Here is a 110072-nt window from a genome sequence, read left to right as displayed (position 1 = left end):
ATCTTGTCGAGCACGAAGATGGCGCGTTCGACCGAAGGAAGGCCAATCGACGTGTAGGGGATCTTTTCGCCGCCGATGATAACTACGCCATGGTCGTCAGGCTTCGTTGCCCGAAGTTCTTTCGTTACGGCGACCAGGGCGTGATGCGGCTGGACGACCTTGACCCACTCGACACCTTTCGGCCGGGTCTTCTTGGGGAGTTCGCGCTTGGGCGCTGCTGGCGGGCTAACTGGTGCCGGCTTAGCGATGGGAAGTGGTGCGATCGGTTTACTGCCGCTAAAGGCGATCACCTCAAAAGTTGCGTCCATCGTCGTTGTGAAGATGGCCTGCTTGGCCTTCCTTCCCGCACCTCTGTCGCGCCAGAATGCGCTCGTCGGCAAAGGCACGCGGTGATTTTCGCAGATCTGCCGAACCTGCCATTCAGAGATACCAAGATGCGCCGCAACCTGCGGCATCTCATGCGACCAGATCAGGTCATAGAGCTGACGGCGGGTCAGGTGAGAAGGCATAGGTGCACCGAATGGCAGCAGACGATTCGCTGCCAGCGTGCCGCCTCAATCGGACTTTCGCGAGACCGGAAAACTCCGCGGTTACCTCGCGGTTGCAGTCTCACGGGTCCACGTTATTTCACGGCCGTGCGGCGACTTCACGCTAGTCCATTTAATGTAATTTGCAACGGAGCGACACACGCGCATTCCAATTGACAGGCGCGAACGGTAGTGGAATATAAGAACACTACAGTAAATCGCTTGCCAAGGTTGGGGTCGAGGGTTCGAATCCCTTCGCCCGCTCCAGACAATCTCAGGACTTGGGAAGCATGCAAGCGTCGGATCTTCCGGCGCTTTTTGCTTTTTGGGGCCTTATGCCGGAATTCTCGGGCTGCCATCAGCTTTCAAACGCAAGAGGGCGCCGATCGGCGCCCTCCGCATCTGCATGCGATGCTTCTTTACCTGCCTCAGGTCAATTCCGCGCCGCGCTTCTCTGGAATGAGGAGCCACATGGCGATAAGGTCGAGGAGATAGAGGGTGGCCAGCAGCGCTATGGCGGTCTGGAACCCGTAGGCGGCGGCGATCGCACCGACGACGACCGGACCAAAGCCGCCGACACCGCGCCCGATGTTGAACAGCACGTTCTGGGCGGTGGCGCGCGCCGCCGTCGGGAAGAGTTCGCTGATCAGTGCGCCATAGCCGCCGAGCATGCCGTTGACGAAGAAGCCCATCACCGCGCCGCCGACGAGCAACTGCATCGGGTCGGTCAGCCGCGAATAGACGAGCACCATCACTGCGGCGCCGATCATGTAGCCGAAGAAGGCCGGGCGGCGGCCGATCCGGTCGGCGATATGGCCGAAGGCGAAGATGCCGAGCGCCATGCCGCCGATGGTCACCGCGGTCCATACCGCCGACTGGGTCAGCGCGAAGCCGAACCGCGTGGCGAGGTAGTTCGGCAGCCAGATCATCACGCCGTAATAGCCGAAGTTCTGGACCGAGCAGAGGATGACCATGCCGAGGCTGAGCTTCGTGGTCTCGCGATCCTTGACCAGCAGGCGCAGCGCCGATTCCTTCGGCCGGTCCTTGGAGCGGGCCACGAAGACCTCGGGCTCATGCAGGGAGTGGCGGATGAAATAGGCCGCGACCGCTGGCAGGATGCCGATGGCGAACATGCCGCGCCAGCCGATCGAGGGCAGCAGCAGCGGTGTGGCGAGCGCGGCAGCGAGCACGCCGACCTGCCAGCCAAGCCCGACATAGGAGGAGGCGCGCGCGCGTTTCGAGGCCGGCCAGGCCTCGGCGACCAGCGCCATGCCGATGCCGAACTCGCCGCCGAGGCCGAGGCCCGCGATGGTGCGGTAGAGCAGCAGGTCCCAGTAGCCCTGCGCCAGGGCGCACATGCCGGTGAAGACGGCGAAGAGGACGATGGTCCAGGTCAGGACCCGGACGCGGCCGATCCGATCCGAGAGCATGCCGAAGCCGATGCCGCCGAGCACGGCGCCGACCAGCGTCGCGGTGACCAGCGAGGCGGCCTGTGCCTGGCTGAGCTGCAGATCGGCCGAGATCGCGCGCAGCATGAAGCCGAGGATCAGCAGGTCGAACCCGTCCATCGCATAGCCGATCGCCGCGCCCCAGAGGGCCTTGCGGGCCTTGCTGTCGACTTCCGTCGGCGCCGATGGCGTTGCCGCCATTCGCAGTTCACTCATGATACAAGCCCTTGATGCTGCTCCGGCCAAGCCCTACGGAGCGACGATGCCGACATGGCATCGTCCAAATTCGGATCTTTTCGCATCTCATGGGGCCTGAGCCGGCGCAACGATCGCCCGTGAGTCAGCCTGTGGATGCCGAGGGAAACACTGCAACGGTCGTTTTTCGGCAACGCCGCGGCCAACTTGCCGCCTGAGCAGCGGTTGGAGGCGCGGGTGCTGCCGAACACGGCTGCTGGCCGTGGTGAAAATCGCCCTGCGGAGGGATTGACCTGTCCGGCGAGGGCGATCAGAAGAGGCCGTTTGCCAATTCGACCAGCCCCTGAGCCCTTGCCGTATCCCGGCGAGCGGCCCTGCTCAGCCCGGAGACACCGCGCCATGTCCAACCTGTTCACCCCCACCGACAGGGCCGTGATCGCGCGCGAAGCGGCCAAGATGCTGCTCGAAATCAAGGCCGTGCACTTCTACAGCGACAAGCCGTTCGTTTTCACCTCCGGCTGGGCGAGCCCGGTCTATATCGACTGCCGCAAGATCATCTCCTACCCGCGCCTGCGCTCGACGCTGATCGATTTCGCGGCGACGACGATCGTGCGCGACATCGGCTACGAGTCGCTCGACATCATTGCCGGCGGCGAGACGGCAGGCATCCCCTTCGCCGCCTGGATCTCCGACCGCCTGTCGCTGCCGATGCAGTATGTCCGCAAGAAGCCGAAGGGCTTTGGACGGAATGCCCAGATCGAGGGTTCGGTCGTCGAGGGCGCGCGCACGCTTCTGGTCGAGGATCTCGCCACCGACGGCCGCAGCAAGGTCAATTTCGCCGAGGCGCTGCGCAATGCCGGCGCCGATGTGCAGCATTGCTTCGTGCTATTCTACTACGACATCTTCCCGAACAGCCGCGAGCTGATGGCCGAGATCGGCATCAACCTGCATTATCTCACGACCTGGTGGGACGTGCTCGCCGTGGCCAAGGATAGCGGCCATTTCGAGCCGAGGATCCTGGGCGAAGTCGAGAGCTTCCTGAACGATCCGGCGAGCTGGTCGGCCAAGCATGGCGGCATCTCCGCCTTCGGCGAGGAAAAGAAGCCGGCCTGAGGCCTAGCTTCGAGCCTGGGTGTCATACGTTTCCATAAGTCGTAGAGTGTCTTCCCGTGCGCGCTGCGGCACGTGAGTGCTGCTGCGCAGACACGGGACCGCACGACGAGAAGGCACCCTTCAAGCGAAAGGGCGCCTCCCTGCATGAGAAGGCGCCCCTTCCTGAAAACGGTCCCGTGTCTGCGCAGCGGCATTCCACGCCGCAGCGCGCACGGGATGACGCCCTTCAAGTGGCGCCCTTCAAGTCGTGCCCTTTGCCGCAGCGCTGCTGCGCGCCTCGAGCGCCTTGCCGACGCGGCGCATCGCCTCGCCCGCGGCATTGCATTCCTCGTCGCTGAGGACCTGCATCATCGCCTCGATCTCGGCGACATGGATCGCCATCGCCTTGCGGGTAATCGCCTCGCCGGCAGGCGTGAGCCAGAGGCGGCGCAGGCGCCGGTCGGCCTCGTCATTGCGTCGTTCGATCAGGCCGCGCTTTTCCAGCACCGGCAGCAGCATGCTCATCGCGCTGCGCCCGACCAGCAGCTTCTCGGCCAGCGCCTGCTGCGAGAGGCCGGGAACGTGGAAGATGTTGGCGAGCACGTCGTAATGCGCGAGCTGGATGCCGAGCGGACCCAGCGACTCGGTGAGCACCTTCTCCCACATGTTATGGGCGCGGGCGATGGAGACCCAGTTGCGGAAGCGCGGCAGGTCCCAGGGCAGGGTCTGCGTCTCGGAAGGCTCTTGCTTTTTGTTCATGGCTGAACATAATGGTTCAGCGTTGAACAAAATCGGATCTTCGCCATGAGCGCCGCCGCCCTCCGTTGCATCCGCCCGTTCGTCCGGGCCGCGAGCTTTGTGGCTCCACGCGCGGCCGGCCGACTGGCCTTCCGCCTCTTCTGTACCCCGCCGAGGCCGCCAAAGCGAAACGGAAACGGTGGGACGGGAGAACAGGGGCTTCCGGCCAGGCTAAGGCAGGCGAGCCTGCGCGCGATTCCCTTCCCATGCGGGAGCGTGCAGGCCTATGTCTTCGAACCGGAGGGGCGGGCGCCGACACGGACCGTGCTGCTGGTCCATGGCTGGACCGGCGATGCGGCCTCGATGGCGGGTTTCGTCGAGCCGCTGCTGGCGGCGGGCTTGCGGGTCGTCGCATTCGACCTGCCGGGCCATGGCGCCTCGACCGGCCGGGAGCTCAACATTCCGCTCGGCGTGGCGAGCCTTGCGGCGGTGGCGCGGGTGTTCGGCCCGTTCCAGGCGGTCGTCACCCATTCCTTCGGTGGTGCGATCACGCTCGCGGCGCTGGCGGGTTCGGTCAGGGGGCAGCCTGTGGTCAGTGCGGACAGGCTCGTGCTGATCTCGGCGCCATCCTCGATCACCCGGATCACCCGGCAGTTCGGCGATGCCATCGGCCTCGGGCGGCGCGGGCAGGCCGCGCTGGAACGGCGCATCCATGTCGTGGCCGGAAACCCGGTCGAGGCTTTCGAAGGTCCGCTCCAGCTCAAGGCGATCGGATTGCCGACGCTGGTGATCCATGACCGGCAGGATCGCGAGCTCGGCTTCCAGCATGCGCAGGCGCTCGCCGAGAGCGGCCCGTTCGTCCGGCTGGAGGCGACGGAAGGTCTCGGGCACCGCCGCATCCTGAAGGCACGGCCCGTAGCCGAGAGTGTCGCGCGCTTCGTAGTGGGTGGGCGTTAGAGCGTGCCGACTTTTCTCTGAACCTCCACCGTCATCCCGGATCGGCGCGGCTGCGCCGCTTGTCCGGGATGACGGCGCGATTCCGTCAGAATTCATCAGGGAGCTAGCTCAGAGCCAGCCCATCAATTCGCGCTGGACGACCTCGGCGATGACGTCGATGCCTTCGGGGGAATCGTTGAGACAGGGCAGATAGGCGAATTTCTCGCCGCCATTATGCAGGAAGATCTCGCGGTTCTCGCCGTCGAGTTCCTCCAGCGTCTCCAGGCAGTCGGCCGAGAAGCCCGGCGCGACGATCGCCATCGACTTCTTTCCGGCCTGGGCGAGCGCCTTCACCGTCTCGTCGGTATAGGGCTGGAGCCATTCGTCCGGCCCGAAGCGCGACTGGAAGGTCAGCGGGAACTCCTCCTCGGAGAGGCCGAGCTCGGCGCGCAGCAGGCGCCAGGTCTTCACGCACTGGCAGTAATAGGGGTCGCCCTTCAGCAAGTATTCCTTCGGCATGCCGTGGAAGGAGCAGAGGATGACCTCGGGCGCGAAATCGAGCTTCGCCAGCGAAGCGCGCATCGAGCGGGCGAGCGCACCGATATAGACGGGGTCGTCGTGATAGGGCGGGGCGACGCGGACCGAGGGCTGCCAGCGCATCTGCATCAGCGCGCGAAAAGCCTGGTCGCAGGCGGTGGCCGAGGTCGGCGCGGCATATTGCGGATAGAGCGGCACCAGGAGGATGCGGTCGCAGCCCTGGTCGAGCAGGGCCTTCAGCCGGCTCTTCACATCGGGAAAGCCGTAGCGCATCGCCCAGTCGAAGACGACGCGTTCGCCGGCCAGCGGCTTCAGGCGCGCAGCGAGCTGCTCGGTCTGCGAGCGGGTGATGGTCTTGAGCGGACCCTCGTTGCGCTGGTTATTCCAGATCGAGGCGTAGTCCTTGCCTTTCCGGCCGGGCCGGGTCGACAGGATGATCAGGTTGAGGACAGGCCACCATTTCCAGCGGGGCTCCTCGATGACACGGCGGTCGGAGAGGAATTCCTTGAGATAGGCACGCATCGGCCAATAGCCGGTGCCTTCCGGCGTGCCGAGATTCATCAGCAGCACGCCGATGCGGCCGTATTGCACCTTGGGATGGTCGGATGGCAGGGAAGCGGCCTTACGGGCCGACACTGCGGCGATGTCAGCGGTCATGAACGCGTGCACTCCTCAGCGTCGTGATTTAGACGAGTTCGCGCTTTCGTCCAGCCTTGAAGCTTCTCGAATGGCAGGGGTGCGACACTGCTGACTGCAAGCGATGGCGTCGCGAGACCCCTCTGGTCAGCACATCGCTGCTCTTGCTAGTCTGGAGCCGTTCTCAGGACGTAAGGGCGCCCGCATGACGAAGCTCACCCGCCGCAAGGCTCTCGGCGTCCTGGCGGCGCCTGCCACGCTTGCCGCGACCGCGCCCGTGGCGATGGCCCAGCAGCCGGCGCCGAGCTTCACGCTGCTGCTCGTCAACGACATCTACAAGATGAGCGACGACAAGGGGCGCGGCGGTTTCGCGCGCGCCGCCGGCATCGCCAAGGCCGAGCGGGCCAAGGGCGTGCCGGTGCTGTTCTGCCATGCCGGCGATTGCTATTCGCCTTCGCTGATGTCGGGCTTCGACCAGGGCGCGCATATCGTCGCGATGCAGAACAAGATGGGCATCGACGTCTTCGTGCCCGGCAATCACGAATTCGATTTCGGCAAGGAGAACTATCTCAAGCTGACGGCGGCGCAGAATTACCCGACCTTCGCCGCCAACCTGCGCGACGCGGCCGGCAACATCCTGCCGCATCACAAGGATTCGCAGATCTTCGAACTCGGCGGCGTCAAGGTCGGCGTCATCGGCACGGCCTTCGATCCGACGCCGCAGGTCTCGTTTCCGGGCGACCTGAAATTCTCCTCGACGATGGAAGCGCTGCGCCGCGAGGCCAAGGTGCTGAAGGGGCAGGGCGCCGACATCCTCGTCGCGGTCGTCCATGCCGACCGGGCCATGGACTACGAGATCGTCCGTTCGCGCGTGGTCGATATCGTGCTCACCGGCCACGACCATGATCTCGCCATCGCCTATGACGGCAAGGTGGTGATGGTCGAGTCGAACGAGGAGGGCAATTACGTCACCGCGATCGACATCGCCGTCAGCATTCGCGGCGAGGGCGCGGCCCGCCAGGTCTCGTGGACGCCGACCTTCCGGGTCAACGATTCCCGTTCGGCGACGCCCGATCCGGAGGTCGCGGCCATCGTGAAGGGCTATGAGGGCGAGCTGTCGAAGGAACTCGACGTCGATATCGCGACGCTGGCCGCGCCGCTCGATTCCCGCACCGGCGTCATCCGCACGCAGGAGACCGCGATCGGCAACCTGATCGCCGATGCGATCCGCGCCGCGACCGGCGCCCAGCTCGCCATCACCAATGCCGGCGGCATCCGCGCCAACAAGCAATATGCCGCCGGGCAGAAGCTGACGCGCCGCGACGTGCTGAGCGAGTTGCCCTTCGGCAATGCCACCGTGATGGTCGAGATCACCGGCAAGGACGTGAAGGATGCGATCGAGAACGGCTTGCGCGATGCACCGCAGGGCGCCGGGCGCTTCCCGGTGGTGTCGGGGCTGAAGTTCGAGGCCGATCTCAAGCAACCGCAGGGTTCGCGCGTCACCGCGATCACAGTCGACGGCAAGCCGATCGACCCTGCGGCCAAGTATACCGTGGCCTCCAACAACTTCATGCTGGAGGGCGGTGACGGCTATGCGGCGCTCGGCCGTGGCCGGACGCTGGTCGGCCTCACCGACGGCAAGCTCATGGCCAATGAAGTGATGGTCTATGTCCGCAGGCTCGGCACGGTCGATGCCAAGGTCGAGGGCCGGGCGGTCCTGAAGTGAGTTGCAGCGAGGCGCTCGCAGCCTTCCTGGCAAGCGGGAACTCGAAGGGTTGGCGCGAGCTACCGGTTTTTGTGTCGGGCGGGGCTGCCGCGCGCGCCTGCGCCGCCGTCGATGCCGAGCGGATGGCCGGGCATGTCGTGGCGCCGGTTCCCGAGCGGGTCTTCGCTGCACTGGCACTCACGCCGCTCGAGACGGTCAGGGCGGTCATCCTCGGACAGGACCCCTATCCGACGCCGGGCCATGCCAACGGGCTCGCCTTCTCCTATGTCGGCCCGCCGCCGTTGCCGCGCTCCCTCGTCAACATCTACAAGGAGCGGGCGGAGGACCTGGCGGAGTTCGCGCCAGCCGATGGCGATCTGACCCGCTGGGCGAAGCAGGGCGTGCTGCTGCTCAACACCGCGCTGACGGTGCGAGAAGGGGCGAGCAAGGCCGGCTCGCATCTCTCGCTCGGCTGGGGGGCGGTGACCGATGCGGTGATCGCGGCGGTCTCGCGCCAGCGGCCGCATGTCGTTTTCCTGCTCTGGGGCAATCCGGCGCAGACGAAGCGGCCTCTGATCGACGAGAGCCGGCATCTGGTCATCGCCAGCGCCCACCCCTCGCCGCTGTCGGCGCGGCGGGGCTTCTTCGGCTCGAAGCCGTTCAGCCGCGCGAATGTCTGGTTGGAAGAGCGGGGCGAGAAGCCGATCGCGTGGTGATGCGCGACGTCACCCCACCGGCCGTTCGTCGGCAATGACCTTGCCGTCGTTCGGCAACGCGCCGAGCGGCAGGATCTCGACTGCGCCCTTCAGCTTGGTCACCTGCTGCAAGGTCGAGGACACCGCATCGACGAAGCCGGCAGGCTCGGCGTAGATCTCGGCCTTCAGCGTCATCGTATCGGTCTCGTTGGCGCGGCCGACGACGAGGCGGAGCTTTGCGATCTCGACATGGCGCTTGGCGATCTCGGCGACCTGCTCGGGCCGCACGAACATGCCCTTGACCTTGGCGGTCTGGTCGGCGCGGCCCATCCAGCCCTTGATTCGGGTGTTGCTGCGTCCGCAGGCGCTTTGGCCTGACAGGACGGCGGTGAGATCGCCGACGGCGAGCCTGATCTGCGGGTGATGCGGGTCGAGATTGGTGATCACGACCTCGCCGACCTCGCCTTCGGGAACCGGATCGCCGGTGCCCGGCCGGACGATCTCGACGATCAGGTTCTCGTTCAGCACCATGCCTTCGCGTGCCGAGGTCTCGTAGGCGATGACGCCGACATCGGCGGTGGCGTAGAGCTGGTAGGCGTCGATGCCGCGCTCCCTGACCCAGGCCTGCAGCGAGGGCGGAAAGGCGGCGCCGGAGACCACCGCGCGCTTGATCGAGGAGATGTCGACGCCGCGCGTCTCGGCTGCCTCGATCAGGATCTTCAGGAAATCGGGCGTGCCGACATAGGCGCTCGGCCGATAGGCGGAGATCACCTCCATCTGCTGCTCGGTATTGCCGGGGCCAGCCGGGATCACGGCGCAATGCAGCGCACGGGCGGCGGAATCCAGGATGAACCCGCCGGGCGTCAGGTGATAGCTCAGCGTGTTCAGCACGATGTCGCCCGGCCGGAAGCCGGCGGCATAGAGGCCGCGCGCAGCGCCCCAGGCGTCGGTCGCGGTGCCTTCAGGCTCGAAGATCGGGCCGGGAGAGGTGAAGAGCCGGCCGAAGGAGCCAGGCGCCACCGCGACGAAGCCGCCGAAGGGCAGGGCGGCCTTCTGAAGCGCGGGCAGCTCCGCCTTGCGCAGGATCGGGAGGCTGGCCAGCGCCTTGCGGTCGGTGATCGCGGCGGGGTCGATGCCGGCAAGCCTGGTGGCATAGGTCGGCGCCTTCAAGGCCGCCGCGAGCACGGCCGGCAGGCGAGCGAAGAGATCGGCCTCGCGCGCGGCAGGCGAACGGGTTTCGAGCGCGTCGTGGTGCTCTGTCATGGCGGGGTCTCGTCTGTCGGGGTGCGGTGCCGGATCGCTTGTGGTCACGACAGCCAGCGCTTGCGGCGCTTGTAGCTCTTCACCTCGCGGAAGGATTTCTTGTTGCCCTCGGCGACGCCGAGATAGAATTCCTTCACGTCCTCGTTCTCGCGTAGCATCTTCGCCTCGCCGTCCATGACGACGCGGCCGGTCTCCATGATGTAGCCGTAGGTCGCGTAGCGCAGCGCCATGTTGGTGTTCTGCTCGGCAACGAGGAAGGAGACGCCTTCGTCGGCATTGAGCTGGCGCACGATCTCGAAGATCTCCTCGACGATCTGCGGGGCGAGGCCCATCGAGGGCTCGTCGAGCAGGATCATCTTGGGGTTCGACATCATCGCCCTGCCGATGGCGCACATCTGCTGCTCGCCGCCGGAGGTGTAGCCCGCCTGCGACGAGCGACGCTGCTTCAGGCGCGGGAACAGGGTGTAGATCTTCTCAAGATCACGCTTGATCGCGGCATTGCCGTCGCGGCGGGTGAAGGCGCCGGTCAGAAGGTTCTCCTCGATCGAGAGATGGCCGAAACAGTGCCGGCCTTCCATGACCTGGATGCAGCCGCGCCGGACGAGCTCGTTCGGGGACATCTTGTCGACGCGCTCGCCGTCGAAGACGATCGAGCCCTTGGTGACCTCGCCGCGCTCGGCCTTGAGCAGGTTGGAGATCGCCTTCAGCGTCGTGGTCTTACCGGCGCCGTTGGCGCCGAGGATCGCGACGATGCCGGCGCGCGGCACGGTGAGCGAAACGCCCTTCAGCACCAGCACGACATGGTCGTAGATGACCTCGATATTGTTGAGCGACAGGATGGTGTCGCTCGCGGTCACAGCGGCCTGTTTTTCGAGGGTGGCGGTCGACATCTCACGCTCCTTCCTTCTCCCCTCGGGGGAGAAGGTGGCCCGGCGTCAGCCGGGTCGGATGAGGGAAATGACGGATGAGAGCTGAGCAGGTCTGCCCTCATCCGTCTGCTTCGCAGACACCTTCTCCCCCGAGGGGAGAAGGAAGAGCGGCGGCGGTGACCGCCGCCGGCTGCCGTCAGATCAGGACGACTTCTCGCAGGACTCGGTGCGCTTCGGCCAGTTGCCGGCCTTCTCGACATAGTCCTTGGCGTTGGCCTCGATCAGCGGCCGGACTTCGTCCTTGAGCGGTTCGATCCAGTCGCCCTTCTGGGTCCACTTGGTGCCGTCCCACTCGGCGACATAGGCCTTGTGGTGGCCGGAATGGTCGGTGCAGCCGATCTTCACCGGCGAGGCGAAGCCCGCCATACCGATTTCCTTGAGGCGCGCCTCGTCGACGTTCAGGCTCTCGAAGCCACGGCGCATGTCCTCGGCGTTGATGACCTTCTTGCCGGTCAGCTTCTGGGCGGTGCGCATCGCCTCGACGATCAGCATCGAGTTGTAGACGCCGCGATTATAGAGATTCTCGCCGACCTTCTCCTTCGGCGCCAGGCTCTTACCCTTTTCCACGACATGCTTGATGATGTCCTGGATCACGGGGAAGTTCTGGCCCGCGGCGTTGAAGTTCAGCGACTTGTAACCCTTGGCCTCGGGGCCGCCCGCACGAGCATCGTCGTCGCCGCCGGCCCACCAGACGCCGACCAGCTTGCCGACCGGGAAGTTGTTCTTGATCGCCTCCTTGACCGCAGTCGGGTTCATCGCACCCCAGCCCTGGTTGTAGAGGAAGTCCGGCCGGTCGCGACGGATCGAGAGCCAGAGCGAGCCCTGGTTCTGCATGTCGGCGGCGGCGACGGGATAGAGCTTCACCTCGAAGCCGTATTTCTTCGCGAGGTTCTCGAGCACCGGGATCGGCTCCTTGCCGAAGGGCGCGTCGAGATGGATCAGGCCGAGCTTCTTGCCCTTGAGCTTGTCCATGCCGCCGAGTTCGGCCGCCATGTGCTTCACCATCAACGAGGCGCCGTCCCAATAGGTCAGCGGCGGGATGAAGACCCAGGGGAAGCTGGTGCCGTCGGCCGAGGCCGAGAGGCCATAGGCCATCGACAGGATCGGAATCTTGTCGACATGGGCGCGCGGGATCGCGGCCAGCGTCGCGCCGGTCGACCAGGGCGAGTAGACGATCGTGTTCTTCGACTTGGCCTGCTCGTAGCACTCGATCGACTTCTTGGTGTCGTAGCCGGTCTCGCACTCCTCGAAGTTGATCTTGACGCCGTTCACGCCGCCGTCGCGCTCGTTGATCATTGTCATGTAGTCGCGCATGCCGTCGCCGATCGGGATGCCGGAGCCCGAGAAGGGCCCGGTGCGATAGGCGTTGTTGGCGATGTAGACGCTGTCCTGCGCCGTGGCCGGCGCGATGGCCGCCGTTGACGCCAACAAGGCTCCGAGCGCGGCACCCTTCAACAGATTGCTGGTCTTCATGGACTTCCTCCGTTCGTTTCCTCCCGACCAGACTGCTGTCGGATCGGTCTTTATCCGCCGGCGCTTCAGTGTCGCCGGTCGTTTCTTGGGCTCGTCCCGCAACCTCAGTACGGGAAGGGCCACGTCCGCAATTTCTGCTTCCCGATCTGCCAGAGCCGGGCGAGGCCGTGCGGCTCGACGATCAGGAAGATGATGATCAGCGCGCCGACCAGCATGAAGGTGACGTGCTCGGCGGCCGCGCCGGCAATCGGCACGCCGAGCGCCGGAAGCCCGAATTTCAGCGCCGTCGGCAGGATCGAAAGGAAGGCCGCGCCGAAGAAGGAGCCGATCAGGGAGCCAAGGCCGCCGATGATGACCATGAACAGGATGTTGAAGGACAGGCGGATCGAGAACACGTCCGCCGCCTCGCCGCCGCCGTACCAGAGGAAGATCATCATCGCGCCGGCGACGCCGCAGAAATAGGAGGAGACGGCGAAGGCGGCGAGCTTGGCGTTGAGCAGCTTGATGCCCATCAGCTCGGCGGCGATGTCCATGTCGCGCACCGCCATCCAGGAACGGCCGAGCTTGCCGTGGACGATGTTGGAGGCGAACCAGGTCAGCACCACGACGAGGCCGAGGCAGACGAAATAGCGGGTCTCCGGGGTTGCGGACGCGCCGGTCAGGGGAATGTCGAAGAGTGTGCGCTGCGGCACCTCGATCGCGCCCGAGGCGTTGTAGTTGAACAGCCAGGGCACGCGCACGAAGGCCCATTGCAGGAAGAATTGCGCGGCGAGCGTCGCGACGGCGAGATAGAAGCCCTTGATGCGCAGCGAGGGCAGGCCGAAGAGCACGCCGATGCCGGCCGAGAACAGCCCCGAGACGAGGATCAGGACGATGATGTTCACGCCCGGGAAGAAGGTGGTGAGCTTGTAGCAGCTATAGGCGCCGACACCCATGAAGGCGGCGGTGCCGAGCGAGATCAGCCCGGTATAGCCGGTGAGGATGTTGAGCCCGATCGCCGCCAGCGAGAAGATCAGGAATGGGATCATCACCGAGGCGATGAAGAAGTCGCTGCCGAGGAAGGGGATCGCGACCAGCGCGATCGCCAGGATGACGGCAATGCCGATCCGGTCCTCCTTGAGCGGGAAGACCGCCATGTCGGCAGAGTAGCTGGATTTGTATTGGCCGGCCTCGCGGTAGAGCATGTCGTCCGGCTCCTCAGATACGTTCGATGATCTTGTCGCCGAACAGGCCCTGCGGCCGGAACAGCAGGAAGCCCAGGGCGATGAAATAAGCGAGCCAGCTCTCGATGCCGCCGCCGATCAGCGGGCCCCAGTAGAACTCGCCGAGCTTCTCGCCGATGCCGATGATGAGGCCGCCGACGATGGCGCCGGGGATCGAGGTGAAGCCGCCGAGGATCAGCACCGGGAGCGCTTTCAGCGCCACGATCTCCAGCGCGAAGGAGACGTCCGAGCGGGCGCCCCACATGATGCCGGTAATCAGCGCGACGATGCCGGCGGTGAACCAGACGATCACCCAGATCTGGTTGAGCGAGATGCCGACCGAGAGCGCGGCTTTGTGGCTGTCGGCGACGGCGCGCAGAGCCCTTCCGATGCGGGTGTACTGGAAGAAGGCGGCGAGCGCGGCGATCATCAGCGAGGCGATGACGGCGGCGGCGATGTCGATCTTCTGCAAGGACACCAGTCCGCCGAGGATCTGCAGGTCGACCGCGCCCTTGGGCAGATAGAGCTGCTCCGCGATCATCTGCTTGGGATTGCCGCCGAAGAGCGATTCACCGAAGCCGATCAGGAAATAGGTGATGCCGAAGGTCGCCATGAACAGGATGATGTCGGGCTGGTTGACCAGCGGGCGCAGCACCACGCGCTCGATGGTGACGGCGAGCGCGAACATCACGCCGAGCGTCAGGATGACCGCGAGGAAGGCCGGAACGCCCTTCTCGTAGAGGCCGACCAGCGTCAGCGCCGCGAACACCACCATGATGCCCTGGGCGAAGTTGAACACGCCGGAGGCCTTGAAGATCAGTACGAAGCCGAGCGCGATCAGCGCATAGAGCACGCCGGAGACGAGCCCTTCCCAGACTGTCTGCACCAGCAGGTCGGGCGCTTGGACCATCTGCTGGAACGGATCGACGAAGATGGCGTAGAGCGTGTTGGTGGGGTCGAGCCGGACGCCGATCGCGAGCGCCGCAATGACGGCTGCGACGATCAGACCGGCCTTGACCAGTGGGTTGGCCAGGAGGTTCGGGGCGGGGCGGGTGGCGATGTCGCTCATGTCTCCACGCTCCTCAATGTGCCACGCCGAGATAGGCATCGATGACGCGCTGGTCGGCCTTGACCTCTTCCGGCGTGCCGTCGGCGATCTTGCGGCCGTATTCGAGCACGACGACGCGATCGGACAGGTCCATCACCACCCCCATGTCGTGCTCGATCAGCGCAATCGTGGTGCCGAACTGGTTGTTCACGTCGAGGATGAAGCGGCACATGTCCTCCTTCTCCTCGAGGTTCATGCCGGCCATCGGCTCGTCGAGCAGCAGGAGCTCCGGCTCCATGGCGAGCGCGCGGCCAAGCTCCACGCGCTTCTGCAAACCGTAGGGCAATTTGCCGACCGGCAATTTGCGGATGTGCTCGATCTGCAGGAAGTCGATGATGTCCTCGACGACGCGGCGATGCGCGATCTCCTCCTGCATCGCCGGGCCGTGGCGCAGGGCCTGCCAGAAGAAGCCCTTCTTCATCTTGAGCGTGCGGCCGGTCATGATGTTGTCGAGCGTCGACATGCCCTTGAACAGCGCGACGTTCTGGAAGGTGCGAGCGATGCCGCCGGCGGCAGCGCGATGCGGGCGCATCTTGGCGCGGCGCTCGCCCTTGAAGACGATCTGGCCTTCCTGCGGCTGGTAGAAGCCATTGATGCAGTTCAGCATCGAGGTCTTGCCGGCGCCGTTCGGCCCGATGATGGCGCGGATCTCGCCTTTGCGGATGTCGAAGGAGACATCGGTGATCGCCTTCACGCCGCCGAAGCGCAGCGAGATGTTCTCGACAGAGAGCAGGACTTCGCCCTTGCCGCGGATGGGGGTGCCCGTCACGTTCATCGGCTCCGCGTTCATGCCGCCTTCGCCGGGGACGGCGCCTCCTGCCCGGCGACGGGATAGACCTTGGCGTCGCGCACCTTGACGCGTGCCGAGATCGCGCCCTTGCGGCCGTCCTCGAAGGTGACTTCTGTCGAGATATCGGCGGCTTCCGAGCCGTCATAGAGCGCCGTGACCAGCGGGGCGTAGCGCTCGGCGATGAAGCCGCGCCGGACCTTCTGGGTACGGGTCAATTCGCCATCGTCGGCGTCGAGTTCCTTGTGCAGGATCAGGAAGCGCTTGATTTGCGCGCCGCCCATCATCGGCTCGGAGGCGAGCGAGCGATTCACCTCGTCGACATGCTTGGCGATCATGTCATAGACGAGATCGTGGCCGGCGAGCTCCTGATAGGAGGCATAGACCACGTTGTTGCGCTCGGCCCAGTTGCCTACGGCGATCAGGTCGATGTTGAGCGCCACGGTCGCGTAATCGCGGCCCTGGCCGAAGGCGACGGCCTCCTTGATGTTCGGATAGAATTTCAGCTTGTTCTCGATGTATTTCGGCGGGAACAGCTCGCCATTTGCGAGCTTGCCGACATCCTTGGCGCGGTCGATGATCTTGAGATGGCCGCCTTCGTCGAAGAAGCCGGCATCGCCGGAGCGGACATAGCCGTCGGCGGTCATCGTCTCGGCGGTCTTGTCGGGGTCCTTGTAATAGCCGCCGAAGATCGAGGGCGAGCGGTAGAGCACCTCGCCATTGTCGTCGATGCGGATATCGACCATCGGCGCGGGCTTGCCGACGGTGTCGGCCTTGATCTCGCCGTTCGGCTGCATGGTGATGTAGACCCCGGCCTCGGTCTGGCCGTAGAGCTGCTTCAGGTTGATGCCGATCGAACGGTAGAAGCGAAAGAGTTCGGGGCCGATCGCCTCGCCGGCGGTGTAGCCGACCTTGATATTGGTCAGGCCGAAGCGGTTGCGTAGGGGCCCGTAGACCAGCCAGTCGCCGAGCTTGTAGAGCAGCCGGCCTTTCAGCGGCACGCTCTCGCCGTTCAGGATCTGCTCGCCATAGCGTTTCGCAACGTCAAGGAAATAGTGGAACATCTTGCGCTTGAGCGCGCCGGCATCCTCCATGCGCACCATGGTCACGGTCAGCATGTTCTCGAAGACGCGCGGCGGGGCGAAGGCGTAGGTCGTGCCGACCTCGCGGCGGTCGTCGATCACCGTGTCCGGGCTTTCCGGGCAGTTGACGCAGAAGCCGGCCAGCATCGCCTGCGCATAGGAGAAGACGTGGTCGCCGACCCAGGCGATCGGCAGGTAGGCGATGACCTCGTCGGTCTCGTTGAGCCCGTCGAAGCCGCAGCCGATCTCGGCCGCGATCAGGACGTTGTAGTGGCTGAGCATCACGCCCTTGGGCCGTCCGGTCGTGCCGGAGGTGTAGAGGATGATGCCGAGATCGGAGCCCTGACCCTGCTCCATCTCGCGGGCGAGAGCGGCCTCGACTTTGGGGTCCTTCAGCGCCCGGCCACCTGCCGCTATCACGGTTTCGATGGCGTGGAGCTTGCTGTGATCGTAGTCGCGCAGGCCACGGGGCTCGTCATAGAGCATGTGCCGGAGATGCGGCAGTCGCTCGGTGATCGAGAGCAGCTTGTCGACCTGCTCCTGGTCCTGCACGACGGCGAAGACCGCCTCGGCATGGTCGAGGACATAGGCCATCTCCTCGGCGACGCCATCGGCATAGACCGGGACGGGAATCGCGCCGATCCATTGAGCCGCGCACATCGACCAGTAGAGCCGCGGCCGGTTCTGGCCGATGATCGCAACCTTCTCGCCGCGCTTCAGGCCGAGGTCCTGCAGGCCCTTGGCGAAGTTGCGGACGTGCTCCGCGACCTCGGCCCAGTTCCAGGACTGCCAGATGCCGAGATCCTTGTGACGGAAGGCGACGCGCGAGGCGCGCTCCCGTGCATTGCGCAACAGCAACTTCGGAAAGGTATCCGCCTGGCCGGCGGTGCCGCTTGCCACGATTGCGTTCTCCCTGTCGAGCCGCCATGCGTCGTGGCGACTTCCGCGGGCCGATTTCCGGCCTCGTTCTCATGCAAGACTTGCAGGCGGCCATTATCTTCGCAAGGACCCGCTTGACAGACAATTCGCCTTTTGGTGACTATTGTCCCGCCGAAGTCTGCTTATCACGCAGATTTGTTGCGCCCCTTCAGGCCACGGCGCTGATTTTCCTCAGGAATCGAGCAGAGCGAATCGGCGGGCTGGACCGCGCCTGCGTCGATGGCGGAGCGAATCATGCTGCATCATCTGTCTTTCGGCGTCGTCGATATCGAGCGCGCCTGCGCCTTCTACGACGCCGTGCTGGCGCCGCTCGGCTATGTCAGGGTCTGGTCGGATCTGCGGCCGGGTGAAGCGGGGCAGGCGGTCGGCTACGGCCTGCCGGGCGGCGGAGACAAGCTCGCGCTTAAGCTGAGGCCGGAGGGACGGCGGCCGCCAGGTCCGGGCTTCCATCTCGCCTTTGCGGCGCCGGATCGTGCCGGTGTCGACCGGTTCCATGAGGCCGCGCTTCGACATGGCGGGCGCGACAATGGCGCGCCGGGCCTGCGCGCGCATTACGGGCCGCATTACTACGCGGCTTTCGTGGTCGATCCCGACGGTCATGCGATCGAGGCGGTGTTCAACGAACCGGAGTAGCCGCCTTTGCCGTGACGGAAGCCTCTGCCGGAGATGCAGAAAGGCCCACCATCCGGGGGATGGTGGGCCGCTGAATCGTGGCGCGCCTTTCAGAAGCGCTCGTAGTGGTTACGCCGATAGCCATGGGCGGGCGCCCAGGGCGGCGGGCCACCGTGGCGGCGGCCATAGCCGTAACCACGATCATAGTCGCGGCCGTAGCGATGGCGGCCATATCGCTCCTGCCGCTCCATGTTGCGCTCGATCTCCCACATGCGGTGCTCGCGGTTGTGGCGGGTGTATTCGGCGGGCAGGCGATCGAGAGCCTCGGCCTGCGGGAGCGTCACGGGCGCGGCTGCGGCAGGGGCTGCGGCGATCGCGGCGAGGGCAAGGCCGGCGGCCATCAGAATTCCATGCATGGTCGTCTCCTTCGTTCGACGCGCGTCATCAGAGCATGTTCCGGCACACTGCAATCTGAACGCGGGTGTTGGCTGCCGTTCATGTTTGACGGCGCCGCTGTGTGGACGAACGTTCCGACGCCGTGCCGGGATTCCGGGGCGCGACGCGGACTTTCGCGGGCTGGTATGGCTGGAGGGAAACGCACCAGCTTTCCGACAGGCGCCGGGCGATATCCGACTGCGCGGCGGCGTATTCGACGATCTGGGCGTTAACCCGCTTTACGAGCAGGTCGAGGAGGCCAAACATGGCGGCGGTCCTTTCTCAGCCAAGGCTGTTCGGAAGAAGGAACGCGCGAGAGGCGATTTGGTGCCGGGGCCCGCGCTTCACCCTTCGTAGCGGGCGAGTCGGTCGAGGTCGCGGATGGTGACGCTGCCATGGCCGAGCTCGATCAGGCCGAGATCGGCGAGCTTCGCCAGGCCCTGATTGGCCATCTGGCGGGAAATTCCCGCGAGCATGCCGAGCTCCTCCTGCGAGATCGCCAGCGTGCGGCCGAGATCGGGGTAGAGGATCGGGTTGAACAGCCATGCGAGATTGCGCGCGAGACGCCCGGTTGAATCGAGCGTGCGCTCGGTCTCGGCCAGAGAGATGAATTGGGCGAGGCGCTCGTTGAACTGGTGGACAAGGAAACGGTTGAAGGCGGCCGAGTGCTCGAACAGCCAGAGGAAGGTCGAGCGCCGCATCAGGGCAATCCGCGACTCGCGCAGCGCCACCAGTTCGTAGCGACGTGCCTCGGCCTTGATCACGGTGCCCTCGCCGAACCAGGCACCGGCGCGCAGGCCGGCGAGGGTCGCCGATTTGCCGGTCTTCGAGGTCGTGGCCATCTTGACCAGCCCCTCGGCCACGCCGGTCCATGCCTCGAGCCGGTCGCCGACATGGCAGATCGAGGCGCCCTTGCCGTAGCTCTTGAAGGAGATGCCGCGCCGCGCCTCCTCGAACTCGGCCTCGGACAGATCATGGGACCAGGAGGCGATGGCGCGCAGTTCCTCGGGGGTGATCACAAGCAATCCTTGAAGCCAAGCGTCGGCTCAATATGGCGTGCGACGGCGAAGAGACTCAAGTTGAACCAAAGGCGCCGAACGCCCCGTGTCTCATTCCGCAGCCTGCGGCAGCGCCGCCGAAGCCTGCCCATCGCGCAACTGCGCCAGCAGCGTCGCTTCTTCCGCCTTCGCTGCCGTGAGATGCCGCTCCTTGACGTGGCCGAAGCCGCGGATCTTCTCCGGGATTGCGGCCAGCGCCACGCAGAGAGCGTGGTTCTCCGGCGAGAGCTTCGACAGCAGCTCGTTCAGCAGCGCCTCGTAATCCGCGATCAGCCGGCGCTCCGTGCGGCGTTCCTGCGTGTAGCCGAAGAGGTCCAAGGCGGTGCCGCGCAGGCCCTTGAGCTTTGCCAGCGCGGAGAAGGCGCCCATCATCCACGGACCGAAGCTCATCTTGCGCGGCAGGCCGGTATTCGGATCGCGCCGGGCCAGCAGCGGCGGGGCGAGATGGAATTCATAGCGCAAGGGCTTCCCGTCGCCGGCTTCGGCCTCGAAGGTGGCAGCGATCTGCTTGCGGAAGGCGCCGTCGCTGTAGAGCCGGGCGACCTCGTATTCGTCCTTGTAGGCCATCAGCTTGAAGAGGTTGCGGGCGACGGCCTCGCTCAGCGCACTCTGGCCGGGCATCACCGCCGCTTCCCGCGTCTGCACGCGGGCGACGAGGTGGCGGTAGCGCGCCGCATAGGCTGCGTTCTGATAGGCAGTGAGGAAGGCGACGCGGCGTTCGATGATTTCCTCCAGCGTCTGCGAGAGTTGGCGGGCCGGCGTCGCTGCCTTGCTCTGCGAGAGGAGGCCGGCCAGCGCTTGCGGGTCATGCGCGGCGCGGCGGCCGAGTTCGAAGGCCTGCTTGTTCATGGCGACGGCTTCGCCGTTGAGCTCGATCGCCTTGAGCAGCGCATCGCGCGAGAGTGGCACCGCGCCGAGCTGCCAGGCATGGCCGAGCATGAACATGTTGGCGGCGATGGCATTGCCGAGGAAGGCGACCGCAGCCGCGGTCGCATCGATGAAATGCGTCTGCTCCCGGCCGGCGGCCGAAAGGATCGCGCGTTTCAGGCGCTCGGTCGGCAGCGAGAAATCGGCGTTGCGGGTGAAATCGCCGGGCAGGCTCTCGGCCGTGTTGACGATGACGGTGCCGCGCTCGGGCCGGATCGCGCCCAGAACCTTCTTCGAGCCGGTGACGGTCAAGTCGCAGCCGAGCACGAGATCGGCCTGTCCCGCCGTGACGCGGATCGCGTGGATATCGTTGGGATGCGGGGCGAGCTTGACATGGCTGAAGACCGCGCCGCCCTTCTGGGCGAGGCCGGCCATGTCGATCATGCCGCAGCCCTTGCCTTCGAGATGCGCGGCCATGCCGAGGATGGCGCCGATGGTGACGACGCCGGTGCCGCCGACGCCGGTGACGATCACCGCGAAGCTGCGATCGAGCGCCGGCACGATCGGCTCGGGCAGTTCGCTGTCGCCGAACGCAGCAGCATCGAGCCGGAGCGGATCGGCTTTCTTCGGCTTGGCGCCATGGACCGTGACGAAGGACGGGCAAAAGCCCTTCACGCAGGAAAAATCCTTGTTGCAGTTCGACTGGTCGATCTGGCGCTTGCGGCCGAATTCGGTCTCCAGCGGCTGGACCGAGACGCAGTTCGACTGCACGCCGCAATCGCCGCAGCCCTCGCAGACCAGCTCATTGACGATCACGCGCTTGTCGGGATCGGGATAAGCGCCCCGCTTGCGCCGGCGGCGCTTCTCGGTGGCGCAGGTCTGGTCATAGAGCAGCAGCGAGACGCCGGAGACCGTAGCCAGTTCGCGCTGGACGGTGTCGAGATCGTCGCGGTGGTGCAGCGTCGTGCCGGCCGGCCATTGCGTGCCGGGCGGATATTTGCCGGGGTCGTCGCTGACGACGGCGATGCGCTGCACCCCCTCGGCCGCGACCTGCCGCGCCATCTGGTCGGGTGAGAGATGACCCTCGGCCTGCTGGCCGCCGGTCATGGCGACGGCGTCGTTGTAGAGCAGCTTGTAGGTGAGGGTGACGCCGCTCGCGACAGCCCAGCGGATCGCGAGCGAGCCGGAATGGGTATAGGTGCCGTCGCCGAGATTCTGGAAGACGTGGCCGCGCTTCGAGAACGGCGCCTCGCCGACCCAGTTCGCGCCCTCGCCGCCCATTTGGGTGAAGCCGGCGGTGTCGCGGTCCATCCACTGTACCATGTAATGGCAGCCGATGCCGGCATAGGCGCGCGAACCCTCGGGCACGACGGTCGAGGAGTTATGCGGGCAGCCCGAGCAGAAATAGGGCGTGCGCCGCGCGATCTCCTGGGCTTCGGCGAGGCGGCCTTGCGCCGCAGCGATTTCCTCCAGCCGTGTGCGCAAGGCCGGATCGTCGCGGTATTGCAGCAAGCGGCCGGCGAGCGCGATCGCGATGTCGTTGGGATCGAGCGCGCCATGGACCGGAAAGAGCCAGTCGCCGTTTTCGTCCTTCTTGCCGATCACCATCGGCTGGTGCTTGGCGCCATAGAGCTCCTCGCGGACCTGGACCTCGATCAGCGAGCGCTTCTCCTCGACCACCATGATCAGGTCGAGTCCTCTAGCGAAGGATTTCAGCTCGGCCGGATCAATCGGCCAGGGGCAGGCCAGCTTGAACAGGCGGATGCCCAAATCATTGGCGCGGACCTCGTCGATGCCGAGATCGGCGAGCGCCTGCTGCACGTCGAGATAGGATTTGCCGACGGTGGCGATGCCGATGCGCGGCTTCTTCCCGCCCTGGGTGACGATGCGGTTCAGCTTGTTGGCGCGCAGATAGGCCAGCATCGCATCGCGCTTGTAGAGATGCATCCGGCGTTCCTGCTCGACGAAATCGAGCTCGCGGCGGATGGCGAGGCCGCCGAGCGGCAAGGAGTAGTCGGTCGGCGTGACGATGGTGACACGGTCGAGCGAGCCGTCGACGGAGGCCGTCGATTCGATGTTGTCCTTGACGCATTTGATGCCGACCCAGACCGAGGCGAAGCGCGAGAGCGCGATGCCGTGCAGGCCGTAATCGATGATCTCCTGCACGCCGGCCGGGTTGAGGATTGGCATCATCCGGTCGACGAGGACGAATTCGGTCTGGTGGGCGTTGGTCGAGGATTCCGCGGTGTGATCGTCGCCCATCAGGCAGATCACGCCGCCCTTCGGATCGGTGCCGGCCATGTTGCCGTGGCGGAAGACGTCGCCGGAGCGATCGACGCCCGGTCCCTTGCCGTACCAGAGCGCGAAGACGCCGTCGTGCTTGCCCTCGCCGCTCAGGCCCGCCTGCTGCGTGCCCCAGATCGCGGTCGCGGCTAGGTCCTCGTTGAGGCCGGGCTGGAAGACGATGTTCGCGGCCTTGAGGGGCTTGGACGCCCGCATCAGCTGCTGGTCGAGCCCGCCGAGCGGGGAGCCGCGATAACCGGAGACGAAGCCGGCGGTGTCGAGCCCGGCCTGCCGATCGCGTTCGCGCTGCATCAGCAGCATGCGGGCGACGGCCTGCGTGCCGGTGAGAAAGACCTCGCTCTTGCCGAGATCGTATTTGTCATCGAGCGCGACGCTCCGCAGCGCCCCTGCCTCGGTGCCGGATTTCCGTGGTGTCTCGGCCATGTTCGGCCTCCCGGATCGTCGTTCCCGCCGACGGGCCGGTAGGTCCGGCCTCATGTGTCACCGTCTTCGCGGCGAATATGTCAGCAAGGCTGACATATCGACCGAGGGTGGTCAATCGATCTGGTATCATTCCAATTTTCGGGGCCGGGTCCAGCAGTTTGCGGGCGTGGCCGGTCCGCACCACGCGAGAGGCGCCGCGATTTGGCCCTGTTTGGCGGGGATGGCTGTCGCAGTGATCGAACGCGGCGAAGTGCCCGTTGACGATCGCTTAACCATGATCCACGCAAAGCCTGCGGGGATCACGGAGGGTTCGCCTTTGACGCGACGCGCGCATCTCATGGCCCTGTCGGGGCTCCTGCTGGCCGCCCTTGCGGCCGGGCCGGCGGCTGCGCATCCGCATGTCTTCGTCACGGCCAAGGCTGAGATCGTCTTTGCGCCCGACGGCTCGGTGCAGGCGATCCGGAACCGCTGGAGCTTCGACGAAGCCTATTCGGCCTATATCACGCAAGGGCTCGACAAGAACGGCGACGGCAAGCTGACCTCGGACGAGCTCGCCGAACTCGCCAAGATCAATGTCGAATCGCTGCCCGATGTCGAGTTCTTTACCGCCGCCAAGCTCAACGGCCGCAAGCAGGAATTCGGCACGCCGGGCGAGCAGGTCATGTCCTATGACAACAAGGTGCTGACGCTGGTCTTCACGTTGCCATTGAAGACACCGGCGAAGGCGCGCTCCTTCGGCATCGAGATCGGTGACCCCACCTATTTCGTCGCCTTCAGCATCATCGATGAGCCCGATGCGGTCGTGACCAAGGGCGCGCCGCAGGGCTGCGTCGTGCGGGTGAACCGTCCGCCCAAGCTCGATGACGCCACGCAGAAGCGCCTCGCCGAGGCCGACATCACCGCGACGCCCGATGTCAGCGGGCTCGAGATCGTGACGCGGGCGCTGGTGGCCTGTCCGTGACGGCGACCGAGACAGCACGCCCGGCCGGTGCCGCGCTGTCGCGACGCCTGATCGCCTGCGCCCTGGCGCTGGTTCTGGTCGGTGGCGTGGTTGCGCTGATCGCGTTCCTGATCGCGAGCGTCAGCCCGCCGCCTCCGCCCCCACCGCGCAATCCCTTCGGCACGGCTTTGCCGCGCGAAGCGCTGCCGTCCACGACGGGCTTCGGTGCCGTGCTGATCGCCTGGCAGTCGAGCTTCTACCGCGAGCTGACGACGACGCTGAAGGCGATCGCGACCGCTCCGGCTGCGCTCTGGGGTTTGCTCGGGCTATCCTTCGGCTACGGGGTCTTCCATGCGGCCGGGCCCGGCCATGGCAAGGCGGTCATCTCCGGCTATATCGTCGCGGATAATCGCAGCCTGAAGCGGGGCCTAGGCCTCAGCTTCGCGGCCGCATTCCTGCAGGCGTTGGTCGCGATCGCGATCGTGACGGTGGCGACGCTGCTGCTGCGGGTCACCGCGATGCAGATGAATGCCGCGACGACCGTGATCGAGCAGGGCAGCTTCCTGCTGGTCGCGCTGGTCGGCCTGCTGATGCTCTGGCGCAAGGCGGGCGCGTTCGTCCGACTGGAAGCGGGCGGGGCGCATGACCCGGCGGCCTGCGACCATGTCCATATGCCCGATGCCGAACAGGTCTCGCGGCTCGCCGGCTGGCGCGACATGGCCGGGGTCGTCGTCGCGGCCGGTGCGCGGCCCTGCGCGGGGGCGCTGATCATCCTCGTCTTCGCGAATGCGCAGGGCCTGTTCTGGGCCGGCATCGCCGCGACCTTCGCCATGGCCTTGGGGACGGCGATCACGACCGGGGCGCTCGCGGCCTTCGCCGTGTTCTTCAAGTTCGCGGCGCTGAAATTGGCCGGCGACGGCAGCCTGCGCTCGGCGCGATGGATCGCCGGGCTTGAATTGCTGGCGGCCGCCTTCGTCGCGGTGCTCGGTGCGGCGCTGTTCACCGGCCTCTGGATCGGCGGGGCGGGGAGCTAGCGCACGCCAACCTGGCACGGAAGCACGCCGTCATCCCGGACAAGCGGCGTAGCCGCGCCGATCCGGGATCCATCGTAGGGCGCCGAGCCCTCCGATGGATCCCGGGGCAAGCCCGGGATGACGGTAGAGGTTCTCGCGCACTTGGCGGTTACCGCAGCGGATCGTTCTCCAGCAGGATCGGCTCGCCATGCGGCGTCGCCTCGGCGGCGCGTGCCCAGGAGGCGGCGAGCGCGTCGACGCCGTCATGGGAGGTCAGCCCCTTCGCGATCAGCAGGTGCTCCAGCGCCTCGCACCAGCGCTCGTAATAATCCGAGCCGTCCTTGCAGCCGCCGGCGGCGAGCGCCTCGCGGATCTCGGCGCCCAGCGCCTGCGCCCATTCATCGGCGGTGAAGACGCCCTTGTTCTGGAGTTCGACAACCAGCGCGAAGGCCTGCGCCTGCCAGGGCTCGGCGAAGATCGGGCCTTCGGTGTCGCGCGGGATCGGCGTATCGGCGGCGAGCGCTGCCGCGAGATCGGTCTCAGGCCGGCTCAAGATAGCTCTCCCAGGCTTCGATGCTGACGGTGGAGGTCGGGTCGGCATCGCGGCCCCAGAGCTCGTGGCCGTCGAAGACCACCGTGTAGAGCCATTGCGCCGTCTCGGGCTGCCCCTGCGCACCCGTATCCGGGAAGACGTGGCAGCCGACGATGCGCTCGACCGTGCCGGTCTTGCCGCGGGCATAGCGCGGCAGGCGGGTGTGGTGCTGCGGGTGCATCACGATGGTGCGGACCTTGTCGCCGATGGCGAAGCGGGCCGGGGCTTTGGCCTCGCGCTCATAGGGGAAGCCGCGCCGCAGCACGCCCGCGACCTCCTCGCCCTTGAGCACGCGCTTGGGCTCGCGGCGTTCGGGCGCCGGCTTGCCGCTGGCGAGTTCGTCCGCGCTCAGGAAGCCGTGCTTGACCAGCACCTTGTCGAGCGCGGCGAGCCAGATCTCGTAATAGGTCGATGAGAGGTACTGGGCCGGCGGCAGGCTCTCGCGGGCATGGCGGATCTCGTCGATGGTCCAGGCGCCCATCGCGCCGGCCGCGACATTGATCGCGAGCACGCGCTTCTCCCAGTCACCGTGAAAGACCGGCTCGTTCGGCTCGGGAACGACCGGGCCGAAGGCCATCTGGCCGCCGAGGTCGTGGGCGCTGTTCATGCCGCGTCCTCCACCTTCGGCAAACCGGTGCCGATCATCGAATCGCGCGAGACGATGCTGGCCAGTTTTTCCTCGCTCCAGCCCTCGGTGCCGGCAGGCCGCATCGGGATGACGATGAAGCGGGTCTCGGCGGTCGAGTCCCAGACGCGGACGCGCTGGCTCTCCGGCAGCGTCACGCCGAAATCGGCAATGGTACCGCGCGGGTCGATCACCGCCTTGGCGCGATAGGGCGGGGATTTGTACCAGACCGGGGGCAGCCCCAGCACCGGCCACGGATAGCAGGAGCAGAGCGTGCAGACGATGAGATTGTGCTGCTCGGGCGTATTGAAGCAGGCGACGATATGCTCGCCGCCGCGCCCGCCATAGCCGATTTCGGCGACCGCCGCGGTGCCGTCCGCCTTCAGCCGCTCGGCGAAGGCCGGGTCGGTCCAGGCCTTGGCGACGATGCGGGCGCCGTCGCGCGGACCGATCTTCGTCTCATAGGTGTCGATGATCGCGTCGAGCGCGGCGGGATCGACATAACCCTTCTGGACCATCAGCGTTTCCAGCGCCTTCACCCGCGCTTCGATCGCGGTGAAGTGGTTGTCGTGATGGTGGTCGTGATCGTGGTGGTGATGTCCGCTCATGGCGGTCTCCTCTCAGGCGATCCGGATGCGGGCGGCGCGCTCATAGCGCACCGCGAAGGCGACGAGCGAGCGGTCGGAACCCTTCGGCCCGATCAGCGACAGGCCGAGCGGAGCGCCCTCGCGCTGCGCGACGGGAATCGTGACCTGCGGGAAGCCGGAGAGCCCTGCGAGGCAGAGCAGGCGCAGTGCCCGGTTGCGGAAATCCTCCAGCTCGGACTCCTTCGCCGCGATCAGCGGAGCGACGTCGGGCATGGTCGGCAGGATCAGCACGCCGTCCTGTCCGAGCAGGCGCGAGAGCTTGGTGCGCAAGGATTTTCGCGTGGACTCGCCCCTGGCGTATTCGGCGTCGGTCACCGCCTTCGAGAAGGCGAAGCGCTCCTTCACGCCCGGCCCGAGCGGCGGGTTGAAGCGCTCGATCATCGGCCCGTCGGACAGCCAGGCTTCGCGGCCCTGGATCCAGCGGAAGGCCCAATACAGAGCGTCGAGATCGCGAACGAGCTTGACGCCCTCGGGCTGGCCGAGCGTGGTGGCCGTGCGTTGCACGACATTACGCAGGATCGTCTCCGCCTCGGGTACGGCCTGGGCAAACATGTCGTCGGCCATCAGGAGGCGCGGGGTTTCCGGGAGTTCGGTCTTGTCCGGGCCGAACAGGACATTGGCGACGCGGGCGAAGATGTCGCCGTCGCGGGCAAACCAGCCGGGCGTGTCCAGGCTTTCCGCCAGCGGCCAGGTCCGCTTCAGCGAGAGCCGGCCATGGCTCGGCCGGATGCCGAAAAGGCCGCCATAGCTTGCCGGCGCGCGCACCGAGCCGCCGGTGTCGGAGCCCAATGCGATATCGGCAAGGCGCCCTGCCACCGCCGCCATCGAGCCGCAGGAGGAGCCGCCGGTGATGCGATCCGGCGCGGCCGGGTTAATCGGCGAGCCGAAATGCGCGTTCTGGCCGTTGAGCGAGAAGGCGAGCTCGTCGGTATGGGTCTTGCCGACGAAGCGGGCGCCGGCCTGGAGCAGGTCCTTCACGATCGGCGCTGTCTTGGTCTTGATGCCGGACTGCGCCAGCACCAGCGGCGAGCCGGCCCCGGTCGGGTAGCCCTTGATGTCGAAGAGATCCTTCACCGCCAGCGTCAAACCGGCGAGCGGGCCGGCGACGGCGTGCTTCACGGGCGCGTCGGGATAGGGGAGGAAGCAGCGGAACGGATCGTCGAAAGTCATCTGGCGTCAGATCCCCCTGGAATCGCCGTCGGAACGTGGATCATGCACGGCCTCGACCTGGCCCTTGGCGTGCTTCACCAGCATGCCGGCATGGCCGAAGCCCTCGCAATAGGCACGGCCGCTCTCCTCGACCGGGTGCCCGGCGGCATCGAGCCGCTCCAGCAGCGAGGGGTCGAAGCGGTTCTCGCATGTGAGGCTGGTCGAGCCGGTGCCCCAGGTCTTGCCGAAGAGCCAGCGCGGCGCGTCGACCGCCGTTGCGAGATTCTGGCCGGCGCGATAGCGCGACAGGATCTGCGCCTGGAATTGCGGCTGGCCATCGCCGCCCGCTGCTCCATAGGGCACGATGCGGTCGTCATCGAAGCGGGCGAGGGCCGGGTTCAGCCTGTGGAAGGGCTTGCGGCCGGGCGCCAGCGGATTGACCGCATCCCGGTCCAGCGAGAAGGAGGCGCCGCGGCTCTGCCAGTGGATGCCGGTCGCGGGCAGGACGCAGCCCGAGCCATAGGCCCGGCCGTTCGACTGGACATAGGAGACGGCGAGGCCCTTGCCGTCGATCGCACCCATCCAGACGGCGGCGCCATCGTCATCGGCCTCGCGCAGCGGGAGTTTTGCCGCCCGTTTCCCGTCGATCGCGGTTGCCTCGCGCATCAGCGCGGCGTCGCTCAGGAATTCGGCGGGCGGGCGGGAAAGATGGGTGGGGTCGGCGATATAGCGGTCGCGGATGGCGAAGGCGCGTTTTGTCGCCTCGATCAGCCCGTGATGATGCTCGAAACTGTCGAGCCGCGACTCTTCCAGCCGTTCGACGATGCCGAGGATCAGCAGCGAGGCCAGTCCCTGCGTCGGTGGCGGCAGGTTGGCAACGGTGAGGCCGGGGAGCTTCAGCGTGAGCGGCGCGACCGAACGCGCGTTATAGCGTTCGAGATCGGTGCGGGTGACAGGCGCGCCGATGCGCTCGAGATCGGCGGCGATCTCGCGGGCGATATCGCCGCGGTAGAAGTCGTCGAGCCCGGCATGGGCGAGTTGCTCCAGCGCAGCGCCGAGAGGCTCAGGCCTGCGGCGGGCGCCGGGCTTGGGCGGATCGCCATCGATCCAGAAACTGGAGGCGAAACCGGGTGCGGCTTTCAAGGCCTCCAGCTCGTCGGGCCGTTTGCGACGCTCGGAATCCGAAATCGCATAGCCTTCCCGGCAATGGCCGATCGCATCGGTCAGCAATTCGCGCCGCGGCATGCGGCCGCCAAGGGCGCGTGACAGTTCAAGGGCGAGCCGCCAGCCCGCGACGACCCCCGCGACGGTGAGCGCCGCTTCCGGTCCGTGTGCGGGCAGGATGTCATAGCCCTTGCCGCGATAGCGCTCGATCGTCGCGAGAGCGCCTGCCGGGCCGCAGGCTTCGATGCCGTGCAGGCGGCCGCCGGGTTCGTGCACCAGCCAGAAGCCGTCGCCGCCGATGCCATTCGTATGCGGGTAGACCACGGCGATCGTCGCTGCCATCGCGACCATGGCCTCGATCGCATTGCCGCCTTCGGCCAGAATGGCCCGGCCCGCCTCGGAGGCGAGGCGATGGGGGGCCGCCACGGCGGCGGAAGCGAAGACAGGCGTATCCAGCATCGGGACTTTTCAAGCGCGGAGATCGTGCCCATCTGCACGAAGGGCGCGAATTTGTTGCATGGGGCGGCAAGCTCCGCTAGGTGCGTGGGGCGCATGGCCGCGCAACGTGGCCCACGCGCGAAGGAAGGACAGCATGGCCGGACGGCACACCAACTGGCGCAACCTGATCATGGTCACCTCGTTCGGGATCCTGATTGCCGTCGAGCTCTTCGGCGTGGCGCTGGCGGCCGGCTGGGCCCTGGCCGGCCTGTTCGAGCTCGGCACCATCTTCGAATACATCATGATGGCGATCTTCTCGGTCTTCGCCGGCTACGGGCTGATCAACCTGATGCGCCGCATGCTCAAGATCGAGCATCTCACCGAGGTCGATTGAGGCCGGCGGCCTTCTCCATCAATTGCAGATCTTCAACGTGACCGGGTCGGCATCTGCCGGGAGATAGTCGCCCATCGGGCGGCAGCCTGATGCCGTGCAGATGCGCCAGTCGGCGGTCGCGCCCGAGCGCCGCATCACCACTTCCTTGAGCGGCGGCAAGGCCGGATGCCAGCGCCAGAAGCCGCCGATCAGCCTCGCGCCGTCGGGCGGGTCCATGCCGGCGCCCGAACCTTCGATCCGGGCTTCGATGATCTCGAGCCCGGCGGGTGTTTCCCGCCAGACCTCTTCCCACAGCGTCTTCTGCACCGAATGGCGCCAGCCCAGCGTGATCTCGCCTTGGCCGAGCGCCACCACGAGCGCGCCGGCCGCGAGGCAGAGACTCATGCGGCGATCTTCGCGGCGCGAATACGCCAGAAATGCTGGCCGATCATCACCGCTGCGATGGCGAAGCCGATCTCGTCGGTCAGCGGCACCGCCGCGACGAGGAAGCCGGCGCCGACCGCCGCCAGAATCCGCTCCCACATCGACAAGGGACGCAGGAACTGGCCGACGAAGGCCATGCCCCAGAGCAGCATGGCGAGCGTTGCCTTGACGACGATATAGACGACGGCGAGCCAGTAGCTGGAGCCCGTCAGGCCCGCGACCGGTTGCAGCATCAGCGTGGGATCGTAGACCGCCATATAGGGCACGACGAAGCCGGGCAGCGCGATCTTCACCGCCTGGACGCCGATCTTCATGCCTGAGACCTTGGCCATCGGCGCCGCCGCGAAGGCCGCCAGCGCCACCGGCGGCGTCAGGTCCGCCATGATGCCGAAATAGAAGACGAACATGTGGCTGACGATCAGCGGCACGTCGAGCTGCAGCAGGATGGGTGCGGCGAGCGAGGAGGTGATGATGTAGTTCGGGATCGTCGGGATGCCCATGCCGAGGATCAGGCTGAAGATCATCGTCAGGACGAGCGCCAGGAACATGCTCTCCTTGCCGATGCCGATCAGCCAGGAGCCGAAGATCGTGCCGATGCCGGTCAGCGTCATCGTGCCGATGACGATACCGACCAGCGCGCAGGCGAGACCGACCGGCAGCGCCTGGCGGGCGCCGTCGGCCAAGGCCTCGATGCAGGCGTTCAGCACCTCGCGCCCGGAGCGGCTGCGCAGCACGTTCCAGATGACGAGGAGCAGGACGACGCCGAGCACGGTCGCGACGCTGATCGACATCGACGCCGCCGAGATCAGCGCGAAGCCGACCCAGAAGACGATCCGCAGAGCTGGTGTCGCGAGTCCGGCGGAGATCGCCAGCGCCAGGATGAGCGCGACGGTGAGAGCAAGGCCGATCGCGCCGGCGAAGAGCGGCGTGAAGCCCGCGAACAGGAGATAGACCAGCACCAGGAGCGGCGCGATCAGGTACCAGTTCTTGCGCAACTCGGCGCGCGCGCTCGGCAGCTCCGATTTCGGCAGGCCGGTGAGGCCGAGCTTGCCGGCTTCCAGATGCACGGCCCAGTAGCAGGCGGCGAAATAGAGGAGAGCCGGGATGATCGCGGCCTCGACGATCTTGGAATAGGGGACGTCGATGGTCTCGGCCATGATGAAGGCGACGGCGCCCATGACCGGGGGCATGATCTGGCCACCCATGGAGGAGGTCGCCTCGACGCCGCCGGCGAAGGCGCCGTTGAAGCCCGAGCGCTTCATCAGGGGAATGGTGAACTGGCCGGAGGCCACGACATTGGCGACGCCGGAGCCCGAGACGGTGCCCATCAGCGCCGACGAAGCGACGCAGACCTTGCCGGGCCCGCCCTGCTTGCCGCCGAACACCGCCATCGAGATGTCGTTGAAGAAGTCGATGACGCCGGCGCGCTCCATGAAGGCGCCGAACAGGATGAACAGGAAGATGAAGGTGGCCGAGACCGCCGTCGGCGTGGCGTAGAGGCCTTCGGTGCCGAAGGACATCTGCTCGATCACCTGCTCCAGGCTGTAGCCACGATGGTCGAACGGCGCCGGCAGATAGCGGCCGAACAGGCAATAGGCCAGGAACGTGCCGGCGACGAGCGGCAGGGCGATGCCCATCGCCCGCCAGACCAGCAGGAACAGGACCGCGAGCGCGGCGATGCCGACGACCATGTCGGCATCGGTGAGCTCGCCGGCACGGTTCACCAGCTCCATGTAGTTCCACCAGTGATAGAGCCCGACGCTGAAGCCGATGATGCCGACCGCCCACCAGAAGGCGCGCGCCGGCGGCGCGGTCTCGTCGGCATTGGCCAGGAGCCCGCAGGCGATCAGCGCCAGGAAGCCGACATGGACAGTCCGCAGCACCTGGTTCGGCAGCGTGCCGGTATAGAGCGAGACGAGCTCGAACGCGCCGAGAAGCGCGAGGAATGCGATGGCGGCTTCGAGCACCGGGCGCCCGCGCACCAGCCCGAGCACGATCCAGGCGAACCAGAGCACGAACGCGACGCGGATCAGCGTGATCGGCGTCAGCCAGGCGACGGAGCCGATCAGCCGGAAATCGAGCGGGATGCCGAAGGCAGTGACGACCTGGAAGGCCGAGAAGGCGACGGCCAGCCAGAACAGCAGGCGGCCCTTCCAGCCGGTTCCGAACGTGGCCGGCAGGCCGTGCTCGGGATCATAGGGCGCAGCCGCCGGCGCGGACGCGCCCGCGAGGCCCTGTTCTGCAAGCGGTCTGGTTTCGTCGCGGCTCATGCTGCTGTGCCCCTGGGCTCATGCCGGCCGTGCCGGTATGGAAAAGGGCGAGGCCGGTCAGGCCGGCCTCGCCCGTCATGGCGGAGGGAAGAGACGGTTCAGGAACCGACCTTCAGGCCCTTTTCCTTGAAGTAGCGCGCTGCGCCCGGATGCAGCGGCAGGGGCATGCCTTCCAGCGCGTTCTCCAGCTTGATCGAGCGGGCGGCGGCATGGGCGGCGCCGAGCTCGCCCAGGTTGTCATAGACCGCCTTGGTCATCTGGTAGACGGTCTCCTCCTTCATGCCCTCATGGGTCGCGAGGTAGTTGACCACCGCGGCGGCCGGCACGGCGGCCGTCTGTCCGGTATAGGTGTTGGCGGGGATCGAGACCTTGACGAAGGGCGGGCCGGCCTTGTCGACGACGGCGGCGGGCACCTCGACGACGGTGATCTCGACGGAGGTCGCGAGGTCGCGCAGAGAGGCGACGCCCAGCCCGGCCGATTGCAGGGTGGCGTCGAGCTGGCGGTTCTTCATCAGCTCGACCGACTCGGCGAAGGGCAGGTACTCGATCTTGCCGAGGTCCTTGTAGGACAGTCCGGCGGCGGTGAGGATGGCGCGGGCATTGAGCTCGGTGCCGGATTTCGGGGCGCCGACTGAGAGGCGCTTGCCCTTGAGATCGGCCAGCGTCTTGATGCCGCTATCCTTCGAGGCGACGATCTGGATGTAGTTCGGATAGATCGCGGTGATGCCGCGCAGCTTCTTCAGCGGCGCCTTGAAGCCGGCTTCCTCATCGCCCTTCCAGGCGGCATCGAGCGAATCGCCGAGCGTGAAGGCGATCTCGCCCTTGCCCTGCTGCAGCAGCTGGAGGTTCTCGACCGAAGCCTTGGTGGCCTGCACGGTCGGGCGGACATTCTGGATCTTCTCGCCATAGATCTTCGAGAGCGCGACGCCGAGCGGATAGTAGACGCCCGAAGTGCCGCCGGTGAGGACGTTGATGAATTCCTGCGCCCGGGCGGTGGCGGGGGCGGCGGCGATCAGGGCTGCGGCGGCAAGACCGGCAAGGCGGCGGTTGCGGAACAGTACTTTCATGACGTCTCCCTTAGGGTCGCTCCGGCTCATCCGGCCGGTTGATCGGGTTTTTAGAGCATGTCGAATCCGAAAGGGAAAGCATTCGACGAAAGGCGGTCCTTCGCCTTTAGCCGAAGGAGCGGACTGGTTTCGCCATGATTGGCTGCCTATCTCCGGTTTCGCGCGGCGGTCCCTGTCGATGAGCAGGGCCGGCCGCGCCTCCGAGCAACGAGCGATCAGGAACGACATGCACGACCGTGCCGAGCAGGGTAGCAGCCAGGGGCCTCGCCTCGACCGACGAACTCTTCTCGCAGGTGCGGGCGCGACGGCGACGCTCGTCGCGCTCGGCTTCGCGCCGGACGCTCTGGCGCAGCAGGGGCTGAAGCTCGGCGATGCCAGTGATTTCACCTTCGAGGCGTTGAAGGCGCGGGCGAAGGAGATGGCGGCGAAGCCTTATCAGGCGCCGCCGAGTCCGCGGCCCGAGGCGATGCAGCGGATCGACTACGACGCCCATGGCAAGATCCGGTTCAAGCCGGAAGCGGCGCTCTGGGCGGACGGACCCTCGCCTTGGCCGGTGACCTTCTTCCATCTCGGCCGCTTCTTCCAGAAGCCGGTCAGGATGCATGTCGTCGAGGGCGGTAAGGCGCGCGAGATCGTCTACGACGCCAGTTATTTCGAGATGCCGGCCAACTCCCCGGCCCGCGACCTGCCGGCCGGGGCGGGCTTCGCCGGCTTCCGCCTGCAGGAGAGCCGCAGCGGCCATCCCGGCCGCAACGGCGAGGCACTCGACTGGAAGACGAACGACTGGGTCGCCTTCCTCGGTACCTCCTATTTCCGGGCCATCGGCGAGCTGTATCAGTACGGCCTGTCGGCGCGCGGCGTCGCGATCGACCCGGCGGTTTCCGGCAAGCTCGAGGAATTCCCGGACTTCACCCATATCTGGCTGGAGACGCCGCAGGCGGGCGCCGAGCATGTCGTCATCTATGCGCTGCTCTCCGGGCCGAGCCTGGCCGGCGCCTATCGCTTCCGCATGCATCGCGGCAAGGGCGTGACCATGGAGATCGAGACCGCGCTGCATCTGCGCAAGGACGTGACGCGGCTCGGCATCGCGCCGCTGACCTCGATGTTCTGGTATTCCGAGACGGCGAAGCAGACCGCGATCGACTGGCGCCCCGAAGTCCATGATTCCGATGGGCTCGCGCTCTGGACGGGGCCGGGCGAGCGCGCCTGGCGTCCCCTCAACAATCCCTCGCACACGATGGCCTCGGCCTTCGTCGACAGCGATCCGCGCGGCTTCGGTCTGATGCAGCGTGACCGCGAGACCGGGCACTATCTCGACGGCGTGCATTACGAGCGGCGCCCCAGTCTCTGGGTCGAAACCGACGGGCAATGGGGCAGGGGCTCGGTGCAGCTCATCGAGATTCCGACCGATGACGAGATCCACGACAACATCGTCGCGATGTGGGTTCCGGAGGCGCCGGCCAAGGCCGGCAACGCCTATAATTTCCGCTACACGCTGCATTGGCTCGCCGACGAGCCTTTCCCGACGCAGCTCGGCCGGGTCGTCGCCACGCGGCTGGGCAATGGCGGCCAGCCCGGGACCGCGCGGCCGCGCGGCGTGCGCAAGTTCATGGTCGAGTTTCTGGGACCGGCGCTGGAGGCTGTCCCCTTCGGCGTGAAGCCCGAGGTGGTGCTTTCGACCTCGCGCGGCAGCTTCTCCTATATCTTCGCGGAGGCCATGCCGGACGATGTGCCCGGTCATTGGCGCGCCCAGTTCGATCTCACCGTCGGCGGCAGCGAGCCGGTCGAGATGCGCTGCTATCTCAAGGCCGGCGATACCGTGCTGACCGAGACCTGGCTCTATCAGTATCTGCCGTTCTGAGCGGGTTCGTCGCCGGCGGCTCTTGGATGAACCACTTTTGTCATTCCGGGGCTTCGCGCAGCGAAGAACCCGGAACCCACGACCGGGTAAGACATTCGATGCCCCGTTGTCAGCCGCTCGCCCAGTCGTGGGTTCCGGGTTCGCGCCTATGGCGCGCCCCGGAATGACAAGGGCGTGGGCAGGTCATCAGTCTGCCGGCGGCCGGGACAGACGCCGAATCGCGCTTGCTCCGGCGCGATCGTAACATTATATCGTTTCTCATGGCTCACGCGCACGCCCACCATTCGCATCGCGCCGCCTCGGAAGCTCCGGGGTGGTCGCTCTTGCGTCTGTCGGCGGGAACGCGCGTGGGATTGGCCGCTGCCGTCGTCGCCCTGCTCTGGCTGGCGACGCTGGCCGTGATCCTGTGAGTTTGCGTTGATGTCCGCCATTCGCCTGACCGACCTGACGTTGGGTTATGACCGCCACCCGGCGGTGCATCACCTCTCCGGCGAGATCGAGGCCGGGAGCCTGACCGCCATCGTCGGGCCGAATGGCGCCGGCAAGTCGACCCTGCTCAAGGGCATCGCCGGGGCGCTGGCGCCTCTGTCGGGAGGTGTTGCGCTCGCCAAGGGCAAGCAGCTCGCCTATCTCCCGCAATCGGCTGATCTCGACCGCTCCTTCCCGATCCATGTCTACGATCTCGTCGCCATGGGCCTGTGGAATCGCGCCGGCATCTTCGGTCGGATCGGTGCGAGTGCGGCCCACAAGATCGAGCATGCCATTGCAGCCGTCGGCCTGACCGGTTTCGAGCGCCGGCCGATCGGCACGTTGTCCGGCGGGCAGATGCAGCGGGCCCTGTTCGCGCGGCTCCTGCTGCAGGATGCCGACGTGATCCTGCTCGACGAGCCCTTCACCGCGATCGATGCGCGCACCACCGCCGATCTGCTCGAACTGGTCCGGCGTTGGCATGGCGAGAGCCGTACCGTCGTCGCCGTGCTGCACGATATCGAGACGGTCAGGCAGGCTTTTCCGCAGACGCTCCTGCTGGCGCGCGAGGCTGTGGCCTGGGGCGAAACCGCGACCGTGCTGACGCCGGAGAACCTGCTGAAGGCGCGGCGCATGGTCGAAGCCTTCGACAGCCACGCCGTTCCCTGCCAGCGCGACGCCGCCTGATCCGTCCAGCCAAGCCAAGCCGATGCTCTACGACCTCTTCATCGGCCCCTTCGCCGAATTCGATTTCATGCGCCGCGCCCTCGTCGGCGTGGTGGCGTTGTCTGTCTCAGGTGCGCCGATCGGCGTGTTCCTGATGCTCAGGCGGATGAGCCTGACCGGCGACGCCATGGCGCATGCGATCCTGCCCGGTGCGGCGCTGGGCTATCTCGTCGCGGGCTTCTCCCTGCCGGCGATGACGATCGGCGGGCTTGCCGCCGGCTTCGCGGTGGCGCTCGCGGCCGGGGCCGTGGCGCGCGCGACGGTGCTCAAGGAGGACGCTTCGCTTGCGGCCTTCTACCTGATCTCGCTGGCGCTCGGCGTCACCATCGTCTCGCTCAGGGGCTCGGCGATCGACCTGCTGCATGTGCTGTTCGGCAATGTGCTGGCGCTCGACGATCAGGTGCTGATCCTGCTCGCGGGCGTTGCGACCGTGTCGCTGCTGTCGCTGGCGGCGCTCTATCGGCCGCTGGTGCTGGAATGCGTCGATCCCGGCTTCCTGCGCTCGGTCAGCCGCTCCGGCGGCTTCGTTCACCTGACATTCCTCGCGCTCGTCGTGCTCAATCTCGTCGCTGGCTTCCATGCGCTCGGAACTTTGCTCGCCGTCGGCATGATGATGCTGCCGGCAGCGGCCGCGCGCTTCTGGACGGCCGACATCACGCGCCTGCTGCTGCTCGCAGCCGGTTTCGGCATGGTTTCCGGCTATGCCGGGCTCGTGACATCCTATGCGGCCGGGTCGAGCCTGCCGGCGGGGCCGTCGATCATCCTCGCCGCGGGAGCGATCTATATCGGCTCGCTCCTGTTCGGCTCGCAGGATGGGCTTGCGCGACGCCTCTTGCCTCGCGCCCACCTCCAGAGATAGAAACGTTATATCGTTACATTTTTTGGAGTCGCCCATGCCCACCCGTCGCGCCCTCGTTGCCGGCCTTGCTTTCGGGCTTGCCGCAGTCACCGCGCCGTTCGGTGCTTTCGCGCAGGAGAAGCTGCCGGTGGTGGCGAGCTTCTCGATCCTCGGCGATTTCGCCCGGCAGGTCGGCGGCGACCGCGTCAGCGTGACCACGCTGGTCGGCCCTGACGGCGACGCGCATGTCTATTCCCCGACGCCGGCCGATGCGAAGGCCATGGCCGCCGCCAGGCTCGTCCTCGTCAACGGTCTGCATTTCGAGGGCTGGCTGCCGCGCCTCGTGAAGTCGTCCGGCACCAAGGCGACCATGGCGACGGCGACAAAGGGCATCACCCCACTCGAAGCCGGTGACGATCATGACGAGAAGGGCAAGGGCGGCCATGCGCATGCTCATGGCCATGACGACCCCCACGCTTGGCAGAGCGTCGCCAATGCGAAGATCTATGTCGCGAATATCAAGGATGCGCTGAGCGCGGCCGATCCGGCGGGCAAGGCGAGCTACGAGGCCAATGCCACGGCCTATCTCGCCGAGCTCGACAAGCTTGAAGGCGAGGTGAAGGCGGCGGTCGCCCGCATTCCGGCGCAGCGACGCAAGGCGATCGCCACCCATGACGCCTTCAGCTATTTCGTGAAGGCCTACGGCATCGCATTCGTGGCGCCGCAGGGCGTCTCGACCGAAGCCGAGGCCTCCGCCAGGGACGTCGCCCGCATCATTCGGCAGGTGAAGGCGCAGAAGATCCCGGCCGTCTTCCTCGAAAACGTCACCAATCCGCGCCTCGTCGAGCAGATCGCGCGTGAAAGTGGGGCCAAGGTTGGCGGCCGGCTCTATTCGGATGCGCTCTCGGCCGAGAGCGAGCCGGCGGGGACTTACATCCGGATGATGAAGCACAATATAAGCGAGATCGAAAAGGCGCTCGCCGCCGGCCCGGCCTGAGAGACAAATCCGCAGGAACCACGCCGTCATTCTGGACGAGCCGCGCAAGCGGCGCCGATCCGGGATCCATCTAAGGGCGTCGCTCTATGATGGATCCCGGCGCTTCGGCCGGGATGACGGTTGCGGATTTGTTTCCGGTCCGGGTGAGAACCCGTTGCTGAATACCGAACAGGTCAAGCCATGTCCGAGAAAATCCCCGTCACGGTGCTCACCGGCTATCTGGGCGCCGGCAAGACCACGCTCCTCAACCGCATCCTGACCGAAGACCACGGCAAGAAATTCGCCGTGATCGTCAACGAATTCGGCGAGGCCGGCATCGATGGCGACCTCATCGTCGGGGCCGACGAGGAAATCTTCGAGATGAACAACGGCTGTATCTGCTGCACCGTGCGCGGCGACCTGATCCGCATCCTCGACGGCCTGATGAAGCGCAAGGGCAAGTTCGACGCGATCATCGTCGAGACCACCGGCCTCGCCGATCCCGCGCCGGTCGCCCAGACCTTCTTCGTCGATCAGGATGTCGGCGACGCCACCCGCCTCGACGCAGTCGTGACGGTCACCGACGCCAAGTGGCTGAAGGATCGTTTGAAGGACGCGCCGGAGGCGAAGAACCAGATCGCCTTCGCCGACGTCATCGTCCTCAACAAGACCGACCTGGTCAACGCCGAGGAACTGGCCGATGTCGAGGCCGCGATCCGCGCCATCAACCCCTATGCCAAGCTGCACAAGGCCGAGCGCGCCAATGTCGACATTGCCGCGCTGCTTGACCGCAACGCCTTCGATCTCGATCGCATCCTCGATATCGAGCCGGATTTCCTCGAGGCCGGGCATCATCATCACCATGCCGAGGATGTGCGCTCGATCTCGCTGACCGTGCCGGGCGATGTCGATCCCGAGAAGTTCATGCCGTGGATCAACGACCTCACCCAGATTCAGGGCCCGAACATCCTGCGTTCCAAGGGCATCCTGGCCTTCAAGGGCGAGCCGCGCCGCTTCGTCTTCCAGGGCGTGCATATGATCCTCGACGGCGATCTGCAGCGCGACTGGAAGGATGGCGAGACCCGCGAGAGCCGCCTCGTCTTCATCGGGCGCGATCTTAACGAGAACGAATTGCGCAAGGGGTTTGAAGCCTGCGCGGCCTGAGGATTTTATCCTCCAAACGCGGTCATCCCGGACAAGCCGCGTGAGCGGCGCCGATCCGGGATCTATGCCGGAGCCTTCATCGGACGGGTTCCGGCATGGATCCCGGGTCTCCCTTCGGTCGCCCAGGATGACATCGTGGTTTTCACGGAACGCGAGCTGCGTTAGACCCCGGCCATGACGACGATGACCCCACCCGTCTCGCTGCGCGAGCATGTCACCCCGATCGCCGCCGAGACGCATGTCGTCGCGACCCACTGGCTGAAGCAGGGGCTTGTGCTCGCGCTCGCCGATGGGCGTGTGCTGCGCTGGCGCGACGGTGCCCTCGTCGACAGTGTCGAGGCCCATGCCGGCGGCATCCTCTGCGCGACCGGCGATGGCGAACGCCTGATCACCGGCGGCGATGACGGACGCGTCGTCGCGACCCGCTTCGAAGGTGAGCCAGAGGAGCTGGCCAAGGACCAGAAGCGTCGCTGGATCGATGCGATCACGCTGTCGCCCTCTGGTAACCTCGCCTGGAATACCGGCAAAACCGTGCAGGCCCGCGACGAGAAGGGCCGCATCCGCACGCTGGAGGCGGCGAGCACGCCGCAGGGGCTCGTCTTCGCGCCGAAGGGCTATCGCCTCGCCATCGCCCAGATGAACGGCGTCTCGCTCTGGTATCCCAATACTGAGGCGAAGCCGGAATTCCTCGAATGGAAGGGCTCGCATCTCGACGTGGCGTGGTCGCCGGACGGGCGCTTCGTCGTCTCCTCGATGCAGGAGAACGCGTTGCATGGCTGGAAGCTCGGCGACAAACCCGGCCATATGCGGATGACCGGCTATCCCGCCAAGCCGCGCTCGCTGTCCTGGTCGCATGACGGGCTCTGGCTTGCGTCCAGCGGGGCCGATGGCGCGATCGTCTGGCCGTTCCAGGGCGACGGGCCGCAGGGCAAGGCGCCGCGCGAATGCGGCGTGCGCCATGCCCGCGTCACCCGGGTCGCCTTCCATCCGGGCGCGCTGGTGCTGGCGATCGGCTATGACGATGGCTGCATCCTGATGGTCCGGCTGACCGATGGTTCCGAATTGCTGGTGCGGCCGGCTCTGCGGGGCAGCGGCATCAGTGCCTTCGCCTGGGACAAGGCCGGCAAGCGACTCGCCTTTGGCGCCGAGGATGGCGCGGCCGGCGTGCTCGTCCTGCCGGGTTGAGCACCATGCGCTTCGGCCTCTTCGGCAAACCCGATACCCGCAAGGGCGGCGATGCGAAGGCCGAAGCCAAGGCTCTTGCCGAACGACTGAAGGGGCAAGTGCGGGAGCTGCTCGGTCTGCCCGAGACGGCGGCGATCGCCGTCAACGAGATCATCTGCGCCGATCCCGCCTGTCCGGGTAATGAGACGGTCATCCTGGTGATGAAGCCGGGCGAAAAGACCCGTGCCTACAAATTGCAGATGGCGATGGCCGAGGTGACGCCGGAGGCTTTGGCGGAGGCGCTCCGCTCCTAGGCTGCGTGGACGAACGATGGATCGTTCGTGGCCGGCACCACCATTGTCATTCCGGGGCTTCGCGTAGCGAAGAACCCGGAACCCACGACCGGGCGAGCCCTCCGTAACCCAAGCATTACATGTCTCACCCAGCCGTGGGTTCCGGGTTCGCGCCTTTGGCGCGCCCCGGAATGACAAGCATGGGGCTCCTTGCCCGGCCATCGGATTTGTCCGAAAAGTGGTGCCCCTCTTTCCGTCCGATGGTCTAAGCTCCACGCGATGTCTCTGTTCTCGCTCTATGCCCGCGTCCTCGGTGAACTCGGCCCGGAAAGGCGGTTGGGCGTCATTCTGGCGCTGGCCAATATCGTTCTGGCGGCCGTCGCCTTCGCCGAGCCGATGCTGTTCGGCGCGCTGATCGATCGGTTGACCACGATCCAGGCCTCGGGCGGGGCACTGACCTGGGCCAGCATCAACCTGCTGATCGTCGCCTGGGTCGGCTTCGGCCTGACCAATATCGCGCTGGGCGTCTTCGTTGCGCTGCATGCCGACCGACTCGCCCATCGTGCGCGCCTGATGGTGATGGCCCGCTATTTCGAGCACGCGCTGTCGCTGCCGCTCGCCTATCACAGCCAGACCCATTCCGGCCGCGTGCTCAAGATCATGCTCGACGGTACCAATGCGATGTGGGGGCTGTGGCTGTCCTTCTTCCGCGAGCATTGCGCCTCGGCCGTCGCACTGTTCGTGCTCCTGCCCTTCACGATCTGGAAGAACTGGCAGCTCGGGCTACTGCTGGTCGCGCTCGTGGTGCTGTTCGGCTCGCTGACGGCCTATGTGCTGCGCAAGACCGACCGCCTGCAGAGCAATGTCGAGACCTATCACTCGAATCTCGCCGAACGGGCCTCGGACGCGCTCGGCAACGTGCCGGTGATCCAGAGCTTCACCCGCATCGAGGCCGAGGTGCGCGGCCTGCGCACCACCATCGCCAATGTGTTGGCGGCGCAACTGCCGGTGCTGTCCTGGTGGGCGGTCGCCAATGTCGCGACGCGCGCCTCGGCGACGCTGACGGTGCTGCTGATCTTCATCGTCGGCACCTGGCTCCTGATGCACGGCCAGACGACGGTCGGCGAGATCGTCACCTTCATGGGTTTCGCCACGATGCTGGTCGGGCGCCTCGAGCAGATCGTCGGCTTCGTGAATTTCATCTTCATGCAGGCGCCGAAGATGCGGGAGTTCTTCGAGGTTCTGGACACGCTGCCGAGCGTGCGCGACCTGCCCAACGCCAAGGATCCCGGCCGCCTCGAAGGCGCGGTCGCTTTCGAGGACGTCTCCTTCTCCTATGACGGCAAGCGCGCCGCCGTGCGCGACGTCTCCTTCACCGTGAAGCCCGGCGAGACCATCGCCGTCGTCGGCTCGACGGGCTCGGGCAAGTCGACGACGCTCGGCTTGCTGCACCGTGCCTTCGATCCGCAATCGGGGCGGATCACCGTCGATGGCACCGATATCCGCGAGATCTCGCTGCTCTCGCTCCGGCGCAATATCGGCGTCGTCTTCCAGGAGCCGATGCTGTTCGCCCGCTCGATCCGCGAGAACCTGCTCGTCGGCAAGCCGGACGCCACCGATGCCGAGATGATGCAGGCGCTGGAACGCGCCCAGGCCGCCGAGGTGATGGCGCGCCAGACGGACGGGCTCGACACGCTGGTCGGCGAGCGCGGCCGCACGCTCTCCGGCGGCGAACGCCAGCGCTTCTCGATCGCGCGGGCGCTGCTCAAGAACCCGCCGGTGCTGATCCTCGACGAGGCGACCTCCGCGCTCGACGCCGCGACCGAGGTCAAGCTGCAGAAGGCGCTGGAAGAAGTGATGAAGGGCCGCACCACCTTCGTCATCGCGCACCGGCTCGCGACCATCCGCAACGCCGACCGCATCCTGGTCTTCGAGCAGGGGCAGGTCGAGGAGATGGGCACCTTCGACGAGCTCGTCGCCAAGGGCGGGCGCTTCGCCGCGCTGGCGCGGGCGCAGTACCTCGTCAGCGACAAGCCGGCGGCGCCGGCCGATGACACGCCGAGCCCGCTGGCGCAGAAGATCCTTCCGGGCTGACGAGCGACGTTTTTCGGGATTGCGGGGGCGATCAGGCGTTGCGCCGCTGTCGCCTTTCCCGCTTATTGGGCAGGAGCCTTTCCCGCCCGCGATCCCGAGTGACGACGAACGATGATGATCCTCCGCCTTGCCTGTGCCTGGGCCTCGGTTGCCGCCTTCCTCCTGTTCGGCGACACCTTGCTCGGTCAGCTCGGCGCGCCATTGCCGTCGCTTCTGGTCTTCCTCTGGCTGCTCGGCGTCATCATCTGGTCGTCCTTCGGCGTGGTGCATGAGGCGGAGGACCTGGCCGAGAGGCTGGGCGAGCCCTATGGCACGCTGATCCTGACGCTCTCGATCGTCATCATCGAGGTGGCGCTGGTCGGCGCCGTCATGCTCGGCGCCAAGGGCGCGCCGACGCTCGGCCGCGATACGATGTTCGCCGTGCTGATGATCGTGCTGAACGGCGTCGTCGGCATCGGCCTGCTGATCGGAGGCTTGAGGCATTTCCAGCAGCGCTACAACCTCAAGGGCGCGTCGTCCTACCTCGCCGTGATCATCCCGCTGACGGTGATCCCGCTCTTCCTGCCGAATTTCACGACCTCGACGCCGGACGGCACGCTGACCCCTTTCCAGGCGGTCGCCTTCTCGATCTTCACGGTGGCGCTCTACGGCGCCTTCCTCGCGCTGCAGACCGGCCGGCACAGCATGTTCTTCCGCGAGCCGGACGAGGACGGCAAGCCGGTTGTCGCCGTGGACGCGGATGGCGAGCCGGTTTCGCCATCCTCGGTGCGGGAGGTGCTGCCGCATGTGGGGCTGCTGCTCGCCAATATCCTGCCAATCGTCATCCTGTCGAAGGGCCTCGCGGCCGTTCTGGATTTCGGCATCGCCAAGCTCGGTGCGCCGGCCGCGCTCGGCGGCATCCTGATCGCGATGGTGGTCTTCACGCCGGAATGCATCGCGGCGCTCAGGGCGATCACCTCGAACCAGCTCCAGCGCGCGGTCAATCTCTGCCTGGGTGCCGCTGCCTCGACGCTGGGCATGACCGTGCCGGCCGTGCTGCTGATCGGTGTCTTCACCGGGCAGCCGGTCGTGCTCGGCCTGTCGGCGACCAATATGGTGATCGCGGCGATGACGCTGCTGCTTTCGACTCTGACCTTCACCGGCACGCGCACCACCATGCTGGAGGGTGCGGTGCACCTGGCGGTGTTCTTCGTCTTCCTCGTGCTGGTCTTCAGCCCGTGATCATCGTCTGATTACCCCGGTGGTAATCGAATTCATTCGCCGCACACGTGATGGTCCTTCGCAACGGATGGCCTTCCGGCCGCCCTTCGCAGGAGAGAATCATGACCGCCTATGCCATCGCCCATCTGCAGGACGTCCGTCTCGGCGCCGAGATCATCGACTACATCGCGCGCATCGACGCGACGCTCGAGCCCTTTGATGGCCGCTTCCTGATCCATGGCATGACGCCGGAGATCGTCGAGGGGCCGTGGCCGGGCGACCTTGTCGTCATCGCCTTTCCCGATATCGAGCGGGCGCGCGCCTGGTACGACTCGCCGGCCTATCGCGCGATCATGCCGCTGCGGACTGAGAATTCGCGCGGCGTCACGATGCTCGTGAAAGGCGTGGAGCCCGGCTATCGCGCGACGGATTTCCTGGCAAAGATCGGCCTCGCCTGATCCCGCTCAGGCTACGAGCTCGGCCTCGATGAAAGCCCGAACTTCCTCGGCCGCGACGCCCGGCGCGATGAAGCTCTTGCCGATGCCGCGGGCGAGAATGAAGGTGAGCACGCCGCGCTTGACCTTCTTATCCTGCGCCATCGCGTTGACGATCTCCTCGGCGCTGCCGGCCCCGCCCGGCACCTGCTGCAGGCGGCTGGGCAGGCCGACATGGTCGAGATGGCGGGACACGCGGCCCGCATCCTGTCCCGAGCAGAGATCGAGACGCTGCGAGAAGCGGAAAGCCAGCGCCAGGCCGATCGCGACGGCCTCGCCATGAACGAGGCGGGCGGAGTCGTAGTTCGTCAGGCGCTCCAACGCATGGGCGAAGGTGTGGCCGAGATTGAGCAGGGCACGGTCGCCCTCCTCACGCTCGTCGCGGGCGACGATCGCGGCCTTGGCCCGGCAGGAGACGGCGACGGCATGGTCACGCTCGGGGCCGCCGGCGATGACGCGGTTCCAGTTCGCCTCGCACCAGTCGAAGAAGGCGGGATCGTCGATCAGCCCGTATTTCACGACCTCGGCATAGCCGGCCTTGAATTCGCGCTCGCTCAGCGTGTCGAGCAGCGCGGTGTCGGCAATGACCAGCGCCGGCTGGTGGAAGGCGCCGATCAGGTTCTTGCCATGCGGCGAGTTGATGCCGGTCTTGCCGCCGACCGAGGAATCGACCTGGGCGAGCAGGGTGGTCGGCACCTGCACGAAGCGCACGCCGCGCCGGAGCACGGCCGCCGCGAAGCCGGTGAGGTCGCCGACGACGCCGCCGCCGAAGGCGATGACGAGGTCGTTGCGTTCGATCTTCGCCGCGAGCAGTGCGTCGCAGAGCGCGGCGAACTGGGCATAGGACTTGGAGGCCTCGCCCGGCGGGATGGTGATGCGGGTCGCCGTGATGCCTTCCTGCTGCAGGCAGGTCTCGAAGGCTGCGCCATGCAGCGCGGCCACGCTGTCGTCGGTGACGAGCGCGGCCTTGGCGCCGGGCGCGAAGGCGGCGATCAGGGCGGCGGCCTCGCAGAGCTGGTGGCGGCCGATATGGATGTCGTAGCCGCGGCCTTCGAGCGCCACGGGGACGACGATGCGGGCGCCGGTCTTGTCGGAGATGGTGGCGTTCATGATGCTGTCGCTCCGGCTGCCAGCCTCAGATAGTCGTCCAATGCGGCGATGGTTTCGCCGACCACGACTTCGTGAGGCTCGTCGCTCGACAGGATGGTGATATCGGCCAGCGCATAGACCGGCTCGCGCTCGGCCAGCATCCGGCGCAGCGTCGCCTCGGGATCGGCGGTCTGGAGCAGCGGGCGGTTGGAGCGCTTGCGGACGCGGCGCATCAGAACGTCGGGCTCGGCCTTGAGCCAGACCGAGATGCCGAGTTCCTTCACGCGCTCGCGCGTCTCGGCATTCATGAAGGCGCCGCCGCCGGTTGCCAGCACGAGCGGGGCGCGGGTCGTCAGCACGCGGCTGATGACGCGGCGCTCGCCCTCGCGGAACTCCGCCTCGCCGCGCTGCGCGAAGATCTCGGGGATCGTCATATGCGCGGCCGTCTCGATCTCGGTATCGGCATCGACGAAGGGCAGGCCGAGGCGCCCAGCCAGCCGGCGACCGACCGAGCTCTTGCCGGAACCCATCATGCCGACGAGCACGATCGCGCGCTGGCCGAGAGCGGCGCGGAGATCGGTCATATCGGGCATGGCGACGGAAGCGGCGGCGTTCATGGTAATGTGTCCTCGGCACGGCTGTAGCACCGGCCGGCAGCCGCGTCATGCACTTGTCATGGGTCCGCAGCCGCTTTGCACGGGGCTGTGGCCCGCCCGCCCTTGCGCGGGCGGGTTGCGATCGGGGATAGTCAAGCTCGGTGCCCGGATCGCGCGCACCGCAAGCGATTGCGAGAGTCCGCCCGACGTGCCGACGCTGTTCCGTTTCCTGGCTTTCATAGGGATCATCGCCGGGCTGATCTTCGGGGGCATGATCGCGCTCGTCACCTTCGTCCAGCCGGTCCAGCGCGAGATGATCGAGATCGTTCCCCCTTCCAAGCTACAACCGAAATGAGTCGGCTGGCGCGCCAGCGTCTGAATGCCTTCCTCGACATGCTGGCGGCCGAGCGCGGCGCGGCGCGCAACACGCTCGACGCCTATGAGCGCGATATCGCGGATTATCTCGAGTTTCTCGGGGGCAAGGCGCCGGGTGATGCCACGGCGGAGGATATCCGCGGCTGGCTTTCCGACCTTGCGGCGCGGGGCCTCAAGGCCTCCTCGGCGGCGCGCCGGCTCTCGGCCGTGCGCCAGTTCCATCGCTTCCTCTACACAGAAGGGCTCGCGGGTACCGATCCGTCGGCTGCGATCGCCGGGCCGCGGCTGGGCAGGCCGCTGCCGAAGGTGGCGACGGTCGCGGATGTCGACCGCCTGCTGGAGGCGGCGCGGGGTGCCTGCGAACAAGAGGGGATATCCAAGGCCGCGCGGCTGAAGTCCCTGCGCATGCGCTGCCTCGTCGAGATGCTCTATGCCACGGGCCTGCGCGTCTCCGAACTGATCGCTTTGCCCTTGTCGGCCGCGACGACGCGCGAGCGCTTCCTGATCGTGCGCGGCAAGGGCGACAAGGAGCGGCTGGTGCCGCTGAACGAGGCCGCGCGGCAGGCGGCGCGGGACTGGTTGGAGGTGCTGAAAGAGGCGGGAGCGGCGGACGGGCGCTGGCTCTTCCCGTCGGAGGGCGAGAGCGGGCACCTGACCCGGCAGGTCTTCGCCAGGGACCTCAAGTCGCTGGCCGGGGCGGCGGGGCTTTCGTCGGCGGCGTTGAGCCCGCATGTGCTGCGCCACGCCTTCGCCAGCCATCTGCTCCAGAACGGCGCCGATCTCCGGGTCGTGCAGGAGCTTCTGGGCCATGCCGACATCGCGACGACGCAGATCTACACCCATGTCCTCGACGAGCGTCTGAAGAGCATGGTGCGCGATCTCCACCCCCTGGCGGATGGAGAGTGAGGCGGGATGTCATCCCGCACGCGCCGCAGCGCGCACGGGATGACGCCCGAAAATCACGCCTCGGAGCAGCGGATCTGCTGGACGCGCTTGGGCATCTCGCCGACGGCCGGGATGAACTGGCCGGTCGCGTTGTCGAGGATCATCAGCACGCCGGTCGCGACGGCGAAATAGGCGCCATGCAGATGCAGGCGGCCCTTGCTCTCCAGAATCTGCACGCAGGGGAAGGTGCGCAGATTGGCGAGCGACTGCTGGATCGAGGCCAGCTCGAGCCGCTGAAGGTAGTCCTCGAAGTTCTCGTTGCGGCCGCGCCCGCCGGTACGCTCCGCCGCCGGGCCGATCAAGGTGATCCACTTGCCGATGAAGTCGCCGGGCGAAAGCGCCTGCTGGCTGTCATCGGCGAAGGCGCGGATACCGCCGCAGCGGCCATGGCCGAGCACGACGATATGCCGCACCTTGAGCGCCTGGATGGCGTATTCGAGCGCCGCCGAGGTGCCGTGGAGCTGGTCGTCCGGCTGGAAGGGCGGCACGAGATTGGCGATGTTGCGCGCGACGAACATCTCGCCGGGCTTCGCGTCGAAGATGACTTCGGGCGAAACACGCGAGTCGCAGCAGCCGATCAGCATGATCTGCGGCGTCTGGCCGTGCTCGCCGAGCTCTTCGTAACGGCTCTGCTCTCGGATGAAACGATCGTCGAGGAAGGTACGGTAGCCTTCCGTCAGGCGCTGCGGGAATGGCTCGGGAGGCTTTTCCATGGCCCTTCTGGAACAGGAAACGGCGCCCTTCGTCAAGCTTTTGCTGCAATGCGGGGTTGCGATTTCCGTCTAGGTGATTCTCCCGAGGCAGGCGGCGAGAATCATCGGCAGGCTGCGGGGATCGCCAGCGATCGCCACGGTTTTCAGCCTTGCGCTGGCACCGCCCACGATTGAAAGCCGGGAGCGCGGCAATTCGAGCTCGCTGGCGAGCAGGCGGATGAGCGCGGCATTCGCCTCACCTTCGGTAGGGGCGGCGCGAACGCGTGCCTTCAGGACGGTGCGCCCGTCCGCGAGCGTCTCGACGCCATCGAGGCTGTCGCGCCCACCGCGCGGCGTCAGGCGGATATCGATCGCGATCCCGCCCTTTGTTTCCCGCCAGGGCCGGGCGGCCGGATCGCTCATGAGCCCTCGCGCGGAAAGGGGCGGCCATGCGCCGCCGGGACATGGACATGCGGCCGTCCTCGCCTAGTCTGCGAGGATTGCCCCTGCGCGGCATAGCGCTTGCGTGGGGCTGAGCGCAACGGAGTGACCTGCCTTGACCGAACCCTGCGACCTCAGCGCCGTTGCCGCGCGTGCCCTCATCGGCGCCAAGAAGCTCTCCGCCCGCGAACTGCTCGACAGCTGCATCCGCCGCATGGATGCGATCGATCCGGCGGTGAACGCGATGGTCGCGCGCGACGACGACAAGGCGCGCAAGGATGCGGGCGCGGCCGACGAGGCGACGGCGCGGGGTGAGGCGCTGGGTGCCCTGCACGGCCTGCCGATCGGCATCAAGGACCTCGAGAATACGGCCGGTCTGCGCACCACCTATGGCAGCGCGCTCTATCGCGATTTCGTGCCGAAGGAGGACCAGCTCATCGTCGCCTCGGTCCGCAAGGCCGGCGCGATCATCGCGGGCAAGACCAACACGCCGGAATGGGGCGCCGGCGCCAATACCCGCAACGCCGTCTATGGCGCGACCGGCAACCCGTTCGACCCCTCGAAGAGCGCGGCCGGCTCCTCCGGCGGTTCCGGCGTCGTGCTGGCGACGAACATGGTGCCGCTGGCGACCGGCTCCGATACCGGCGGTTCGCTGCGCAATCCGGCCGCCTTCAACGGCATCGTCGGCTTCCGGCCGACCCCCGGCCTCGTGCCGAGCGAAAAGCGCCAGCTCGGCTGGTCTGCGCTGCCGGTGCTCGGGCCGATGGCGCGCAACGTGCCGGACCTGTGCCTGCTGCTCTCGACCATGGTCTCCGATGCCGGTTCCGACCCGCTCGCGACGACGATCCACGGCAAGACCGTGCGGCGGCCGGAGGATTTCGCCCGTCCCGATGCGATTGATCTCGCCTCGCTCAAGGTGGCGCTGACTCCGGATTTCGGCTTCGCGCCGACCGAACGCCTGATCCGCGACACGTTCTTCGACAAGACCAGGGCCTTCAGCCATCTCTTCCACGCGGCCGAGGAGGCGACGCCGGATTGCGAGGGGACGGACGAGGTCTTCGAGATCCTGCGGGCGAGCAATTTCCTCGCCGCGCATCTCGACAAGGTTCGCGACACGCCGGAGATGGTCGGGCCGAACGTGCGCGCCAATGTCGAGGAGGGGCTCGGCTATTCCGCGCTCGACGTTACCCGCGCGATGAAGCAGCAGACGGTGATCTACCAGCGCTGGCAGCGCTTCTTCGACGATTACGACGTCATCCTGTCGCCGGCGGTGACGCTGAGCCCGCGGCCCTGGACCGAACTCTTCCCGTCCGAGATCGACGGCAAGCCGACGCGGACCTATTTCCATTGGCTGGCGGCGGCCTATGCCGTCACCATCGTCGGCCATCCCGCGATCTCGCTCCCGGTCGGGCTCGACCGCAACGGCATGCCCTTCGGTCTGCAGATCGTCGGGCCGCGCGGCGGCGACGCCAAGGTTCTGGCGGTGGCGGCTGCGCTGGAAGCGGCGCTTGCCGGTGATCCGCTGACGGCGCGCCCGGTGCCGGATCTGGCGAAGCTCGCCAAGGCGCGGCCGCTCAGCGAGAGCCCGAACTTCATGGGCTTCGCCTGAGCCCGGACCTGCCTTCCAAGCCAATCATAAAAGGGGAGACTACGGATGAAGCGTCGTGATTTTCTGATGGGGACGGCCGCGCTCGGCCTGGCCGGCCCAGCCCTGCCGCGGCTGGCGGTGGCGCAAGCCAGCACAACGCTGATGAAGTTCGTGCCGCAGGCCAACCTGTCCTCGCTGGACCCGGTCTGGACCACCGCGACCGTCACCAACAACCACGGCTACTATGTCTTCGATATGCTCTACGGGGCTGACGAGAACCTGAAGCCGCAGCCGCAGATGGCGGAGGGGCACGAGGTCTCCGCCGACGGCAAGACCTGGCGCATCAAGCTGCGCGAGGGCCTGAGCTTCCATGACGGCACGCCGGTCAAGGCCGTCGACTGCGCGGCTAGCCTCAAGCGCTGGACGCAGCGCGACCCCTACGGCCAGCTGCTCGGCCGGGCGGTCGAGGAATGGGGTGCACCCGACGATCGCACCGTGGAGATCAAGCTCAAGCGTCCCTTCCCGATGATGCTGGACTGCCTGGCGAAATCCGACCAGCCGCCGGTCATCATGCCGGAGCGCCTGGCCAAGACCGATGCGAACACGCAGGTCACCGAGATGATCGGCTCGGGGCCCTATAAGTTCGTCGCTTCGGGGTATGTTTCCGGCAGCAAGGTCGTTTACGAGAAATTCGAGGGCTACAAGCCGCGCGCCGAGCCGCCGAGCCGCAATGCCGGCGGCAAGGTCGCGCATTTCAAGCGGATCGAGTGGAACATCCTGCCGGATCCCGCGACCTCCGCCGCGGCGCTGACCCGTGGCGAGGTGGACTGGTGGGAACGTCCCCTCACCGACCTGCAGCCGATGCTGGCCGGCAACAAGGACATCAAGCAGGAGATCATCGACAAGGCCGGGCGGGGCGCGATCATCCGCCTCAACCACCTGCAGGTGCCCTTCAACAATCCGAAGGTGCGTGCGGCCGTGCGCATGGCGGTGAAGCAGGAAGACTACATGCGCGCGGCCCAGGGCGACGACACCACGCTCTGGCAGACCTGCCGCAGCCTGTGGTGGCGCGGCACGCCGTATTTCGACGGCGAGCAGGAAGACCTGATGCCGCAGAGCCTGGAGAAGGCGAAGGCAGCCCTCAAGGAATCCGGCTACAACGGCGAGAAGGTCGTCATCATCAACCCGACCGACTTCCCTGATATCGGCCCGCTCGGCGAGGTGACCTTCGAACTGCTCAAGCAGCTCGGCATGAATGTCGAGATGGCGGCGAGCGACTGGGGTACGGTCGTGCAGCGTCGCGGCAGCCGCGAGGCGACCGAGAAGGGCGGCTGGAGCATCTTCCACACGACGGGTTCGGCCACGAGCTGGGGCAATCCGGCGATGTCGTCGCTGGTGCGCGGGCAGGGCGACAAGGGCTGGTTCGGCTGGTGGAAGAGCGATGCGGCCGAGGCCCTGGCCGAGGAATGGCTCTACGCCCCCGACGAGGCCGCCCAGCGCAAGAGCGCCAAGGCGCTGGCCAGACTGGCGCTGGAGGAGGTCGCGACCATCCCGCTCGGCCAGTTCGTCAGCCGCACCGCCTATCGCAAGGACATGACCGGGATGCTCGCCGGTTCGGCGCCCTATCCGTGGGGGCTTAAGCGCGGCTGATCGCATGGGATCATGAAGAAGGGCGGCCGCACTGGCCGCCCTTTTTTGTTTCAGCGCGTCGCGGCCACGGCTGCCGACCAAGGCGAGGCGGCGTCGCTCGATCCTTCCGCGCCGTTCCTGTCGACGCGGACGAAGTTCGGGCAGGCGAAGTTGATCGGCAGCACGCTGTGCTCGACGATCGCGGTCGGTCCCGCCGCTTCCAGAGCCGCAAGCGTCTCGACCGGCAGGCGCAGATCGGCGCTGGCCGAATCCGGGCCGGAGACGTCGATGCGCGGCTGATGGGCGGTCGCCTCCGTGCCCATGCCGAAATCGAGCTGCCAGGCCAGTGTCTGGTAGATGCTGGCGAGGATGCGGCGTCCACCGGAGGAGCCCATCGCCTGGCGCGGCCAGCTGCCATCCTTCGGCGTGACCACGACCGGGCACATGTTGCAGAGCGGGCGGGCGCCGGGCGCGATCGCATTGGCGCTGCCGGGGCGCGGATCGAACCACATCATGCCGTTGTTCATCAGCACGCCGGTCGAGGGCAGCACGACGCGGCTGCCCATCGAGGAGAGCAGCGTCGTGGTGACTGTCACGAGATTGCCTTCGCCGTCGACCACGGTGAGATGGGTGGTGCAGGTGTCGCCCGGCTCCTTCGCCGTGACGGCAGCGCCGAGGCCGTCCAGCCTCTCCTTGTAGGCCTCACGCATCACCTGCGAGAGCTGCGCGAACCAGGCGGCCGAGGGGCCGTCGCTATCGAGCGGGGCATCCGCCATGCCGGCGACCACGCGCTCGAGCGTCGGTGCTGCCGTAAGTCCGCCGGCTGTGTGGATGAGGTGGCTGCCGCGCCAGTCGATCGTCGGGGCATCGCGGAGCTCAGCCTTGCAGTTTGCGAGGTCCTGCGCATCGACGACGCCGCCGGCCGCGGCGATATCCGCCACGAGCCGGTTCGCGACATCGCCGCGATAGAAATCGTCGAGCCCGGCCTTTGCCAGCCGTTCGATCGTGTCGCCGAGCTGGCCGAGCTTCATGAAGCCGGGAATGCCCTGATAGGGCGGCACCGGCGGCAGGCCGCCCGGCAGGTAGATGCGCGCACTCTCAGCATAGAGGCGAAGGACCGAGGCCGAGGAGGCGACCTTCAGCGTCGTGTACCAGTCGGCCGGCAGGCCGCGCCGGGCGAGCGCAATGGCCGGTGCGAGGATGTCGGCGAGCGGCAGCTTCGAGCCGAAGGCTTCCTTGAGCTTCTTGTAGCCGGCGACGGAGGAGGGCGTGACGAAGGAGAGGGGGCCGTGGATGTTCCGGTCGTCGACCACCTCCGGCCAGGTGAAGAGGTCCTTCTTCATCTCGCCGGTGAGGGGATAATCGGCGGGATCGGCGCGGCGTGGCGCGACCGGCCCGAAATCGACGACCTGCGCGCGGCTCTCGCCGGCTTTCAGCACGACGGCGAAGCCGATGCCGCCGAGTCCGCTGTTCCAGGGCTCGACCGCGGCCAGTGCGAAACAGGCGGCGACGGCGGCATCGGCGGCATTGCCGCCCTGTTCGAGGACCGCGGTTCCGGCTTCGGCCGCCTCGCGGCTCTGCGAGACGACGATGCCGTGCCTGCCGCGCGCGGCGGGTTTGGTCAGAGCCCAGTTCTGGCTGCGATAGGGAAGGGCGGCAGCGGCCATGCGGAAACCTCTAGGCGTTGGCGAGGCGGCCATACTGCATGCCGTCCGCCACGGCGTCGAATGCGTCGTGGCGGTGCGCGGGTCGCGCCCCGTGCAGGGCGCAGGTGGATCGTCATGCACCCTCTCGGGCACAAAGTGACGATCCGTCCTTTGGTTTTGACATCAGATATGTCCGAAAAGTGCATCCCACTTTTCGGTCCGATGCCTGGTCAGAACACGTTCGGGTAGATGTAGCGGACGATCACGCTCTGGATGAAAAAAATGATCAGCAGCAGGATGATCGGGGAGATGTCGAGGCCGCCGAGATTGGGCAGGCGCTCGCGAATCGGCCGCAGCGCGGGCTCGGTGACGCGATAGAGCGAGTCCCAGACGGTGGAGACGAACTGGTTGCGCGTGTTGATGACATTGAAGGCGATCAGCCAGCTCAGCACTGCCGAGGCGATCAGAAGCCATACATAGATCTGCAGGGCGAGCAGAACCACGTCGAGAACGGCACGCATCGATCTTCCTTTTGCGTCTGTCCGGAAAGGTGACGCGGAATATCCCTCGCACTTGCCAAAAACAGATGGCGGAAGTGATTGACATCCACGCGACGCACAGCCTAGAAGGCCAGCGCCTTGGGGCTGTAGCTCAGATGGGAGAGCGCTGCAATCGCACTGCAGAGGTCAGGGGTTCGAATCCCCTCAGCTCCACCAAGGCTTTCCAGCAAATGACAGATGTCGGGCATCCTGGGGAACGCTGAGGCGGTCCGGGCCGGGCTGGAATGCGCCTGAGGCGTCAGATTTCGCCGGCCTGTTCCGGCAGGCGCGAGATCACCCCGACGATCGGCCGCAGATGCTGTTCGAGGATCGCGAGCGCCTTCTCTTCGTCCCATTCGGAGAGGGCGGCGATCAGGGCGTGATGCTCCTTGCTGATGCGCGCGACGCGGGTCGGGTCGGTGCTGATCGCCGTCATCGCGACGCGCTGCTGGCGGGCGCCCAGTGACTGGTAGAGATCCGACAGCACGACATTGCCGAGCGCGGCGATCATCACGAAATGGAACTCGCGGTTGAGCTCGACGCGGTTGAAATAGTCGCCCTGTGGCAGGCGCTCCAACTCGGCGAGGATCGCGTGCATGTCGGCGGGAAGCGGCAATTCCTCGCGGCAGATGCGGCGGATCGCATGGCTCTCGATCATGCGCCGGGCTTCATAGAGATCGAGCAGTTCCTGCGCCGTCACCTGCCGGACGAGCGCGCCGCGACGCGGCAGGAGATCGATGAAGCGTTCGGCCTCCAGGCGATGGAAGGCCTCGCGGACCGGCGTTCGCGACACGCCGAGCGCCGAAGAGATCTCCTCTTCCTCGATGAAGCAGCCGCCGAGGAAGCGGCCGCGCAGGATCTGCTCGCGCACGTAGAGATAGACCCGTTCCCGGGTCGGCTTCCCGCGCAAGGCAGCCATCTCGTCCTGTTCGGTCATGGCCATCGACATCGCGCCCCTTTCGATCTTCCTTAGGGCTTTCGAGAGTAGACAACAAAAAATCCGCCACGTATACATGACGCATCAAGAGTGTGGCTCATCTGTTCGTCTACAGTGAAGCCGCGCCGGGGAACCGCATGACCGTGCACGCAGCCATCGCGATAGAGAGCCGGAATCCGGGCCATTCGGCCGGATACGCCCGGCCTTGCCGGATCGTTGGCGCGGTTATTGCTCGCATCCGCCCGGCTCCGCCCTTCCCGCCATCGGGACGCGACAGGGCATAACGCCCCGCGGACAGCCGGACCCAGCAGCAGAGGATCAGCCGATGACCATCTCTCGCCGTTCCGTCCTTGGTGCCGGTCTTGCCGGTCCGCTGTTGGCCTCGCCTTTCCTGATCAGCCCCGCGCGAGCGCAGCGCGCCGCCGGCATCATCCGCTACGGCCTCTCGGCCTTCCCGCCGAACCTGCAGCCCTGGGTCTCGACCGGTGCCTCGGCCGGCACCGTCAAGATGCTGATCAACCGCAGCCTCGTCTCCTACGATTCCAAGGGGGAGCTGCGCGGCGAGCTTGCGGAATCCTGGTCGCGCGATGCCGATGGCGCCTGGGTTTTCAAGCTGCGCAAGGGCTGCGTCTTCCATAACGGCGAGCCGGTCACGGCCGACGACGTGAAATGGTCGATCGAGCAGATCGCCGGCGAGAAATCGACCGCCTATATGCGCACGCAGTTCCAGCTGATCGAGCGGGTCGAGATCCCCGATCCGCAGACGGTGCGCCTCGTCACCAAGGAGCCGCAGGTCACGCTGCCGAGCTGGTTCGCCAACTACAACACCTTCATCATCTGGCGGAAATCGAGCGCGAACGAGCCGATCGGCGCGGGTCCCTTCCGCCTCATCGGGCAGGAGCGCGGTACCTCGCTGGAGCTCGCCGCCTTCGACAAGTTCTACAAGCCGGGCATCCCCAAGGCGAAGGGCATCAAGTTCATCGTCTATGCCGACGAGAACCTGCGCAACGCGGCGCTGATCTCCGGTGATGTCGACATGATCGAATACGTGCCGTGGCAGTCGATGGCGACGGTGCAGGCCGATCCGCGCCTCAAGCTCGACACGCAGGAAGGGCCGTTCATGGACGTGCTCTTCAACGGCACCAAGCCGCCGTTCAACGATCCGCGCGTGCGCCGGGCCGTGGCCCACGCCGTGAAGCGCGAGGATATCGTCAAGGTCGCCTTCTTCGGCCGCGGCAAGCCGCTCGAAGGCGTGCCGATCGTCGAAGGCACGCCCTGGTACGACAAGGAGCTGGCGCATGGCTGGAACTACGACCCGGCCCGCTCCAAGGCGCTCCTGACGGAAGCCGGTTACGGCAACGGCTTCCAGACCACGCTGCTCGCCACCGCCCAGTTCGGAATGCACAAGGACACGGCCGAGATCGTCCAGCAATATCTCGCGGCGATCGGCATCCAGGCCGAGTTGCAATTGCCGGACTGGTCGACGCGGGTCAGCCGCGGCACGCGCGGCCAGTACGACATGGCGATCCACGGCGTGTCCTCGGACAACAACGATCCGGACGGGCTGACCGTGGTGCTCGACACCTCGCTCTCGCCGACGCATGGGCGCTCCTTCAAGGTCGATGCGCCGCGCACCATCGCCGCGCTCGCCAAGGGGCGGACGGAATTCGACCAAGCCAAGCGCGTCGAGATCTACAAGGAGATGCAGCGCGCTGCCCTCGAGGAAGTGCCGCTGGTCGGCCTCGCCTGGCGTCAGCAGGGCTATGGCATGGACAAGAGCATCCAGGGCTTCGTCAACCTGCCAGGTGCGCTCTCGAACTCCTCCGGCAACATGCTCGAGGAGACCTATTTCGGATGAGCGCGGCCTGGCTCGGACGGCGGTTTTTCCTGACCCTGGCGATGGCCTGGGTCGTTGCGACGATCGTGTTCCTGGCGCTGCACATGGTGCCGGGGGACCCGGCCGAGCTGCTGCTCTCGACCTCCGGCGCGATGCCCGACCCGGCCACGGTGCAGGAACTGCGCGAGAAGCTCGGGCTCGACCGGCCGATCCTGGTCCAGTATGGCCAGTTCCTGGCGGGGCTGGCGCGTGGCGATCTCGGCGTCTCGCTGGTCGATGACTATCCCGTCATCAAGGAGATCGGGCTCCGGCTGCCGCGCACGCTGGAGCTGATCCTGGCGGGGACGCTGATCGCGCTCGTGGTCGGCGTGCCCTCCGGCGTCTATGCCGCGGTCCATCGCGGCGGCACCTTCGACCGCGTCGCCTCCTGGATCACCGCGCTCTTGCTCGCCGTGCCGGTCTTCGTCGTCGGGACGCTGTTGATTCTGCTGCTGGCGCAGACGCTTCGTTTGATGCCGGCGGGCGGTTTCGTGCCCTTCACGCAGGACCCCGGCCAGCATCTCAAGCTCCTGGCGTTGCCTGCTGTGGCCATCGCCAAGGGACTGGCGGCGGTGCTGTTCCGGATGACGCGCGCCGCGACGCTCGATGCGCTCGCCCATGACTATGTCCGCACGGCGCGGGCCAAGGGGCTGTCGCCGCGGCGGGTTCTCGTCGTTCACGTGCTGCGCAATGCGCTGAACCCGGTCGTCACCGTGCTGGGTCTCCAGATGGGCACGCTGCTCGGCGGCACCGTGCTGGTCGAATACGTCTTCAACTGGCCGGGCCTGTCGACGCCGCTGCTGCGCGCCGTCGAAGGGCGCGACTATCCGATGGTGGTCGGCATCATCCTGACGATCTCGGTGTTGTTCCTGCTCATCAATCTTCTCGTCGAACTGCTGCATGCGGCGATCGACCCCCGGGTGCAGCACGGATGAAGCGGCGCGGCGTCAAACGGCTCCTCCTGCCCGGCAGCATCGTCGCGGTCATCCTGCTCGTCGCGATCGCGGCGCCACTGCTGCCGTTGCCTGATCCGATCCGTCAGGACGTGGCGCGGCGCCTGGCCGGGCCGATGGCCGGCTCCTGGCTCGGGCGCGACGAATTCGGCCGCGACGTGCTCTCGCGATTGGTCTGGGGCGCACGCACCAGCCTGTCCGTCGCCTTCGTCTCGGCGCTGTTCGCCGGGCTCGTCGGCATCACGCTCGGACTGATCGGCGGCTGGGCCCGCAGCTGGGGCGCTTTTCTCACGGTGCGCAGCGTTGAGATCATCATGTGCTTCCCGCCGGTGCTGTTGGCGCTCTTGGTGGTGACGCTGCTCGGGCCGGGCGCCGGGACGCTGATCCTCGTTCTCTCGGTGCTCTACCTGCCCGGCTTCGCACGCGTGACCTATGCCGAGGTGCTGGCGGTCAAGGGGCGCGACTATGTCGAGGCGACACGGGCGCTCGGCGCCAGCCAGTCGCATCTGCTCTTCCGCACCGTGCTGCCGAATATCGCCGGGCCGCTGCTGGTGCAGTTCTCGCTCGCCGTCGCCGCTGCCGTGGTGATCGAGAGCGGCCTGTCCTTCCTGGGACTGGGTGTCGTGCCGCCGGCGCCGTCCTGGGGGCTGATGATCCGTGGCGCGCGCTCGACCATGGAGCAGGCACCGCTGCTGCTGCTCTGGCCCTGCGCCGTGCTGACCCTGACCATCCTCGCCATGAACCTGCTCTGCGACGCGCTGCGCGACATTCTCGACCCGCGCACCAGCGAGCGCTGAAGACCTAAGCCTATACCAAGGAAGGACTACGCCATGGCTACCAAGACCGATCCTCTCGTCCATATGGGCACCATCTCGGGCGGGGAGGCGCGCGAGCTGCTCAAGTCCAACCCCGTCATCCTGCTGCCTATGGGCAGCCATGAGGACCAGGGCCCGCATGCGCCGATGGGCGACTACCTGCTGGCCGAGAAGATCGCCGAACTCGCCGCCTTGCAGGCGACCAAGGCCGGCACGCGCACGCTGGTCGCGCCGGTCCTGCCCTATGGCGGAGCGGACTGGTTCGGTCCGATGATCGGCGGCATCGCCATCTCGCAGGGCACGCTGACCGCGGTCATCGCAGAGATGGTCGACTCGCTGCATCGCAACGGCCTGACCCGGATCATCGTCATCAACGGCCATGGCGGCAATGTCGGGCCGATCTCCGAGGTCGCGCGCGAGCTCTATCAGCGCGAGCGCATCGTGCTGCCGAGCCTTTATCTCTGGCGTATCGCCTACGGTATGCTGCCGGGCATCGTCGGCGCCGAGAAGTCGGCCAAGGTCTCCGGCCATGGCGCCGATCCGCTGACCAGCCTCGGCCTGCACCTCTTCCCCGAGCTGATCCGCAAGGATTTCATCCCGGCTGGCAAGCCGATGAAGCGCGATCCGATCCTCGACCTGCCCTTCACGGGGCTCGGCACCGCGAGCTTCGACGGCGCCGAAGTGGGCATGCCCAACGAATATGACGAGGTCTACCATGACGGCGTCGGCAAGGGCGATCCGACGCTCTGCTCGGCCGAGACCGGTGTGCAGCTGGCCGAGAAGCTGACCGATGTCTGCGCCCGCTTCATCGCCCATTTCGCGTCCAAGATCCCGGCCTGAGCCGAGAATTCGCCAATCAGCCGCCCGAGGCGGCGCCACAGCAGGAGATTTTTCATGCTCACCCGCCGCCTCGTCATCCAGTCCGGCCTCGCGACCATCGCGATGCCGGCCGTCCTCCGGGCGCAGACGCTCTCGGGGCAGATCACGCTGATGTCCTATGCCGGCATCTTCCAGGACAACTACACCAAGGCGGTGATCGAGCCGTTCCTGCAGGCGCATCCCGGCGTGAAGGTGAACTATGTGCCCGGCGGCACCTCGGCCCAGATGGTCGGCAGCGTCCGGGCGCAGAAGGCCGATCCGCAGACCGATGTCGCGATCATGGACGTCACCACCTCCAGCATCGGTAATCTCGAAGGGCTGTTCGAGAAGCTCAGCATTTCCGAGTTCCCGGTGCTGAACGAGCTCCTGCCGGCAGCGCGCGCGGCCGGCGGCGATTTCGGCCCGGCCGTGACCTTCGACCATCTCGTCATCGTGCAGGATGCGGCGCTGAAGCCGCAGATCGCCAAGCTCGCCGATCTCTGGCGGCCTGACCTCAAGGGTCAGATCGCGCTCTCGGCGCCGCCGAACATCCAGGGCCTGGCGCTGACGGCGATGACCGAGAAGATGGAAGGCGGCGACTACCGCAAGTCGATCGACGCCGCGATGAAGAAGCTGAAGGAGCTGGCGCCGAGCGTCACCACCTTCGATCCTAATCCGGACGGCTACTCGCTGATTCTGAACGGCGTGGCCAAGGTCGCGACCGGCTGGAACGCCCGCGCCCAGCTCTATTCCGACCAGACCGGCGGCAAGATCAACGCGCTGCTGCCGCCCGAGGGCTCGGTCTTCCAGATCAACACGATCAATCTCACCGCTGGCTCGAAGAACCGCGCCGCTGCCGCTGCCTTCGTCGCGCATGCGCTGTCGGCGGGCGCGCAGAAGGCCTTCACCGAGCGGATGTTCTACGCCCCGACCAATGCTAAGGCGCAGATCGAAGCCAAGGCGCTGGCGCGCACCGCGGCCTCGCCGGAGAACCTTGCGCGCATGATCCCGGTCGACTGGAACGAGGTCCTGAAGGTGCGCGACCAGTGGAACAACCGCTGGCGGCGCGAAGTGATTACGGCGGCGCGCTGAGCGGAAGACGATGAGCTATCTCGAACTCGCCGGGCTGCAGAAGCGCTACGGCAACTCGGTTGCGGTCGACGAGGTCTCACTGGCGGTGGAGCAGGGCGAATCCGTCGCGCTGCTCGGCCCCTCCGGCTGCGGCAAGACCACGACCCTGCGCATGCTCGCCGGGTTGATCGAGCCGAACCGCGGCACCATGACGCTCGACGGCAACGAGATAACCAAGCTGCCGGCCCATAAGCGCAACATGGGCTATGTCTTCCAGTCCTATGCGCTGTTCCCGCATCTCTCGGTCGGGCGCAACATCGCCTTCGGCCTGGAGGAGCGCGGCGTTTCCCGCGCCGAGATCGCCAAGCGCGTCGAGGAGGGGCTGGCGCTGGTCCGGCTCGGCGGGCTCGGCGAGCGCCGCCCGAAGGAGCTCTCGGGCGGCCAGCAGCAGCGCGTCGCATTGGCCCGTGCGCTGGTGATCCAGCCCTCGGTGCTGCTGCTCGACGAATCCCTGTCCAATCTCGACGCCAAGCTGCGCGATGCGATGCGCCACGAGATCCGCTCGATCCAGCGCTCGCTCGGCATCACCACGCTCTTCGTCACCCACGATCAGGTCGAGGCGCTGACGATGTGCGACCGGATCGCGGTGATGCATCGCGGCCGCATCGCCCAGATCGGCAGCGCCGAGGATATCTACGACCGGCCGGCGACGCGCTTCGTGGCCGAGTTCGTCGGCCGCGCCAACGTGCTGCCGCTGGCGCGCGACGGGCAGGGCCGGGCCACCGTCTGGGGGCAGGCCGTGCCGGTCGAGGCTGCTGATAATGCCGACCTGTTCGTCCGGCCGCAGCGGATGCGGATCGTACCGCTCTCCGAGCCGGCAAGCGGCGATACGGCGCGCCTGACCGGCCGCGTCCTGCGCAGCGTCTTCGTCGGCGACCATGTCGAGGTGCTGGTGGAAGGCACGGATGGGCAGCTCACGGTCGAGATGCCTTCGGGCTCGGCCGCGCAGGCCGAGGGGACCGAGGTCGCGGTCGTCTGGCCGCGCCACGAGAGCCGCGTCTTCGCGCGCGAGGCGTCATGACCGTCTCGCGCCGCCTGCCATTGCTTTTGATCCCGGCGACGCTGTTCCTGCTCGCCATTTATGTCTTGCCGTCGCTCGGGCTGTTCCGCAACGCCTTCAACGAGGTCGGGCCGACCGGAGCTATGGTCGAGGCCTGGTCGCTGGAGACCGCGCGCGCGACCTTCCATGACAGCTTCACCTTCGAACTGACGCTGAACTCGCTCTGGCTTTCGGCGGTGTCGACGCTGATCGCGCTCTGCATGGCCTACCCCGTCTCGCTCTTCCTGTTCCGCACCGATTCCCGCTTTCGCGGGCTGCTCGCGGTCGTCGCGATCATGCCGATGCTGGTCTCCGGCGTGGTGCGCGTCTTCGGCTGGCTCGCCATTCTCGGCGATCGCGGGCTGGTCAACACGACGCTGCAATCGCTTGGCCTGATCTCGACGCCGCTGAAGCTCGTCTTCAACTGGACGGGCGTCACCATCGGCCTCGCCGAGAGCATCATGCCTTATATGATCCTGGCGCTGCTCGCCGGCTTCGGCCGGCTCGACCGCACGCTGGAGGAAGCCGCGCGCTCGCTCGGCGCCTCGCCGTTCCGCACCTTCCGGCGCGTCACGCTGCCGCTCAGCCTGCCGGCGATCGCGCTCGCGGCGGGGCTCGGCTTCGTTTTGTCGATGTCGGCCTATATCACACCCAAGCTCCTCGGCGGTGGGCGCGTCTTCGTGCTGGCGACCGAGATATTCGAGCAGGCGACGACCAACACGAACTGGCCGGTCGCGGCCGTGCTGGCGATCTATACGCTGGTCCTGCTGCTCGCCCTGCTCGTGGTCTCCAATCTGATGGCGCGGAGGCTGCAGCGATGACCGGGGCGGGGCGCGTTCTCTCCAGCTTCGCGGCGCTGGTCTATGTGCTGATCCTGGCGCCGATCGTCGTCGTCGTCATGCTGGCCTTCTCGGCTGATAATTTCATCCTGTTCCCGCCATCCGGCTATTCGCTGCGCTGGTTCAACCAGCTCGCGAGCAACGGGCCGCTGCTGACGGCGCTCTGGCTCAGCGTGCGGATCGCGGCGGTGGTGACGCTGCTGTCGCTCGCGGTCGGTGTGCCCGCTGCGCTTGCTCTGGCGAAGGGCCGCTTCGTCGGCAAGGATGCGCTGACCGGCTTCTTCCTGGCGCCGCTGCTGCTGCCGACGCTGATCACCGGCCTCGCACTGCTGCTGTTCTTCTCGCCGTTGAAGCTGACTGCGACGCTGCCCGGGCTCGTGCTCGGCCATATGACGGTGACCGTGCCCTTCGTGATCAGGATGATGACGACGGCGCTGGCCAACCTGCCGGATGATATCGAGGCTGCCGCGGCAACGCTCGGCGCAACGCCCTGGCGCGTGGTGCGGCGGGTGACGCTGCCTTTGGCGACGCCGGGCCTAATCGCCTGCGCCTGCCTGTCCTTCCTGCTCTCCTTCGACGAGACGGTGATCTCGCTGTTCATCGCCGGCCCGCGTGCCTCGACCCTGCCGGTCGAGATGGTGCGCTATGTCGAAGGGCGCACCGATCCGCTCATCGCGGCCCTGTCCGTGGTGCTTATCGTCGCGACGCTCGCCGTCGTTCTCGTGGTCGAACGCCTGGTCGGCGTCGCCCGTGCCGTAGGGAAATAGGAGATAGAAATGCCCGATTATCGCATCGAAGCCATGCCCGAGCAGCTCCCGGCCGCGCTGGTCGAGAAGCTGCAGAAGGTCGAGACCGCGACCATCGGCCATTCCCAGCACTGGGGCTTCATGGATCGCGGCATCCAGCCGCTGCTGCGTGGCAAGCGCATCGCCGCGGCGGCGGTGACGCTGGCGATCCCCGGCCAGGATTCGACGTTGCTGCACCACACGCTCGGCCTGCTGCGCCCCGGCGACATCCTTGTCGTCGACCGTCTCGGCGACGACAAGCACGCTTGCTGGGGCGGCGGGGTCACCGTCGCGGCGAAGGCAGCCGGCGCTGTCGGCGGCATCGTCGACGGTCCCTGCACCGATCTCACCGAGATCGAGGATTCCGATTTCCCGATGTGGTGCCGCGGCATGTCGCCGATCACCACGCGCCTCTACAATCTCGGCGGCACGCTCAACCTGCCGATCTCCTGCGGCAATGTCCCGGTCAAGGCCGGGGACGTCATCCTCGCCGATGAATCCGGCGTGCTGGTGCTGCCCCGCGCCGAGGCCGAGGCGATCGCGGACGCCGCCATCGCCCGGCAGGAGCGCGGCGAGAAGACGCAGAACCGCGTCAAGCTGGGCGAGAAACTCGGCGACATCTCCGGCGCGACCAAGATGGTGCTCGACGCCATCGCCGCAGCGAAGGGCTGACGAGGCCGATCATGAACGCTTCCGTCTCCGTCCCACGCGTCGCTGATTTCACCTGCGAGAAGAAGCCGGCGAGCGGCTCGCGCGGCATGGTCGTCACCAACCATCCGCTCGCCTCGGCAGCGGGTGCGCAGATCCTGCTCGCCGGCGGCAATGCCATCGACGCGGCTGTCGCCTCGCTCTTCGCGCTGACGGTGGCCGAGCCGATGATGGTCGGTATCCTCGGCGGCGGCCTGAGCCATATCCGGCTCGCCGACGGGCGTCATGTCGTGATCGACAATCTCTCGACCGCGCCGGGCAAGGCGACGGCCGACATGTACGAGTGCCTGTCCGACGAGATCGGCAAGCAGCGCGACACCCGCGACCGCGAGAACGTGGTCGGCGCGAAGGCGGTCGCGGTTCCCGGTGCGCTCAAGGGCTGGTGCGAGGCGCTCGCCCGCTTCGGCACGCTGACGCTGGCCGATGTTCTCCAGCCGGCGATCGGGCTGGCGGAACGCGGCTTCGTCGTCACGCCCTATCTCTCGAACTGCATCACCGACAATGCGGCCGATCTCGCCCGTGATCCCGGCCTTGCGGCGATGCTGCTGCCGGGCGGAAAGCCGCTCCAGCCGGGCATGCGGCTCGTCCAGTCCGACTATGCCGCGAGCCTGAAGCTGATCGCGGTGGAAGGGCCGGAAGCTCTTTACCGCGGCAAGCTCGGCCGCGCGCTGACCGACTACATGGCCGCGAATGGCGGGCTGATCGATCAGGCCGACCTCGCCAATTACCGCATCGAGCTGCGCGAGCCGATCCGGGGTTCCTATCGCGGCTACGAGATCATCGGCCCGCCGCCGCCCTCGTCCTCGGGCGTGCATATCGCGCAGATGCTCAACATCCTCGAAGGCTACGATATCGGCGCGCTCGGCTTCGGCTCGACGGACGCCGTGCATCTGCTGGCAGAGGCGCTGAAGATCGCCTTCGCCGACCGCGCCGTGGCAACGGCCGATCCGGCCTTCGTCAAGGTCCCGGTCGCGAAGCTGATCGACAAGGCCTATGCCGACGAACGCCGCGCGCTCATCGAGATGGGGCAGGCGAAGAGCTGGACGGCCGGGCTCTCCGGCGGCGAATCCGCCGACACCACCCATGTCACCGTCGCGGATGCGATGGGCAATGTCGTCAGCGCGACGCAGACGATCAATGGCTTGTTCGGCGCCTGCGTACAGATCCCCGGCACCGGCATGATCGCCAACAACTACATGTACAATTTCGATCCGCATCCCGGCCGGGCGCTCTCGATCGCGCCGGGCAAGCGGGTCTTCACCTCGATGGCGCCGATGATGGCGGTGAAGGACGGCCGGCTCGCCTTCGCGCTCGGCCTGCCCGGCGCCTTGCGCATCTTCCCCTCGGCCCTGCAGGCGATCGTCAACCTGATCGACCACCGCATGAGTCTGCAGGAAGCCGTCGAGGCGCCGCGCGTCTGGACCGAGGGTGGCGTGCTCGAGCTCGAGGAGGCCATTCCGGAAGCCGTGGCGCAGGCGCTGATCGCTCGTGGCCACAAGGTGGTGCGCTCGCCGCGCGTCGCTGGCGGCATGAACGCCATCGCCTTCAACTCGGACGGCACCCTGACCGGCGCCGCCTGCTGGCGCGCCGACGGCACGCCTGTCGCCATCTCCGGCGGGCTCGCCCGCGCCGGTGCCCGCTTCACCATCTGACCCGATCTTCTGACTGGACCATCCCATGCCCGAGACCATCTGCCTCCTCGACATGACCACGCCCGAGCGGGCCGACCGCCTGCGCGCGTTCCTTCCCGATGGCTTCGTGCTGACCCATGGCACCGCCCGTGGCGACGAGCACATGAAGCAGATCATCGCCGAGGCCGATTACGCGATCTCCGGCCAGGTCGGCGTCTCCGGCGACGTCCTGCGCGCCGCCAAGAAGCTGAAGCTCCTGCATAAATGGGGCGTGGGCTACGACAATATCGATATCGAGACGGCGAAGGAGCTCGGCATCAAGGTGGCGCGCACGACCGGCTCCAATGCGGTCGCCGTCTCCGAATTCGCACTCGGCCTGACGATCTCGACGCTCCGCCTGATCGCCTATGGCAATGCCGAACTGAAGAAGGGCAACTGGCGCACCGGCCAGTTGCCGTCCGACACCTACACGCTCTCCGGCAAGACAGTCGGCATCGTCGGCCTCGGCGCGATCGGCAAGAATGTCGCCAAGCTGCTGAAGGGCTTTGGCTGCACCATCCTCTACAGCAAGCGGACCCCGCTCGATGCCGCCGAGGAGGCGGCGCTCGGCGTGAAGCATGCCTCGATCGACGAGATCCTGACCCAGGCCGACGTCGTCTCGCTGCATTGCCCGCTGACGCCCGAAACCAAGGATCTGATCGACCTCGCGGCGCTCAGGAAGATGAAGAAGACGGCGGTGCTGATCAATTGCGCGCGTGGCGGCGTCGTCAACGAGGCGGACCTCGTCACGGCTCTGCGGGCGAAGGAGATCGCTGGCGCGGCGATGGATGTCTACGAGATCGAGCCGCTGCCGGCGGACAGCCAGCTCCTCACCCTCGACAATCTCGTGACCACGCCGCATCTCGCCGCGATGGCGGCCGATAATTTCGCACCTGTGGTGAAGCGCATGTTCGCGAACATGCAGCATGTCTCGCGCGGCGAGCCGGTGCCGCCGCTCGATCTGGTGGTGTGAGGTTCACGCGTCGTCATTTTACAAGGAAACACGCCGTCATCCCGGGCTGGACCCGGGATCCATGCCGGAGCGCTGCCGCTCAAGGTTCAGGCATGGATCCCGGCTCTACGCTTCGCTCCGGCCGGGATGACCCGCGTTTCCAGGTGCGGCAGATTCAGTGCAGCCCGCCGACGCCGATATAGCGTTCGAGCACGTCGGCATCGGCGCGCAGCGCATCCGGCTTGCCTGACCAGACGATCCGGCCGCGTTCGAGGATGATGACGTCATCTGCGAAGGCGAGGGCGCTTTCCAATCGCTGCTCGACGAAGAGGATGGTCATCGCGCCGCTCGCGGCAAGGCGGCCGAACGCCTCCATCAGCATGTCGCAGATGACCGGCGCGAGGCCTTCAAGCGGTTCGTCGAGCAGCAGGACCGAGGGCTGGCCGAGGATGGTGCGCGCCGTCGCCAGCATCTGCTGCTCGCCGCCGGAGAGCTGGGAGCCGAGATTGCGGCGCCGCTCCCCGAGGCGCGGGAAGAGCGCATAGGCCTCCTCGATCGCCGCGCGCGGGCGGCCCTTCAATCCGGCGAAGAGGTTTTCCTCGACGGTGAGGCTCTTGAAGATCTCGCGGGTCTGCGGGACGAGGCCGATGCCGCCATGGGCGCGGGCCGCCGTGCCGAGCGCGGTGACGTCCTGCCCGCCAAGGCTGATGCTGCCGGCATAGCGGCGGGTCAGCCCCATCAGGCTCGCCATCAGCGTGGTCTTGCCCATGCCGTTGCGGCCGAGGATGGAGAGGCGCCCGCCAGCCGGCACCGAGAACGAGACATCCTCCAGCACATGGGTCTGGCCATAGCCGGCGCTGAGGTTGCGGACGTCGAGATCAGCCGCCGGCATGGGCATAGCTCCCGAGATAGGCTTCGCGGACCTTGGGGTCTTTGGCGACCTCGGCCGGCAGGCCCTGGAAGATGACCTCGCCCGCCGCTAGCACGACGACCCGCTTGGCGAAGCGGAAGACGAGGTCCATGTCGTGCTCGATCATCAGCACGGCGAGCGAGGCCGGCAGGCGGGCCAAGGCCTCCTCGATGCGCGGTGTGTCGCTGGAGGGCACGCCGGCCGCGGGTTCGTCGAGCAGCAGCACCTTGGGGCGTTGCGCCAGGGCGATGGCGATCTCCAGCAGGCGCTGCTGGCCATAGGCGATCGTCGCGACCTTGCAGCGGGCGACCTCGGTCAGGCCGAGCGTGGCGAGGATTTCGGCGGCTTCGTCGGTGGCTTCGGAATCGCCGTGGAAGCGGGCGAGGATGCGCGTCGCCCGGCCGAGACGCTGCAGGATGGTCATCACGACATGCTCTTCCGGCGTCATATCCGGGAAAAGGCGCGTGACCTGGAAGGTGCGGACGAGGCCGCGCCGGACGCGCTTCACGGCACCCAGGCCGGTAATGTCCTCGCCCGCGAGCGTGACACTGCCGGCGCTCGGCGGGATGCGGCCGGTGACGAGGTTGACGAAGGTGGTCTTGCCGGCGCCATTCGGTCCGATCAGGGCGAGGCGCTCGCCCTCGTTCATCGCCAGCGAGATGTCGCTGTTGACCTTGAGCCCGCCGAACGCCTTGGAGAGATGCGAGACCTCGAAGACCGCGCTCATCGGCCGGCCCTCCAGCGGTCGCGGGTCAACATCCGGGCGAGTTCGTCCAACGTGCCGGAAAGTCCGCGCGGGGCGAAGAGCACGATGGCGATCAGCACGGCGCCGACCAGCGTCATCCAGTGGAACGGGTTGATCGCGGCGACGACATGTTCGAGCGCCATGAAGATCACGGTGCCGATCAGCGCGCCGTAGAGATGGCCGATGCCGCCGAGCACCAGCATGACGAGAGCGTTCGCCGAAACCTCGAAGCTCACGCTGTCGAGCCCGACGACCTGGGTCGCGATGGCGGCGAGCGCGCCGCCCATGCCGGCGACGGTGCCTGAGATGACGAACATCTTGAGCAGGACGGGGAAGGCGTAGATGCCGAGCGCGCTGATCCGCAGCGGGTCCTCCTTCAGGCCGCGGCAGACCATGCCGAAGGGGGAGCGCGTGACGAAGCGGAGCACGGCGAAGACGATGAGGAGCAGGCCGAGACCGAAGAGATAGGCGCTGCGACCCCAGAGATCGAACTCGAAAACGCCGAAGAGCGGGGCGGGGCTCATGCCGGAGAGGCCGTCGCTGCCGCCGGTGATCGAGGAGGCCTTGTTGGCGGCTTCGTGCAGGAGCTGGACGATGGCGATCGAGAGCACGAGCTGCGGCAGACCATGGGCGCGCAGCATGATCGCACCCATCAGGAGCCCCATGATTGCTCCGGCCCCCGCACCGATCAGGATCAGCAGGACGGGGTCGGTGATGCCATGGACGCAGGCGATGCCGGCGGCATAGGCGCCGGCGCCATAGAGCGCGCCCTGGCCGAGCGAGGCGACGCCGCAATAGCCCACGATCAGGTCGAGCGAGAGCACGAGCAGCGCGACCGAGATCACACGGGTCAGGAAGGCGAGGTTGTCGGGAAAGAGCCAGTAGCCGGCAAGGCCGACGAGCGCGATCAGGGCGAGGCCGAGAAGGTCGCGACCGACGGTGCGGCTGGCGGATGCGGTCATTGGCATGGACGTTGCGGGTGCCATGCTACTGCGCCCGTCCCATCAGACCGCGCGGGAAGGCGCAGACCACCAGGATCACCGCGAGATAGAAGAAGAAATTGCCGAAATCCGGCACGAGATAGCGCGCGGTGACGTCGATGGCGCCAAGCAGCAGGCAGGCGGCGAGCGCGCCGGGAATCGAGCCCGCGCCGCCGACGGAGACGACGACGAGGAAGGTCACCATGTAGCGCAGCGCATAATAGGGCTCGATCGGCAGGAACTCGGCGCCGACCACGCCGCCGAAGGCCGCGAGCCCGATCGCCAGCGCGAAGCTCGCGGCATAGATGATCTCGGTGCGGATGCCGAGCGTGCGGGCCATCGGCGCGTTCTCGACCGCGGCGCGCAGATGGATGCCGAAGCCGGTGCGCTCGATCAGGAACCACAGGCCGCCGGCGACGACGAGGCCGCTCGCAATGACGAAGAGCCGGTGGCCGGCGATGCTGCGGAAGCCGAGATCGACGGAGCGGGCCAATTCCGCCGGCAGGGGAATGGTCTTGAGCGTCGGGCCGAAGAAATAATTGGTGATGCCGATGACGCAGAAGGTGATGCCGATCGTCATCAGCACCTGCGAGAGCTCGCTGCGATCGTAGATGCGGCGATAGAGCAGGCGCTCCAGCGGCACGGCGATGATGATCGTGCCGATCACGGCCAGCGCGATGCCGAAACCGTAGCCGAGGCCGAGATCGCGCGCGGCATAGGAGGCGATGTAGCCGCCGATCATGGCGAAGGCGCCATGGGCGAGGTTGACCACCCGCATCAGGCCCATGGTCAGCGACAGGCCGATGCAGATGATGAACAGCGCCATGCCATAGGCCAGCGCATCCACGGCAATGCTCAGCGCGGTCTGCATGCTGCGGGCCTCGTCGAACGGGAGCGGAAGGCGGGAGCTTGTGCGCTCCCGCCGCGTTTCAGGCTTAAAGCCGTTACTTCGTCAGGCCGGAATCCTTCTGCTCCGGCACGCTGGCGATCTCCTTGTTGATCCAGCGGCCCTGCGCATCCTTCGCGACTTCGCGCAGGTAGATCGTTTGGGTGATGTGGCGGGTCTCGGGATCGATCTTGACCGGGCCGCGCGGGCTCTCCCAACCGAGACCCTTCACCGCCTCGACCGCCTTCTCGGCGTCCTGCTTGCCGGCGGTGGCGGCGATCATCTTGGAGATCACGAACATCCCGTCATAGGCGCCGACCGCGGGGAAGGAGACGAGGTCGGGCGCGCCGATCGCCTTCTCGGCGGCAGCGACGAAGCGCTTGTTGATCTCGGAATCATGCGAGACCGCGTAGTGGAACGAGGTGATCAGGCCGGCGGCCGCCTCGCCCAGAGCCGGCAGGTCCGATTCCTGGGTCAGGTCGCCCGGCGCGAAGAGCTTGACGCCCGCCTTCTTCAGGCCGGTATCGCTGAAGGCCTTGACGAAGCCGAGCGTCGGCGGGCCCGACGGCAGGAAGGCGAAGACGCCCTCGGCCCCGGCATCGCGGATGCGCTGCATGATCGGGCTGAACTCGGTGGTGTTCAGGGGAATGCGGATCGCTTCCTTGACCTCGCCGCCGGCCGCTTCGATCGCTTTCTTGAAGGCGCCTTCGGCATCGACGCCCGGGCCGTAATCGCTGACGATCGAGACGAATTTCTTGACGCCGCGCTCCACCGCCGCCTTGCCGAGCGGCGTCGTGGTCTGGGACAGGGTGAAGGAGGTGCGCACCACCAGCGGCGAGGAAGTCATGATCGCCGAGGTCGCGGCGTTGAAGATCACCAGCGGGACATTGCCCTGCTTCAAGAGCGGGGTGATCGCCATCGCGTCCGGCGTGAAATAGACGCCGCCGAGATATTGCACCTTGTCGCGGACGATCAGCTCCTGCGCCAGCGCGCGGGCCTGCTGCGGATTGGCGGTGGGCAGGTCGCGATAGACCAGTTCGATATCGTGGCCGGCGACGGTCTTGCCGTTCTGCGCGAGCCAAGCTTCGGCTCCGGCCTGGAAGTTCTTGCCCTGCAGGGCGAAGGGGCCGGAGAACGGCCCGATGATGCCGACCTTGATCGTGTCCGCCATGGCGGAAGCGCCAAGCGTGAGCGCTCCGGCGAGGGCCAGCGCGCCGGCCGGCAGCAACCTGTTCAGGAAACCCTTGGTCATTCCATCTCCTCCCGATCCTGCCTGCGATCCCGCAAATGGCTTGCGTGGGTCGAAGCTCTAGCTGCTCGGGCCGGTCGCCGCCATGGCGCCGTACCTCTTGTTGTCACCAACGCAATTTTCTGCCGCGAGGGCAATGCCCTCAATAGGGCAGGCCGACATAGTTCTCGGCGACGGCGGTGGCCGCCGCGCGGGAATGGACGAGGTAGTCGAACTCCGCCTGCTGGATGCGCTGGTCGAAGCCGTCCCGCTCCGGGAAGCGATGCAGCAGGTTGGTCATCCACCAGGAGAAGCGCTCGGCCTTCCAGACGCGGGCGAGCGCGCGCGCCGAATAGCCGTCGAGCCCGGCATTCGAACTCTCGCGATAGTGCTCGCGGAAGGCGTCGAAGAGATAGCGGATGTCGCTTGCGGCGAGGTTGAGCCCCTTGGCGCCGGTCGGCGGCACGATATGGGCGGCGTCGCCGGCAAGGAAGAGCCGGCCGAAGCGCATCGGCTCGGCAACGAAAGAGCGCAGCGGCGCGATGCTCTTCTCCAGCGAGGGGCCGGTCTGCACGGCATCGGCGATCTCGGCCGGCAGGCGGCGGCGCAACTCGTCGAAGAAGGCGTCGTCGGACCAGTTTCCGACCTTCTCCTCCAGCGGGACCTGGACATAGTAGCGGCTGCGCCCGGCCGAGCGCATCGAGCACAAGGCGAAGCCGCGCTCGTGATTGGCATAGACCAGTTCATGCGCAGCCGGCGGCCGGTCGACCAGCAGGCCGAGCCAGCCGAACGGGTAGACGCGCTCGAAGGTCTGCAAGGCGCTGGCCGGGACCGAGGCCCGCGAGACACCGTGATAGCCATCGCAGCCGGCGATGAAATCGCAATGCAGCTCCTGCTCCTGCCCGTTCGCCCGAAAGGTTACGCGCGGCGCGGCACCGTCGAAATCGTGAAGCGCGACGTTCTCGGCCTCGTAGATCGTGGGGCGGTCGAGCGCATGGCGGGCCGCGATCAGGTCGCGCGTCACTTCGGTCTGGCCGTAGACGGTGACCGTCTTGCCGCCGCTGAGCTCTTTCAAATCGAGGCGATGAAGCGCGCCGCCGAAGGCAAGCGAGAAGCCGTCATGGACCAAGCCCTCATGATCCAGCCGCTCGCCGACGCCGGCCTCGTGCAGGAGGTCGACCATGCCCTGCTCGAGCACGCCGGCGCGGATGCGTGACAGCACATAGTCGGCGCTGCGCCGTTCGAGGATGACGTTGTCGATGCCGGCGCGCGACAGGAGCTGCCCGAGCAGCAATCCTGCGGGCCCCGCGCCGATGATGGCGACCTGCGTCCGCATTGTTCTTCTTTGCCTCCCGCGAAGCGACGGTTTGCACCGTTCGATCCGCAGGCCGATGCTAACGCTTTCACTGGCGTTGACGGAATGGAGGATTCGCGCATTGTCTTGGACAAATCAATCGCGAGTGCGACATGCCCGGCAGAAGCGTCCCCGCCTATTGGCTCTATGGCGAGCGCCTGACGGAGCGCTTTCCGGACGCGCTGCATATCGAGCCGATCGTGGCGCGCAGCTCCCTGCATGGCTGGACGATCCAGCCGCATATGCATCACGATCTCTTCCAGTTCTTCCTGGTCACAGCGGGGGGAGGGCGCACGCGCGTGGATGGGCGCGAGTACGCCCTGTCGCCCGGTTCGGTGCTGCTGCTGCCGCCCTCGACGATCCATGAATTCGCCTTCCTCGACGATACCGACGGCTTCGTCGCCAGCGCGGCCGCGACCTCTTTGAGGCGCCTGTTCGCCAGCGACCCGGAGGCGCGCGCGCTCCTCGGCAGCGCGGCTGTGCTGCATGTGCCGGTGGGTGGGGGGCACTATGCCGGGCTCGATGCGACGCTCCGGCTGGCAATGAGCGAATTCGCGGCCAATCGGCCGGTGCGGGAATTCTCGCTCGGCGCCTATGCCGACCTGATCGCAGCCTGGTTCGTGCGGGCGATGCGTGGGGCGCGGGCGGTGGCGGAGCCGGCGCGGGATGCGCGGGCCGATCTCGTCCACCGCTTCGTCGAGCAGGTTGAGACGCGCTTCCAGCATCATGATGCGCTGACGGATTATGCGCGGACGCTCGGCACTTCGGTGCCGCATCTCTCGCGCTCGTGCCGGGAGCTGCTCGGCCGCTCTGCCGCGCGGGTGATCCAGGACCGATTGATGATCGAGGCGCGGCGTGATCTCGTCTACACGTCGATGTCGATCTCGCGGATATCGTTCCGGCTGGGCTTTGCCGATCCCGCTTATTTCTCGCGATTCTTCGCCAAGCGGGCGGGCGTGTCGCCCTCGGATTACCGGGCGAAGGCCTGAGGCCGCTTATCCGGCCGCCTCGATGTCCTTCATCACGGCAGCGGCTTCAGCGAAGGCGGTGTTGCCGGCGGGGACGCCGGCATAGATCGCCGTCTGCATCAGCACCTCCTTGAGGTCGTCGCGGGTGAATCCGCCACGCGTCAGCCCGGCGCGGACATGCAGGCGGAACTCCTCCCAGCGGCCGAGGCTCGCGGTGATCGCCAGCACGAGCAGCCGGCGCGTGCGGTCGTCGAGGCCGGGCCGGCTCCAGATTTCCTGCCAGGCGATGCGGGTGATCATCGCCTGGAATTCGGCATTGAAGGGTGTGCGGTTGGCGAGCGAGCGGTCGACCCAGGCATCGCCGAGCACGCGGCGGCGGTTCTTGAGGCCTGCCTCGAACAGGGTTTCTGCCGCATCCTGAGTATCCGGGCCGGGGGAGAGGAAGGCGCGCAGGGCGCCGGCCAGGGCCGCGGGGGCTTCGAGCGGCGCGAGATGGCCGCAATCGAGCCGTTCCAGCGCGGCGCCGGGGATGGCCGCGACGAGGTTCTCGCCATGGCCGGTGAAGGGGGTCGAGGCGTCGCGCTCGCCGACGACGATCAGCGTCGGGCAAGCGAGCACGGGGATGCGGCCAATCAGCTCCATGTCGCGGATCGCGGCGCCGGCTCCGGCATAGCCCTCGTCGGCCATGGCAATAAGGTTGCGGCGGACACTCTCCGCCACTGCCGGCTGCCCCGCCGTGAAGGCCGGCGACAGGAAACGCTGCATGGCGAGATCGGCGATTGCGGCGGTGCCGCCAGCGCGAACCTTGCTGATCCGGTCCTGCCAGGCCGCCTTATCCATGGTGGCGGAGGTGCAGATCAGCGCCAGCGCCGAGACACGCGCTGGCCGGGCCAGAGCCAGCTCCATCGCGATCATGCCGCCGAGCGAGACGCCGGCTACCGCAGCTTGCGCGATCCCGGCTGCGTCCATGACGGCGGCGACATCATCCGCGAGCATGGCGAGCGTGTAATCGCCGTCTGGTGCGTCGGAGGCGCCGTGGCCGCGCGTGTCGAGACGCAGCACGCGGAAAGCCCCGAGCAGGGCGGGCATGGCTGCGTCCCATAAGCCGAGATCGGTCCCGATCGAGTTGAGCAGGACGAGCGCGGGCTTGTCGTCGGTGCCTTCCAGCTTCCAGTAGATGCGGGCGCCGTTGCTCGTCGCGAAAGGCATCGAGGGTTCCTCAGTCGTGCTGGGCGAGCAGCGCGGCAACCAGCGTCGCGCTTTCACCGATATTGTTGCCGAGGCCGGCCGCCGCGAGATTGCGGGCGATGGCGGCCTCGTCGATCTCGAGCCCTTCCGCGACCGTGGCCATGGCCTCAGTCGCGCCGGCCGCAAGCAGGAAAAGCTCGGCGAGCGCCGGGCCTTCCGCCTGCCAGCCACCGAGACCGCGTTCCTGCTCGGCGGGCAGACCAGCGAGGATGCCGGCGACGAGGCCGGGCGCGCGCAGGCTGGCGGAGAGAGCGACCTGGCAGCCGGTCGGATTGCGCTTATGAGCCATGGCGGAGGAGCCGCCACGGCCGGGAATGGCGGGCTCGCGGGCTTCGGCGATGCCGTTCTGTGCGAGAAGCGAGACGTCGCGCGCCATCTTGCCGAGCGCGCCGATTGCGATCGCGATCGCCGTCGCGATGCCGGCGATGCCGCCGCGGCGCGCATGCCAGGGCGGTGCGTCGGGAAGACCTAGCGCGGCGGCAAGACGGGCGGAGACGGCTGCCGCCTTGTCGTCGAGACTGGCGCGAGAACCGGCCGCGCCGCCGAATTGCAGTGTGGCACCTGCCTCGACCTCGCGGCGCAGGCGGGTTGCGGCTTCCGCGATGCCGGCCTGCCAATGCGCGAGGCGCAGGCCGAAGCCGATCGGCAGCGCATCCTGCAACAGCGTGCGGCCGATGGCCGGAGTTGCGGCATGGCGCCGGGCGAGGACGGCAAGCGCCGTCGTGATGCGGGTCAGGTCTGCGTCGAGCAGGCCGCTCGCGGCGCGGATCTGGCAAGCCAGGACGGTGTCGGCGACATCCTGGCTGGTGGCGCCCTTGTGCAGGGCTTTTGCGGCGTCACCGCTCAGGGCGGCACGCAGACGCGCCACCAGCGGGATCGCCAGTGTGCCGGCGAGCGCCGCTTCCTCCGCCAGTTCGGCGGGGTCGATCGTGATCGAAGCGCAGAGTGCGGCGATCGCTTCGGCCGCCTCGGTGCCGATCAGGCCCTCGGCTGCCTCGGCGCGCGCGAGTTCGGCCTCGAAGGCGAGGGCATGGCGCAACGTGGCCGCGTCCGAGAACGCGGCCAGCATCGCGTGAGTCGTCGCGGGCCGCGTGCGTAGAAGCCCGCTCACGCGGCCTTTGCGAGGCTTGGCGCGACGGCGAAGGCGGCCTGCGTCTTGGCCTTGACCTCGTCGAGGCTGACGCCGGGGGCGAGCTCGACCAGGGTGAGCCCGCCGCCATTGGCCTTGTCGCAGGTCATCACGCAGAGATCGGTGATGATCATGTCGACCACGCCCGCGCCCGTCAGCGGCAGCGAGCAGCGCTCCAGCACCTTGGATTCGCCGGCCTTGTTGGCGTGGTCCATCACGACGATGACCTTCTTGACGCCGGCGACGAGGTCCATCGCGCCGCCCATGCCCTTCACCATCTTGCCGGGGATGGTCCAGTTGGCGATGTCGCCATTTTCAGCCACTTCCATGGCGCCGAGAATGGTCAGGTCGATATGGCCGCCGCGGATCATCGCGAAGCTATCGGCCGAGGAGAAGAAGCTCGAGCTCGGCAGGATCGTGATCGTCTGCTTGCCGGCATTGATCAGGTCGGGATCGGCCTCGCCCTCGTAGGGGAAGGGACCGATGCCGAGCAGGCCGTTTTCGGATTGCAGCGTCACGTCCACGCCTTCGGGGATGTAGTTCGCCACCAGCGTCGGAATACCGATGCCGAGATTGACGTAGAAGCCGTCCCTGAGCTCCTTGGCCGCGCGCGCGGCGACCTCTTCGCGGGTCCAGGCCATCAGGCTGCCTCCCTCTTGCGCTCGGTCAGCTTCTCGATGCGCTTCTCGTTGATCGTGCTCTTGATGACGCGGTCGACATAGATGCCGGGGGTGTGGATCGCCTCGGGGTCGAGCGAGCCGACCGGGACGATCTCCTCAACCTCGGCCACGGTCACCTTGCCGGCGGTCGCCATGTTCGGATTGAAGTTCCGCGCGGTCTTCCGATAGACGAGATTGCCGGCGGTATCGGCCTTCCAGGCCTTGACGATGGCGATATCGGCGCGCAGCCAGGTCTCGCGGACATAGAGCTGGCCCTCGAATTCCTCGACCGGCTTGCCCTCGGCGACGACGGTGCCGACGCCGGTCTTGGTGTAGAAGGCCGGAATGCCGGCGCCGCCGGCGCGGATGCGCTCGGCCAGCGTGCCCTGCGGGTTCAGCTCAAGTTCCAGCTCGCCAGCCAGGTATTGCTGCTCGAACAATTTGTTCTCGCCGACATAGGACGCGATCATCTTCTTGATCTGGCGGCTCTGCAGCAGCATCCAAAGGCCGAAGCCGTCGGCGCCGGCATTGTTCGAGATCACGGTGATGTTCTTCACGCCGGAATCGCGGATCTGCGGGATCAGGCTCTCCGGGTTGCCCGACAGGCCGAAGCCGCCCGACATGATCGTCATTCCGTCGAAGAGCAGCCCTTCCAGCGCAGCCGCCGGGCCGTCATAGATCTTACCTGTCATCGTTCCTCCCAAGGCGCGGCCTGCTGCCGCGACATGCATTCGCGCCGAGACGGGCGGGCCGCCCCGGGGGTTCCGGCGCGATCAGAATACGAACGCGGGAGAATGTCCATCGTCACGACGCAAGCGCGGCATGGCCTTTTCGCAATCGCGATGTATCCCGCTCAGCGAGCGTTTCAGGCGATCGCCATTTGCTCATTGCCCGAGACCGGAAAGACCCGGTCATAGGCCAGATTAAAGAGGAAGGCGTAGACCACGTAGAAAACCACGATTGCGAGGTCCATTACGAAGGTCTGCCACAGACCCATGCCGAGATACCAGGCCATCGGCGGCAGCAGCAGGACCAGCAACCCGCCTTCGAACAGCAGCGCGTGCAGCACGCGCAGCCCCAGGCTCTTGCGGGTGTGGCCGGCGAAGCGAAGCATCGCGTGGTCGAAGCCGAGATTGAAGACGAAGTTCCAGAGCGTCGCGACGGTGGCCGAGCCGACGCCGATCACCCCCATATGGGTCGCCGGCAGGTTGAAGAGCATGGCGCCGCCGGGGATCACCAGCGCCAGCCCGATCACCTCGAACATCACCGTATGGCGAATCCGGTCGGGGAAGGAGCGCATGGACATTCGAAACACCTGTCGTCTGATCTTGTTGACGCGCTGCCTTCTATCGCCAAAACTGGATGATTCAAGTTAGGTCGCATCTGGATACAAGATAGATGAATCTCTCCTTCGAGCAGCTCGAAGCCTTCGTCGCAGCGGCCGAACAGGGCTCCTTCTCGGCGGCGGGGCGGGCATTGCGCAAGGCGCAGTCGGCGATCAGCACACAGGTCGCCAACCTTGAGGAGGACCTCGGCGTCGCGCTGTTCAGCCGGGCCGGGCGCAATCCGGTGCTGACCGTGGCGGGCGAGCGCCTGCTTCGCGAGGCGAAGGTGATCCTGGACCGTCGCGCGCATCTGATCGGCGTCGCCAGCAGCTTCGAGAGTCATGTCGAGACGCGGCTCGTCGTCGCCATCGACGAACTCTATCCCGAGCATCTGCTCGGCACGCTCTTCGCCGATTTCGCGCGGCATTTTCCGCATGTCGAGCTGGAGCTGCTGTTCCCGCTGATGGAGGATGTCAGCCAGCTCGTGCTCGCTGGGCAGGCCGATATCGGGGTGATGTGGCGCCAGGAGGCGCTGCCGCCGGAACTCGGCTTCCAGACGGTCGGCTGGGTGCCGATCAAGCTCGTCTGCGGCAAGGGCCATCCGCTGGCCGGCACCCGCGTCGACTGGGAGGAGCTGAAGCGCCATCGCCAGATCCTCGTCGCGGCGCGCGGCGATGGGCCGGAGAAGCAGCGCCTGCGCGTTGCCGCCGAGGTGTGGTGGGTCGAGAGCCACTGGGTGATCCTGCAACTGGTCAAACAGGGCATCGGCTGGGCCTTCGTCTCCAGCTATGTCATCGCGAATTCGCCGGTGACGGCCGATCTGGTGACGCCCGATCTCCAGTTCGACGATTTCGACCTGCCGGTGGCGCTGGAAATGGTCTGGCACAAGCAGCGCCCCTGCGGGCCGGCGGCACGCTGGCTGCGCGAGCGCTTCGCATCGGCACGCATCGGGGCGGCGTGAGCCTCCGGCGACCTATTGGTGGAAGGTCCAGAGCAGGCTTTCGCTGAGCTCCTTGAGCGCCTCGACCGCATCCGGCCGCTCGCGTGCGACGGCGGCGATGAGCGCATCCGCGAGGGCGAAGACCGCGGTCGGCGAGTTCGGCAGCAGGCGGCTGCGGGCCGGAGCAAAGAGGGTGACGTCGGCGGCGGGGGCGAGCGGCGAGGTCGGGCTGTCGGTCAGGGCGAGCAGCGAAGCGCCGCGCTTCTTGGCGAAGGTCGCGAGGTCCAGCGTGGCGCGGGAATAGCGCGGCACCGAGATCGCGACGACGAGATCGTCGGGCCTCGCCGACATCATGTGCCGGATGGCACGTTCCGGGCCGGTGCGCGATGACGCGAAGATCACATCGGCATCGAGATAGAGCGCGAGCCCGTCCTCCAGGAAGGAGGCGACATGGTGGCTGGCGCCGGAGGCGGCGATGAAGACGCGCGGCGCCTTCAGCAGCAATTCGACGGCCTTCGTCACGGAAGCCTCGTCGAGCCCGTCGCGAGCCTCCTGGAGATTGGCGTTCTGGTCGGCGAGGGCGGCGGTGAAGGTCGCAAAGGTCGAGCCGGCGGCGGAGCGGGCGCCGGCGAAGCTGTCGACCGGGTCATGGGCAAATTTCAGGGCGGCGGAAAGCCCGCTGCGGAACTCGCTGTAGTTGGCGTAGCCGAGCGCCCTGACAAAGCGCGTGACCGTCGCGTTGGAGGTGCCGCTGCCATCGGCCAGCCCCTCGATCGTCATGGTCGCGACGTCGAGCGGGTGCTGCAGCACGAAGTCGGCGGCGCGGCGATGGCCGTTGCTGAGCGAGGGGTAGATCTGGGCGATCCGGTTCGAAAGATCCGTCGTCGGCTTCAGGCCCTGTGACATGCGCGGCTACCCGATTGACGTTCGAAAATTTTCATGTTTGCTACTAGACGAAAATAAAGCTGTCAAAAGCGGTTCTCAACCGGGAGCGGACCTGATCATGCGTAAACCCATTTTCCTCGCGGCTTTTGCGGCCGCCTGCCTTGCCGGCACGGCCGTCTCGGCGCAGACGCTGCGCATTGCGCTGTCCTCGGAGCCGACGGCGGTCGATCCGCATTACCATGAGCTGACGCCGAACAATGCGCTGGCGCAGCACATCTTCGATTCGCTGGTCAAGCAGGACGAGAAGCAGCAGCTGCATCCCAATCTTGCTTCCTCCTGGGAGAACGACGGCAAGAACCGCTGGACCTTCAAGCTGCGCCGGGACGTCAAGTTCACCAACGGCAAGCCCTTCGTCGCCGAGGACGTGGTCTTCACCTTCTGCCGCACGCTGAAGAACGAGACCAAGGTCTCGGATTCCTTCGCCGACGTGACCGGCAATTTCGCGTCGGTCGAGATGCCGGATGCCCATACACTGGTGATCAATACGAAGGAGCCCGAGCCGCTGCTGCCGAACCTGCTTTCGGGTCTCAGCATCCTCTCGGCCTCGATCGTCGAACATGGCCCGATCACCTATGACATCGCCAAGAACTGCGGCGTCACCGGCCCCTGGCCGACGGTGACCGGCTTCAATGACGGCACGCTCGCCGTCGGCACCGGTCCCTACAAGCTCAAGTCCTATGTGCGTGGTTCGGCGATCGAGCTCGAGCGCAGCCCGAGCTATTGGGGCAAGGCCGAGCCCTGGGCGACCGTCCGCCTGCTGCCCGTCACCAATGCCGGTCCGCGACTCGCCGGGCTGCTCGCCGGCGATTATGACGTGATCGAGAACCCGGCGGCGCGCGATCTCGGCCGGATCAAGGACGACAAGCGCTTCGGCCATGTCGTCACGCCCTCGACCCGTGTCGTCTATTTCCAGCTCGACGTCGCCCGCGATCAGAGCCCGTTCGTCAAGTCCGAAGACGGCAAGAACCCGCTGAAAGACCCGCGCGTGCGCCAGGCGATGTCGCTCGCCATCGATCGCGACGCCATCGTCAAGCGCATCATGGACGGTGCGGCCGAGCCGGCCTACCAGTACCTGCCGACCGGCATGTTCGGCACGCTGCCGAACCCGCCGAAGCAGGCCTATGACCCTGCGCAGGCGAAGAAGCTCCTGGCCGAGGCCGGCTATGCCAAGGGCTTCCAGGTCACGCTTTCGACCACCAATGACCGCTATATCAACGACAGCCAGATCACCCAGGCCGTCGCGCAGTATCTGACCCAGGTCGGCATCAAGGCCGAGGTCGACGCCATGACTCGCGCAATCTACTTCCCGCGCCGCGCCAAGAAGGAATTCTCCGTCGCGATCGGCGGCTGGGGCTCCACCACCGGCGAGGCGGCCTCCTTCCTGCGCCAGTGGCCGCCGACTCCGAACGAGGCCAAGACGATCGGCGGATCGAACTATGGCGGCTACAAGAACGAGCAGTTCGACAAGCTGATTCGCGAGGCGATCACCACGCTCGACGATGCCAAGCGCTCTGACCTGCTGCAGCAGGCCGGCAAGCTCGTCCTGGCCGACAATGCCTTCATCCCGCTGCACTTCGAAAGCGGCATCTGGGCCTTCAAGTCCGATCTCGACCTCGTGGGTCGTGCCGACCAGTACACGCTGGCGATGTCGGTCAAGCCGAAAGCCAAGTAAGCCACCGACCGCCAGGTCATCGACAAGCCGGGCCGCCCGTCGAGGGCGGCCCGCGAACCATTGAGTGGAGCCGGTCGAACGCCATGACCGCCTATATCCTGCAGCGATTGATCCAGAGCGTGCTCGTGCTGCTCGCGGTTTCGGTCGTGGTGTTCTTCGCCGTCTACGGCATCGGCGACCCGATCGAATTGCTCGTCTCGCCCTCGTCCAGCGCGGCCGAGCGCGAGGCGCTGGTCCGGAGGCTGGGTCTCGACCTGCCGGTCTGGCAGCAATATTTCGTCTTCATGGGCAACGCCTTGAAGGGCGATCTCGGCCGTTCCTTCGTGCATGGCGTGCCGGCGATCGAGCTGATCCTCGGCCGCCTGCCGGCGACCTTCGAGCTCGTTCTGCTCTCGATGACACTCGCCATCGTTACCGGCGTGCCGCTCGGGCTCTATGCCGGGCTTGACCCGGACAGCCGTCCCTCGCGCATCATCATGGGCAGCACCATCCTCGGCTTCTCGCTGCCGAGCTTCTGGAAGGGCATGATGCTGATCCTGCTCTTCGCGGTCGTGCTCGGCTGGCTGCCGACGGCCGGGCGCGGCGAGACGGTTTCGGTCCTGGGCATCCAGACCAGCCTCCTGACCTGGGACGGGCTTAGCCATCTCGCCCTGCCGGCGATCAACCTCGCCATCCCCCAGATGGCGCTCATGATCCGCCTCGTCGCCGCCGGCACGACCGAGGCGATGACGCAGGATTATGTGAAATACGCGCGCGCCAAGGGCGTGAAACCGCGCCGCGTCGTCGGGCGGCATGTGCTGCGCAACATCCTGATCCCGGTCGTCACCGTTGTCGGCATCGAGTTCGGCAGCCTCGTCGCCTTCTCGACGATCACCGAGACGGTCTTCGCCTGGCCGGGCATGGGCAAGCTCCTGATCGACTCAGTCTACCAGCTCGATCGGCCGGTGGTCGTCGCCTATGTGCTGCTGGCGACGCTGCTCTTCGTCACCGTGAACTTTCTCGTCGACATCCTCTATGCCGCGCTCGACCCGCGCGTGAAGCTGACGGGAGAGATGGCATGACCGCCCCGGCGAAAGCCCCGGCCATCCCGGCCTATGCCGACACGCCGCTCCGCGAGAAGGTGCTGCGCCGCATCCGCAACCGGCCGACGACGCGCGGCGCCGCGATCCTGCTCGGCATCATGGTCGCACTGGCCCTGCTCGCGCCCGTCATCGCGCCGCAGAACCCGCATGACCTCGCCGCGCTCAGCGTGATGGATAACCGCTTGCCGCCGGGCGAGACCGCGATGAGCGGCATGACCTACTGGCTCGGCACGGATTCGCAGGGCCGCGACATGCTGAGCGCGATCCTCTACGGGTTGCGCACCAGCCTGATGGTCGGTCTCACCGCGACGCTGGGCGCGCTGTTCATCGGCATCTCGGCCGGGCTCGTCGCCGCGCAGTTCGGTGGCGTGGTCGATGCGGTGATCATGCGTGTCGTCGACTTCATGCTCGGCTTCCCCTCGATCCTGATCGCGCTCGTGCTGCTGGCCTCGATCGGGCGCGGCGTCGACAAGGTCATCCTCGCCATCGTGCTGGTGCAATGGGCGCAATACGCGCGCCTGATGCGCGCCTCCGCGCTGGTCGAGCGGCGCAAGGAATATATCGAGGCCGCGCTGAATTTCGGCCTGCCGACCCGGCACATCATGATCGCGCATCTGCTGCCGAACTCGGTCGGCTCGGTGCTCGTCGTCGCCTCGATCAGCATCGCCGGCGCGATCACGCTGGAGGCGACACTCTCCTTCCTCGGTGTCGGCGTGCCGGTGACGCAGCCGTCGCTCGGCCTGCTCATCGCCAACGGCTTCGAGTTCCTGCTCTCCGGCGAATACTGGATCGCGGTCTTCCCCGGCATCGCGCTGGTGCTGCTGATCGGCTCGCTCAACCTCGTCGGCGACCGGCTGCGCCGCAGCTTCAACGTGCGCTCATGAGTGATCTCAGAACCGACCCCTTGCTCGAGGTCCGTGGCCTCAGGACCGTGTTTCACGCGCTCGACGGCGCCTGGCCTGCCGTCGACGGCGTCGATCTCAGCGTCTCGCGTGGCGAGGTGCTGGGGCTGGTCGGCGAATCCGGCTCCGGCAAGTCGGTGACCGGCTTCTCGCTGATCCGGCTGATCGACCCGCCCGGCGAGATCGTCGCCGGGACGATCAGTTTCGGCGGCGAGGATTTGCGCGCGGCGAGCGAGGAGCGCCTGCGCGATCTGCGTGGCGACCGCATCGCCATGATCTTCCAGGACCCGCTGATGACGCTGAACCCGGTGCTCAGCATCGGCGAGCAGATGAGCGAGGCGATCCTGGAGCATCGGGGCTGCAGCCGCGAGGAAGCGCTCAGCGAGGCCGCGAAGGCGCTGGCTCGCGTCGGTATCTCCTCGCCCGAGGCGCGGCTCAAGCAGTTCCCGCACGAGTTCTCCGGGGGCATGCGCCAGCGCGTCGCGATCGCGACGGCGCTGCTCAATGCGCCCGACCTGATCATCGCCGACGAGCCGACGACGGCGCTCGACGTCACCATCCAGAGCCAGATCCTGTTCGAGGTGCAGAAGCTCGCCCGCGAGACCGGCACGGCCGTGCTCTGGATCACGCACGACCTCGCGGTGGTGGCCGAACTCGCCGACCGGGTGGCGGTGATGTATGCCGGCCGCGTCGTCGAGATCGGGCCGGTCGACGAGGTGCTCGACGCGCCGCGCCATCCCTATACGCTCGGCCTGCTCAATTCCTCGGCGGCTAATGTCGCGCCGGGCGAGCGCCTGAATCAGATCGACGGCGTCGCGCCGCGCATCGACGCCCGCCCGAGCGGCTGCCCGTTCCGTCCGCGCTGCCCGCGCGTCCAGCCGGTCTGCGCCGAGCGCGATCCTGAAGCCGTGGGCGAGGGCACCCGCAGCTTCCGCTGCCACAATCCGGTGCCGGTTGGAGAAGCCGCATGAGTGCTTCGAGAACCACCCAGACCAGCGCCCCGATTATCGAGCTCAAGGGCATCACCAAGCATTTCCGTCGCAAGCCGACGCTGGCGGAACGCATCCTGATGGCGACCGGGCGCGGCAAGGCGCCGCCGGTGCTGCGCGCCGTCGACGGCATCGATCTCAGCGTGAAGCGTGGCGAGGTGCTTGGCCTCGTCGGCGAATCCGGCTGCGGCAAGTCCACGCTGGCGCGTGTCGTCACCGGCATCCTCAAGCCGACGGCCGGCGAGGTGGTCTATGAGCAGCGTCCTGTTGTCGGCCTGAAGGGCAAGGAACGCCTCGATTTCCTGCTCAAGGTCCAGATGATCTTCCAGGATCCCTACGCTTCGCTCGATCCGCGCATGAAGGTCAGCCGCATCGTCGGCGAGGCCTTGAGCGTCCACAAGCTCCTGCCCAAGGCGGAGATCGATGGGGCCGTCGACCAGGCGCTGAGCGAGGTCGGGCTCGATCTCGCCTATCGCGAACGCTATCCGCACCAGTTCTCGGGCGGGCAGCGCCAGCGCATCGGCATCGCCCGGGCGCTCGCCGTGAAGCCGGATTTCCTCGTCTGCGACGAGCCGGTCTCGGCGCTCGACGTCTCGATCCAGGCGCAGGTGATCAACCTGTTCATGGATGTGCGCGAGCGCCATGGCCTGACCTATCTCTTCGTCAGCCATGATCTCGGTCTCGTCCGCCATATCAGCGACCGTGTCGCGATCATGTATCTCGGCCGCATCGTCGAGGTCGGCACGGCGGCGGAGATATTCACGGAGCCGGCGCATCCCTACAGCGCGGCGCTGATCGCGGCGATCCCCTCGGCGGCTCGGCGCAAGCGCGCCTTCCAGCCGCTCAAGGGCGAATTGCCTTCGCCTTTGGCGCCGCCGCCGGGCTGCCCGTTTCATCCGCGCTGCGAGCAGGCGATGCCCGTCTGCCGCGAGGTCCGGCCTGTCCTCACCGAGGTCGCGCCCGGCCGCAGCGCCGCCTGCCATCTGCACACCAGCATCGGACCGAAAAGTGGAATCCACTTTTCGGAAAAATCCGATGCGGTTCCAATAGAATAGATCATCGTTATCGCGTCCGATCGGACGCGCGATGATCTAGGCTCCGGAGGCCGCATGATCACCAAGACCCTGAACCCGCCGATCGGGCGCAGCACGCTGCCCTTCATCGACGTCAGCAATCCGGACAAGCCGCTCGAGGTCAATTGCTACCGACCGGCGCGGCATCAGCCGAACGATCCGGTCATCGTCGTGCAGCACGGCATGCTGCGCAACGGCGACGAATATCGCGATTTCTGGATCGATGCGGCCGAGAAGCACAACCTCCTGATCGTCGCGCCGACTTTCCCGAACGAGCCTTTCCCGAAGGCCGAAGGCTACAATAACGGCCTGGTCGTCTCTGAAGAGGGCAAGATCGCGCCGCGCGCCGCGTGGCTCTACGCGGTGCCCGGCCGCGTGCTCGATGCGCTGCGCGCTGCGGGCGTGATCGATAAGCCGGTCATCCGCATCTTCGGGCATTCGGCCGGCGGCCAGTTCGTGCATCGCATGCTGGCGACGGAAGGCGGCGCGCCGTTCGAGGCGGCGATGGCCTCCAATCCCGGTTGGTACACCTTGCCGACGCCGGAACGGAACTTCCCGGAAGGCCTCGGCGGAATCGGCCTCGACAAGGCGGCGCTGACGCGCTGGCTCGGCTATCCGATGATCCTCTTCGCGGGGGATCGCGACATTGCCACCGACGATCCGAACCTGCCGTCGCAGCCCGAGGCGCTGGCGCAGGGACCGCATCGCTATGGCCGTGCCCATAACATGCTGGCGTTCGGCAAGACCGAAGCCGCTCGCCTCGGCGTGCCCTGCAACTGGCAATTGCTCACGGTCGCCGGCATCGGCCATGACGGGGCGGCGATGTCCCGCGCCGCTGCCTCCTACTGGTTCGAGGGCGGCCGGATTCCGCCGGCCGAGGAACTCGGCAAGCAGGCCGCGCCGGTTCTCTGACGCACTCCGATCCGGCCTCGCCCCCTGGGGGCGGGGCCTTTTTCGACATCGTTCCGCTCCGGCCGCCATTGCCGCCTGAATGGGCAACCTTGCCGTAATCTTCGCCCGCAATCTGCGCATGCCGGCCCGCTCCGACCCACGGAGCCGAATCGGCTGGCAGATGTGTCGGCGGCGAGGAGCCCCGCAAGGAGTAGTCGATGTCTCGTATCCTTCCGATGGCCGCTCTCGGCCTGATGGCCCTGTTCGCGTTGCCCGCCGAGGCGGCCGATCGGGCACGGCAGCGGCCCCAGGAATGGCCGGCCTATACGGCGCCGCGCGCCTATAACTGGAACGGCTTCTATGTCGGCGCCCATACCGGCGGCGGCTTCGATCGCTTCAACGGCGTCAGCAAGAAGAGCCGCAACGAAGTGCTGTTCGGCGGCCAGGTCGGCTACAACGTCCATATGGGCACGATGCTCTTCGGCGTTGAAAGCGACCTGTCGATGAACGGCTTCGGCAAGGGCTCGAAGCGTGGCGGCGGCACCAGCGCCGACATGCGCTATGTCGGGACGCTGAAGGCGCGCGCCGGCGTCACCTTCGACCGCCTGCTGGTCTACGGAACCGGTGGTCTCGCCTATGGCAGCATCAAGGCCAGCGACGGCCTTGTCTCCAAGACGCGCGGCAAGACCGGCTATGTCGTCGGCGCCGGCGCCGAATACGGCATCACCGACAATCTCTCCGCCAAGGTCGAGTACAACTACGTCTCGCTCGGCAAGGACAACTTCCAGCTCGGCAACACCCGCACGCGGGTCGGCGTCACCGAGCATCTGGTCAAGGCCGGCCTGAACTACCGGTTCTGATCGCGAAGGTTCCGGGCCGGCCCGTCAGCCGGTCCGGTTCGGGTTGCGGTATCGCGCGTGCGTCGCTGTCGCGCCGGCCGCAACCGGGCATGGATGGAGCGCGATGTCTGGATTTGTTGTCCCTTGTCCGACATGACGTTCCATCCATGCATCACCACGGACGTGACATGCGCGCTTTGATTGTCGAGGACGAGCCGGAGCTCATGTCCTATCTCTCGCTCCTGCTCGGCAATGCCGGGATGGTCGTGGATCGCACGGATAGCGTGGAGACCGCGCTCGCGGCCCTGCGGACGGCGCCCTTCGATATCGCGGTGGTCGACCGGCGGCTGCCCGATGGCGATGGGCTGTCGATCGTCAAGGCGATGGCCAAGACCGAGAACCGCCCGGCCTTCCTGATGCTGACGGCGCGCGACGCCAAGTCCGATGTGATCGAGGGCCTGAACGGCGGCGCCGACGACTATCTGGTCAAGCCGTTCGAACCGGGCGAATTGATCGCACGGGTTCGCGTTCTCGCACGGCGGCGCCATCCGAAGCGTTCGCTCGTCCTCAATGCGGGCAATCTCTCGCTCGACCTCGAAGGCCGCAATGCCTCGGTCGGGACGGAAACACTCGACCTGCGCCGGCGCGAGGCCTTGATCCTGGAGGCGCTGGTGCAGCGCACCGGCCGCGTCGTCACCCGCGACGTGCTGATCGAGGCGGTCTACGGCTTCGACGACCTGATCGAGTCGAACACGCTGGAAGCGCAGATATCGCGGCTCCGGCGCAAGCTCCGCGATGCCGGCGCTGATGTCGAGATCACCTCCCTGCGTGGCATCGGCTACATCCTGAAGAAGGCCGAGCCGGCGTTCTAGCGCATGGTTCGCACCACCCTTGTCATTCCGGGGCTTCGCGCAGCGAAGAGCCCGGAACCCACGACTGGGTTGGCGGCTCGTAACCGAACTCTTGGCCTCTCACCCGGTCGTGGGTTCCGGGTTCGCGCCTGCGGCGCGCCCCGGAATGACAAAGGCGGCGCGAAGCTGTTGTGATCGGGCTTCTACACAGCGGGTTGCAGCATGCGATCCCACTACACCGTGCGGAAGAGCAGGCGGATCGTGGTGCCGCCGCCTTCGGTGTCGCTGAGATCGAGCGTGCCGCCATGGGCGGCCATGATGTCGCGCACGATCGTCAGGCCAAGCCCCGCTCCGGTCGAATGCGGCGATATCCGGTTGAACGGCTCGGTCACCTGCGCGCGCTTGGCGGCCGCAATTCCGATCCCGTCGTCGCTGACCTCCGGCACATTGCCGTCGATGACCCGGACCAGGATCGATGAGCGCGCCTGCGCATGGCGCAACGCGTTGTCGATGAGGTTGGCGATCGCCGCGCGGGCGGTGGCCTCGTTGGCCGCGACCAGGACATCGCGCGCGCCGTCCTCCTCGAGTGCGATGCCGATGCCGTTGCTGAGCACGAGCGGCGCGAGATCGGCGAGCACGTCGCGCGCCAACGCGTTCAGGCGCAGCGGCTCGAAGGGCAGCTCGGTGTTGTGCAGGCGGGCGAGCTGCAGCATCGAGGAGACGATGGTGGTGAGGCGGCTGACATCGGTCGTGAGCGCAAGGCGCGCGGCCTCGTCGGTCAACGAATCTACCTTGGTGCGCATCACCGCGAGCGGGGTGCGCAGCTCATGCGCGACATTGTTCATGAAGCGCCGCTGCACCTCCATGTTGCCCGCGATCTGGTCAAGCGCCGAGTTGAGCGCGGTCGTCAGGGGCATCAGTTCGACCGGCGTCTCTTCCGTCGGCAGCAGGCCGCGCGGCGCGCGCGGGTCGATCCGGGCGGCAGCCTCGGCCGCGCTGCGCAGCCGGCTCGAGATATAGGAGACCGACATGGCGATGGCCGCCGCGATCATGATCCCGAACACGACCGAGATCGCCGCCGCGGAGCCTGCGATGGCGCGCAGAAAATAGCCGATGATGACATCCCAGCCCGGCCGGCCGCCGCCGGTGGCGACGAGGATGCGGCTGCCGTCCTGCTCGGCCACGTCGACGGAGAGCGCATTATCGCCGCCGACCCGCATCTGCGCGGCGATGGTCGGGCCGTCCAGCCGGATGTCGATCGGCAGGCCCGGCCGCAATTCTGGCGCATACTCGACGACGGAACGTCCATCGGAGACCAGATACCAGAGCAGCGGGCTGGCCTGCTCGATCTTCAGGAGGCCCGGCGTCTTCTCGACCTGCAGCGCGGCGCTGCCGGACGGACGCACGCTTTGCCGAATGATCTGGGAGGTGACATCGTTGCGCAGGACGCCGGGGTCCTCGGTGATGAAGGTGAAGGCGAGCACGGCCGCGATGAAGGCGACGAACAGAACGGTGCCGAGCAGCGTCAGCCGGATGGTGAGGGCGCGCGAGAGCGAGGTCATTGCCGGCCACCCGTCAACAGCCGCGAGCGTTTCGACGCAGGGGATATCGAAACGGTTTCAACGTTGCGGGTCGTCACGGAGCCTCTGTGCGGGTATGGCTTCTCGGGCCGGGGGCGTCGCCCTGCCGGGCTCTGCATGGACCGTATCACCCTTGTCGTTCAACCCCCTCACGGATCGCCGGGCCTGATGCAAGCGCTGCGCGCCATGGCGGGAGGGTTCCGGCTGCGCCATCTGGTGCTGGCGGTCCTGCTCGCCATCGCGCAGGCACAGGCGACGGTTTTCGCGCAGAGCGTGCCGCTGCGGGAGGACATCCGGCCCGGCCAGCTGCCGACCGCGTCGCGGCAGGACATCGCCCGGCTGGTCGAGGGGGTGTTCGATACGGCCTCCAAGACGGTCAGCGTGCCGATCGAGCGCTCGCTCGCACTGTTCGGGGAGCCGAACGCCTATATCGTCGGCGGCGAGCTCAGCGGCTCCTTCGTGGTCGGCGGGCGGCATGGCAGCGGCGAATTGCGGTTCTCGGACGGGATTCCGATGCCGGTGGTCTGGTCGGCACTCTCGGTCGGCATCGGGCTCGGCGCCGATTACGGGCGGGTGATCATGCTGGTCTACGGGCTCGACCGCCAGGAGGACGTGTTCGGCACCTATGCCAGCCTCGGCGGCAGCGCCCATTTCCTCGCCGGCGCGAATGCGACGATCCTGGCCTCCAGCCGGGCGCGGATCGTGCTGATCTCGTCCGGCCTGGGCCTCAGGCTTTCCGGCGACCTCAGCCGCATCCGCATCGAGCCCGGCGGCGAGCCGGAGACGTTGCGCCCACCGGCGGATATCTGCGGGGCGCCCGGAGGCTGCGCGCTGCCCGGCCGACGCTAAGGCGAGGAGCGGAGTCAGCGCTCGCGGCCGATGTTGCGCTGGGCGGTCGCATGGAGCTCGTCGAGGCGCTCGGAGATATCCATGGCGATCAGGCCGATTTCGCGATCGTCGGCGGCCTTGCGCACATAGAGAGGCTCGGACCATAGGACGCAGCCGCGCCCGAAAGGCAGGGCGATGCTGGCATGGTCCCAATTGTCGAGATCGACCCGCGCGCTGGTGACGGCCGCGAAGAGATAGATCGGCCGGCCGGTCGCACGGGCAAGCTGTACCGCGCCCTTGCCGGCGACGCGCGATACCTTCGGGACATCGGCCGTGAGCATCAGGCTCGTGCCCTGGCGCAGGGCATCGCGCATCTCGAAGAAGGCGGGGACAGCGCGCTTTGCTGCGATCTTGGCAGGGGTCTGCGTGCCGGAACCGCGGATGCTGCGGAAGCCGGCACGCTCGACCGCAGAGCTTACGACCGCTCCGTCGAAATGCAGGGATGTCAGGACCGCGACGCGCGAAGCTCCTTGCAGTGCGGCGAAGGTCAGCATCTGCTGGCCGTGCCAGGTCAAGGCGATGAAGGGCTCGCGGTTGCGCTCCCAGGGGCGGGCGCCAGGGATGATCGGCTTGAAGCGTGTCGTTCGCCTGACGAGGTCGAGATAGGCATGCAGGGCGCGGCCGGCGAGGGCTGCCGACCGATCGGGGCTGAAGAGCATCGTCCGATCTCCACGATGAGAATCATCGGGAGTGGTCGGCGCGGCGGTTTGCTGGAACATTGCGCGGACGCAGAAGCGCCCGCGAAGTGACTCCAAAAGCGCTTCTCAGTGCCGGCCGTGGCTGTGGTCGGTCTTCAGGCGCCTTTCGATGAAGCGGCTATAGGAGCCCATGCCGTAGCTGAACACGGCATAGACCAGCGCCGCGAAGATATAGCCTTCCAGCACGGCGATGCCCTGCCAGACCGGATCGCGCATCGCCGAGCGGACCGTGTCGAGGAAGTCGAGCAGGCCGATGATGGTGACCAGCGTCGTGTCCTGGAAGAAGCCGATGAAGATGTTGACCAGCGGCGGGATCACGATCTTCAGCGCCTGCGGCAGCACGATCTTGCGCATCGACAGCCAGTAGCCGAGGCCAAGCGAGGCCGCCGCCTCGTGCTGGCCTTTCGGCACCGCCTGCAGGCCACCGCGCACCGTCTCGGCGATGTAGGCGCCGGCGAAGATGATGATCGCGACCTGGGCCCGCAGCAATTTGTCGATGGTCACGCCATCCGGCATGAACAGCGGCAGCATCACCGAGGCCATGAACAGGATCGAGACCAGCGGCACGCCGCGCACCATCTCGATGAAGACGATGGCGATGACCTGGATCGCCGGCAGCTTGGACGAGCGCGCCAGCGCCAAGAGCACGCCGAGCACGAAGCCGAAGGCGAGCCCGACCGAGGAGAGCATGAAGGAGAGCGGCAGGCCGCCCCAGTTCGTGGTGTTGACCACCTGGAGGCCGAAAACGCCGCCATACATCAGCACGCCGCAGATGACGACGACGGCCAGCCAGAGCCAGAGCAGGCGGCGCGACCAGAAGCGCGGGATCATCGAATAGATCATCGCGCCGAGGAAAAGCAGCACCGCGAGAGCCGGGCGCCAGTGCTCGTCATAGGGGAAGAAGCCGAAGATCATGAAGCGCAGCTTCGCCGCCAGGAACGGCCAGCAGGCGCCGGCGCCGGTCGCTGCCTTGCAAGTCTGAGGCCCGCCCTCGACGATGGCGCGGGTGACGAGCCAGCCCCAGGCGCCGGTGATGAGCCGGTAGATCAGCCAGAGGCAGGCGAAGGTGACGACGGCGTTGAAGGGCGAGCCGATATAGGGCTTGAGCAGCCCGAACCAGTTCTGCGCCGGCCGCACCGGCCGTTCGTCGGAGACGGAGGCGAGGGTGTTGAGCTGAGCGGTATCGGTCATCTCAACGCTCCACCAGCGCGACGCGGGCGTTGTACCAGTTCATCAGCATGGAGATCGTGATCGACATGCCCAGATAGACCAGCATGAAGATGGCGATGCCCTCGATCGCCTGTCCGGTCTGGTTCATCGTGGTGTTCGAGACCATGACAAGGTCGGGATAGCCGATGGCGATGGCGAGCGACGAGTTCTTGAAGGTCGAGAGATAGGAGCTGGTCAGCGGCGGGATGATCACGCGCAAGGCCTGCGGCAGCACGACGAGCCGCATGGTCTGGCGGTCATGCAGCCCGACGGAGCGCGCCGCCTCCCATTGGCCGCGCCCGACCGAGAGGATACCGGCGCGGACGGTCTCGGCGATGCCGGCCGAGGCGGAGAGCCCGAGCCCGACCAGCAGCGCGGTGAATTCCGGCGTGACCTGCAGGCCGCCGGTGATGCGAAAGCGCCCCTTCTCCGGCCAGTTCACCACCATGTCCGGCTGGAAGACCAGCATGGCCAGGAGGATCGGGACGGCGAGCGCGGCAAGGATATAGGGCCAGGCCATGCGGCTCTGGCCGGTGGCGACGCGCTTGCGGCGGAAGGCCGAGGCGACGACGCAGGCCAGCACGATGCCGAGCACGACGGCGGCCAGCACGCCGGTATGGGCCGGCGACCAGCGCAGCGATGGTACGATCAGGCCGCCATTGCTGAGGAACACCTCGGGCAGGATCTGCCAGGCCTCGCGCACCGGCGGGAAGACCGCGACGATGAGCGCGTACCAGAGGAAGAGATAGAGCAGCAGCGGCACATTGCGCAGCGCCTCGACATAGATCAGCGCCAGCGTCGAGAGCAGCGGGTTGCGCGATAGCCGGGCGATGCCGACGACGAGGCCGAGCACGGTCGAGATGATGACGGCGAAGACCGAGACCCAGATCGTGTTGAGCAGGCCGACCAGGATGGCGCGGCCATAGCTGTTGCCGGAATCGTAGGAGATGAAGGACTGGCTGATGACGAAGCCGGCGGGCCGGGACAGATAGTCGAAGCCGGTCGCGATGTTCTGCGCCGCCAGCTTCCGCGAGACGGTGTCGAAGAGATACAGGCCGATGCCGACGACGAGTGCAACCGCGACGACCTGATAGAGCACGGCGCGAACGCGCACGTCATAGAGCAGCCGCACCGGGCTGGAATCGGAGGTGGCCATCGGGCTGTTCCGGGCTGGGGACGAATCGGTCGCCAGGTGGCGGCCGATGGTGTCAGGTCAAAGGTGGGAACGCATGGCAGATCGTGTCGCGTCCCGCCGGACGCGGCAATGGCGATCGATGTGCTTGTTGTCGCGCCGGACCGTCCGGAAAGTGGAATCCACTTTCCGGTCCGATGCGATGGCGAGGGTCACCGGAACGGCGGGGAGTAGATCAGGCCGCCCTTGTTCCAGAGCTGGTTGGGGCCGCGCGTGAGGCCGAGCGGGGTCTTCTCGCCGAGATGGCGCTCGAAGAGCTCGCCGTAATTGCCGAGCTGCTTGATCGCGTTATAGGCCCATTTGTTGTCGAGGTTCAGCATCTTGCCGAGGTCGCCGTTGACGCCGAGCAGGCGCTGGGTCTCGGGGTCCTTGCTCTTGAGCTGCTCGTCGATATTGCCCTTGGTGATGCCGTATTCCTCGGCAGCGATCAGGGCATTGACGGTCCAGGAGACGATGTCGCGCCAGTTGCTGTCGTTCTGACGGACGACCGGGGCGAGCGGCTCCTTGGAGATCGTCTCGGGCAGGATGACGTATTGCTTCGGATCGTTGGCGATGGCGCGCACCGAGGCGAGGTCCGAGCGGTCGGTGGTGATGACGTCGCAGCGGCCGGAGAAGAAGGCGTTGCGCCACTCGTCGGGGTTCTCGAAGACGACGGCCTCGTACTTGATGTTGCGCGGCTTGAAGTAGTCCTCGAGGTTCTGCAGCGTCGTCGTGCCCGGCAGGATGCAGACGGCCGATTGCGAGAGTTCCGACGCGCTCTTCACGCCGAGCTTGCTCGACACCATCAGACCCTGGCCGTCATAGAAGACCACCGGCGCGAAATCGAGGCCGAGCGAAGTGTCGCGCGAGAAGGTCGCCGTGGTCTGGCGCGAGAGCAGGTCGACCTCGCCGGACTGCAGACCCTGGAAGCGGACATTGGTGTTCAGCGGGACGAAATCGACCTTGTCCGGCGCACCGAAGACGGCGGAGGAGACGGCGCGGCAGACATCGGCGTCGAAGCCCTGGCGGACGCCCTTGTCGTCGGCATAGGAGAAGCCCGGGGCCGTCGGGGAGACGCCGCAGAGCACCTTGCCGCGCTTCCTCACGGCTTCGAGCGTTGCCTGTGCCGAGGCCGGCGCCGCAAATACGGAAAAGGCCGCAGCGGCAAGGCCGAATGCGACCATTTTGGTGATCATCTTTGACATAGGCGTTTCCCCTTATGCGCGCCTGTCTCCGGCACGTCGAAGAGGAGCCTATTGGGGCTCGATGGCGTCCGCAAGAGCATTGCAGGCGTCTGCGGCGAGGGATTTTCTCCCTTCGCGTTACAGCACTTGCTCTTCGCCCCGACAGTGACGGCTGGCGCCCGGCGCTGTAAGCTCGGCTTGAAACCGGATGAAATCCTTGACACCGCGCCTCGCCCCTTTCCTGCTGTTGTGGGTTCCGCTGGCACTGGCTGGGCTGGGGCTCGGCGCCGCCGTTGAATTCATGCGTGCGAGCGAGGCGCTCCAGCGCGAGGGAACAACGCTGCATCGCATCGTCTCGCAGCGTGTCGAGCAGCATGACGCGCATCTCACCAGCCTGGCTGCGGTGCTCGCCAGTTCGAATGCGGAATCGGCGAGCTTCCGGGCCGTGATCGAGGCGATGCAGCGCTTCTATCCACGCATCGCCGCGGTCGAGCTGATCGAGACGGCTTCTGCCGGCAGCGTGCCGCCCAGTCTTGCGGATTTCGATCCGGCGACACTGTCTGCGCGCGTGAGTGCGCTGGCGCCGGGCCAGGCCGTTACGCTCGCCAGCCGCTCGGGCAGTCCGTTCTACGCTCTGGTCAAGCGCGTGCCGGATGTCGGCCACGGGCCGCGGGCGCTGGTTCTCGTCATCGATGCCCGGCTGCTGACCGAGCCGGAAGGCGGTCTGCCTGATGATGCGGCGCTGAAGCTGAGCGATGCGGCCGGGACCGCGATCGTCCAGCATGGCTGGCCGCTGCAAGCCGGGGCATCTATCCCGGAGATCGCCTTCGCGAAGGCGCTGGGCAGCCGGTCGCAACCGCTCGTCCTGGAGCTGGCGCGGCGGCCGGCCTTCGTCGAATTGCTGCCGCCGGGCCTGTTGTTCGGCTGGCCGATCGCCGCGGGGCTCGGCCTTTTCCTGCTGCTGGCGGTGCTGCGCGAGCGGCGCGCCAGCCGGCGGGCGCGCGAGGCGGTGCGCCTGCACGAGCACGATGCACGACTTGCCCATGCGATGCGGGTCAACACCGTCGGCGAAATGGCCTCCGGCATCGCGCATGAGATCACCCAGCCATTGACGGCGATCCTGAGCCAGAGTCAGGCGGGCCTGCGGCTCGCCCGGTCGGCCGAGGTCGTGCCCGGCGATCTCGTCGGGGTGTTGGAGGCGAATGTCCGGCACGCGCGCCGGGCCGGCGAGATCCTGGAGCGGTTGCGGGCCTATGTGACGCGGCGGGAGCCGCAGCGGCAGCCGAACGATCTCAACCGGATCGTCAGCAACGTCGTCGAGCTCAGCCAGCGCGACCTTCAGGAGCGAGGCGTCACGCTTCGGCTGGAGCTGAGCGAGCCCGGGCCCCAGGCCCTGCTGGACCGGGTTTCGATCGAGCAGGTCGTGCATAATCTCGTCCGCAACGCGGCGGAGGCGGTCGAGGCCATGCCGGCCGGGCGGCGCGAGATCGTGCTGGCCACGCGCCTCGTCGACGGGGAGGCCGAGATCACCGTGGCGGATGATGGGCCGGGCATCGCCGAGGCCGACATGGCCCGCCTGTTCGAGCCGTTCTTCACCACCAAGAGCAGCGGCATGGGGCTCGGATTGCCGCTCTGCGAGCGATTGGTCGAAGCGGCCGGAGGGCGGATCGCCGCGCGTAACGGGGCGGAGCGTGGCGCGATCTTCAGCGTGCGCTTCCCTGCGCTTGCAGTCGAGCTCGGGATGGCCGCCGAATGAAGCCCGCAGCGCGGACCGTCTACCTGATCGACGACGATGCCGATGTGCGCGACGCGCTCGTCCTGCTGCTGCGCACGATGGGCTTCGCGCCGCGCGCTTTCCCTGGCGTGCAGCCCTTCCTCGACCGGCCCGACCCGCGTCAGGACGGCTGCCTCGTCGTCGATATCCGCATGCCCGGCACCTCCGGCCTGCAACTGCTGGAACGCATGGCCAAGGAGGCCGGCGGCATGCCGACGGTGATGATCACCGGCCATGGCGACGTCGCCGCCTGCCGGCGCGCCTTCAAGGCCGGCGCGGTCGATTTCCTGACCAAGCCGATCGACGAGCAGGTTCTGCTCGAAGCGATCGAGGCGGCTTTCGGGACGCTCGATCAGCGCAACCAGGATAAAGCCGCCCGCGCCGGCCGCGATGCTCTCATGGCGAGGCTCACCCAGCGTGAGCGCGAGATCCTCGCTCTCGTTGCCGAGGGGCTGTCGACCAAGGAGATCGCGCGGGCGCTCGACGTCTCGCCGCGGACCGTCGAGACCCACCGCGCCCATATCGCAGAGAAGCTCGGGGCGGGCTCCGTCGCCGAGATGGTACGCTTCGCGCTGGAGGGGTGAGGGCGGTCTCTCCGTAGGATTACGGAGGCGGCTCCGGCACCGCACCGATCAAAACGCCTGACGGGACCGGCTAGCTTGCGGTCATCGAGCTTACGGCTCGCCCCCGCTCAAGTCCCGGAGAGATCATGACCCAGATCCGTTTCGCCGCTGCTGCCGTTGTGCTCGCGCTCGTTCCGGCCGCTGCCGGCGCCCAGGTCCTGCAGGAGCGCAACATGCCGCTCGCCATCGCCCAGGAAATCGCCCAGGCGACCGTCGAGGCCTGCGCCGCCAAGAACTTCAATGTGGCGGCCACGGTCGTCGACCGCGCGGGCGTCGTTCGTGCCGTGCTCCGCGCCGACCGGGCCGGCCCGCACACCGTCGCCGCCAGCCGCGACAAGGCCTTCACGGCCGCTTCGGCCCGCAATGTCACCAGCGCGATCGCCGAAGGCGCCGAGAAGAACCCGGCCGCGCGCCATCTCGCCTCGATCGAAGGCTTCTTGCTGCTCGGCGGCGGCGTGCCGGTCAAGGTCGGCGACGAGGTGATCGGTGCGGTCGGCGTCGGTGGCGCGCCGGGCGGCCATCTCGACGAGGAATGCGCCAATGCCGGCATCGAGAAGGTGAAGGCGAAGCTGCGCTGAGCCTGAACTCGGTCTGAAACCGGGCAGGCGGTTGCGGAAGCGGCCGCCTGCTTCGTCATATTTTCGCAAGGGAGGAGCGCGGTGATGGTGAGGATGCTGCTGATCGCTGCCGCTTTGGTCGCGGCCACCCTGACCGGCCCGGCCGTCGCGCAGACGCCGCCCGATGCTGCCGAACTCGCCGCCTATCGTGGTCTGCACGCGGCGGCGGCCTCCGGCGATGTCGCTGCCATCCGTCGCCTCGCAGGAGCCCGTGAGGGGCTTGACGCACGCGACGGCAACGGCCGCACGCCCCTGCATGTCGCGGCCTTCAGCGGGCAGGTCGAGGCGATCCGCGCGCTGATCGCCGCCGGAGCCGATCCCGGCCTGTTCGACAACCAGCGCTATGACGCCGTCACCATCGTATCGGTGAGCGACGACGTGTTGGCGCTGAAGGCCCTGTTGGCCTCGGGCGCCTCGGCAAAGCTCACCACCAGTCGCTATGACGGGACGGCGCTGATCGCCGCCGCCCATCTCGGTCATGACGGCATCGTCCGCGAGCTGATCAAGGCTGGCGCGCCGCTCGACCATGTCAATAATCTCGGCTGGACGGCCTTGATCGAGGCGGTGATCCTCGGCGATGGCGGCAAGCGCCATGTCGAGACCGTACGGTCTCTGCTCGCGGCCGGCGCCAACCGCAATCTCGCCGATCGGCAGGGCGCGACGCCGCTGCAGCACGCTCGGGCGCGGGGCTACGCTGCCATGGTCACGCTGCTGGAGGCCGGCACCCCTCGCTGATGCATACCCTCATGGCTCGCGCCTGAGCTGTCGCCGGAGCGCTTGGACTTCACGCAAATCCGCCAAGCAGTTTTGCCGGAACTGCTCTAGGCAGGCGGCTCGGCCGCGCCCATACGGCGTTGGCCAGTTCGGGGGAGCTTCATGACGATCGCCGGCTTGCTGCTGCCGTTCAGCGCGGGGCAGGTTTCAGCCTGCATCCTCGTCGTTTTCCTGACGGCGATCATGCGCGGCTATACCGGCTTCGGCTTCGCGCTGGTGGCCGTGCCGCTGCTCGCCCTGATCGCCGATCCCGTCACTGCCGTGCCGATGGTGCTGCTTCTGGAAGTGGTCGGCAGCCTGCAACTGCTGCCCGGCCTGTGGCGTGCGGCGCATCTGCGCTCGGTCCTGCTGCTCGTCGGCGGCGCGTTGCTGGCGACGCCGATCGGGCTCTATGGTCTCGCCGCCCTGCCGGCCGACGTGATGCGCCTCGTCATCGCGCTCGTGGTGCTCGCGACGACCTGCGCGCTCGCCGCCGGGCTGGAGGCGAGCCGCGAGCCGGGGGCGCCCGCGACCTTCGGCGTCGGTATCCTCTCCGGCCTGCTCAACGGCGCCGCGGCGATGAGCGGCCCGCCCGTCGTGCTGTTCTACCTGAACGCTCAGACGGCGATGCATGTCGGGCGCGCGTCCATCGTCCTGTATTTCCTGCTCTCCGACACCGTCGCGATCGGTTTCGCGGGCGCATCCGGGTTGATGGGAGCCTCGACGATCCTGCTGGCGGCCGTGACCGTGCCCGCGCTCTTCGTTGGGCAGGTGATCGGCACGCGCCTGTTCCGCTCCGCCTTGCAGCGGCACTATCGCATCGTCGCGATCGTGATCCTGCTCGCCGTCAGTGGCTTCGCCATCGTGCAATCCGTCCACGCACTTTGGGGCAGCGGCAGCTAGGCCGCATCTGGTCCCGCTTGCATTTCGGGCCGGGCGGGTATCATACGCGCGTGGCCGGGCAGCTTTTCCGTGCCCTGCACGTCTGGCACGGATACGCGATGAGCCCTACCGCTCCCGATACCGAGACCCTGACGCCGCGCCAGCGGCAGATCCTCGACCTCGTGCAGGAGCTCGGCTTTACCACGATCGAGACGTTGGCCGAGCGTTTCGGCGTCTCGGCGCAGACGGTCCGGCGCGAGATCATCAGGTTGCAGGCCGGCAATTTCCTGCAGCGCTTCCACGGCGGGGCCGGGCTCGCCTCCGGCGGCATCCGCTCGGCCTATGCCCAGAAGCTCACCGTCTCGCCGCGCGGCAAGGAGCGGATCGGCGCCGCGGTGGCGCGGATCGTGCCGCCCGGAGCCTCGGTCTTTCTCGATGTCGGCACCACTGTCGAGGCGGCGGCGCGCGCGCTCATCAACAAGCCCGGCCTCAGGGTGGTGACGGCGAGCGTCTCCGTCGCGCAGATCTTCTGCAGCCATGGCGTCTTCGACGTGGTCGTGACCGGCGGCACGACGCGCGGCGCCAATGGCTCGCTCGTCGGGCAGGCCGCGATCGCCAGCATCATGGGCTTCCGCTTCGACTATGCCTTGATCGGGCTCGGCGGCTTCGACGATGACGGCGCGCCGATGGATTTCGACCTCGAGAAGATCGCGGTGCGCCAGGCCGCGATGGGCCGTGCCCGGCAGAGCCTCGCGCTGGCCGACCGCACCAAGTTCGAGCAGACAGGCACGGCCCGCGTCGCGCCGCCCGAGGCGCTGAGCCTCGTCGTCGTCGATGCCGAGCCAAGCGCGCGCCTGCGCGCGAGCTGGGAGCGCAGCGGCACGCGCTGGCTCGTCGCCTGAAGCGGCCTGTCCTCCCGCCAAATCTTTAGCCGGCACCCTTGCGTCCATGATCGCTTTTGATCAGGATGGAAGAAATCTTACACGAGCGCCGTCAGGGCGCCGCCGTTTCCAGGGAGGTTACCATGCTGCGCGCCAAGATCGCGTCCCTATGCTTGATCGCGCTCGGCTTCGGCCTGGCCAGCCCGGCGCAGGCGCAGAATTGCCCGAGTCGCGGGACGCTCGACGCCCGCTATTGCGACGCCGATGGCGACCTGCTTGCCGACATCCCGAGCGACAAGGCGCGGCAGAAGGACCCGGACACGTTGATCTTCTCCTATACGCCGGTCGAGGATCCGTCGGTCTACGAGAACGTCTTCGCCGATTTCCTGGCGCATCTCACCAAGGTCACCGGCAAGAAGATCAAATGGTTCGGCGCCGAATCCTATGCGGCGCAGGTCGAGGCGTTGCGTTCGGGCCGCCTGCACATTGCCGGCGTCGCCAGCGGGCCGACGCCCTTCGCCGTCAACCTCGCCGGCTTCCGGCCGATCGTGGCAATGGAGAAACACGACAATTCGATCGGCTACACGCTGCAGCTGATCGTGCCCAAGGGCAGCCCGATCCAGTCGATCGCCGATCTCAAGGGCAAGCGCGTCGCCCATGTCGCGCCCTCCTCGAACTCCGGCGACACCGCGCCGCGTATCCTGTTCAAGGAGAAGGGCGTCGTGCCCGGCAAGGACTACGAGGTCCTCTATTCCGGCAAGCACGACAATTCGATCATGGGCGTGGTCAACAAGGACTATGACGCGGCGCCCGTCGCCTCCAGCGTGGTCGAGCGCATGGCCGATCGCGGCATGTTCAAGCGCGACGATATCCGCATCGTCTACGAATCCTCGCCCTTCCCGCGCACCGCCTTCGGCCTCGCCCATGACTTGAACCCTGAGCTCCAGGCCAAGATCAAGCAGGCCTTCCTCTCCTTCGACTTCCTCAAATCCGGGCTCGCCAAGGAGTTCAAGGACACCAAGGGCTTCAAGGAACTGACTTACAAAGCGGCCTGGTCGGACATCATCGTCATCCAGCGCGACAGCGGCATCACCTATACCCAGGACGGCCTGGCCAAGCTGAAGGGCGATTGATGTCGGCTGTTTCGGGGATCTCGGCCGGCGGCGCTCCGCTGCTGGCCGTCACGGGGCTGGCCAAGGTCTATCCGACCGGCAAGAAGGCGCTGGGCGGCGTCGATGTCGTGATCGACCGGCCGCAGCTCGTGGCGGTGATCGGCTCGTCCGGCGCCGGCAAAAGCACCTTCATCCGCTGCATCAACCGGCTGGTCGAGCCGACCGCCGGCAGCGTGCGGCTCAACGGCGAGGATATCGTCGCGCTCGACCGCAAGGGTTTGCGCGCGGCCAGGCGCCGGATTGGCATGATCTTCCAGGAGTACAACCTGGTCGAGCGGCTCAGCGTCATGCAGAACGTGCTCTCGGGGCGGCTCGGCTATACCGGGCTCTTCGCCTCGCTGCGCTACCGCTTCCCGCCCGAGGATATCCAGGCCGCCTTCGCGCTGCTCGACCGCGTCGGGCTCGACGGCTACCACAACCAGCGGGCGGACGCTCTCTCCGGCGGCCAGCGCCAGCGTGTCGGTATCGCGCGCGCCCTGATGCAGCGGCCGGACCTGCTGCTGCTGGACGAGCCGACCGCGAGCCTCGACCCCAAGACCTCGCGCCAGATCATGCGTCTCGTGCGCGAGCTCGTGGCCGAGCGCCAGACCCCGGCGATCATCAATATTCACGACGTCGCGCTCGCCCGCGCCCATGCCGACCGCATCATCGGCATGAAGGACGGGCTGATCGTCTTCGACGCGGAGGCCTCGGCCCTGACCGATGCGGCGCTGACCCGGATCTACGGCGAGGAAGATTGGTCGACCCCGCGGGACGAGGACGACGAGGCTCCCGCCTCGGCCGCGACGATGGCGCCGGTCGGCGCGCTGTCATGACCACGGCCGCCTCTACCTATCCCAGCCGCTGGCGCGCGCCGAGCATCTTCGGCAGCCCCGGCCGGCGGCTCGCCTTCTGGGCGCTGGTCTGCGCCTATCTGGTCTGGTCGCTCTCGACGCTCAATGTCGACACGGCCCGGATGCTGGCCGGCCTGCCGCGCGCCTGGGATATCCTGGCGCGGATGATGCCGCCCGATTTCAGCCGCTGGCACCTGCTGCTGACGGGCATGGTCGAGAGCGTGCAGATCGCCATCGCCGCGACGATCATCGGCGCGGTCCTGTCGATCCCGATCGGCATCGCTGCGGCCGCCAATCTCTCGCCGCGCCCGCTCTATCTGCTGGCGCGCGGCTTCATCGTCATCGGCCGGACCTTCCACGAGGTCATCATCGCGATCTTCTTCGTGAAGCTGTTCGGCTTCGGCCCGGTCGCGGGGCTGCTGACGCTCGCCTTCTCCTCGGCGATCTTCCTCGGCAAGATGCTGGCCGAGGATATCGAGAACATGAAGCCCGGCCCGGTCGAGGCGATCCGCGCGACCGGCGCGAGCTTCGGCCAGACGTTCTTCTACGCGGTGGTGCCGCAGGTTCTGGTCAAGACGCTGGGCGTGCTGATCTACCGGCTCGATTCCAATCTGCGGCACTCGACCGTGATCGGCATCGTCGGCGCCGGCGGCATCGGCCAGACGCTCTCGGCCTCGTTCTCGCGCTATGATTTCGACTTCGCCAGCGCGATCCTGCTGACGATCGCGGCGATGGTCGCCTTCGGCGAATGGTTCAGCGACTGGGCCCGGCGGAGGCTGAGATGACCGCGCATCAGCTCCCGCAAGGCAGCACGCCGAAGCGCAGCTATCCCGATCATTGGGAGCGCTATTCGTTGCGCGAGCGCATCGTGCAGTGGATCTGGCTCGGCGGTATTGCCATCGCCGCCGCCTGGTCGGTCTCGGCGCTCGACATCGAATGGGCCTTCTTCGCCGATGCGCATGAGCAGGCCGCCGACCTGATCTCGCGGATGTGGCCGCCGCGCTGGACCTATCTGCCGCGCATCGTCCAGCCACTGATCGAGACGCTGCATATCGCGACGCTCGGCACGATGATCGCCATCGTCTTCGCGCTGCCGGTCGCCTTCCTCGCGGCGCGCAACACCACCTACAACCAGACGACCTGGCTGATCGGCCGGGCCATGCTGGTCATGTCGCGCTCGATCAACACGGTGATCTGGGGCCTCGTCTTCGTCGCGATCTTCGGGCCGGGACCGGTCGCCGGCATCTGCGCGGTCGCGGCCCGCTCGATCGGCTTCATCGCCAAGCTCGTCGCCGAGGCGATCGAGGAGGTCGATGCGGGCCAGATCGAGGCGGTGGAATCGACCGGGGCCAGCACCTTGCAGGTCTATGGTGTCGCGATCCTGCCGCAGATCCTGCCGGTGCTGATCGGCACCTCGATCTACCGCTGGGACATCAACGTGCGCGAATCGAGCGTGCTGGGTTTTGTCGGCGCGGGCGGCATCGGTCTCCTGCTCTACGCCTCGATCAACCAGTTCGCCTGGTCGCAGGCGATCGTGATCCTGATCGCCATCCTCGGCATCGTCATCATCAGCGAGGCGCTTTCGGCTTATGTCCGCTCCCGCATTGTCTGAACCGCGGATCGAGACCGCCTTTCCAGGCGGCCTTTCGGCCCTCGTCGACCGCTATGACGGCTTCCTGCTCGATCAGTGGGGCGTGCTGCATGACGGCACCCGGCCCTATCCCGATGCGGTCGCTTGTCTCGAACGCCTGCGGGCCGCCGGTAAGGCTGTGATCATCCTGTCCAATTCGGGCCGGAGCGGGCGCGACAACGAGGCTGTGCTCGCCAGCATGGGCTTCCCCCGCCATCTCTACGACCGTGTGGCCTCGGCAGGCGATGATGCGCGCGAGGCGCTGCTGGAACGCTCCGAGCCGGCCTATCGCAATCTCGGCACGCGCTGCCTGCTGCTCGCGCGGCCGGGCGAGGATCGTCTGGCCGCCGGGCTCGGGCTGACGCTGGTCGGGTCGGCCGAGGCGGCCGACTTCCTGTTCGTGATGAGCATGGATCCCGACAGCCAGTCGGTCGCGGGCTGGAAGCCGGTGCTGGAGCAGGCCTTGCGGCGCGATCTGCCGATGATCTGCGGCAATCCCGACCGCTACCGCGTCCATGCCGACGGTACCCTCCACGAGGCGCCGGGGCTGGCTGCGCTGATCTACGAGGAGATGGGCGGGACGGTGCATTATCACGGCAAGCCGCATCCGCGAATCTACCGGAGCTGCCTGCGCTATCTCGATCGTCCGGCCGAGCGCCTGCTCGCGATCGGGGATTCGCTGGAGCACGACGTCGCCGGCGCGGCGCAGGCGGGGATCGATGTCGCCTTCATCGCGGGCGGGATCCATCGCGGTGATCTCGACTGGAGCGGGGACGGCAAGGTCGATCCCGAGAGCTGCCGCCGGCTGTTCGCACGCGAAGGCCTGCTGCCGCGCTACGGCCTGTCGTCGTTCGCCTGGGGCTGATCCGGCAAGGGCTCTTTGCGGGCTCTCGCTTCGAAGTCGGCCAGCCTCGATGTCGCTCTGCGGCTGCCGTCATTGCGAGCGTAGCGAAGCAATCCAGGGGACTGGCTGAGAAGCTGCCTCCAGTCCCCTAGATTGCCTCGTCGCTTAGCTTCTCGCAATGACGACGAATCCGTCAGGTTCGACCGAAGTCGAGCCTTCCGGACAAGCCTTCCCGTCAGGGCAAGCACCTAATAGGCGGCGTCGGTCGCGCAAGCCTCAGCCGTGCAGGCCGGCGCACGCCTTCGCGGAGGTGAAACATCCTCTTGTGAAATTTCACAACATGTCTACGCTTCCTCCCAACAGGCGCCGATCAAGAGCGCTCTCATGGAGGAAACCGGGAATGGCGCATGCTGCGGTCCAGCCCCGACAGGCCGAGGCAGAAGAGGCGAGTGCGCCCAAGCGGCGCAATCGCGTCAACCTGTTCGAGCTCGCCTATGAGCGGATCGAGGCGATGTTGGTCACCTGCGAGCTGCCGCCCGGCCGCTTCCTGTCGCTTCAGGATCTGCAGGACATGACGGGCTATGGCCGCACGCCGGTTCATCACGCCGTGAACCGGTTGGCTGCGGATACGCTGATCGTCGTCCGCCCGCGCCATGGCCTCCAGATCGCGCCGATCGACCTGGCGCGGGAACGTGTGCTGCTGCGGCTGCGCCGCGACCTCGAGCGTTTCGTCATCGGGCTTGCGGCCGAGAGAGCCGGCCCCTCCCATCGCAACCAGTTCTTGCATATCGAGCGCCTGCTGCGCGAGCGCCGCGACAACTTGAGCCTGGCGGAGTTCAACACGCTGGATCGACGGATCGACGAGACGGTGCTGGCAGCCGCCGCGGAGCCTTTCCTTCAGCACACGTTGCGCCCGCTGCATACGATCTTCCGGCGCATCGGCTTCATCTATCACAGCGCGATGCCGCAGCGGGTCAGCCTCGCCGTCTCGATCGACCACCACATCGCCGTGCTGAACGCCATCGCGGCGCGCCGGGCGGATGAGGCTGTCGCTGCCTCGGATGCGCTGATCGGTTTCGTGGACGGCATGTTCGACGAGATGGAAGCGGCGATCGATCCATCCCTGCTGGATTGCGCGGTCGAGCCGCTGCTGAAGACCTGACGGAAGGAATTATCGGACCATGCGCATTGTCTTCCACGGCGAGAACGCCGCTTCCTTCAGCCACGGCTTTGACGAGCTGGTTGGCGACAAGGCCGATATCCGGCTGCTGCCTGACCATCTCGAAGCGGGGGGCGACCAGAGGGCCTATGCCGAGGCCGAGGTCATCGTCGGCGTGAAGTTCGATGCCAATCTGCCGCAGCCCGCCGGGCTCAAGCTGTTCCATGTGCCGGGCGCCGGCTACGACATGGTCGATCTCAACGCGCTGCCAGCCTCGGCCGCAGTCTGCAACTGCTTCGGCCATGAACAGGCGATCGCGGAATATGTGATGGCGGCCCTGCTGGCGCGCAGCATCCCGCTGGCGGATGCCGACCGGCGCTTGCGGCAGGGCGATTGGGCCTATTGGGCCGGCGCGCCGGAGCGCGTCCATGGCGAGATCGCGGGCCAGACCATCGGCCTGCTCGGCTTCGGGCATATCGGCAAGGCGATCGCGGCGCGGGCCAAGGCCTTTGAGATGAAGGTCCATGTCGCCAATCGCAGCATCGTGCCGGCTTCGCCGCTGGTCGACCGCGCCTTCACGCTCGATGCGCTGGAAGAGTTCTGCGGTTCTGTCGATGTCGTCGTCGTCTCCGTGCCGTTCACCGACCAGACCAGGGGGATCGTCGGCGCCGCCGCCTTCGCCGCGATGAGACCGGGTGCCGTCGTGATCAATGTCGGGCGCGGCCCGACCATCGACGAGCAGGCGCTGTTCGATGCCCTGAGGGCCGGCCGGATCGGCGGGGCGATCATCGATACCTGGTATCGCTACCCCACGGCTGGGGACAGCACGCCGCTGCCTGCAAATCTGCCTTTCCACGAGCTTTCAAACGTTTTAATGACGCCGCATATGTCCGGGTGGACGAGCGGCACCATCAGCCGCCGGCAGGGGGTCATCGCCGACAACATCAGGCGTCGCTTCGCAGGCGAGCCGCTCGCCAACGTCGTGCGCGCCAGCGCCTGACCCGGATTTCTTCCGCAACCGGCCAACAGAAGCCGGGCCAAGACAAGCGGCGTCGCCGCAGCAGAGGAGACATCACGTGAACTTGCTCAAGCATCTCAAGATTGCCGGCCTGGCCCTCGCACTCGGCGCCGGCGTGCTCGCCGCCAGCCAGGCCTCGGCCCAGACGATGGCCGACATCACCAAGCGCGGGAAGGTCCGCATCGGCGTGCTGATCGGCGCTCCGCCTTATGGCTCGGTCGACTCGACCGGCAACGCCATCGGCTATGACGCCGACGTCGCCGCGCTCGTCGGCAAGTATATCGGCCTGCCGGTTGAGGTCGTGCAGCTGACGCCGCCGTCGCGCATTCCGGCGCTCGAAGCCAACAAGGTCGACTTCCTGGTCGCGACGCTGGCGCCGACCCCGGAACGCGCCAAGGCCGTGATGTTCACGATCCCCTACAGCGCCTTCCAGATGGGCATCTATGCCAAGAAGGGCACGGCCATCAAGGATTGGGCCGATCTCAAGGGCAAGAAGGTCGGCGTCAATCGCGGCTCCAGCGTCGAGCGCGAATTCGTCAACCGCGAGAAGGAGCTGAACCTCACCATCCTGCGCTTCGAGGACGATTCGACCACGATGCAGGCGCTCTTCTCCGGCCAGGTCGAGGCCATCGCCGGCCCCGACGCCCAGGCCAACGCCGCCATCAAGGCACGCGGCGAGACCGAGACCGAGGTCAAGTTCTTCTTCGGCATGCAGCCGAACTCGATGACCGTCCGCAAGGACGCCTACGAGCTGAAGCAGTGGCTGAACAACGTGATCTACTACATCAAGCAGAACGGCGAATTGAACGCCGTCTCCGAGAAGTGGGTCGGTGGGCCGCTGCCGCAGCTCCCCACGTTCTGATCCGACGCGTCCGGCCGGCACGGGCGTCCTCGCTCCGTGCCGGCGGTCTCAATCCGGCCGCCGGCTCTGTCCGGCGGCTGCCCAGGGCCCTGCGCGTGCCTGACCTGAGGAGGAAGTCTCCTTGCAGTTCGATCCCGTCCTCGCCGAATCCGACCTGATCCTGAAGGGGATCTGGCTGACGATCGTGCTTTCGGCCAGCGCCATCGTGCTCGGCTGCACGCTTGCGGTCCTGCTCGTGGCGCTGCGGACCCTGGCCGGGCGCTGGGCCGGCATCGTCGTCGACGCCTATGTCGAGCTGATGCGCAACACGCCCTTCCTGATCCAGCTCTTCATGATCTTCTTCGGCCTGCCGCTCCTGGGTATCCGGATGTCCGGCGTCGAGGCGGCGCTGCTGACCATGACGCTGAATCTCGGCGCCTACTCGACCGAGATCATCCGCGCCGGCGTGGAATCGATCCACAAGTCGCAGTTCGAGGCCGGCGTGTCGCTGGCGATGACGCGGCGCCAGGTCTTCCAGTATGTCGTGCTGCAGCCCGCCTTCGCCCGCGTCTGGCCAGCCTTGTCGAGCCAGTTCGTGCTGATGATGCTGGCCTCCAGCATCTGTTCCTTCATCTCGGTGCAGGAACTGTCCGGCGCGGCGGCGATCGTCGAGCAACGCACCTTCCGCTCGTTCGAGACCTATATCATCGTCACCGTGGTCTATCTGGTGATGGCGCTGTCGCTGAAGGTCTTCCTGCTCTGGCTGGGCCGCAAGCTCTTCCCGCAGGTCTCGGGCCTGTCCCGCCTCGACGCCAAGGCGGAGGCCGCCTGATGCAGACCTTCGGTTGGCCAGAGGCCATGTTCATCTTCCGTGCGGCCGGCTGGACGCTGCTGCTGACCGCGATCTCCTTCGCCATCGGCAGCCTGATCGGCGGCGCCTTCGCGATCATGCGCCTCTCGCGGATCAAACTGGCCCGCAACTTTGCCGCTGGCTACATCCTGGTGATCCAGTCGATCCCGGTGCTCATGGTGCTGTTCATGAGCTATTACGGGCTGTCGATCATCGGCATCGAATTGCCGCCTTTCTTCGCGGCCTCGGCCTCGCTCGCGGTCTATGTCTCGGCCTATCTCGCCGAGATCTGGCGCGGCTCGATCGAATCCGTGCCCTACCAGCAATGGGAGGCCTCGGCCTCGCTCGCGCATTCGCCGGCGCAGACCTACCGCTATGTCATTCTGCCGCAGGCGATCCGCATCTCGCTGCCGCCGACGGTCGGCTTCCTCGTCCAGCTCGTGAAGAACACCTCGATCGTCTCGGTCGTTGGCTTCGTCGAGCTCTCGCGTGCCGGGCAGCTCGTCAACAACGCGACCTTCCAGGCCTTCCAGGTCTTCTCGCTGGTCGCGGTGATCTATTTCGCGATCTGCTTCCCGCTGTCCCGGCTCAGCCGCCATCTCGAAAAGGTGATGAATGCCAGCCGTTCTCATTGAAGACATCCACAAGAGCTACGGCCGGCTCGAGGTGCTGAAAGGCGTCTCGCTCAGCGTCGATGCGGGCCAGGTCGTCGCGATCATCGGCCGCTCCGGCTCGGGCAAGTCGACGCTCCTGCG

109 protein-coding genes and 1 tRNA gene (2 of these 110 cut by a window edge) are annotated in these 110072 nt (G+C 67.0%); 63 read left to right on the top strand and 47 right to left on the bottom strand.

Annotated features, from left to right (window positions below):
- A protein-coding gene (locus ACODTJ_RS08185) for a hypothetical protein (protein ID WP_488848084.1) crosses the window boundary here: on the bottom strand, nt 1–509 show its start. Its footprint begins 724 nt before the window's first position; only the first 509 of its 1233 coding nucleotides appear in the window; its start codon is at nt 507–509; its stop codon lies off the left edge, out of view.
- A gap of 446 nt (nt 510–955) precedes the next feature.
- A complete protein-coding gene (locus ACODTJ_RS08180; RefSeq protein WP_454654652.1) occupies nt 956–2191 on the bottom strand; it encodes an MFS transporter in 1236 nt (411 codons plus the stop codon).
- A gap of 378 nt (nt 2192–2569) precedes the next feature.
- Between ACODTJ_RS08180 and ACODTJ_RS08175 the strand changes: the two genes are divergently transcribed.
- Nucleotides 2570–3283, top strand: coding sequence for an orotate phosphoribosyltransferase (locus ACODTJ_RS08175; RefSeq protein ID WP_454654653.1), 714 nt, complete (start codon nt 2570–2572; stop codon nt 3281–3283).
- Between the two features lie 240 nt (nt 3284–3523).
- Here ACODTJ_RS08175 and ACODTJ_RS08170 read toward each other — a convergent pair whose 3' ends face one another.
- Nucleotides 3524–4021, bottom strand: a complete 498-nt coding sequence (locus ACODTJ_RS08170; RefSeq protein ID WP_454654654.1) for a MarR family winged helix-turn-helix transcriptional regulator — start codon at nt 4019–4021, stop codon at nt 3524–3526.
- Nucleotides 4022–4276: 255 nt separating this feature from the next.
- On the opposite strand from ACODTJ_RS08170, the gene ACODTJ_RS08165 reads away from it, so the two are divergent.
- On the top strand, nt 4277–4957 hold the full coding sequence (locus ACODTJ_RS08165; protein ID WP_454654656.1) for an alpha/beta fold hydrolase: 681 nt from the start codon (nt 4277–4279) through the stop codon (nt 4955–4957).
- 108 nt (nt 4958–5065) lie between these two features.
- On the opposite strand, the gene hemH is transcribed toward ACODTJ_RS08165, so the two are convergent.
- Nucleotides 5066–6130 carry a ferrochelatase gene (gene hemH / locus ACODTJ_RS08160; protein ID WP_454654657.1) on the bottom strand — a complete coding sequence of 355 codons (1065 nt, stop codon included), beginning with the start codon at nt 6128–6130 and terminating at the stop codon, nt 5066–5068.
- 184 nt (nt 6131–6314) lie between these two features.
- Here hemH and ACODTJ_RS08155 point away from each other — a divergent pair, with 184 nt between their 5' ends.
- Complete coding sequence (locus tag ACODTJ_RS08155) at nt 6315–7835, top strand: bifunctional metallophosphatase/5'-nucleotidase (protein ID WP_454654659.1); 1521 nt, start codon at nt 6315–6317, stop codon at nt 7833–7835.
- Nucleotides 7832–8530: a uracil-DNA glycosylase gene (gene ung, locus ACODTJ_RS08150; protein ID WP_454654660.1), complete on the top strand. Its 699-nt coding sequence runs from the start codon at nt 7832–7834 to the stop codon at nt 8528–8530. Before ACODTJ_RS08155 ends, ung begins: the two co-directional genes overlap by 4 nt.
- A gap of 9 nt (nt 8531–8539) precedes the next feature.
- Here ung and ACODTJ_RS08145 read toward each other — a convergent pair whose 3' ends face one another.
- The 7 genes from ACODTJ_RS08145 to ACODTJ_RS08115 form a co-directional block, all read right to left on the bottom strand.
- Nucleotides 8540–9772, bottom strand: coding sequence for a phenylacetate--CoA ligase family protein (locus ACODTJ_RS08145; protein ID WP_454654662.1), 1233 nt, complete (start codon nt 9770–9772; stop codon nt 8540–8542).
- A 44-nt stretch (nt 9773–9816) separates the two neighbouring features.
- Nucleotides 9817–10662, bottom strand: coding sequence for an ABC transporter ATP-binding protein (locus ACODTJ_RS08140; protein WP_454654664.1), 846 nt, complete (start codon nt 10660–10662; stop codon nt 9817–9819).
- 180 nt (nt 10663–10842) lie between these two features.
- Nucleotides 10843–12174 carry an ABC transporter substrate-binding protein gene (locus tag ACODTJ_RS08135; RefSeq protein ID WP_454654666.1) on the bottom strand — a complete coding sequence of 444 codons (1332 nt, stop codon included), beginning with the start codon at nt 12172–12174 and terminating at the stop codon, nt 10843–10845.
- Nucleotides 12175–12278: 104 nt separating this feature from the next.
- The gene (locus ACODTJ_RS08130; protein ID WP_454654668.1) at nt 12279–13358 is read right to left on the bottom strand and encodes a branched-chain amino acid ABC transporter permease; all 1080 of its coding nucleotides are present in this window, start codon (nt 13356–13358) and stop codon (nt 12279–12281) included.
- Nucleotides 13359–13371: 13 nt separating this feature from the next.
- Nucleotides 13372–14286 carry a branched-chain amino acid ABC transporter permease gene (locus ACODTJ_RS08125; RefSeq protein ID WP_454658924.1) on the bottom strand — a complete coding sequence of 305 codons (915 nt, stop codon included), beginning with the start codon at nt 14284–14286 and terminating at the stop codon, nt 13372–13374.
- 172 nt (nt 14287–14458) lie between these two features.
- The gene (locus ACODTJ_RS08120; RefSeq protein WP_454658925.1) at nt 14459–15259 is read right to left on the bottom strand and encodes an ABC transporter ATP-binding protein; all 801 of its coding nucleotides are present in this window, start codon (nt 15257–15259) and stop codon (nt 14459–14461) included.
- Between the two features lie 11 nt (nt 15260–15270).
- On the bottom strand, nt 15271–17256 hold the full coding sequence (locus tag ACODTJ_RS08115; protein WP_454658926.1) for an AMP-dependent synthetase/ligase: 1986 nt from the start codon (nt 17254–17256) through the stop codon (nt 15271–15273).
- Nucleotides 17257–17526: 270 nt separating this feature from the next.
- Here ACODTJ_RS08115 and ACODTJ_RS08110 point away from each other — a divergent pair, with 270 nt between their 5' ends.
- Nucleotides 17527–17925, top strand: a complete 399-nt coding sequence (locus ACODTJ_RS08110; RefSeq protein ID WP_454654669.1) for a VOC family protein — start codon at nt 17527–17529, stop codon at nt 17923–17925.
- Between the two features lie 89 nt (nt 17926–18014).
- Here the strand turns inward: ACODTJ_RS08110 and ACODTJ_RS08105 are convergent, their stop codons facing one another.
- The 4 genes from ACODTJ_RS08105 to ACODTJ_RS08090 form a co-directional block, all read right to left on the bottom strand.
- Nucleotides 18015–18320 carry a hypothetical protein gene (locus tag ACODTJ_RS08105; RefSeq protein WP_454654670.1) on the bottom strand — a complete coding sequence of 102 codons (306 nt, stop codon included), beginning with the start codon at nt 18318–18320 and terminating at the stop codon, nt 18015–18017.
- Nucleotides 18321–18399: 79 nt separating this feature from the next.
- On the bottom strand, nt 18400–18606 hold the full coding sequence (locus ACODTJ_RS08100; protein WP_454654672.1) for a hypothetical protein: 207 nt from the start codon (nt 18604–18606) through the stop codon (nt 18400–18402).
- A 77-nt stretch (nt 18607–18683) separates the two neighbouring features.
- Complete coding sequence (locus tag ACODTJ_RS08095; RefSeq protein ID WP_454654673.1) at nt 18684–19358, bottom strand: Crp/Fnr family transcriptional regulator; 675 nt, start codon at nt 19356–19358, stop codon at nt 18684–18686.
- A 90-nt stretch (nt 19359–19448) separates the two neighbouring features.
- The gene (locus ACODTJ_RS08090) at nt 19449–22991 is read right to left on the bottom strand and encodes an indolepyruvate ferredoxin oxidoreductase family protein (RefSeq protein ID WP_454654674.1); all 3543 of its coding nucleotides are present in this window, start codon (nt 22989–22991) and stop codon (nt 19449–19451) included.
- Nucleotides 22992–23307: 316 nt separating this feature from the next.
- Here ACODTJ_RS08090 and ACODTJ_RS08085 point away from each other — a divergent pair, with 316 nt between their 5' ends.
- Nucleotides 23308–23952: a DUF1007 family protein gene (locus tag ACODTJ_RS08085; RefSeq protein WP_454654676.1), complete on the top strand. Its 645-nt coding sequence runs from the start codon at nt 23308–23310 to the stop codon at nt 23950–23952.
- Nucleotides 23949–24965, top strand: coding sequence for a nickel/cobalt transporter (locus ACODTJ_RS08080; RefSeq protein ID WP_454654678.1), 1017 nt, complete (start codon nt 23949–23951; stop codon nt 24963–24965). Before ACODTJ_RS08085 ends, ACODTJ_RS08080 begins: the two co-directional genes overlap by 4 nt.
- A 148-nt stretch (nt 24966–25113) precedes the next feature.
- Here ACODTJ_RS08080 and ACODTJ_RS08075 read toward each other — a convergent pair whose 3' ends face one another.
- From ACODTJ_RS08075 to ACODTJ_RS08055, 5 genes are read right to left on the bottom strand one after another with little or no spacing between them, the layout of a single operon-like run.
- Nucleotides 25114–25497, bottom strand: coding sequence for a nitrile hydratase accessory protein (locus ACODTJ_RS08075; protein WP_454654679.1), 384 nt, complete (start codon nt 25495–25497; stop codon nt 25114–25116).
- On the bottom strand, nt 25484–26143 hold the full coding sequence (gene nthB, locus ACODTJ_RS08070; RefSeq protein ID WP_454654680.1) for a nitrile hydratase subunit beta: 660 nt from the start codon (nt 26141–26143) through the stop codon (nt 25484–25486). The genes ACODTJ_RS08075 and nthB overlap by 14 nt, the downstream gene beginning before the upstream one ends.
- Nucleotides 26140–26769 carry a nitrile hydratase subunit alpha gene (gene nthA, locus ACODTJ_RS08065; protein ID WP_454654681.1) on the bottom strand — a complete coding sequence of 210 codons (630 nt, stop codon included), beginning with the start codon at nt 26767–26769 and terminating at the stop codon, nt 26140–26142. The genes nthB and nthA overlap by 4 nt, the downstream gene beginning before the upstream one ends.
- A gap of 12 nt (nt 26770–26781) precedes the next feature.
- Nucleotides 26782–27978, bottom strand: coding sequence for an amidase (locus ACODTJ_RS08060; RefSeq protein ID WP_454654683.1), 1197 nt, complete (start codon nt 27976–27978; stop codon nt 26782–26784).
- A gap of 6 nt (nt 27979–27984) precedes the next feature.
- Nucleotides 27985–29580 carry a gamma-glutamyltransferase family protein gene (locus tag ACODTJ_RS08055; RefSeq protein ID WP_488848076.1) on the bottom strand — a complete coding sequence of 532 codons (1596 nt, stop codon included), beginning with the start codon at nt 29578–29580 and terminating at the stop codon, nt 27985–27987.
- Nucleotides 29581–29713: 133 nt separating this feature from the next.
- On the opposite strand from ACODTJ_RS08055, the gene ACODTJ_RS08050 reads away from it, so the two are divergent.
- Nucleotides 29714–29953, top strand: a complete 240-nt coding sequence (locus ACODTJ_RS08050; RefSeq protein WP_454654685.1) for a hypothetical protein — start codon at nt 29714–29716, stop codon at nt 29951–29953.
- An 18-nt stretch (nt 29954–29971) separates the two neighbouring features.
- Here the strand turns inward: ACODTJ_RS08050 and ACODTJ_RS08045 are convergent, their stop codons facing one another.
- The 3 genes from ACODTJ_RS08045 to ACODTJ_RS08035 all read right to left on the bottom strand — a co-directional run bounded on the left by ACODTJ_RS08045 (nt 29972) and on the right by ACODTJ_RS08035 (nt 33713).
- On the bottom strand, nt 29972–30337 hold the full coding sequence (locus ACODTJ_RS08045; RefSeq protein ID WP_454654686.1) for a DUF1850 domain-containing protein: 366 nt from the start codon (nt 30335–30337) through the stop codon (nt 29972–29974).
- Nucleotides 30334–32646 (bottom strand): TRAP transporter permease, encoded by a 2313-nt coding sequence (locus ACODTJ_RS08040; protein ID WP_454654687.1) that lies wholly within the window; start codon nt 32644–32646, stop codon nt 30334–30336. The genes ACODTJ_RS08045 and ACODTJ_RS08040 overlap by 4 nt, the downstream gene beginning before the upstream one ends.
- A 98-nt stretch (nt 32647–32744) precedes the next feature.
- Nucleotides 32745–33713, bottom strand: a complete 969-nt coding sequence (locus ACODTJ_RS08035) for a TAXI family TRAP transporter solute-binding subunit (protein ID WP_454654688.1) — start codon at nt 33711–33713, stop codon at nt 32745–32747.
- A 226-nt stretch (nt 33714–33939) separates the two neighbouring features.
- Between ACODTJ_RS08035 and ACODTJ_RS08030 the strand changes: the two genes are divergently transcribed.
- From ACODTJ_RS08030 to ACODTJ_RS07980, 11 genes are all read left to right on the top strand, one after another.
- Entirely contained in the window at nt 33940–35574 is a 1635-nt protein-coding gene (locus tag ACODTJ_RS08030; RefSeq protein ID WP_454654690.1) for an OpgD/OpgG family glucan biosynthesis protein, read from the top strand.
- A 260-nt stretch (nt 35575–35834) separates the two neighbouring features.
- A complete protein-coding gene (locus ACODTJ_RS08025) occupies nt 35835–35984 on the top strand; it encodes a hypothetical protein (RefSeq protein ID WP_454654692.1) in 150 nt (49 codons plus the stop codon).
- 10 nt (nt 35985–35994) lie between these two features.
- On the top strand, nt 35995–36729 hold the full coding sequence (gene aztA, locus ACODTJ_RS08020; RefSeq protein ID WP_454654693.1) for a zinc ABC transporter ATP-binding protein AztA: 735 nt from the start codon (nt 35995–35997) through the stop codon (nt 36727–36729).
- A 22-nt stretch (nt 36730–36751) separates the two neighbouring features.
- Nucleotides 36752–37627, top strand: coding sequence for a metal ABC transporter permease (locus tag ACODTJ_RS08015; RefSeq protein ID WP_454654694.1), 876 nt, complete (start codon nt 36752–36754; stop codon nt 37625–37627).
- Nucleotides 37628–37661: 34 nt separating this feature from the next.
- Nucleotides 37662–38603, top strand: coding sequence for a metal ABC transporter substrate-binding protein (locus tag ACODTJ_RS08010; protein ID WP_454654695.1), 942 nt, complete (start codon nt 37662–37664; stop codon nt 38601–38603).
- A gap of 180 nt (nt 38604–38783) precedes the next feature.
- Nucleotides 38784–39746 carry a CobW family GTP-binding protein gene (locus ACODTJ_RS08005; RefSeq protein WP_454654696.1) on the top strand — a complete coding sequence of 321 codons (963 nt, stop codon included), beginning with the start codon at nt 38784–38786 and terminating at the stop codon, nt 39744–39746.
- 174 nt (nt 39747–39920) lie between these two features.
- Nucleotides 39921–40931: a WD40 repeat domain-containing protein gene (locus ACODTJ_RS08000; protein ID WP_454654697.1), complete on the top strand. Its 1011-nt coding sequence runs from the start codon at nt 39921–39923 to the stop codon at nt 40929–40931.
- Between the two features lie 5 nt (nt 40932–40936).
- Nucleotides 40937–41224 (top strand): hypothetical protein, encoded by a 288-nt coding sequence (locus ACODTJ_RS07995; RefSeq protein WP_454654699.1) that lies wholly within the window; start codon nt 40937–40939, stop codon nt 41222–41224.
- Nucleotides 41225–41482: 258 nt separating this feature from the next.
- On the top strand, nt 41483–43297 hold the full coding sequence (locus ACODTJ_RS07990) for a glucan ABC transporter ATP-binding protein/ permease (protein ID WP_454654700.1): 1815 nt from the start codon (nt 41483–41485) through the stop codon (nt 43295–43297).
- A gap of 111 nt (nt 43298–43408) precedes the next feature.
- On the top strand, nt 43409–44518 hold the full coding sequence (locus ACODTJ_RS07985; RefSeq protein ID WP_257733621.1) for a calcium:cation antiporter: 1110 nt from the start codon (nt 43409–43411) through the stop codon (nt 44516–44518).
- Nucleotides 44519–44619: 101 nt separating this feature from the next.
- Nucleotides 44620–44955: a DUF1330 domain-containing protein gene (locus ACODTJ_RS07980; protein WP_454654702.1), complete on the top strand. Its 336-nt coding sequence runs from the start codon at nt 44620–44622 to the stop codon at nt 44953–44955.
- A 6-nt stretch (nt 44956–44961) separates the two neighbouring features.
- On the opposite strand, the gene aroB is transcribed toward ACODTJ_RS07980, so the two are convergent.
- Together aroB and ACODTJ_RS07970 are read right to left on the bottom strand one after the other, a co-directional pair.
- Complete coding sequence (aroB, locus tag ACODTJ_RS07975; protein ID WP_454654703.1) at nt 44962–46101, bottom strand: 3-dehydroquinate synthase; 1140 nt, start codon at nt 46099–46101, stop codon at nt 44962–44964.
- Complete coding sequence (locus ACODTJ_RS07970; RefSeq protein WP_454654704.1) at nt 46098–46697, bottom strand: shikimate kinase; 600 nt, start codon at nt 46695–46697, stop codon at nt 46098–46100. Before ACODTJ_RS07970 ends, aroB begins: the two co-directional genes overlap by 4 nt.
- Before the next feature lie 58 nt (nt 46698–46755).
- On the opposite strand from ACODTJ_RS07970, the gene ACODTJ_RS07965 reads away from it, so the two are divergent.
- Nucleotides 46756–47031, top strand: a complete 276-nt coding sequence (locus ACODTJ_RS07965) for a hypothetical protein (protein WP_488848071.1) — start codon at nt 46756–46758, stop codon at nt 47029–47031.
- Nucleotides 47028–47957 carry a site-specific tyrosine recombinase XerD gene (locus ACODTJ_RS07960; RefSeq protein ID WP_454654705.1) on the top strand — a complete coding sequence of 310 codons (930 nt, stop codon included), beginning with the start codon at nt 47028–47030 and terminating at the stop codon, nt 47955–47957. Before ACODTJ_RS07965 ends, ACODTJ_RS07960 begins: the two co-directional genes overlap by 4 nt.
- A gap of 53 nt (nt 47958–48010) precedes the next feature.
- Here ACODTJ_RS07960 and ACODTJ_RS07955 read toward each other — a convergent pair whose 3' ends face one another.
- Nucleotides 48011–48709, bottom strand: coding sequence for a carbonic anhydrase (locus ACODTJ_RS07955; protein ID WP_454654706.1), 699 nt, complete (start codon nt 48707–48709; stop codon nt 48011–48013).
- 69 nt (nt 48710–48778) lie between these two features.
- Complete coding sequence (locus ACODTJ_RS07950) at nt 48779–49111, bottom strand: DUF167 family protein (RefSeq protein WP_454654708.1); 333 nt, start codon at nt 49109–49111, stop codon at nt 48779–48781.
- 133 nt (nt 49112–49244) lie between these two features.
- Here ACODTJ_RS07950 and ACODTJ_RS07945 point away from each other — a divergent pair, with 133 nt between their 5' ends.
- Complete coding sequence (locus tag ACODTJ_RS07945; protein WP_454654709.1) at nt 49245–50738, top strand: amidase; 1494 nt, start codon at nt 49245–49247, stop codon at nt 50736–50738.
- A 45-nt stretch (nt 50739–50783) separates the two neighbouring features.
- Complete coding sequence (locus ACODTJ_RS07940) at nt 50784–52367, top strand: ABC transporter substrate-binding protein (protein WP_454654710.1); 1584 nt, start codon at nt 50784–50786, stop codon at nt 52365–52367.
- A gap of 50 nt (nt 52368–52417) precedes the next feature.
- Here ACODTJ_RS07940 and ACODTJ_RS07935 read toward each other — a convergent pair whose 3' ends face one another.
- Nucleotides 52418–54013, bottom strand: a complete 1596-nt coding sequence (locus tag ACODTJ_RS07935) for a gamma-glutamyltransferase (protein WP_454654711.1) — start codon at nt 54011–54013, stop codon at nt 52418–52420.
- Between the two features lie 209 nt (nt 54014–54222).
- Entirely contained in the window at nt 54223–54513 is a 291-nt protein-coding gene (locus tag ACODTJ_RS07930) for a YggT family protein (RefSeq protein ID WP_454654712.1), read from the bottom strand.
- 119 nt (nt 54514–54632) lie between these two features.
- Between ACODTJ_RS07930 and ACODTJ_RS07925 the strand changes: the two genes are divergently transcribed.
- Nucleotides 54633–54708, top strand: a tRNA-Ala gene (locus ACODTJ_RS07925).
- Between the two features lie 82 nt (nt 54709–54790).
- Here ACODTJ_RS07925 and ACODTJ_RS07920 read toward each other — a convergent pair.
- Entirely contained in the window at nt 54791–55474 is a 684-nt protein-coding gene (locus ACODTJ_RS07920) for a GntR family transcriptional regulator (protein ID WP_454654728.1), read from the bottom strand.
- Between the two features lie 319 nt (nt 55475–55793).
- Here ACODTJ_RS07920 and ACODTJ_RS07915 point away from each other — a divergent pair, with 319 nt between their 5' ends.
- From ACODTJ_RS07915 to ACODTJ_RS07865, 11 genes are read left to right on the top strand one after another with little or no spacing between them, the layout of a single operon-like run.
- A complete protein-coding gene (locus tag ACODTJ_RS07915; RefSeq protein ID WP_454654729.1) occupies nt 55794–57326 on the top strand; it encodes an ABC transporter substrate-binding protein in 1533 nt (510 codons plus the stop codon).
- The gene (locus ACODTJ_RS07910) at nt 57323–58279 is read left to right on the top strand and encodes an ABC transporter permease (protein ID WP_454654730.1); all 957 of its coding nucleotides are present in this window, start codon (nt 57323–57325) and stop codon (nt 58277–58279) included. The genes ACODTJ_RS07915 and ACODTJ_RS07910 overlap by 4 nt, the downstream gene beginning before the upstream one ends.
- Nucleotides 58276–59094, top strand: a complete 819-nt coding sequence (locus ACODTJ_RS07905) for an ABC transporter permease (protein WP_454654731.1) — start codon at nt 58276–58278, stop codon at nt 59092–59094. The genes ACODTJ_RS07910 and ACODTJ_RS07905 overlap by 4 nt, the downstream gene beginning before the upstream one ends.
- Before the next feature lie 33 nt (nt 59095–59127).
- Nucleotides 59128–59952 carry a creatininase family protein gene (locus tag ACODTJ_RS07900; protein WP_454654732.1) on the top strand — a complete coding sequence of 275 codons (825 nt, stop codon included), beginning with the start codon at nt 59128–59130 and terminating at the stop codon, nt 59950–59952.
- Between the two features lie 54 nt (nt 59953–60006).
- The gene (locus tag ACODTJ_RS07895) at nt 60007–61062 is read left to right on the top strand and encodes an extracellular solute-binding protein (protein ID WP_454654733.1); all 1056 of its coding nucleotides are present in this window, start codon (nt 60007–60009) and stop codon (nt 61060–61062) included.
- 10 nt (nt 61063–61072) lie between these two features.
- Nucleotides 61073–62122, top strand: a complete 1050-nt coding sequence (locus ACODTJ_RS07890) for an ABC transporter ATP-binding protein (protein ID WP_454654734.1) — start codon at nt 61073–61075, stop codon at nt 62120–62122.
- Nucleotides 62119–62961, top strand: coding sequence for an ABC transporter permease (locus ACODTJ_RS07885; protein WP_454654736.1), 843 nt, complete (start codon nt 62119–62121; stop codon nt 62959–62961). The genes ACODTJ_RS07890 and ACODTJ_RS07885 overlap by 4 nt, the downstream gene beginning before the upstream one ends.
- On the top strand, nt 62958–63746 hold the full coding sequence (locus tag ACODTJ_RS07880) for an ABC transporter permease (RefSeq protein ID WP_454654737.1): 789 nt from the start codon (nt 62958–62960) through the stop codon (nt 63744–63746). The genes ACODTJ_RS07885 and ACODTJ_RS07880 overlap by 4 nt, the downstream gene beginning before the upstream one ends.
- A gap of 9 nt (nt 63747–63755) precedes the next feature.
- The gene (locus tag ACODTJ_RS07875) at nt 63756–64436 is read left to right on the top strand and encodes an RraA family protein (RefSeq protein ID WP_454654738.1); all 681 of its coding nucleotides are present in this window, start codon (nt 63756–63758) and stop codon (nt 64434–64436) included.
- Nucleotides 64437–64447: 11 nt separating this feature from the next.
- Entirely contained in the window at nt 64448–66124 is a 1677-nt protein-coding gene (locus tag ACODTJ_RS07870; protein ID WP_454654739.1) for a cephalosporin acylase I, read from the top strand.
- Between the two features lie 25 nt (nt 66125–66149).
- Nucleotides 66150–67115, top strand: a complete 966-nt coding sequence (locus ACODTJ_RS07865) for a 2-hydroxyacid dehydrogenase (protein ID WP_454654740.1) — start codon at nt 66150–66152, stop codon at nt 67113–67115.
- 154 nt (nt 67116–67269) lie between these two features.
- On the opposite strand, the gene ACODTJ_RS07860 is transcribed toward ACODTJ_RS07865, so the two are convergent.
- The 6 genes from ACODTJ_RS07860 to pobA form a co-directional block, all read right to left on the bottom strand.
- Nucleotides 67270–67986, bottom strand: coding sequence for an ABC transporter ATP-binding protein (locus tag ACODTJ_RS07860; protein WP_454654741.1), 717 nt, complete (start codon nt 67984–67986; stop codon nt 67270–67272).
- Nucleotides 67973–68731 (bottom strand): ABC transporter ATP-binding protein, encoded by a 759-nt coding sequence (locus ACODTJ_RS07855; protein ID WP_454654743.1) that lies wholly within the window; start codon nt 68729–68731, stop codon nt 67973–67975. The genes ACODTJ_RS07860 and ACODTJ_RS07855 overlap by 14 nt, the downstream gene beginning before the upstream one ends.
- Nucleotides 68728–69735, bottom strand: a complete 1008-nt coding sequence (locus ACODTJ_RS07850; protein ID WP_454654745.1) for a branched-chain amino acid ABC transporter permease — start codon at nt 69733–69735, stop codon at nt 68728–68730. The genes ACODTJ_RS07855 and ACODTJ_RS07850 overlap by 4 nt, the downstream gene beginning before the upstream one ends.
- Before the next feature lies 1 nt (nt 69736).
- Nucleotides 69737–70600: a branched-chain amino acid ABC transporter permease gene (locus tag ACODTJ_RS07845; RefSeq protein WP_454654746.1), complete on the bottom strand. Its 864-nt coding sequence runs from the start codon at nt 70598–70600 to the stop codon at nt 69737–69739.
- A 73-nt stretch (nt 70601–70673) separates the two neighbouring features.
- Nucleotides 70674–71867, bottom strand: coding sequence for an ABC transporter substrate-binding protein (locus ACODTJ_RS07840; protein ID WP_454654748.1), 1194 nt, complete (start codon nt 71865–71867; stop codon nt 70674–70676).
- Nucleotides 71868–72006: 139 nt separating this feature from the next.
- Nucleotides 72007–73179 (bottom strand): 4-hydroxybenzoate 3-monooxygenase, encoded by a 1173-nt coding sequence (gene pobA, locus ACODTJ_RS07835; protein ID WP_454654749.1) that lies wholly within the window; start codon nt 73177–73179, stop codon nt 72007–72009.
- A gap of 131 nt (nt 73180–73310) precedes the next feature.
- Here pobA and ACODTJ_RS07830 point away from each other — a divergent pair, with 131 nt between their 5' ends.
- Nucleotides 73311–74186, top strand: coding sequence for a helix-turn-helix domain-containing protein (locus tag ACODTJ_RS07830; RefSeq protein ID WP_454654751.1), 876 nt, complete (start codon nt 73311–73313; stop codon nt 74184–74186).
- Nucleotides 74187–74192: 6 nt separating this feature from the next.
- On the opposite strand, the gene pcaDC is transcribed toward ACODTJ_RS07830, so the two are convergent.
- The 5 genes from pcaDC to ACODTJ_RS07805 all read right to left on the bottom strand — a co-directional run bounded on the left by pcaDC (nt 74193) and on the right by ACODTJ_RS07805 (nt 78501).
- The gene (pcaDC, locus tag ACODTJ_RS07825) at nt 74193–75374 is read right to left on the bottom strand and encodes a bifunctional 3-oxoadipate enol-lactonase/4-carboxymuconolactone decarboxylase PcaDC (protein ID WP_454654752.1); all 1182 of its coding nucleotides are present in this window, start codon (nt 75372–75374) and stop codon (nt 74193–74195) included.
- A gap of 10 nt (nt 75375–75384) precedes the next feature.
- Nucleotides 75385–76482 (bottom strand): lyase family protein, encoded by a 1098-nt coding sequence (locus tag ACODTJ_RS07820; RefSeq protein ID WP_454654753.1) that lies wholly within the window; start codon nt 76480–76482, stop codon nt 75385–75387.
- 38 nt (nt 76483–76520) lie between these two features.
- Nucleotides 76521–77183, bottom strand: coding sequence for a 3-oxoacid CoA-transferase subunit B (locus tag ACODTJ_RS07815; protein ID WP_454654755.1), 663 nt, complete (start codon nt 77181–77183; stop codon nt 76521–76523).
- Nucleotides 77183–77893 carry a CoA transferase subunit A gene (locus ACODTJ_RS07810; protein WP_454654756.1) on the bottom strand — a complete coding sequence of 237 codons (711 nt, stop codon included), beginning with the start codon at nt 77891–77893 and terminating at the stop codon, nt 77183–77185. The genes ACODTJ_RS07815 and ACODTJ_RS07810 overlap by 1 nt, the downstream gene beginning before the upstream one ends.
- Before the next feature lie 173 nt (nt 77894–78066).
- Complete coding sequence (locus ACODTJ_RS07805; RefSeq protein WP_454658927.1) at nt 78067–78501, bottom strand: PACE efflux transporter; 435 nt, start codon at nt 78499–78501, stop codon at nt 78067–78069.
- A 98-nt stretch (nt 78502–78599) separates the two neighbouring features.
- Here ACODTJ_RS07805 and ACODTJ_RS07800 point away from each other — a divergent pair, with 98 nt between their 5' ends.
- A complete protein-coding gene (locus ACODTJ_RS07800; protein WP_454654757.1) occupies nt 78600–79487 on the top strand; it encodes a LysR family transcriptional regulator in 888 nt (295 codons plus the stop codon).
- Nucleotides 79488–79499: 12 nt separating this feature from the next.
- On the opposite strand, the gene ACODTJ_RS07795 is transcribed toward ACODTJ_RS07800, so the two are convergent.
- Entirely contained in the window at nt 79500–80372 is an 873-nt protein-coding gene (locus ACODTJ_RS07795; RefSeq protein WP_454654758.1) for a MurR/RpiR family transcriptional regulator, read from the bottom strand.
- Nucleotides 80373–80469: 97 nt separating this feature from the next.
- Here ACODTJ_RS07795 and ACODTJ_RS07790 point away from each other — a divergent pair, with 97 nt between their 5' ends.
- The 8 genes from ACODTJ_RS07790 to ACODTJ_RS07755 all read left to right on the top strand — a co-directional run bounded on the left by ACODTJ_RS07790 (nt 80470) and on the right by ACODTJ_RS07755 (nt 88731).
- Nucleotides 80470–82083 carry an ABC transporter substrate-binding protein gene (locus ACODTJ_RS07790; RefSeq protein WP_454654759.1) on the top strand — a complete coding sequence of 538 codons (1614 nt, stop codon included), beginning with the start codon at nt 80470–80472 and terminating at the stop codon, nt 82081–82083.
- An 83-nt stretch (nt 82084–82166) separates the two neighbouring features.
- Nucleotides 82167–83144: an ABC transporter permease gene (locus ACODTJ_RS07785; RefSeq protein ID WP_454654760.1), complete on the top strand. Its 978-nt coding sequence runs from the start codon at nt 82167–82169 to the stop codon at nt 83142–83144.
- Nucleotides 83141–84049 carry an ABC transporter permease gene (locus tag ACODTJ_RS07780; protein ID WP_454654761.1) on the top strand — a complete coding sequence of 303 codons (909 nt, stop codon included), beginning with the start codon at nt 83141–83143 and terminating at the stop codon, nt 84047–84049. Before ACODTJ_RS07785 ends, ACODTJ_RS07780 begins: the two co-directional genes overlap by 4 nt.
- Nucleotides 84046–85038, top strand: coding sequence for an ABC transporter ATP-binding protein (locus ACODTJ_RS07775; RefSeq protein ID WP_454654763.1), 993 nt, complete (start codon nt 84046–84048; stop codon nt 85036–85038). The genes ACODTJ_RS07780 and ACODTJ_RS07775 overlap by 4 nt, the downstream gene beginning before the upstream one ends.
- Nucleotides 85035–86111: an ABC transporter ATP-binding protein gene (locus tag ACODTJ_RS07770; RefSeq protein ID WP_454654765.1), complete on the top strand. Its 1077-nt coding sequence runs from the start codon at nt 85035–85037 to the stop codon at nt 86109–86111. Before ACODTJ_RS07775 ends, ACODTJ_RS07770 begins: the two co-directional genes overlap by 4 nt.
- A 54-nt stretch (nt 86112–86165) precedes the next feature.
- On the top strand, nt 86166–87041 hold the full coding sequence (locus ACODTJ_RS07765) for an alpha/beta hydrolase family protein (protein WP_454654766.1): 876 nt from the start codon (nt 86166–86168) through the stop codon (nt 87039–87041).
- A gap of 197 nt (nt 87042–87238) precedes the next feature.
- Entirely contained in the window at nt 87239–87880 is a 642-nt protein-coding gene (locus ACODTJ_RS07760) for an outer membrane protein (RefSeq protein WP_454654767.1), read from the top strand.
- A 167-nt stretch (nt 87881–88047) separates the two neighbouring features.
- Nucleotides 88048–88731: a response regulator transcription factor gene (locus ACODTJ_RS07755; protein ID WP_454654768.1), complete on the top strand. Its 684-nt coding sequence runs from the start codon at nt 88048–88050 to the stop codon at nt 88729–88731.
- Between the two features lie 212 nt (nt 88732–88943).
- Here ACODTJ_RS07755 and ACODTJ_RS07750 read toward each other — a convergent pair whose 3' ends face one another.
- Nucleotides 88944–90272 carry an ATP-binding protein gene (locus tag ACODTJ_RS07750; RefSeq protein ID WP_488848061.1) on the bottom strand — a complete coding sequence of 443 codons (1329 nt, stop codon included), beginning with the start codon at nt 90270–90272 and terminating at the stop codon, nt 88944–88946.
- A gap of 186 nt (nt 90273–90458) precedes the next feature.
- Here ACODTJ_RS07750 and ACODTJ_RS07745 point away from each other — a divergent pair, with 186 nt between their 5' ends.
- The gene (locus ACODTJ_RS07745) at nt 90459–91139 is read left to right on the top strand and encodes an EipA family protein (RefSeq protein WP_454654771.1); all 681 of its coding nucleotides are present in this window, start codon (nt 90459–90461) and stop codon (nt 91137–91139) included.
- A 14-nt stretch (nt 91140–91153) separates the two neighbouring features.
- Here the strand turns inward: ACODTJ_RS07745 and ACODTJ_RS07740 are convergent, their stop codons facing one another.
- From ACODTJ_RS07740 to ACODTJ_RS07725, 4 genes are all read right to left on the bottom strand, one after another.
- A complete protein-coding gene (locus ACODTJ_RS07740; RefSeq protein WP_454654772.1) occupies nt 91154–91837 on the bottom strand; it encodes a lysophospholipid acyltransferase family protein in 684 nt (227 codons plus the stop codon).
- A 105-nt stretch (nt 91838–91942) separates the two neighbouring features.
- Nucleotides 91943–93067 carry an amino acid ABC transporter permease gene (locus ACODTJ_RS07735; protein ID WP_454654774.1) on the bottom strand — a complete coding sequence of 375 codons (1125 nt, stop codon included), beginning with the start codon at nt 93065–93067 and terminating at the stop codon, nt 91943–91945.
- A gap of 1 nt (nt 93068) precedes the next feature.
- Nucleotides 93069–94241 carry an amino acid ABC transporter permease gene (locus tag ACODTJ_RS07730; protein ID WP_454654775.1) on the bottom strand — a complete coding sequence of 391 codons (1173 nt, stop codon included), beginning with the start codon at nt 94239–94241 and terminating at the stop codon, nt 93069–93071.
- A 188-nt stretch (nt 94242–94429) separates the two neighbouring features.
- Entirely contained in the window at nt 94430–95452 is a 1023-nt protein-coding gene (locus ACODTJ_RS07725) for an amino acid ABC transporter substrate-binding protein (RefSeq protein ID WP_454658928.1), read from the bottom strand.
- Nucleotides 95453–95657: 205 nt separating this feature from the next.
- Here ACODTJ_RS07725 and ACODTJ_RS07720 point away from each other — a divergent pair, with 205 nt between their 5' ends.
- From ACODTJ_RS07720 to ACODTJ_RS07640, 17 genes are all read left to right on the top strand, one after another.
- Nucleotides 95658–97196, top strand: a complete 1539-nt coding sequence (locus ACODTJ_RS07720; RefSeq protein ID WP_454654777.1) for a sensor histidine kinase — start codon at nt 95658–95660, stop codon at nt 97194–97196.
- The gene (locus tag ACODTJ_RS07715) at nt 97193–97798 is read left to right on the top strand and encodes a response regulator transcription factor (protein ID WP_454654779.1); all 606 of its coding nucleotides are present in this window, start codon (nt 97193–97195) and stop codon (nt 97796–97798) included. The genes ACODTJ_RS07720 and ACODTJ_RS07715 overlap by 4 nt, the downstream gene beginning before the upstream one ends.
- A gap of 125 nt (nt 97799–97923) precedes the next feature.
- On the top strand, nt 97924–98415 hold the full coding sequence (locus ACODTJ_RS07710; protein ID WP_454654781.1) for a GlcG/HbpS family heme-binding protein: 492 nt from the start codon (nt 97924–97926) through the stop codon (nt 98413–98415).
- Between the two features lie 84 nt (nt 98416–98499).
- Nucleotides 98500–99189: an ankyrin repeat domain-containing protein gene (locus ACODTJ_RS07705; RefSeq protein WP_488848055.1), complete on the top strand. Its 690-nt coding sequence runs from the start codon at nt 98500–98502 to the stop codon at nt 99187–99189.
- 141 nt (nt 99190–99330) lie between these two features.
- Nucleotides 99331–100110: a TSUP family transporter gene (locus ACODTJ_RS07700; RefSeq protein WP_454654783.1), complete on the top strand. Its 780-nt coding sequence runs from the start codon at nt 99331–99333 to the stop codon at nt 100108–100110.
- Between the two features lie 98 nt (nt 100111–100208).
- Nucleotides 100209–100991: a DeoR/GlpR family DNA-binding transcription regulator gene (locus tag ACODTJ_RS07695; RefSeq protein WP_454654784.1), complete on the top strand. Its 783-nt coding sequence runs from the start codon at nt 100209–100211 to the stop codon at nt 100989–100991.
- Nucleotides 100992–101113: 122 nt separating this feature from the next.
- Entirely contained in the window at nt 101114–102103 is a 990-nt protein-coding gene (gene phnD, locus ACODTJ_RS07690) for a phosphate/phosphite/phosphonate ABC transporter substrate-binding protein (protein ID WP_454654786.1), read from the top strand.
- A gap of 38 nt (nt 102104–102141) precedes the next feature.
- A complete protein-coding gene (gene phnC, locus ACODTJ_RS07685; RefSeq protein WP_454658929.1) occupies nt 102142–102957 on the top strand; it encodes a phosphonate ABC transporter ATP-binding protein in 816 nt (271 codons plus the stop codon).
- Complete coding sequence (gene phnE, locus ACODTJ_RS07680; protein WP_454654787.1) at nt 102954–103760, top strand: phosphonate ABC transporter, permease protein PhnE; 807 nt, start codon at nt 102954–102956, stop codon at nt 103758–103760. Before phnC ends, phnE (ACODTJ_RS07680) begins: the two co-directional genes overlap by 4 nt.
- A complete protein-coding gene (gene phnE / locus ACODTJ_RS07675) occupies nt 103757–104587 on the top strand; it encodes a phosphonate ABC transporter, permease protein PhnE (RefSeq protein ID WP_454654788.1) in 831 nt (276 codons plus the stop codon). Before phnE (ACODTJ_RS07680) ends, phnE (ACODTJ_RS07675) begins: the two co-directional genes overlap by 4 nt.
- Nucleotides 104565–105470, top strand: a complete 906-nt coding sequence (locus ACODTJ_RS07670; protein WP_454654789.1) for a TIGR01459 family HAD-type hydrolase — start codon at nt 104565–104567, stop codon at nt 105468–105470. Before phnE (ACODTJ_RS07675) ends, ACODTJ_RS07670 begins: the two co-directional genes overlap by 23 nt.
- Nucleotides 105471–105849: 379 nt before the next feature.
- On the top strand, nt 105850–106611 hold the full coding sequence (locus ACODTJ_RS07665; RefSeq protein ID WP_454654790.1) for a GntR family transcriptional regulator: 762 nt from the start codon (nt 105850–105852) through the stop codon (nt 106609–106611).
- Between the two features lie 19 nt (nt 106612–106630).
- Entirely contained in the window at nt 106631–107608 is a 978-nt protein-coding gene (locus tag ACODTJ_RS07660) for a 2-hydroxyacid dehydrogenase (protein ID WP_454654791.1), read from the top strand.
- Between the two features lie 76 nt (nt 107609–107684).
- Nucleotides 107685–108488 carry a transporter substrate-binding domain-containing protein gene (locus tag ACODTJ_RS07655; RefSeq protein ID WP_454654793.1) on the top strand — a complete coding sequence of 268 codons (804 nt, stop codon included), beginning with the start codon at nt 107685–107687 and terminating at the stop codon, nt 108486–108488.
- Nucleotides 108489–108609: 121 nt separating this feature from the next.
- On the top strand, nt 108610–109299 hold the full coding sequence (locus ACODTJ_RS07650) for an amino acid ABC transporter permease (protein WP_454654795.1): 690 nt from the start codon (nt 108610–108612) through the stop codon (nt 109297–109299).
- Nucleotides 109299–109952 (top strand): amino acid ABC transporter permease, encoded by a 654-nt coding sequence (locus ACODTJ_RS07645; RefSeq protein WP_454654796.1) that lies wholly within the window; start codon nt 109299–109301, stop codon nt 109950–109952. The genes ACODTJ_RS07650 and ACODTJ_RS07645 overlap by 1 nt, the downstream gene beginning before the upstream one ends.
- Nucleotides 109933–110072 carry the start of an amino acid ABC transporter ATP-binding protein gene (locus tag ACODTJ_RS07640; RefSeq protein WP_454654798.1) on the top strand. 592 nt of this gene lie beyond the right edge of the window, so the window shows 140 of its 732 coding nt (coding positions 1–140); its start codon is at nt 109933–109935; its stop codon lies beyond the right edge, outside the window. Before ACODTJ_RS07645 ends, ACODTJ_RS07640 begins: the two co-directional genes overlap by 20 nt.

The sequence above is a fragment of the Allobosea sp. FG18 genome, from assembly GCF_057809495.1.
Note: the sequence above shows the minus strand (reverse complement) of the source record. Positions and strands in the feature narration are given on the sequence as shown.

Bases quoted from the DNA above. Each gene is read 5' to 3' on its own strand.
- ACODTJ_RS07885 (WP_454654736.1), top strand. From the start codon at position 62,119: ATGACCGTCTCGCGCCGCCTGCCATTGCTTTTGATCCCGGCGACGCTG.
- ACODTJ_RS07880 (WP_454654737.1), top strand. From the start codon at position 62,958: ATGACCGGGGCGGGGCGCGTTCTCTCCAGCTTCGCGGCGCTGGTCTAT.
- ACODTJ_RS08170 (WP_454654654.1), bottom strand. From the start codon at position 4,021: ATGAACAAAAAGCAAGAGCCTTCCGAGACGCAGACCCTGCCCTGGGAC.
- ACODTJ_RS07870 (WP_454654739.1), top strand. From the start codon at position 64,448: ATGAACGCTTCCGTCTCCGTCCCACGCGTCGCTGATTTCACCTGCGAG.
- ACODTJ_RS08055 (WP_488848076.1), bottom strand. From the start codon at position 29,580: ATGCTGGATACGCCTGTCTTCGCTTCCGCCGCCGTGGCGGCCCCCCAT.
- ACODTJ_RS07855 (WP_454654743.1), bottom strand. From the start codon at position 68,731: ATGAGCGCGGTCTTCGAGGTCTCGCATCTCTCCAAGGCGTTCGGCGGG.
- phnD (WP_454654786.1), top strand. From the start codon at position 101,114: ATGCTGCGCGCCAAGATCGCGTCCCTATGCTTGATCGCGCTCGGCTTC.
- ACODTJ_RS07820 (WP_454654753.1), bottom strand. From the start codon at position 76,482: ATGCTGGCCGCGTTCTCGGACGCGGCCACGTTGCGCCATGCCCTCGCC.
- ACODTJ_RS08040 (WP_454654687.1), bottom strand. From the start codon at position 32,646: ATGAGCCGCGACGAAACCAGACCGCTTGCAGAACAGGGCCTCGCGGGC.
- ACODTJ_RS07965 (WP_488848071.1), top strand. From the start codon at position 46,756: ATGGGTCCGCAGCCGCTTTGCACGGGGCTGTGGCCCGCCCGCCCTTGC.
- ACODTJ_RS08155 (WP_454654659.1), top strand. From the start codon at position 6,315: ATGACGAAGCTCACCCGCCGCAAGGCTCTCGGCGTCCTGGCGGCGCCT.
- ACODTJ_RS07765 (WP_454654766.1), top strand. From the start codon at position 86,166: ATGATCACCAAGACCCTGAACCCGCCGATCGGGCGCAGCACGCTGCCC.
- ACODTJ_RS07715 (WP_454654779.1), top strand. From the start codon at position 97,193: ATGAAGCCCGCAGCGCGGACCGTCTACCTGATCGACGACGATGCCGAT.
- ACODTJ_RS07645 (WP_454654796.1), top strand. From the start codon at position 109,299: ATGCAGACCTTCGGTTGGCCAGAGGCCATGTTCATCTTCCGTGCGGCC.
- ACODTJ_RS08015 (WP_454654694.1), top strand. From the start codon at position 36,752: ATGCTCTACGACCTCTTCATCGGCCCCTTCGCCGAATTCGATTTCATG.
- ACODTJ_RS07910 (WP_454654730.1), top strand. From the start codon at position 57,323: ATGAGCGCGGCCTGGCTCGGACGGCGGTTTTTCCTGACCCTGGCGATG.
- ACODTJ_RS08110 (WP_454654669.1), top strand. From the start codon at position 17,527: ATGCTGCATCATCTGTCTTTCGGCGTCGTCGATATCGAGCGCGCCTGC.
- ACODTJ_RS07840 (WP_454654748.1), bottom strand. From the start codon at position 71,867: ATGACCAAGGGTTTCCTGAACAGGTTGCTGCCGGCCGGCGCGCTGGCC.
- ACODTJ_RS07790 (WP_454654759.1), top strand. From the start codon at position 80,470: ATGCGTAAACCCATTTTCCTCGCGGCTTTTGCGGCCGCCTGCCTTGCC.
- ACODTJ_RS07850 (WP_454654745.1), bottom strand. From the start codon at position 69,735: ATGGCACCCGCAACGTCCATGCCAATGACCGCATCCGCCAGCCGCACC.
- ACODTJ_RS07780 (WP_454654761.1), top strand. From the start codon at position 83,141: ATGACCGCCCCGGCGAAAGCCCCGGCCATCCCGGCCTATGCCGACACG.
- ACODTJ_RS08035 (WP_454654688.1), bottom strand. From the start codon at position 33,713: ATGAAAGTACTGTTCCGCAACCGCCGCCTTGCCGGTCTTGCCGCCGCA.
- ACODTJ_RS07775 (WP_454654763.1), top strand. From the start codon at position 84,046: ATGAGTGATCTCAGAACCGACCCCTTGCTCGAGGTCCGTGGCCTCAGG.
- ACODTJ_RS07810 (WP_454654756.1), bottom strand. From the start codon at position 77,893: ATGACAGGTAAGATCTATGACGGCCCGGCGGCTGCGCTGGAAGGGCTG.
- ACODTJ_RS07695 (WP_454654784.1), top strand. From the start codon at position 100,209: ATGAGCCCTACCGCTCCCGATACCGAGACCCTGACGCCGCGCCAGCGG.
- ACODTJ_RS07900 (WP_454654732.1), top strand. From the start codon at position 59,128: ATGGCTACCAAGACCGATCCTCTCGTCCATATGGGCACCATCTCGGGC.
- ACODTJ_RS07950 (WP_454654708.1), bottom strand. From the start codon at position 49,111: ATGAGCGATCCGGCCGCCCGGCCCTGGCGGGAAACAAAGGGCGGGATC.
- ACODTJ_RS07815 (WP_454654755.1), bottom strand. From the start codon at position 77,183: ATGGCCTGGACCCGCGAAGAGGTCGCCGCGCGCGCGGCCAAGGAGCTC.
- nthB (WP_454654680.1), bottom strand. From the start codon at position 26,143: ATGAACAGCGCCCACGACCTCGGCGGCCAGATGGCCTTCGGCCCGGTC.
- ACODTJ_RS08135 (WP_454654666.1), bottom strand. From the start codon at position 12,174: ATGAAGACCAGCAATCTGTTGAAGGGTGCCGCGCTCGGAGCCTTGTTG.
- ACODTJ_RS07890 (WP_454654734.1), top strand. From the start codon at position 61,073: ATGAGCTATCTCGAACTCGCCGGGCTGCAGAAGCGCTACGGCAACTCG.
- ACODTJ_RS08060 (WP_454654683.1), bottom strand. From the start codon at position 27,978: ATGACTTTCGACGATCCGTTCCGCTGCTTCCTCCCCTATCCCGACGCG.
- ACODTJ_RS07930 (WP_454654712.1), bottom strand. From the start codon at position 54,513: ATGCGTGCCGTTCTCGACGTGGTTCTGCTCGCCCTGCAGATCTATGTA.
- ACODTJ_RS07660 (WP_454654791.1), top strand. From the start codon at position 106,631: ATGCGCATTGTCTTCCACGGCGAGAACGCCGCTTCCTTCAGCCACGGC.
- ACODTJ_RS08090 (WP_454654674.1), bottom strand. From the start codon at position 22,991: ATGGCCGAGACACCACGGAAATCCGGCACCGAGGCAGGGGCGCTGCGG.
- ACODTJ_RS08005 (WP_454654696.1), top strand. From the start codon at position 38,784: ATGTCCGAGAAAATCCCCGTCACGGTGCTCACCGGCTATCTGGGCGCC.
- ACODTJ_RS07875 (WP_454654738.1), top strand. From the start codon at position 63,756: ATGCCCGATTATCGCATCGAAGCCATGCCCGAGCAGCTCCCGGCCGCG.
- ACODTJ_RS07740 (WP_454654772.1), bottom strand. From the start codon at position 91,837: ATGCTCTTCAGCCCCGATCGGTCGGCAGCCCTCGCCGGCCGCGCCCTG.
- ACODTJ_RS07970 (WP_454654704.1), bottom strand. From the start codon at position 46,697: ATGAACGCCGCCGCTTCCGTCGCCATGCCCGATATGACCGATCTCCGC.
- ACODTJ_RS08000 (WP_454654697.1), top strand. From the start codon at position 39,921: ATGACGACGATGACCCCACCCGTCTCGCTGCGCGAGCATGTCACCCCG.
- ACODTJ_RS07990 (WP_454654700.1), top strand. From the start codon at position 41,483: ATGTCTCTGTTCTCGCTCTATGCCCGCGTCCTCGGTGAACTCGGCCCG.
- ACODTJ_RS07735 (WP_454654774.1), bottom strand. From the start codon at position 93,067: ATGACCGATACCGCTCAGCTCAACACCCTCGCCTCCGTCTCCGACGAA.
- ACODTJ_RS07745 (WP_454654771.1), top strand. From the start codon at position 90,459: ATGCAAGCGCTGCGCGCCATGGCGGGAGGGTTCCGGCTGCGCCATCTG.
- ACODTJ_RS07750 (WP_488848061.1), bottom strand. From the start codon at position 90,272: ATGACCTCGCTCTCGCGCGCCCTCACCATCCGGCTGACGCTGCTCGGC.
- ACODTJ_RS07985 (WP_257733621.1), top strand. From the start codon at position 43,409: ATGATGATCCTCCGCCTTGCCTGTGCCTGGGCCTCGGTTGCCGCCTTC.
- phnE (WP_454654787.1), top strand. From the start codon at position 102,954: ATGACCACGGCCGCCTCTACCTATCCCAGCCGCTGGCGCGCGCCGAGC.
- ACODTJ_RS08145 (WP_454654662.1), bottom strand. From the start codon at position 9,772: ATGACAGAGCACCACGACGCGCTCGAAACCCGTTCGCCTGCCGCGCGC.
- ACODTJ_RS07860 (WP_454654741.1), bottom strand. From the start codon at position 67,986: ATGCCGGCGGCTGATCTCGACGTCCGCAACCTCAGCGCCGGCTATGGC.
- ACODTJ_RS07785 (WP_454654760.1), top strand. From the start codon at position 82,167: ATGACCGCCTATATCCTGCAGCGATTGATCCAGAGCGTGCTCGTGCTG.
- ACODTJ_RS08140 (WP_454654664.1), bottom strand. From the start codon at position 10,662: ATGTCGACCGCCACCCTCGAAAAACAGGCCGCTGTGACCGCGAGCGAC.
- ACODTJ_RS07830 (WP_454654751.1), top strand. From the start codon at position 73,311: ATGCCCGGCAGAAGCGTCCCCGCCTATTGGCTCTATGGCGAGCGCCTG.
- ACODTJ_RS08010 (WP_454654695.1), top strand. From the start codon at position 37,662: ATGCCCACCCGTCGCGCCCTCGTTGCCGGCCTTGCTTTCGGGCTTGCC.
- ACODTJ_RS07725 (WP_454658928.1), bottom strand. From the start codon at position 95,452: ATGATCACCAAAATGGTCGCATTCGGCCTTGCCGCTGCGGCCTTTTCC.
- ACODTJ_RS08030 (WP_454654690.1), top strand. From the start codon at position 33,940: ATGCACGACCGTGCCGAGCAGGGTAGCAGCCAGGGGCCTCGCCTCGAC.
- ACODTJ_RS07915 (WP_454654729.1), top strand. From the start codon at position 55,794: ATGACCATCTCTCGCCGTTCCGTCCTTGGTGCCGGTCTTGCCGGTCCG.
- ACODTJ_RS07920 (WP_454654728.1), bottom strand. From the start codon at position 55,474: ATGGCCATGACCGAACAGGACGAGATGGCTGCCTTGCGCGGGAAGCCG.
- pcaDC (WP_454654752.1), bottom strand. From the start codon at position 75,374: ATGCCTTTCGCGACGAGCAACGGCGCCCGCATCTACTGGAAGCTGGAA.
- ACODTJ_RS07800 (WP_454654757.1), top strand. From the start codon at position 78,600: ATGAATCTCTCCTTCGAGCAGCTCGAAGCCTTCGTCGCAGCGGCCGAA.
- hemH (WP_454654657.1), bottom strand. From the start codon at position 6,130: ATGACCGCTGACATCGCCGCAGTGTCGGCCCGTAAGGCCGCTTCCCTG.
- ACODTJ_RS07795 (WP_454654758.1), bottom strand. From the start codon at position 80,372: ATGTCACAGGGCCTGAAGCCGACGACGGATCTTTCGAACCGGATCGCC.
- nthA (WP_454654681.1), bottom strand. From the start codon at position 26,769: ATGAGCGGACATCACCACCACGATCACGACCACCATCACGACAACCAC.
- ACODTJ_RS08175 (WP_454654653.1), top strand. From the start codon at position 2,570: ATGTCCAACCTGTTCACCCCCACCGACAGGGCCGTGATCGCGCGCGAA.
- ACODTJ_RS08130 (WP_454654668.1), bottom strand. From the start codon at position 13,358: ATGCTCTACCGCGAGGCCGGCCAATACAAATCCAGCTACTCTGCCGAC.
- ACODTJ_RS07805 (WP_454658927.1), bottom strand. From the start codon at position 78,501: ATGCGCTCCTTCCCCGACCGGATTCGCCATACGGTGATGTTCGAGGTG.
- ACODTJ_RS07755 (WP_454654768.1), top strand. From the start codon at position 88,048: ATGCGCGCTTTGATTGTCGAGGACGAGCCGGAGCTCATGTCCTATCTC.
- ACODTJ_RS07665 (WP_454654790.1), top strand. From the start codon at position 105,850: ATGGCGCATGCTGCGGTCCAGCCCCGACAGGCCGAGGCAGAAGAGGCG.
- ACODTJ_RS07760 (WP_454654767.1), top strand. From the start codon at position 87,239: ATGTCTCGTATCCTTCCGATGGCCGCTCTCGGCCTGATGGCCCTGTTC.
- ACODTJ_RS07730 (WP_454654775.1), bottom strand. From the start codon at position 94,241: ATGGCCACCTCCGATTCCAGCCCGGTGCGGCTGCTCTATGACGTGCGC.
- ACODTJ_RS08105 (WP_454654670.1), bottom strand. From the start codon at position 18,320: ATGCATGGAATTCTGATGGCCGCCGGCCTTGCCCTCGCCGCGATCGCC.
- aztA (WP_454654693.1), top strand. From the start codon at position 35,995: ATGTCCGCCATTCGCCTGACCGACCTGACGTTGGGTTATGACCGCCAC.
- aroB (WP_454654703.1), bottom strand. From the start codon at position 46,101: ATGAACGCCACCATCTCCGACAAGACCGGCGCCCGCATCGTCGTCCCC.
- ACODTJ_RS07845 (WP_454654746.1), bottom strand. From the start codon at position 70,600: ATGCAGACCGCGCTGAGCATTGCCGTGGATGCGCTGGCCTATGGCATG.
- ACODTJ_RS07705 (WP_488848055.1), top strand. From the start codon at position 98,500: ATGGTGAGGATGCTGCTGATCGCTGCCGCTTTGGTCGCGGCCACCCTG.
- phnE (WP_454654788.1), top strand. From the start codon at position 103,757: ATGACCGCGCATCAGCTCCCGCAAGGCAGCACGCCGAAGCGCAGCTAT.
- ACODTJ_RS07935 (WP_454654711.1), bottom strand. From the start codon at position 54,013: ATGGCCGCTGCCGCCCTTCCCTATCGCAGCCAGAACTGGGCTCTGACC.
- ACODTJ_RS08045 (WP_454654686.1), bottom strand. From the start codon at position 30,337: ATGAGTCTCTGCCTCGCGGCCGGCGCGCTCGTGGTGGCGCTCGGCCAA.
- ACODTJ_RS07770 (WP_454654765.1), top strand. From the start codon at position 85,035: ATGAGTGCTTCGAGAACCACCCAGACCAGCGCCCCGATTATCGAGCTC.
- ACODTJ_RS07700 (WP_454654783.1), top strand. From the start codon at position 99,331: ATGACGATCGCCGGCTTGCTGCTGCCGTTCAGCGCGGGGCAGGTTTCA.
- ACODTJ_RS07995 (WP_454654699.1), top strand. From the start codon at position 40,937: ATGCGCTTCGGCCTCTTCGGCAAACCCGATACCCGCAAGGGCGGCGAT.
- ACODTJ_RS07905 (WP_454654731.1), top strand. From the start codon at position 58,276: ATGAAGCGGCGCGGCGTCAAACGGCTCCTCCTGCCCGGCAGCATCGTC.
- ACODTJ_RS08120 (WP_454658925.1), bottom strand. From the start codon at position 15,259: ATGAACGTGACGGGCACCCCCATCCGCGGCAAGGGCGAAGTCCTGCTC.
- ACODTJ_RS07865 (WP_454654740.1), top strand. From the start codon at position 66,150: ATGCCCGAGACCATCTGCCTCCTCGACATGACCACGCCCGAGCGGGCC.
- pobA (WP_454654749.1), bottom strand. From the start codon at position 73,179: ATGCGGACGCAGGTCGCCATCATCGGCGCGGGGCCCGCAGGATTGCTG.
- ACODTJ_RS08180 (WP_454654652.1), bottom strand. From the start codon at position 2,191: ATGAGTGAACTGCGAATGGCGGCAACGCCATCGGCGCCGACGGAAGTC.
- ACODTJ_RS07710 (WP_454654781.1), top strand. From the start codon at position 97,924: ATGACCCAGATCCGTTTCGCCGCTGCTGCCGTTGTGCTCGCGCTCGTT.
- ACODTJ_RS07940 (WP_454654710.1), top strand. From the start codon at position 50,784: ATGAAGCGTCGTGATTTTCTGATGGGGACGGCCGCGCTCGGCCTGGCC.
- ACODTJ_RS08025 (WP_454654692.1), top strand. From the start codon at position 35,835: ATGGCTCACGCGCACGCCCACCATTCGCATCGCGCCGCCTCGGAAGCT.
- ACODTJ_RS07670 (WP_454654789.1), top strand. From the start codon at position 104,565: ATGTCCGCTCCCGCATTGTCTGAACCGCGGATCGAGACCGCCTTTCCA.
- ACODTJ_RS07895 (WP_454654733.1), top strand. From the start codon at position 60,007: ATGCTCACCCGCCGCCTCGTCATCCAGTCCGGCCTCGCGACCATCGCG.
- ACODTJ_RS07980 (WP_454654702.1), top strand. From the start codon at position 44,620: ATGACCGCCTATGCCATCGCCCATCTGCAGGACGTCCGTCTCGGCGCC.
- ACODTJ_RS08100 (WP_454654672.1), bottom strand. From the start codon at position 18,606: ATGTTTGGCCTCCTCGACCTGCTCGTAAAGCGGGTTAACGCCCAGATC.
- ACODTJ_RS08050 (WP_454654685.1), top strand. From the start codon at position 29,714: ATGGCCGGACGGCACACCAACTGGCGCAACCTGATCATGGTCACCTCG.
- ACODTJ_RS07955 (WP_454654706.1), bottom strand. From the start codon at position 48,709: ATGGAAAAGCCTCCCGAGCCATTCCCGCAGCGCCTGACGGAAGGCTAC.
- ACODTJ_RS07960 (WP_454654705.1), top strand. From the start codon at position 47,028: ATGAGTCGGCTGGCGCGCCAGCGTCTGAATGCCTTCCTCGACATGCTG.
- ACODTJ_RS08125 (WP_454658924.1), bottom strand. From the start codon at position 14,286: ATGGTCCAAGCGCCCGACCTGCTGGTGCAGACAGTCTGGGAAGGGCTC.